Annotated in this window: 91 protein-coding genes, 1 tRNA gene and 2 pseudogenes (1 of these 94 only partly in view); 75 read left to right on the top strand and 19 right to left on the bottom strand. The window is 40.6% G+C overall.

The genetic code is table 11. From position 1 onward, the window contains the following. The 4 genes from glpK to P0G38_RS13665 form a co-directional block, all read left to right on the top strand. On the top strand, window positions 1-768 hold the 3' portion of the coding sequence (gene glpK / locus P0G38_RS13680; RefSeq protein WP_005225176.1) for a glycerol kinase GlpK. The gene continues 753 nt to the left of window position 1, outside the view; only the last 768 of its 1521 coding nucleotides appear in the window; the start codon falls outside the window, past its left edge; the stop codon is at window positions 766-768. A gap of 3 nt (window positions 769-771) precedes the next feature. Next, a complete protein-coding gene (gene glpO, locus P0G38_RS13675; RefSeq protein WP_015509063.1) occupies window positions 772-2601 on the top strand; it encodes a type 1 glycerol-3-phosphate oxidase in 1830 nt (609 codons plus the stop codon). Next, window positions 2594-3310, top strand: coding sequence for an MIP/aquaporin family protein (locus tag P0G38_RS13670; RefSeq protein ID WP_005225178.1), 717 nt, complete (start codon window positions 2594-2596; stop codon window positions 3308-3310). The genes glpO and P0G38_RS13670 overlap by 8 nt, the downstream gene beginning before the upstream one ends. Window positions 3311-3400: 90 nt before the next feature. Further along, entirely contained in the window at window positions 3401-4459 is a 1059-nt protein-coding gene (locus P0G38_RS13665; protein WP_050759597.1) for an alpha/beta hydrolase, read from the top strand. 59 nt (window positions 4460-4518) lie between these two features. On the opposite strand, the gene nrdF is transcribed toward P0G38_RS13665, so the two are convergent. The 3 genes from nrdF to nrdH form a co-directional block, all read right to left on the bottom strand. Then, on the bottom strand, window positions 4519-5484 hold the full coding sequence (gene nrdF, locus P0G38_RS13660; RefSeq protein WP_005225180.1) for a class 1b ribonucleoside-diphosphate reductase subunit beta: 966 nt from the start codon (window positions 5482-5484) through the stop codon (window positions 4519-4521). A gap of 97 nt (window positions 5485-5581) precedes the next feature. Beyond that, window positions 5582-7741, bottom strand: coding sequence for a class 1b ribonucleoside-diphosphate reductase subunit alpha (nrdE, locus tag P0G38_RS13655; RefSeq protein WP_005225181.1), 2160 nt, complete (start codon window positions 7739-7741; stop codon window positions 5582-5584). 97 nt (window positions 7742-7838) lie between these two features. Continuing rightward, entirely contained in the window at window positions 7839-8063 is a 225-nt protein-coding gene (nrdH, locus tag P0G38_RS13650) for a glutaredoxin-like protein NrdH (protein WP_005225182.1), read from the bottom strand. 357 nt (window positions 8064-8420) lie between these two features. Here nrdH and P0G38_RS13645 point away from each other — a divergent pair, with 357 nt between their 5' ends. From P0G38_RS13645 to P0G38_RS13605, 9 genes and pseudogenes are all read left to right on the top strand, one after another. Then, on the top strand, window positions 8421-8888 hold the full coding sequence (locus P0G38_RS13645) for a FeoA family protein (RefSeq protein WP_060793026.1): 468 nt from the start codon (window positions 8421-8423) through the stop codon (window positions 8886-8888). Beyond that, window positions 8888-11026 carry a ferrous iron transport protein B gene (gene feoB, locus P0G38_RS13640; protein ID WP_074536364.1) on the top strand — a complete coding sequence of 713 codons (2139 nt, stop codon included), beginning with the start codon at window positions 8888-8890 and terminating at the stop codon, window positions 11024-11026. The genes P0G38_RS13645 and feoB overlap by 1 nt, the downstream gene beginning before the upstream one ends. Continuing rightward, the gene (locus P0G38_RS13635; protein ID WP_010747544.1) at window positions 11023-11154 is read left to right on the top strand and encodes a hypothetical protein; all 132 of its coding nucleotides are present in this window, start codon (window positions 11023-11025) and stop codon (window positions 11152-11154) included. The genes feoB and P0G38_RS13635 overlap by 4 nt, the downstream gene beginning before the upstream one ends. Window positions 11155-11434: 280 nt before the next feature. After that, a complete protein-coding gene (locus P0G38_RS13630; RefSeq protein WP_074536365.1) occupies window positions 11435-12700 on the top strand; it encodes a CapA family protein in 1266 nt (421 codons plus the stop codon). Between the two features lie 232 nt (window positions 12701-12932). Beyond that, window positions 12933-13547, top strand: a complete 615-nt coding sequence (locus P0G38_RS13625; RefSeq protein WP_005225192.1) for a hypothetical protein — start codon at window positions 12933-12935, stop codon at window positions 13545-13547. Window positions 13548-13813: 266 nt separating this feature from the next. After that, window positions 13814-14470, top strand: a complete 657-nt coding sequence (locus P0G38_RS13620) for an HAD family hydrolase (protein WP_275852051.1) — start codon at window positions 13814-13816, stop codon at window positions 14468-14470. A 580-nt stretch (window positions 14471-15050) separates the two neighbouring features. Further along, complete coding sequence (locus P0G38_RS13615) at window positions 15051-15434, top strand: DUF7006 family protein (RefSeq protein WP_413131487.1); 384 nt, start codon at window positions 15051-15053, stop codon at window positions 15432-15434. Between the two features lie 239 nt (window positions 15435-15673). After that, window positions 15674-16516, top strand: a pseudogene (locus tag P0G38_RS13610) (Cof-type HAD-IIB family hydrolase). A 116-nt stretch (window positions 16517-16632) separates the two neighbouring features. Beyond that, window positions 16633-16797 (top strand): hypothetical protein, encoded by a 165-nt coding sequence (locus P0G38_RS13605; protein ID WP_164888623.1) that lies wholly within the window; start codon window positions 16633-16635, stop codon window positions 16795-16797. Between the two features lie 157 nt (window positions 16798-16954). Here the strand turns inward: P0G38_RS13605 and P0G38_RS13600 are convergent, their stop codons facing one another. Then, the gene (locus P0G38_RS13600; protein WP_074536369.1) at window positions 16955-17593 is read right to left on the bottom strand and encodes a CPBP family glutamic-type intramembrane protease; all 639 of its coding nucleotides are present in this window, start codon (window positions 17591-17593) and stop codon (window positions 16955-16957) included. 513 nt (window positions 17594-18106) lie between these two features. Here P0G38_RS13600 and hisG point away from each other — a divergent pair. From hisG to hisIE, 8 genes are all read left to right on the top strand, one after another. Continuing rightward, window positions 18107-19666 (top strand): ATP phosphoribosyltransferase, encoded by a 1560-nt coding sequence (gene hisG / locus P0G38_RS13595; protein WP_074536370.1) that lies wholly within the window; start codon window positions 18107-18109, stop codon window positions 19664-19666. Then, entirely contained in the window at window positions 19663-20943 is a 1281-nt protein-coding gene (gene hisD, locus P0G38_RS13590) for a histidinol dehydrogenase (protein ID WP_081343889.1), read from the top strand. Before hisG ends, hisD begins: the two co-directional genes overlap by 4 nt. Next, window positions 20940-21998: a histidinol-phosphate transaminase gene (gene hisC / locus P0G38_RS13585; protein ID WP_074536372.1), complete on the top strand. Its 1059-nt coding sequence runs from the start codon at window positions 20940-20942 to the stop codon at window positions 21996-21998. Before hisD ends, hisC begins: the two co-directional genes overlap by 4 nt. Beyond that, on the top strand, window positions 21995-22588 hold the full coding sequence (gene hisB, locus P0G38_RS13580; RefSeq protein WP_005225202.1) for an imidazoleglycerol-phosphate dehydratase HisB: 594 nt from the start codon (window positions 21995-21997) through the stop codon (window positions 22586-22588). The genes hisC and hisB overlap by 4 nt, the downstream gene beginning before the upstream one ends. A 65-nt stretch (window positions 22589-22653) precedes the next feature. Further along, window positions 22654-23277 carry an imidazole glycerol phosphate synthase subunit HisH gene (gene hisH / locus P0G38_RS13575; protein ID WP_074536373.1) on the top strand — a complete coding sequence of 208 codons (624 nt, stop codon included), beginning with the start codon at window positions 22654-22656 and terminating at the stop codon, window positions 23275-23277. Next, window positions 23274-23993: a 1-(5-phosphoribosyl)-5-[(5-phosphoribosylamino)methylideneamino]imidazole-4-carboxamide isomerase gene (gene hisA / locus P0G38_RS13570; RefSeq protein WP_015509107.1), complete on the top strand. Its 720-nt coding sequence runs from the start codon at window positions 23274-23276 to the stop codon at window positions 23991-23993. The genes hisH and hisA overlap by 4 nt, the downstream gene beginning before the upstream one ends. Continuing rightward, window positions 23990-24748, top strand: a complete 759-nt coding sequence (gene hisF, locus P0G38_RS13565; protein ID WP_074536374.1) for an imidazole glycerol phosphate synthase subunit HisF — start codon at window positions 23990-23992, stop codon at window positions 24746-24748. The genes hisA and hisF overlap by 4 nt, the downstream gene beginning before the upstream one ends. Window positions 24749-24786: 38 nt before the next feature. Beyond that, on the top strand, window positions 24787-25419 hold the full coding sequence (hisIE, locus tag P0G38_RS13560) for a bifunctional phosphoribosyl-AMP cyclohydrolase/phosphoribosyl-ATP diphosphatase HisIE (RefSeq protein WP_010747556.1): 633 nt from the start codon (window positions 24787-24789) through the stop codon (window positions 25417-25419). Window positions 25420-25550: 131 nt separating this feature from the next. Here hisIE and P0G38_RS13555 read toward each other — a convergent pair whose 3' ends face one another. After that, the gene (locus tag P0G38_RS13555) at window positions 25551-26000 is read right to left on the bottom strand and encodes a DUF305 domain-containing protein (protein ID WP_005225207.1); all 450 of its coding nucleotides are present in this window, start codon (window positions 25998-26000) and stop codon (window positions 25551-25553) included. 258 nt (window positions 26001-26258) lie between these two features. On the opposite strand from P0G38_RS13555, the gene P0G38_RS13550 reads away from it, so the two are divergent. Together P0G38_RS13550 and P0G38_RS13545 are read left to right on the top strand one after the other, a co-directional pair. After that, a complete protein-coding gene (locus P0G38_RS13550; protein WP_074536375.1) occupies window positions 26259-26732 on the top strand; it encodes a YehS family protein in 474 nt (157 codons plus the stop codon). 392 nt (window positions 26733-27124) lie between these two features. Next, window positions 27125-30001, top strand: a complete 2877-nt coding sequence (locus P0G38_RS13545; RefSeq protein WP_167823077.1) for a MucBP domain-containing protein — start codon at window positions 27125-27127, stop codon at window positions 29999-30001. A gap of 104 nt (window positions 30002-30105) precedes the next feature. Here the strand turns inward: P0G38_RS13545 and P0G38_RS13540 are convergent, their stop codons facing one another. Then, window positions 30106-30540 (bottom strand): Asp23/Gls24 family envelope stress response protein, encoded by a 435-nt coding sequence (locus tag P0G38_RS13540; protein WP_086294613.1) that lies wholly within the window; start codon window positions 30538-30540, stop codon window positions 30106-30108. Between the two features lie 531 nt (window positions 30541-31071). Here P0G38_RS13540 and P0G38_RS13535 point away from each other — a divergent pair. The 6 genes and pseudogenes from P0G38_RS13535 (at window position 31072) to P0G38_RS13510 (ending at window position 40535) form a co-directional block, all read left to right on the top strand. Further along, the gene (locus tag P0G38_RS13535; RefSeq protein WP_086294614.1) at window positions 31072-32565 is read left to right on the top strand and encodes a helix-turn-helix domain-containing protein; all 1494 of its coding nucleotides are present in this window, start codon (window positions 31072-31074) and stop codon (window positions 32563-32565) included. Between the two features lie 485 nt (window positions 32566-33050). Continuing rightward, the gene (locus P0G38_RS13530) at window positions 33051-33431 is read left to right on the top strand and encodes a DUF7006 family protein (protein WP_275852015.1); all 381 of its coding nucleotides are present in this window, start codon (window positions 33051-33053) and stop codon (window positions 33429-33431) included. Between the two features lie 197 nt (window positions 33432-33628). Beyond that, window positions 33629-34222: pseudogene (locus tag P0G38_RS13525) on the top strand (HD domain-containing protein). 53 nt (window positions 34223-34275) lie between these two features. Continuing rightward, window positions 34276-34677, top strand: coding sequence for a hypothetical protein (locus P0G38_RS13520; RefSeq protein WP_275852012.1), 402 nt, complete (start codon window positions 34276-34278; stop codon window positions 34675-34677). Between the two features lie 100 nt (window positions 34678-34777). Next, the gene (locus tag P0G38_RS13515; RefSeq protein ID WP_015509114.1) at window positions 34778-35134 is read left to right on the top strand and encodes a RidA family protein; all 357 of its coding nucleotides are present in this window, start codon (window positions 34778-34780) and stop codon (window positions 35132-35134) included. Window positions 35135-35663: 529 nt separating this feature from the next. Further along, window positions 35664-40535, top strand: coding sequence for a mucin-binding protein (locus tag P0G38_RS13510; RefSeq protein ID WP_275852007.1), 4872 nt, complete (start codon window positions 35664-35666; stop codon window positions 40533-40535). Window positions 40536-40752: 217 nt separating this feature from the next. Here the strand turns inward: P0G38_RS13510 and P0G38_RS13505 are convergent, their stop codons facing one another. The 3 genes from P0G38_RS13505 to P0G38_RS13495 all read right to left on the bottom strand — a co-directional run bounded on the left by P0G38_RS13505 (window position 40753) and on the right by P0G38_RS13495 (window position 41802). Next, entirely contained in the window at window positions 40753-41103 is a 351-nt protein-coding gene (locus tag P0G38_RS13505; RefSeq protein WP_275852004.1) for a DUF2178 domain-containing protein, read from the bottom strand. Then, on the bottom strand, window positions 41093-41332 hold the full coding sequence (locus P0G38_RS13500) for a helix-turn-helix transcriptional regulator (RefSeq protein ID WP_015509117.1): 240 nt from the start codon (window positions 41330-41332) through the stop codon (window positions 41093-41095). Before P0G38_RS13500 ends, P0G38_RS13505 begins: the two co-directional genes overlap by 11 nt. Before the next feature lie 149 nt (window positions 41333-41481). After that, window positions 41482-41802, bottom strand: a complete 321-nt coding sequence (locus tag P0G38_RS13495) for a DMT family transporter (RefSeq protein WP_086294617.1) — start codon at window positions 41800-41802, stop codon at window positions 41482-41484. Between the two features lie 393 nt (window positions 41803-42195). Between P0G38_RS13495 and P0G38_RS13490 the strand changes: the two genes are divergently transcribed. Next, window positions 42196-43491 carry an ISL3-like element ISEfa11 family transposase gene (locus tag P0G38_RS13490; protein ID WP_275851999.1) on the top strand — a complete coding sequence of 432 codons (1296 nt, stop codon included), beginning with the start codon at window positions 42196-42198 and terminating at the stop codon, window positions 43489-43491. An 83-nt stretch (window positions 43492-43574) separates the two neighbouring features. Here P0G38_RS13490 and P0G38_RS13485 read toward each other — a convergent pair whose 3' ends face one another. Next, window positions 43575-45509, bottom strand: coding sequence for a BglG family transcription antiterminator (locus P0G38_RS13485; RefSeq protein ID WP_275851996.1), 1935 nt, complete (start codon window positions 45507-45509; stop codon window positions 43575-43577). Window positions 45510-45756: 247 nt separating this feature from the next. On the opposite strand from P0G38_RS13485, the gene P0G38_RS13480 reads away from it, so the two are divergent. The 17 genes from P0G38_RS13480 (at window position 45757) to P0G38_RS13400 (ending at window position 75453) form a co-directional block, all read left to right on the top strand. Then, a complete protein-coding gene (locus P0G38_RS13480; protein ID WP_086294620.1) occupies window positions 45757-46218 on the top strand; it encodes a PTS sugar transporter subunit IIA in 462 nt (153 codons plus the stop codon). Next, window positions 46215-46538, top strand: coding sequence for a PTS fructose transporter subunit IIB (locus tag P0G38_RS13475; RefSeq protein WP_005237427.1), 324 nt, complete (start codon window positions 46215-46217; stop codon window positions 46536-46538). The genes P0G38_RS13480 and P0G38_RS13475 overlap by 4 nt, the downstream gene beginning before the upstream one ends. A gap of 18 nt (window positions 46539-46556) precedes the next feature. Next, the gene (locus P0G38_RS13470) at window positions 46557-47657 is read left to right on the top strand and encodes a PTS fructose transporter subunit IIC (RefSeq protein ID WP_015509121.1); all 1101 of its coding nucleotides are present in this window, start codon (window positions 46557-46559) and stop codon (window positions 47655-47657) included. Window positions 47658-47920: 263 nt separating this feature from the next. Beyond that, window positions 47921-50596 carry a mannosylglycerate hydrolase gene (mngB, locus tag P0G38_RS13465; RefSeq protein WP_275851983.1) on the top strand — a complete coding sequence of 892 codons (2676 nt, stop codon included), beginning with the start codon at window positions 47921-47923 and terminating at the stop codon, window positions 50594-50596. A gap of 383 nt (window positions 50597-50979) precedes the next feature. Beyond that, a complete protein-coding gene (locus tag P0G38_RS13460; protein WP_275851979.1) occupies window positions 50980-51408 on the top strand; it encodes a GNAT family N-acetyltransferase in 429 nt (142 codons plus the stop codon). Between the two features lie 1315 nt (window positions 51409-52723). After that, window positions 52724-53050, top strand: coding sequence for a hypothetical protein (locus P0G38_RS13455; RefSeq protein WP_275851976.1), 327 nt, complete (start codon window positions 52724-52726; stop codon window positions 53048-53050). A 19-nt stretch (window positions 53051-53069) separates the two neighbouring features. Continuing rightward, window positions 53070-53891, top strand: coding sequence for a WxL domain-containing protein (locus P0G38_RS13450; protein WP_275851973.1), 822 nt, complete (start codon window positions 53070-53072; stop codon window positions 53889-53891). 80 nt (window positions 53892-53971) lie between these two features. Continuing rightward, a complete protein-coding gene (locus tag P0G38_RS13445) occupies window positions 53972-55051 on the top strand; it encodes a WxLIP family cell surface protein (protein ID WP_275855266.1) in 1080 nt (359 codons plus the stop codon). Next, window positions 55044-58277 (top strand): lectin-like domain-containing protein, encoded by a 3234-nt coding sequence (locus tag P0G38_RS13440; RefSeq protein WP_275851969.1) that lies wholly within the window; start codon window positions 55044-55046, stop codon window positions 58275-58277. Before P0G38_RS13445 ends, P0G38_RS13440 begins: the two co-directional genes overlap by 8 nt. A 530-nt stretch (window positions 58278-58807) precedes the next feature. After that, a complete protein-coding gene (locus tag P0G38_RS13435; protein ID WP_153883485.1) occupies window positions 58808-60298 on the top strand; it encodes an AcpB/EbpR/MafR family transcriptional regulator in 1491 nt (496 codons plus the stop codon). 1151 nt (window positions 60299-61449) lie between these two features. Continuing rightward, on the top strand, window positions 61450-63174 hold the full coding sequence (locus P0G38_RS13430) for a poly alpha-glucosyltransferase (RefSeq protein WP_153883484.1): 1725 nt from the start codon (window positions 61450-61452) through the stop codon (window positions 63172-63174). Between the two features lie 89 nt (window positions 63175-63263). Beyond that, a complete protein-coding gene (locus P0G38_RS13425) occupies window positions 63264-68720 on the top strand; it encodes an LPXTG cell wall anchor domain-containing protein (protein WP_275851960.1) in 5457 nt (1818 codons plus the stop codon). Window positions 68721-68846: 126 nt separating this feature from the next. Next, window positions 68847-69572: a class A sortase gene (locus tag P0G38_RS13420; protein WP_223597848.1), complete on the top strand. Its 726-nt coding sequence runs from the start codon at window positions 68847-68849 to the stop codon at window positions 69570-69572. 66 nt (window positions 69573-69638) lie between these two features. Beyond that, window positions 69639-70457: a hypothetical protein gene (locus tag P0G38_RS13415; RefSeq protein WP_275851952.1), complete on the top strand. Its 819-nt coding sequence runs from the start codon at window positions 69639-69641 to the stop codon at window positions 70455-70457. Next, window positions 70450-71967, top strand: a complete 1518-nt coding sequence (locus P0G38_RS13410; protein ID WP_153883481.1) for a coiled-coil domain-containing protein — start codon at window positions 70450-70452, stop codon at window positions 71965-71967. Before P0G38_RS13415 ends, P0G38_RS13410 begins: the two co-directional genes overlap by 8 nt. A 170-nt stretch (window positions 71968-72137) precedes the next feature. Further along, window positions 72138-74375, top strand: coding sequence for a glucosaminidase domain-containing protein (locus P0G38_RS13405; RefSeq protein WP_420842464.1), 2238 nt, complete (start codon window positions 72138-72140; stop codon window positions 74373-74375). A gap of 733 nt (window positions 74376-75108) precedes the next feature. Continuing rightward, the gene (locus tag P0G38_RS13400; protein ID WP_008377205.1) at window positions 75109-75453 is read left to right on the top strand and encodes a DUF7006 family protein; all 345 of its coding nucleotides are present in this window, start codon (window positions 75109-75111) and stop codon (window positions 75451-75453) included. Between the two features lie 99 nt (window positions 75454-75552). On the opposite strand, the gene P0G38_RS13395 is transcribed toward P0G38_RS13400, so the two are convergent. After that, window positions 75553-76407, bottom strand: a complete 855-nt coding sequence (locus P0G38_RS13395; protein ID WP_275851943.1) for a LysR family transcriptional regulator — start codon at window positions 76405-76407, stop codon at window positions 75553-75555. Window positions 76408-76557: 150 nt separating this feature from the next. Here P0G38_RS13395 and P0G38_RS13390 point away from each other — a divergent pair, with 150 nt between their 5' ends. The 5 genes from P0G38_RS13390 to P0G38_RS13370 all read left to right on the top strand — a co-directional run bounded on the left by P0G38_RS13390 (window position 76558) and on the right by P0G38_RS13370 (window position 81356). After that, window positions 76558-77526, top strand: coding sequence for a TDT family transporter (locus tag P0G38_RS13390; protein WP_275851940.1), 969 nt, complete (start codon window positions 76558-76560; stop codon window positions 77524-77526). 93 nt (window positions 77527-77619) lie between these two features. Further along, complete coding sequence (locus P0G38_RS13385; protein WP_015509125.1) at window positions 77620-78579, top strand: L-lactate dehydrogenase; 960 nt, start codon at window positions 77620-77622, stop codon at window positions 78577-78579. Between the two features lie 319 nt (window positions 78580-78898). Continuing rightward, window positions 78899-79975, top strand: coding sequence for an ABC transporter permease (locus tag P0G38_RS13380; protein ID WP_144771951.1), 1077 nt, complete (start codon window positions 78899-78901; stop codon window positions 79973-79975). 5 nt (window positions 79976-79980) lie between these two features. Continuing rightward, window positions 79981-80682: an ABC transporter ATP-binding protein gene (locus P0G38_RS13375; protein ID WP_275851933.1), complete on the top strand. Its 702-nt coding sequence runs from the start codon at window positions 79981-79983 to the stop codon at window positions 80680-80682. A gap of 47 nt (window positions 80683-80729) precedes the next feature. Continuing rightward, a complete protein-coding gene (locus tag P0G38_RS13370) occupies window positions 80730-81356 on the top strand; it encodes a TetR family transcriptional regulator (RefSeq protein ID WP_081117236.1) in 627 nt (208 codons plus the stop codon). 115 nt (window positions 81357-81471) lie between these two features. Here the strand turns inward: P0G38_RS13370 and P0G38_RS13365 are convergent, their stop codons facing one another. Together P0G38_RS13365 and P0G38_RS13360 are read right to left on the bottom strand one after the other, a co-directional pair. Then, window positions 81472-82899 carry an APC family permease gene (locus tag P0G38_RS13365; RefSeq protein WP_005225272.1) on the bottom strand — a complete coding sequence of 476 codons (1428 nt, stop codon included), beginning with the start codon at window positions 82897-82899 and terminating at the stop codon, window positions 81472-81474. Window positions 82900-83457: 558 nt separating this feature from the next. Next, window positions 83458-83997: a hypothetical protein gene (locus tag P0G38_RS13360; protein WP_087627021.1), complete on the bottom strand. Its 540-nt coding sequence runs from the start codon at window positions 83995-83997 to the stop codon at window positions 83458-83460. A gap of 140 nt (window positions 83998-84137) precedes the next feature. Between P0G38_RS13360 and P0G38_RS13355 the strand changes: the two genes are divergently transcribed. The 3 genes from P0G38_RS13355 to P0G38_RS13345 all read left to right on the top strand — a co-directional run bounded on the left by P0G38_RS13355 (window position 84138) and on the right by P0G38_RS13345 (window position 88085). Then, window positions 84138-86615, top strand: coding sequence for a vitamin B12-dependent ribonucleotide reductase (locus P0G38_RS13355; protein WP_275851917.1), 2478 nt, complete (start codon window positions 84138-84140; stop codon window positions 86613-86615). A gap of 87 nt (window positions 86616-86702) precedes the next feature. Then, window positions 86703-87092, top strand: a complete 390-nt coding sequence (locus P0G38_RS13350) for a DUF4430 domain-containing protein (protein ID WP_275851913.1) — start codon at window positions 86703-86705, stop codon at window positions 87090-87092. Window positions 87093-87596: 504 nt separating this feature from the next. Continuing rightward, window positions 87597-88085, top strand: coding sequence for a P-loop nucleotide/nucleoside kinase family protein (locus tag P0G38_RS13345; RefSeq protein WP_034868317.1), 489 nt, complete (start codon window positions 87597-87599; stop codon window positions 88083-88085). Window positions 88086-88104: 19 nt separating this feature from the next. Here P0G38_RS13345 and P0G38_RS13340 read toward each other — a convergent pair whose 3' ends face one another. Continuing rightward, window positions 88105-88575 (bottom strand): hypothetical protein, encoded by a 471-nt coding sequence (locus P0G38_RS13340; protein ID WP_275851909.1) that lies wholly within the window; start codon window positions 88573-88575, stop codon window positions 88105-88107. 442 nt (window positions 88576-89017) lie between these two features. Between P0G38_RS13340 and P0G38_RS13335 the strand changes: the two genes are divergently transcribed. From P0G38_RS13335 to P0G38_RS13305, 7 genes are all read left to right on the top strand, one after another. Next, window positions 89018-91792 (top strand): sigma-54-dependent transcriptional regulator, encoded by a 2775-nt coding sequence (locus P0G38_RS13335; RefSeq protein WP_275851906.1) that lies wholly within the window; start codon window positions 89018-89020, stop codon window positions 91790-91792. Between the two features lie 83 nt (window positions 91793-91875). Further along, on the top strand, window positions 91876-92295 hold the full coding sequence (locus P0G38_RS13330) for a PTS sugar transporter subunit IIA (RefSeq protein ID WP_074934998.1): 420 nt from the start codon (window positions 91876-91878) through the stop codon (window positions 92293-92295). Window positions 92296-92305: 10 nt separating this feature from the next. Continuing rightward, window positions 92306-92776 carry a PTS sugar transporter subunit IIB gene (locus P0G38_RS13325; RefSeq protein ID WP_034858201.1) on the top strand — a complete coding sequence of 157 codons (471 nt, stop codon included), beginning with the start codon at window positions 92306-92308 and terminating at the stop codon, window positions 92774-92776. 17 nt (window positions 92777-92793) lie between these two features. Beyond that, window positions 92794-93579, top strand: coding sequence for a PTS mannose/fructose/sorbose/N-acetylgalactosamine transporter subunit IIC (locus tag P0G38_RS13320; RefSeq protein WP_074934984.1), 786 nt, complete (start codon window positions 92794-92796; stop codon window positions 93577-93579). Continuing rightward, window positions 93566-94384, top strand: coding sequence for a PTS system mannose/fructose/sorbose family transporter subunit IID (locus P0G38_RS13315; RefSeq protein ID WP_373193366.1), 819 nt, complete (start codon window positions 93566-93568; stop codon window positions 94382-94384). Before P0G38_RS13320 ends, P0G38_RS13315 begins: the two co-directional genes overlap by 14 nt. A gap of 21 nt (window positions 94385-94405) precedes the next feature. Further along, entirely contained in the window at window positions 94406-95446 is a 1041-nt protein-coding gene (locus tag P0G38_RS13310) for an SIS domain-containing protein (RefSeq protein WP_175496524.1), read from the top strand. 11 nt (window positions 95447-95457) lie between these two features. Further along, window positions 95458-96462, top strand: coding sequence for an SIS domain-containing protein (locus P0G38_RS13305; RefSeq protein WP_074934988.1), 1005 nt, complete (start codon window positions 95458-95460; stop codon window positions 96460-96462). 688 nt (window positions 96463-97150) lie between these two features. On the opposite strand, the gene P0G38_RS13300 is transcribed toward P0G38_RS13305, so the two are convergent. Beyond that, window positions 97151-97223: transfer RNA gene (locus P0G38_RS13300), tRNA-Lys, on the bottom strand. Between the two features lie 269 nt (window positions 97224-97492). Here P0G38_RS13300 and P0G38_RS13295 point away from each other — a divergent pair. From P0G38_RS13295 to P0G38_RS13250, 10 genes are all read left to right on the top strand, one after another. Then, a complete protein-coding gene (locus P0G38_RS13295) occupies window positions 97493-98059 on the top strand; it encodes a DUF1836 domain-containing protein (RefSeq protein ID WP_034858210.1) in 567 nt (188 codons plus the stop codon). Next, window positions 98052-98912, top strand: a complete 861-nt coding sequence (locus P0G38_RS13290; RefSeq protein WP_005225280.1) for a DegV family protein — start codon at window positions 98052-98054, stop codon at window positions 98910-98912. Before P0G38_RS13295 ends, P0G38_RS13290 begins: the two co-directional genes overlap by 8 nt. Window positions 98913-99044: 132 nt before the next feature. Then, entirely contained in the window at window positions 99045-99749 is a 705-nt protein-coding gene (gene yycF / locus P0G38_RS13285; protein WP_010747607.1) for a response regulator YycF, read from the top strand. Window positions 99750-99752: 3 nt separating this feature from the next. After that, window positions 99753-101594 (top strand): cell wall metabolism sensor histidine kinase WalK, encoded by a 1842-nt coding sequence (gene walK / locus P0G38_RS13280; protein ID WP_008377228.1) that lies wholly within the window; start codon window positions 99753-99755, stop codon window positions 101592-101594. Further along, window positions 101591-102901, top strand: coding sequence for a YycH family regulatory protein (locus P0G38_RS13275; RefSeq protein WP_005237392.1), 1311 nt, complete (start codon window positions 101591-101593; stop codon window positions 102899-102901). The genes walK and P0G38_RS13275 overlap by 4 nt, the downstream gene beginning before the upstream one ends. Beyond that, complete coding sequence (locus tag P0G38_RS13270; protein ID WP_005237391.1) at window positions 102902-103756, top strand: two-component system regulatory protein YycI; 855 nt, start codon at window positions 102902-102904, stop codon at window positions 103754-103756. 55 nt (window positions 103757-103811) lie between these two features. Next, window positions 103812-104618: an MBL fold metallo-hydrolase gene (locus tag P0G38_RS13265; protein WP_005237390.1), complete on the top strand. Its 807-nt coding sequence runs from the start codon at window positions 103812-103814 to the stop codon at window positions 104616-104618. Window positions 104619-104660: 42 nt separating this feature from the next. Beyond that, on the top strand, window positions 104661-105398 hold the full coding sequence (locus tag P0G38_RS13260) for a MurR/RpiR family transcriptional regulator (protein WP_008377233.1): 738 nt from the start codon (window positions 104661-104663) through the stop codon (window positions 105396-105398). Window positions 105399-105553: 155 nt separating this feature from the next. Then, window positions 105554-106846, top strand: coding sequence for a PTS sugar transporter subunit IIC (locus P0G38_RS13255; RefSeq protein ID WP_005237388.1), 1293 nt, complete (start codon window positions 105554-105556; stop codon window positions 106844-106846). Between the two features lie 25 nt (window positions 106847-106871). Continuing rightward, entirely contained in the window at window positions 106872-108302 is a 1431-nt protein-coding gene (locus tag P0G38_RS13250) for a 6-phospho-beta-glucosidase (protein ID WP_275851881.1), read from the top strand. A 107-nt stretch (window positions 108303-108409) separates the two neighbouring features. On the opposite strand, the gene P0G38_RS13245 is transcribed toward P0G38_RS13250, so the two are convergent. After that, on the bottom strand, window positions 108410-109705 hold the full coding sequence (locus tag P0G38_RS13245) for an ISL3-like element ISEfa11 family transposase (protein ID WP_275851878.1): 1296 nt from the start codon (window positions 109703-109705) through the stop codon (window positions 108410-108412). A gap of 161 nt (window positions 109706-109866) precedes the next feature. Further along, a complete protein-coding gene (locus tag P0G38_RS13240) occupies window positions 109867-110511 on the bottom strand; it encodes a CPBP family intramembrane glutamic endopeptidase (RefSeq protein ID WP_005225290.1) in 645 nt (214 codons plus the stop codon). 217 nt (window positions 110512-110728) lie between these two features. Here P0G38_RS13240 and groES point away from each other — a divergent pair, with 217 nt between their 5' ends. The 3 genes from groES to P0G38_RS13225 all read left to right on the top strand — a co-directional run bounded on the left by groES (window position 110729) and on the right by P0G38_RS13225 (window position 113421). Beyond that, window positions 110729-111013: a co-chaperone GroES gene (groES, locus tag P0G38_RS13235; protein ID WP_005225291.1), complete on the top strand. Its 285-nt coding sequence runs from the start codon at window positions 110729-110731 to the stop codon at window positions 111011-111013. 32 nt (window positions 111014-111045) lie between these two features. Beyond that, window positions 111046-112674, top strand: coding sequence for a chaperonin GroEL (groL, locus tag P0G38_RS13230; RefSeq protein ID WP_005237384.1), 1629 nt, complete (start codon window positions 111046-111048; stop codon window positions 112672-112674). A gap of 366 nt (window positions 112675-113040) precedes the next feature. Next, a complete protein-coding gene (locus P0G38_RS13225; protein WP_275851858.1) occupies window positions 113041-113421 on the top strand; it encodes a glycosyltransferase family 2 protein in 381 nt (126 codons plus the stop codon). Between the two features lie 995 nt (window positions 113422-114416). Here the strand turns inward: P0G38_RS13225 and P0G38_RS13220 are convergent. Both P0G38_RS13220 and P0G38_RS13215 read right to left on the bottom strand, forming a co-directional pair. Further along, window positions 114417-114773, bottom strand: coding sequence for an ImmA/IrrE family metallo-endopeptidase (locus P0G38_RS13220; protein WP_275851856.1), 357 nt, complete (start codon window positions 114771-114773; stop codon window positions 114417-114419). A 12-nt stretch (window positions 114774-114785) separates the two neighbouring features. Next, window positions 114786-115130, bottom strand: coding sequence for a helix-turn-helix domain-containing protein (locus P0G38_RS13215; protein ID WP_086294701.1), 345 nt, complete (start codon window positions 115128-115130; stop codon window positions 114786-114788). Window positions 115131-115343 lie beyond the last annotated feature (213 nt).

The following is a 115343-nucleotide window of genomic DNA, read 5'->3' as shown; positions in this document are numbered from 1 at the left end:
TTTGGGCAAATGGCCTTTGAAAAAGGCATGATCAAAAATACTTACGGCACTGGGGCATTTATCGTCATGAATACGGGTGAAGAACCACAATTGTCTGACAATGACCTACTGACGACCATCGGGTATGGCATCAACGGCAAAGTCTATTATGCCTTAGAAGGAAGTATCTTCGTTGCTGGATCAGCGATCCAATGGCTGCGGGACGGTCTACGAATGATCGAGTCTTCTCCGCAATCAGAAGAAATAGCTGCCAAAGCAAAAGGCGATAATGAAGTGTATGTGGTGCCTGCCTTTACTGGATTGGGTGCACCTTATTGGGATTCAGATGCAAGAGGAGCCGTCTTTGGCTTGACTCGTGGGACGACGAAGGAAGATTTTGTTCGGGCAACATTGCAAGCTGTTGCGTATCAATCAAAAGATGTCATCGACACGATGAAAAAAGATTCTGGCATCGATATCCCATTGCTGAAAGTCGATGGCGGTGCAGCCAAAAACGATCTATTGATGCAGTTCCAAGCGGACATTTTAGACATTGACGTGCAACGAGCTGCGAATCTGGAAACAACCGCATTAGGTGCAGCTTACTTGGCAGGGCTAGCGGTTGGCTTCTGGAAAGACTTGGATGAATTGAAATCAATGGCAGAAGAAGGGCAAATGTTTACACCAGAAATGCCAGCAGAAGAAAGAGACAATTTGTACGAAGGCTGGAAACAAGCGGTGGCAGCTACTCAGACCTTCAAATTCAAAGCGAAGAAAGAAGGCGAGTAAGCCATGACCTTTTCACATAAAGATCGGAAGCAAACCATTCAAGAAGCGGCAAAGACCACCTATGATGTATTGATCATCGGTGGTGGGATCACTGGCGCGGGGGTTGCTGTTCAAACCGCAGCCGCTGGGATGAAGACGGTGCTTTTGGAAATGCAGGATTTTGCCGAAGGAACGTCTTCGCGGTCCACCAAACTCGTTCATGGCGGTATTCGTTATTTGAAAACCTTTGACGTGGAAGTGGTCGCTGACACCGTGCGGGAACGGGCGATCGTGCAGCAAATTGCTCCGCATATCCCGAAACCAGATCCAATGCTTTTGCCAATCTATGATGAACCAGGGGCAACCTTCTCCTTGTTTTCTGTCAAAGTGGCGATGGATCTTTATGATCGCTTAGCGAATGTGACAGGCAGTAAATACGAAAATTATCTGCTGACGAAAGAAGAGGTCTTAGAACGCGAACCTCAGCTGCAGGCGGAAAACTTAGTCGGTGGCGGTGTCTATCTTGATTTTCGCAACAACGATGCCCGCTTGGTGATCGAAAACATCAAACGAGCACAAGCCGATGGGGCAGCAATGATCAGTAAAGCCAAAGTCGTCGGCATCTTACATGATGAGCAAGGCATCATCAATGGGGTAGAAGTGGAGGATCAACTGACAAACGAGCGCTTTGAGGTTCACGCCAAAGTCGTGATCAACACGACAGGCCCTTGGTCAGACATCGTTCGTCAATTAGACAAGAATGATGAGCTGCCGCCACAAATGCGTCCGACGAAAGGTGTCCATTTAGTGGTCGATCGGGAAAAACTAAAAGTGCCGCAACCAACCTACTTCGATACTGGGAAAAATGATGGTCGGATGGTTTTCGTGGTACCAAGAGAAAATAAGACCTATTTTGGCACAACCGATACGGATTATACAGGCGATTTCGCCCATCCAACGGTCACGCAAGAAGATGTTGATTATCTACTGACCATCGTGAATGAACGCTTCCCTCACGCTCAGATCACCCTTGATGATATCGAAGCGAGCTGGGCAGGATTGCGTCCGTTGATTGTGAATAATGGCGGGTCTGATTACAATGGCGGTGGTAAAGGCAAACTATCGGATGAAAGCTTTGAGCAGATCGTTGAAAGCGTCAAAGAGTATCTTGAAGATGAGCGGCAGCGACCAGTCGTAGAAAAAGCCGTAAAACAAGCACAAGAACGAGTAGAAGCCAGCAAAGTGGATCCATCGCAAGTTTCTCGCGGCAGCAGTTTGGAACGCTCAAAAGACGGACTATTGACGTTGGCAGGGGGAAAAATCACCGATTATCGCTTGATGGCGGAAGGAGCAGTCAAACGGATCAATGAATTGCTCCAAGAAAGCGGTGCATCCTTCGAGTTGGTGGATTCAACCACGTACCCAGTTTCTGGTGGTGAGCTTGATGCAGCCAATGTAGAGGAAGACTTAGCGAAGCTGGCTGACCAAGCGCAAGCCGCTGGATTCGATGAAGCCGCTGCAACGTATTTGGCTCATCTTTATGGGTCGAATCTTCCCCAAGTGTTGAACTACAAGACGAAGTTTGAGGGCTTAGATGAAAAAGAAAGTACGGCCTTGAACTATTCCTTGCATGAAGAAATGGTTCTGACGCCTGTCGATTATCTATTGCGTCGGACCAACCATATCCTATTTATGCGAGACACCTTAGATGAAGTCAAAGCCGGTGTCGTTGCAGCTATGACCGACTTCTTTGGCTGGAGCGAGGAAGAAAAAGCAGCCCATGTAGCAGAATTGAACCAAGTGATCGCAGAATCAGATTTAACAGCCTTAAAAGGAGGAAAAAAAGATGAATGAAACAACCCAGATCTTTAGTGAATTTCTAGGAACGGCTATTTTGGTTTTGTTAGGGGATGGTGTGTGTGCGGCTGTCAATCTGAAAAAGAGTAAAGCAGAAGCCTCTGGCTGGATCGTGATCGCAATGGGCTGGGCGACAGCGGTAACGATTGCCGTTTACGTTTCAGGGTACATGGGACCTGCTCACTTGAATCCAGCCGTTACATTAGGCATGGCGATGACGGGGAATTTTTCTTGGAGCTTGGCTGTACCGTTTATGCTGGCACAAATTGCTGGTGCGATCGTAGGGGCGATCCTCGTTTGGCTCAACTACTTGCCATTATGGGATGAAACAAAAGACCAAGGCGCGATTTTAGGTACCTTTGCAACAGGGCCTGCAGTTCGTAATTTAGTATCGAATACCATCACTGAAGTGATTGGTACCTTTGTCTTAGTCTTTGGCTTATTGGCTTTTGGTGCCAATACCTTTACGGATGGATTAAATCCCATCGTCGTTGGGATCTTGATCTTAGCGATCGGGCTGTCGCTTGGTGGACCAACAGGCTATGCCATCAATCCGGCACGGGACTTAGGACCACGGATCGCTCACCAAATCTTGCCAATCAAAAACAAAGGGACTTCCGATTGGGGCTATGCGTTAGTACCAATCATCGGTCCAATGATCGGGGCAGCGATCGCTGCTGGTTTGTTTATGATGTTGCCATTATAAACGATGTTATTTTAAGGATGATGCCTATTGGTATCATCCTTTTTTAATCTTTAGCGATTGTCATTGAATTTGCTAAAAAAACATGGTTAAATGAAAAAGCTGAAACAGAAAGAAGGAAGGAGCTTTTACTTGAAAAAAATTCTGCGCTTTTTCATGTGGGTGGCGATTGTCCTGATCGGACTCTTAGCTGCCGTTTTTCTGGCTTTTCAACTCTCCCCACGACCGGGGGCTTTTTTGATCGGTCATCTGTTTAACCAAGAAGTGACCATCAAGGATGAGGCAGCTTATCAAAAAAGTTTGCCGAATGTGACGGTCAAACAGGACTTGACGTATCAATCGGATTATCAACGTAGTACCTTTGATCTATATTATCCCAAAGAGGCACAAGAAGGCCCTGTTCCAGTCATTTTTTGGGTCCATGGGGGCGGCTATGTCGGCGGAGACAAAGAAGGGGTCAAAGAGTTTGCGACCTATGTCGTCGATGAAACCAAAGCCGCTGTGATTTCGATTAATTATGAATGGGCGCCAAGTTTGCATTATCCGGGACAGGTCAAACAATTAGCCCAAGCGGTAGACTCGATCAAAGCAGATGCCCAAGCATACCCCATGCTTGATTTCGATCAACTCTTCTTTGGTGGAGATTCTGCAGGTGCCCAAATTGCCGGGCAATATGTGGCGCTGCAAACCAATCCAGCGTATGCGAAGGAAATGTCCTTTGATCAAGACATTCCTGCATCGGCCCTGAAAGGGTTTATTTCCTATTGCGGACCGCTTGATTTGAAGCAGATCGCTGGGACTTCTTCAGATGATCGCTTTATGAAATTCTTTGTCAAAACGGTGGCTTGGTCGTTATTAGGAAAAAAAGAATGGCAAGATAGTCCCCAACTGCAGGAAATCTCACTGGTGGATAAATTGACGGCTGATTTTCCACCAACGTATATCACGGATGGCAATGCCTATTCCTTTGAAGACCAAGGCATTGCCTTTGCCAACCAGCTGCAAGCTCTTGATATTCCCGTGACGAGTCGCTTTTACAAAGGGGATTCGGAAACGGTGACCCACGAATACCAATTTGATTATAGCTTGCCCCAAGCACAGGCCTGTTTGACAGAAACGTTGACCTTTATCAAAGACCAGTTGGCTCACTAAAAAACACCTTGTTTCTCACCCTCAATTGGCGAGAAACAAGGTGTTTATTTGTCAGCAGATCAATCAAGTCCGATGAAGTAGTCATCGTCTTTCATCGCTTCCACGGAACCAAGCAGATACCCGTTCCCAACTTGTGAGAAGAAGTCGTGGTTGCTGGTACCAGTTGAAATACCGTTCATGACGATTGGATTGACATCGTTGGCGGTATCTGGGAAAAGCGGGTCTTGACCTAGATTCATCAAAGCCTTATTGGCATTGTAACGCAAGAAGGTTTTGACTTCTTCGGTCCAGCCGATCTCATCGTATAATTCTTCGGTATAACGCTCTTCATTTTCATACAACTCATACAACAAATCGTACATCCAGTCTTTCAGCTTTTGCTGTTCGTCTTCTGGTAATTCGTTGAAACCTAATTGGAATTTGTAGCCGATATACGTGCCGTGAACGGATTCGTCACGAATGATCAATTTGATGATCTCCGCTACGTTCGCTAGTTTGTTATTGCCTAAGTAGTAAAGGGGTGTATAGAAACCTGAATAGAATAAGAAGGTCTCTAGAAATACACTGGCGATTTTTTTCTCTAGCGGTGTGCCATTTTTGTAGATCTCATTGATTCGTTCGGCTTTCTTTTGCAAATATGGATTGGTGTTGGTCCATTCAAAAATATCAGCGATCTCCGCTTTTGTATTCAGGGTGCTGAAAATCGATGAATAGCTTTTTGCATGGACAGATTCCATAAATTGGATGTTGTTCAAGACCGCTTCTTCATGTGGGGTGCGGACATCTTTACGCAGTTGATCCATACCGCTTTCTGATTGAACGGTATCTAATAAAGTCAAGCCGCCAAAGACGTAGCCCACCGTTGTTTTTTCTAATGGAGATAGCGTCCGCCAGTCATCAAGGTCATTTGATAAAGGGATCCGCGTATCTAACCAGAATTGTTCTGTTAATTTTTCCCAAGTGGATTTATCGATGATATCTTCGATCTCATTCCAGTTGATTGCTTCATAGTAAGTCTTACCCATAGTCGGTTCCTCCAATAATCGTATCAAGACAACAGCCGACCCGCTGTCAAGAAAGAGCAGGGGCAGGCGGTTGGTTCGTTTTCAGGCAAAAGTTGGATTAGATGACGCAGCTTTCACATTGGTTGCTGCCGATCTCTTCTGCATCATCTGTAAAGGTCCGTACATAGTAGATCGATTTGATGCCTTTGTGGAAAGCGTAGTGACGCAAAATGTTCAAATCACGGGTGGTTTGTTTTGTCGTTTCTTTCCATTCGTAAAGACCTTCTGGAATATCTGAACGCATAAACAAGGTCATACTCATACCTTGATCGACGTGTTTTTGAGCAGTTGCGTAAACATCGATCACTTTGCGCATATCCATATCGTAGGCTGATTTGTAGTAGCCGATCGTCTCATTGCTCAAGTAAGGTGCTGGATAGTAGATCTTGCCGATTTTCTTTTCTTGGCGTTCTTCGATCATCCGTGTGATTGGGTGGATGCTGGCACTCGTATCATTGATATAAGAGATCGAACCATTTGGTGCAACGGCTAGGCGGTTTTGGTGATACAAGCCGGTTTCTTTGACGGTTTGTGCCAAGGCTGCCCAATCTTCACCAGTTGGTAAAAAGACGCCTTCGAACAATGCTTTGACTTTTTCCGATTTTGGTTGGTAGTCACCTTGGATATAATCGGTGAAGTAGCTGCCGTCTGCATACGCTGATTTTTCAAAGTTATGGAAAACTTCGCCTTTTTCTTTGGCGATGGCATTGCTTTCAACCAATGTCCAATAGTTCAACAACATGAAATAAAGATCAGTAAATTCAAGGGATTCTGGTGAACCATATTCCATTTGATTTTTTGCAAAATAGGTATGCAAGCCCATTGCGCCTAAACCGATCGTGTGGTTCAAGGCATTCCCATTTTGGATCGATGGTACTACGTCAATGTCAGACGCATCAGTAACAAAGGTCAAGGCACGAGTCATTGCTCGAACAGATTTCCCAAAGTCAGGGCTGTCCATCAAGTTCACGATATTGGTGGAACCTAAGTTACAGCTGATATCTGTTCCTAAAACTTCGTATTCTTGTTTGCCGTTGATCTCAGATGGTGCTTGGACTTGAAGGATCTCGGAACAAAGATTACTCATGATGATCTTGCCATCAATTGGGTTGCTGCGGTTTGCTGTATCGATATTGATGATATAAGGATAACCAGATTCTTGCTGCAATTTAGAAATTTCGTTTTCTAAATCACGGGCTCTGATTTTGGTTTTGCGAATCCGTGGGTTCATGACTAAGTTGTCGTATTCCTTGGTGATATCGACATAAGAGAAGGGTACGCCATATTCTTTTTCGACACTGTAGGGACTAAAGAGATACATCTCTTCATTTTTGCGCGTCAATTCGTAGAATTTGTCCGGTACGATCACGCCTAATGATAAGGTTTTGACACGGATTTTTTCATCCGCATTTTCTTTTTTCGCTGATAAAAAGCTGATGATGTCTGGGTGGAAGACGTTCAAGTAGACCACGCCAGCCCCTTGCCGTTGACCCAATTGGTTTGAGTAGCTGAAGCTATCTTCAAACAATTTCATTACAGGCATCACACCACTTGCTGCCCCTTCGTAGCCTTTGATAGGCGCGCCGGCTTCCCGCAAGTTTGATAACGTGATCCCGACACCGCCACCGATTCGTGAAAGTTGCAGCGCGGAGTTGATCCCACGACCGATCGCGTTCATGTCATCAGTGATTTGGATCAAGAAACAAGAAACCAACTCACCGCGACGTTTGCGTCCTGCATTCAAGAAAGAAGGGGTTGCTGGTTGGTAACGTTGGTAGATCATTTCATCTGCCAAGCTCATTGCTAACTCTTCATTGCCATCCGCAAAGTAAAGGGCGTTGAAAGCGACCCGATCTTCGTAACGTTCTAGATACGCGGTACCATCATTCGTTTTTAATGCGTATTGGGAATAAAACTTGTAAGCAGCCATAAATGATTTGAAAGTAAAGTGTTGCTCATCTAAGAATTGATACAATTGCTCAATAAAGGCAGGGCGATACTTTTTGATAAATTCCTCTTCTAAATAATCATTTTCAATCAAATAATTGATTTTGTCCATTGCAGTCGCAAAGGTTAAGGTATTTGGTTCAACGTTTTCTTTAAAGAATGCCGCTAAGGCTTCTTTGTCTTTATTTAATGGAATTTGACCATCTACTGGACGGTTGATCTCATTATTCAATTTGAAATAACTGACATCTTTGATTTCTTTCAAGCTCATAAATGGCTAACCTCTTTTCTTGTTTTGTTCGTATAAAAAAGGACTTGCGGTCTGGACGACTGACAAATCCCTCAAAAGCATCACATTGAGAAAAATCTTAGCTCGCTAATTGACGTAGTTGATCTGGACGGAAACCGATGATCGTTTGCGCATCAGAGGTAATGACTGGCACACTTTGGAATCCTTGTTCTTTCAAAAATTCTAATGCTTCAGGCTCATTATCAATATTGATTTCTTCAAAGGCAATCTGATTTTCACTTAAAAAGCGTTTCGCCATTTTACATTGCATGCAGTTATTTTTCGAAAATAGTTTGATATTCATAATTGTTTCCTCCGAGTTGTAATAGTTATAAACCTAGTATAAATAAGTCTCGGAGAAAGTCAACGAAAAAACACTATATCTTGTGCTTGTGAATTCGACATACACAATTTATAGTGTTTCCGTGTTTTTTATGCAAGGGAAAAAAGCGGAAAATACTTAGAATTACAAGGTTTTTGCGTAATTAATACAGGGGATATGCAATCAAAATGAGTAAAAAAAATCCTTATTGTGAAGGAAGATTCAAAGTGAGATCCAAAACAGATTGACTTCTTATGGAAATGGCTCTATTATAATGATAATCATTCTCAATTAAAGTAGGTTAATTATAACAACACTTCACAAAAGGAGTAAGAAGCAATGAAAATGGCGCAAACTCGGGCTTCTGGAACATACAAAATCGACTCGTTGGCAACCACCAAAGAAATCACGGCTCATTTAAATGATCTTGGTATTCGCACGGGCGTTGAAATCGTTGTGGTACAAAAAGATCGCAAAGGCGGCATCATTTTACACCAAGGGACGCGGATCGCTTTAGATGAACGGGTCATGGAACAAATCGATGTCACAGAAACCCAGCAGCAAACCATCATTACCTCTTTGGATCAGCTACAAGTCGGTGAAAGCGGGAAGGTCAATCAGATCGCCGCCAAAGGTGCGGTGCGCCGTCGATTGATGGATATGGGGCTTACGAAAAACGTCCATTTGGAAGTGGTGAAGCTGGCTCCTTTGGGTGATCCGATGGAGATTCGGCTCCGCGGCTATGAATTGTCTTTGAGAAAGCAAGAAGCAGCGTTGGTTTTTGTCGAAAAAGGAGTCGAAGCGTAATGATCTATCACTTTGCATTAGCAGGAAATCCCAATAGCGGGAAAACGAGTACCTTCAATCAATTGACCGGTGCCAAACAAACAGTGGGGAATTGGCCAGGCGTTACCGTGGAACGAAAAGCGGGGCGACTGCGAAAAGACCGACAAGTATTGATCCAAGATCTACCAGGGATCTATTCCTTGTCGCCGTACACACCAGAAGAACTGATTTCTCGCAATTATTTGATGGAAGCATCATTGGATGCGGTGATCAATATTATCGATGGAACCAACCTGGAGCGCAACCTGTATCTAACATTGCAATTATTAGAAATGAATGTCCCGACTGTGGCAGCCATCAACATGATCGACCTATTAAAGAAAAAAGGCTTGCAGATCAATTTCGAAAAGCTGGCTTACGGTCTAGGGGTTCCCGTAGTAGGGATCAGTGCTTTGAAGCAACGCGGCTTAACCAAAATGATCGAGGCAGCGAAGCATGTAGCCAATACACAACCGCTTCCTCCCCGCTACGATGCTCGTCTAGAAGCTGGCTTGACCGAGATCATGGCGATTTTGCCAGAGACGATCCCTCAGCAGCAAAAACGCTGGTTTGCCATAAAACTCTTTGAAAAAGATGAAGCGATTCAGACGATGTGTAAACTGACTGATTCCCAGCAGGCAGTCCTTCAGGAGACGATTTCGATTTTAGAGCTGATCTTTAAAGACAGCAGTGACGCCATTCTCGTCAATGAGCGCTATGGCTTCATTGAAGAATTGTTGGCGCTGGCAGTCATCAAGGAAACAGATCAGCACTTAGCCTTCAGCGACAAAATCGACCGTGTGTTGACCCATCGCGTATTGGCACTACCGATTTTTGCCTTCATTATGTGGGGAATCTACTATTTATCGATTCAGACGATTGGTACGATTGGTACTGATTGGGTCAATGATGTATTATTTGGCACCTGGATTCCCGAAACAGCAGCGCACTGGCTAGAACAGCTGCAAGTCGCCCAGTGGCTGCAAGAACTGATTTTAGACGGCATCGTGGCAGGTGTCGGTGCGGTCTTAGGCTTTTTGCCACAGATCTTCGTGCTGTTTTTTTGTTTGGCTATCTTGGAGGACTGCGGATACATGGCACGGGTGGCATTTGTCATGGACCGCCTGTTTCGCAAGTTTGGTCTATCTGGCAAGTCGTTTATCCCCATGTTGATCGCTACCGGTTGCGGGGTGCCCGGCGTGATGGCAAGCCGAACGATTGAAAATGAAAAGGATCGTCGGTTGACGGTGATGGTCACGACCTTCATGCCTTGTTCTGCCAAATTGCCGATCATCGCATTGATTTCAGGAGCCTTTTTCCCTCAGTATAGTTGGGTCGCCCCATCGGCCTATTTTGTCGGCATGGGTGCTGTGATTTTTTCAGGGATCGTCTTGAAAAAAACGCCTTTATTTGCAGGTGATCTGGCACCATTCATTATGGAACTGCCAGCGTATCACTTGCCGCAGCTCACAACGATTTTGAAAAGTGCCTGTGATCGAGCCATTGCTTTTGTGAAAAAAGCCGGGACGATAATTTTTGTGGCTTGTATCTTTGTCTGGTTTACCTCCAGCTACAGCTTTGCCTTGCAGCGGGTCACAGAAGACCAAAGCATTTTGGCCTTTTTCGGACGACTTTTGGCGCCGCTTTTCGCTCCCCTAGGCTGGGGAACCTGGCGAGGCGCCGTGGCGACGATCACTGGCCTGGTCGCCAAAGAAAATGTGATCGGCACCTTTGGGATCCTTTACGGACAAACCGGGGAGTTGTCAGAAAGCGGGACGGAGATTTGGCAAGTGTTGCGCGGCGATTACACTGCTGTGGCGGCATACTCTTTTCTCGTCTTTAATTTACTATGTGCCCCTTGTTTTGCTGCTATCGGTGCGATCCACCGTGAAATGGGGGACAGCAAGTGGACGTGGTTAGCCATTGGCTATCAATGCGGCTTGGCATACTGCGCCAGCTTGTTGGTCTACCAATTCGGGCACGTCGTCTTTGAAGGCGGACACCTCACGCTGGGTGTTTTCGCGGCAATCCTCATTGCTGGGCTATTGGTATTTGCTCTGTTGAAGAAACCATTCCGCGGGAGTGTACCCTTGATCCAAGTCGTAGGAGGCGAAAAATGATTGCTACAATAATTCTAAGCGGCCTGATTTTTGGCTATGGCACCCGTGTAGTGTACCGCATGGTGAAAAAGGATCATTGTTCTGATTGTCATAGCAGTTGTCCCGTGAAGCATGAGGAAGCAAAGTAGAAAATAGCTTCAGGAAGCAAAAATTTCTGAGGTCAGAGCTACTATAGAAAAGAATAAAAGAAGCGAATCAAACAACTCAGAAGCGAATAAAACAGTTCGATCACGATCGGGCTGTTTTTTTATTCTTTACAAAATGACCTATTAAAGGAATCTCAAATATAGTATAATTATTTAATGAAAAGATATTATTTAGTGGGGATCGCAGGAAAGGGAGCAGGGAACCTCGTTAGAACGTAAACGAAGATAGGTTTTTGATAAAGCAGAGTGAAAGGGTGAGGGCATGAGACAACAACGAAGACGGGAGCGTCAGAAACGCCAGCGGATCATTGTGGGGGTAAGTACAGCGTTGCTGGCAATCATACTTGGAGTGATTTATCTAGTGATTCAAGTGACAAGCATCCCCGAACAGCGTCATACAGCAGAAACGACAAAGGCAACAAAGCCAATGCAAGAAACGAGTAGTTCTACCGAAACAAAGCCAGCAGTAAAAACCATCACAGTGACAGCTAGTGGCGATATGCTTTATCATACACCTGTTTATTTAAGCGCTTACGATGGGAAGCGTTATGATTTTGACAATGATTTTGAGCAAGTCAAACCGCTGATTGCATCGGCGGACCTTGCTTTAGGTGATTTTGAAGGAACCATCAATCCTAATAAACCGCTTGGCGGTTTTCCCTTATTCAACGCCCCTATCGATGCCGTTGCCAGTATCAAAGACGCGGGCTTTGATGTGATTGATCTTGCCCATAACCATATTTTAGATACAGGGATCGAAGGAATCAAAACAACGGCGGCTGCTTTTCACGACCAAGGCTTGGCAACGATTGGTGCCACGGTCGACAATAGCGGAATCCTGGTCAAAGAAGTCAACGGGATCAAAGTTGCTCTCTTGGCCTATGCCTATGGCTTCAATGGCCTTGAAGAAAGCTTAACTCAAGCAGAGTATGACACCTATTTGAAAGACTTGTCGTTAGATAAAGTGGAAGCAGAGATCAAAGAAGCGGAAAGCTTGGCGGATATCACCATCGTGATGCCTCAGTCTGGTGTCGAGTATTCTTTAGAACCAACGGAAGAACAACAAACTGTTTATCGGAAGATGATCGATTTTGGTGCTGATATTATCTTCGGCGGCCATCCGCATGTAGCAGAACCAACCGAAATCATCGAAAAGGACGGTGAAAAGAAATTTATCATTTATTCAATGGGAAACTTATTGTCGAATCAACGTTATGAAACCGTCAATAACAACTATTGGACCGAACGAGGCGTTATCCCAGAAGTTGAAATCTCCAAAGAAGGGCAGCGGACCTATTTAAGCAAGATTGCCATGCATCCGACTTGGGTCTCCAAAGAACCGATCCCTGATCGTACCTATTATGATCCAGAATACGGCGTCTTGCAGGCCTTTGATTTTCAAGTCTACCTTGCCGAAAATTATCTGCCAGATGGGCAATATGCCAAAAATGTCCCTGAAGAAAAGCGCCAGCGGATCGAAACCGCCTACCATGAAATGCTGGAGCTGTTGGATTTGAAGTGGGAGTAGTGAGGGCAAGAAAGCAATCTGGCTAACAGGTTGCTTTTTTATTGGCTATCGAAGAGTATGAACCATGAAATGAAAGTCGATCTATTTTTTAAAACATGACACCAGATCACCATTTATGAACAAAAAATGACACCTCAAGCTGATAAAAATAAGTAATAATGTCAACATAAAGTATTCAGAAATCATTTCCAACTCATTTCTGAATAAATAAGAAAGGAAAGTAGGGTGTATCATGAGAATTATCATATTGACGAAAAATATATCATATGAGATTGATTTGCAGCGGGAGCTGCAGATTTTGAGCCATGAAGTGTTCGTGGGCAGAAGTACCGAAGAGGAGGAATGGTTGATAGAAAGTGCCAAGTTATTTGACTGTTTATTTGTCAGTGAAACAATTGCTGATCCAGAATTTTTATTGCTCAATCAGACATTGGCTCCTTATTATCAACAGCGGATCGTTCGAATCTTGCCAGGGAATGACGAACAAGAAATGATACTGGAAAAAGCGGAAAATGCGACCTATCTTAATCGGTCATTTGTCGAGTTGAGAGAATTTTTGGCGGCTTTGCCACCAAATACTCGCAAGTTAGAAAAGGCATCAGTAACGAAGGAATCGTTCCCTAAATTTCTTAGTCTGCAAGAACAGATCTTTTTCAATAATCTAGCAGAAGAGCAATTTATCAACCGAGAGGACCTTTGCTGGAAAATTTGGGGCAACGGCGGCACGAATTCCCGAAAATCGCAGCTATCGATTTTGGCGAAACGAATCAATGAGAAATTAGATGAATACGACTATACTGAAAAACGCGTCCGTACCGCTTGGGGCAAAGGATATATCTTGCAATAAAAAAGCTAAAAATGGGTTTAACTTTTTATGCCTGATAAATAGGCCTTCAGGTAAATTTGCCTATCTTGTAGAAACGACTCTGTGTTCAAAGCGAGTCGTTTTTTATATAAGTATATTAGCAATAAATGAAGAAGGTTATGGAAAAATATGATAATGCTTTTTTTTAGTGATAAAATAGAGATAATCAGTAATGGAAAGAAATACTGGGTAAATGAAAAAAGCATTTGTAGAAAATTGATGGAATACCTTTTGGAGGAGGAAATATCGTGAAGCAGGTTGAATGTGTGCTATTTGATTTAGATGGAACTTTATTGGATTCAAAAGAATGTAGTGTGAAGGCGACAAAAGCAGCTTTTAAAGAGATGGGACTCAAAGTACCCAGTGAAGTAGTCATTGAACATTATATGGGGATACCGATCGAAGAATCATTTTTTAAAATGTCTGAACAGCCATTAGATCAAGAAACCGCAACGGAATTGATTCGGATTTTCCGAGCCTATTACCAAACCTATGAAGAAAGTACCTTGAAAGTATTTCCAGAAATTCCCCATGTCTTAGAAATCTTAAACAAACGAAAGGTACCTTGTTTCGTCGTTTCAAGTAAGAAGACAGCGGTTGTCAAACGAAACCTAGCTGCTCAGGACCTTGTCGCGTTCTTTGAAGAAATCATCGGCTCTGATGCGGTGACCCACTACAAACCTCATCCCGAAGGAATCAATAAAGTCGTGGCACACTATCAATTTGACCCGACAAAGACGATCATGATAGGAGATGCTATTTTTGATATCCAAATGGGAAAAGCCGCGGGTGTCAAAACGATCGCCGTTACGTGGCGCAGCCACGATCCGAAAAAGCTTTCTGAAGAAAACCCAGATGCTTTGGTAGACGCGCCACGTGAGATTTTAGATTTTCTATATGCATGATCCTTTTTTGTGCTCACAGTGTAAGAGGACGTTTTAGCCTCGCTTATATCTTGGCATGATCCAAAAAGAAAGGACAGATCGTGCTTTTACAACATGCAATTTGAGAACTTTGACCAATGATCGAAACCAGCGATCATTGGTTTTTTGTGCTGTCGTGGGAATGAAGGCGCCACAGCATTGGTTAAAAGCATTCATTTCCATTCGTTCTTTTGGTTGATCGTGTAATCATCGGAAAATCACTGCAAATAGATTCCTTTTGATCTTTCTTCTTGTTGATACAGCAATGCTGGTACGCTGGATTTTTCTCTCTTATTCCTCTGCTAGAGCAAAAAGGAATTATAAGCTTGGAGAAACAAAAAACTATAATGAGAGTAACTGATTTTCTTAGATCATGCATTGGAGGTGAGCGCAGAAAGGGATGCCACCCAAGGATTTCATGTGATTTGAAATACTAGAAGATAAAGCCTTTGTTTTATGTGAAGGGATGTAAGGGCAACTAACGAGGATGGAAATCATTACGATCAAATGAGGGATCAATGCTATCATTGAAGAAAAGCCATGGATGGAAAGGAGTGATTCTGTGTTATCAGAAAAAATAAATGACCCGAAGGATTATCTGTCTTATTCAAAGGAAGTATTGTTAAGCGCTGGGGTACTGACAGCCTATCCGAAACTTTTTACTTATTATAAGGAACTTTGTGTTGACTTCGAAGACATTTACTATGATCGAACAAAGAACTTATTTGATACCTTTCGAGCGCTTCTGGCTGTGGACGCACAGATCCAAATTCTACTGGAACTTGTGACCAATACCAAAACTGACTTATGTCAAGAGCTGGGGATGAAGGAAGAGGAAATTATCAGTATGATCAAGCATGACAAACGGTACTATTATCGCGAGCTTACGGGTCATGCAACTAACCAACTACCTAAATGGGGGTTGATTTATTTAAGTGAAGAGTAAGCTACGCAAAGGATAAGTCACCTTAAAAGTGATCAAATGAAAGCCATTTGACGATCATCAAGGATAAAGGGCATCGAGAAAAAACGAGAGCGTGTTTATGTATGAGTCAGTAAAATAGTCTAGCGAGGTTATCTTGTGATTTGTTATACTAATAGCAAGCGGCTGATGGTGACATCTTGGATTCAGCAAATATGTTCATGTGAGCGTTTTATTGATTGGGTTAGGAAAGAAGGAATGAAATGACGAAGAAAATTGTCTTTTTAGATGTAGATGGAACATTGTGCGATGATGCGGGAAACGTACCAGAAAGTGCTCGCCAAGCGATCACAGCGGCACATAAGAAGGGGCATGAGTTTTTCTTGTGTACAGGTCGTTCAAAAGCCGAAATCACAGAAGATGTACTGGCACTGCCTTTAAGTGGAATGATTGGTGCCGGCGGCGGTTATTGCGAGGTGCACGATGAGGTGATTTTGCACAAAGTTTTTGAAAAGGAAGCCTTATTAAGACTGATCGATTTCTTAAAAGCAAACCAAATCGAGTATTACTTGGAATCGAATCAAGGATTATTTGCAAGTACCAATTTACGAAATCGGTTGATTGAGATCGTCTTAGCAGGTGAGCCTGTTGAAAGTGAAGCAGGAAAACAACGCGTTCAAACTATTCAGTGGTTCCTTGATTTACTGATTGAGGACGAAGCGAAAATCGATTACGATGACGTGAACAAAGTTTCCTTTATCAATCATTCCATTCCTTATGAACAGGTTCATGACCAATACCACGAACAATTCCAAATGATTCGCAGTACAGTTCCTGTTTTTGGCAAAGACAGTGGCGAGATCGGCATCAAGAATATCCACAAGAAAACAGCCATCGATTTTCTCTTGAACCATCTAGGGATCGATAACAAAGATACCTTGGCGTTTGGTGACGGCCATAATGATGTCGAAATGTTTGAAGCCGTTGCGACAGGAATTGCGATGGGCAATGCCTGTGAATAGCTATTGGCAGTAGCTGACGAGCTGACGGCTCGTCCAGAAGACGGCGGGATTGCGCAAGCACTCCAAAAGCACGGTCTGGTGTAACCACTAAGAAGCAGATGTCTGCACAATTCTTTTGTTTCCTAGAGGAATTGATCAGGAGTTGAGCGACGTTGTTAAAGTGACCTGTAAAACCAACGATTGACAAGGAGGCTGGGTAAATGAAGGAAACGACCTTTTTTTGTTATCTTGAACAAGCTTTGAAAAACCTGAAGGCGACAGAAGCCCTGCGTTTTAATATCGAAGGCGAAGTCAAGCGGCTGATGAAGGTGTACAGTGAAGCAGAAATTTGTGAGAAAGTAAAAGAGGATCCCTTTAAAAAGTAAGGACATTTTCTTATGAAACACAGCGAATAGAACAAACACCCAACCTCGTGAAAGGCACAAAAGCGATCAATGCTTCCTTTCAGGGAGGAATACTCAGGCAACTAGTTGTTGTATCAAAAAAGACTGATTTCAATTGAATCAGTCTTTTTCGTTTTTCTCAAGCAGTCAGATAAGCCACTAAAATAGCAAACAGGTCGAACAAGACATGTGTGCCCCAACTAGTCAGGATCGAGTTGCTCTTGATGGCAGCTTGGTTAAATAGCAAGCGCGCCACCCCTTGAATGAAAAGAATATGAACCAAGGTATGGAAAACATTGCCGTTGTCATAAGTGCTGTAATGAACCAAGCCAAAGATGATCGCGGAAAGGATGCTGGCAACTGGCAAGGTACATTTACTAGAAAAAATCGCTAAAAAGAAGATGGAAAAGAGTTCTTCTCCAAGTAACATGATTGGAATAACTAGCAGAGTCAACCACTGAAAGCCTTCGTTCACAGGGTTTCCGTGAAGATCCCACTTTAGTCCGTATTGCAAAACGAGAGAAACGAGAAAGCTGATCAGGATGTTTAAAAGAAAATACTTGCTGATCGTCTTCACTGGCGCGATGGGTTTTCCAAAGAGCTGCTTGACTGCTTCTTTACCGTAAACTAGCCGTAATGCCCAATAGCTGGCAATCGACAATGAGAAGATGCTGACGATGGCAGGGGCATACAAAAGACCGACCAAACCGATACCTGCGAGGACCGTTCCTAGTAAAGCGTTGTTCCATGAGATTTGTTTTCCTATAAGTTTGTTCATTTACTTTTCTCTCCTTATTAAGCTATAGAGCATGTACTATTTAGCTGTTTTCTCTGATTCTTCTGCTGTGTGTTTTTTGTGCCGTAATATAAGCGATAAGTACAACAATGAACGTTTTGGGTGATTTTCATATCATCGCTTCATTTGCGCCAATTCTTTGTACGGTACAAAAGATAGAGTAATCGATAACGAGTTTCTGAAACAAGATGGTCGTATATTTCGGACTTTTTTATGGTTGAGCAACTAAGTGATGGAGGATGCACAAGTACTAAGTTACTTCATTAAGAAAGGAAAACTGACTTCCAGATTCGATGGAATAATCGTCAACAAAGAAACGACATCGCTATGTTCTCTTGAAATCGACTAAAAATTCCAGAATATTTCGAAAAATACCATTGCTTATTTATGGCAAAACCATTAGTATTATTAGAAAAACTGATGGTGAATCGATGATAAAGCGTGACTTTAGCAGTGAGAAAGCCGAATCAGTGGCATGAAATAGGAGTGATAAGTGTGGAAGAGTTATGGAATGTATTAAAACCAGCCGAACAAGTCGAACTGAAATTAAGAAAATTGTATACGCAGCATCATTTTTCACCTTATCACTCGAACAATTTTGAAGAGTATCGCAACTATCAGCAAAGTGATCAGTTCTTGCGTGGTTCTTCCATCATCACGTTTACAGGCACGGATGGCAGGACGATGGCGCTAAAACCCGATGTCACCTTGTCGATTGCCAAAAATACACCTTCTGGAGAAGCGCGCAGAGTGTATTATGTGGAAGATGTCTATCGACAGGATCGTCAAGCAGGGGAATACCAAAAGATCGATCAAATCGGTTTGGAGCTCATTGACCAAATCACATGGGAAGATCAACTGGAGGTTGTAAAACTGGCTTGGGAAAGTTTGGCTCAGGTGGGAAAAGGGACCTTGGATCTGTCTCATATGGGGATTTTGGATGGCATCTGCCAACGCTTCCCCGAAGCGGATCGACAAAAGGTACTGCACTGCCTGCGGGACAAGAGTTCCCATGGCATGGATGCACTGACTGAAAAGGCTGGCTTGTCAGCAACAGAAGCTGAAAAATTGGCGAAACTGGTACGTTTGTCAGGTGATTTTGAAACCAAGTATCAAAAAGCCAAGGAGCTGATGGCTGATTATCCCCAAGCACAAGCTGGTTTAACAGAACTAAAACAACTGTATCAAGCATTGCAAAAAGAACAACTGTCAGCCTCCATTCGGATAAGGCTGGATTTTTCAATTTTAAATGATGCCGATTATTACAGTGGCTTGCTGTTTCAAGGATTCATCGAAGAAGCAAGAGAGACGATTTTATATGGCGGCCGTTATGATCGCTTGATGAGTCGCCAAGGCAAAGAGCAAGGGGCGATCGGTTTTGGTATGAAGCTCAATCATGTAGGGCAAAAGTTGCCGACTGACAACGAAAGTTCAGGCTATTTGAACATTGCGCTACCTAAAGGCCGCATGGGGGATGCCGTATACGATTTATTCACGAAAGCTGGAGTCGCTGCGCAAGGCGTCTTCAAAGACAATCGCCAACTAATTTTTTGTGATGAAGAAAACAAGCTGCGCTTTTTCTTAGTCAAGCCGAGCGATGTGGCGATCTATGTGGAGCACGGAGTGGCGGATATCGGTGTCGTAGGCAAAGATATTTTAATGGAAAGCAAGGCAGAAGTCATCGAATTTCTTGATTTGCATATGGGGGTCTGCCGTTTGGCAGTAGCTGCGCGTACGGATTTCGAGGAAGATTTCTCCCGACCGCTGCGGGTCTCCACAAAATATCCGCAGATCACCCGCCAGTTTTATCAAGGATTAGGTCGCTCGGTGGAATTGATCCAACTGCATGGATCCATTGAATTGGCTCCTTTGTTAGGTCTCTCCGATGTGATCGTTGACATCGTCGAAACGGGGACGACACTAAAAGAAAATGATCTAGAAGTGATCCAAGACATCGCGCCGTCTTCAGCGCGTTTAGTGATCAACCACGCCACGTGGCGTTTCAAGCAAGAACGCATTCAAACAGTGATTGAGAAGGTGAGGGAGCAATTATGAGAATTTTTTCGACCCAAAAAGATACGATCGAAACGATTGTGGCAAGGAAACAGTCGGAAACGAAGGATGTTTCAACCGTTGTCGCCCAAATCATTGCCCGTGTTCAGCAGCAAGGAGATCAGGCGTTGTTTCAATTAATTGAAGAAATCGATCAAGTGACCTTGTCTTCCTTAACCGTCAGTCTTGAGGAGGTTGAAACGGCTGTCCAAGCCGTCTCCCCTGAGCTGCTTGAGGTGATGGAACAGGCGAAGGAAAACATTTTGGCATTTCATCAAAAGCAAGTCCAGCAAGGCTTTGTCTTGACGAAGGAAAATGGCGTTGTGATGGGACAGCGGGTCTTGCCACTAGCAAAAGTCGGGGTCTACGTTCCTGGCGGCACAGCAGCTTATCCTAGTACGGTTTTGATGGATGTCCTGCCCGCAAAAATCGCCGGGGTCAAAAAAATCGTTATGATCACACCGACGGACAGCCAAGGAAAAGTTCCAGCTGCTATCTTAGCGGCAGCTTCCGTTGCTGGAGTGGATGAAATCTACAAAGTCGGTGGTGCCCATGGCGTAGCGGCATTGGCTTATGGGACAGAAACGATTCCCAAAGTCGACAAAATCGTGGGACCAGGAAATATTTATGTCGCCACAGCGAAAAAAATGGTGTACGGCGAAGTTGATATCGATATGATCGCAGGGCCCAGCGATGTGCTGATCATCACCGATGCCAGCGCAAATCCTCGCTGGCTGGCAGCGGATCTTTTGGCACAAGCCGAGCATGATATCTTAGCGCAAGCCATCTTAGTCACAACAGAAGCAGCCTTGATTGAACAAGTCCAAGTAGAGCTTGACTTGCAGCTGAAGGAACTGCCCCGAAAAGACATTGCTGCTGCAGCGCTTGAATCTAGCGGAAAGCTGATCCTAGTCAAAGATTTGACCGAAGCTCTTACCATTGCCAATCAAATCGCCCCAGAACACCTTGAATTAGCAGTGGCAGATCCTTTTGCTTTGTTGGGACAAGTAGAAAATGCGGGCAGTGTCTTTTTAGGACATCATACACCAGAAGTGCTGGGAGATTATTTTGCTGGGCCAAATCATACCCTACCGACGGAAGGGACCGCCCGTTTTTACTCACCGTTATCAGTGGATGATTTTATTAAGAAAAGCAGCTACTTGTATTACCCAGAAGCAGCCATGAAGGCGGCTGGTCCAGCCGTAGCATTGTTCGCAGAAACCGAAGACTTGATCGGCCATGCCCGTTCGATCAATGTACGAAGAGAGGGAGAAAAATGACCTTTTTACATCAAAAGTATCACAAGCTGACTCCTTATACACCAGGGGAACAAGTAGACGAGCAAGCCGTTATTAAACTGAACACCAATGAAAGTCCTTATCCGCCAGCGCCAAGTGTTCAAGCAGCGGTTGCCGATGCCGCCCACAAGCTGAATCGTTACTCGGATACTGCTGCTGAAGTGGTGACAACCCCTCTGGCTGCTTATCTTGGCGTTACACCAGCCCAGCTGTTTCTCGGTAATGGCAGTGACGAAGTTTTGTCCTATCTCTTTCAAGGCTTCACGGAAAACGGCATCGCCTTTCCCGATGTGACCTATGGGTTTTATCAAGTGTATAGTGCCTTGTACCAAGTCGCTGCCACCGTTGTTCCGCTGCAAGAAGATTTCTCGATTGCGTTAACGGACTACGATTCGCTCAAAGGGACCGTTATTTTTGCCAATCCCAATGCGCCGACTGGGGTTTATCAAGAACAAAGTGAAATTTGTGCCTTTCTAAAACGGCATCCCGATCGCTTAGTGATTGTCGATGAGGCCTATCTCGATTTTGGCGGCTCTTCAATGGTTTCTTTGATCGATCAATACCCAAATCTCTTGGTTGTGGGGACGTTTTCGAAATCTCGGCAGCTGGCAGGGGCACGCCTAGGCTTTGCGGTTGCTAATGAAGGACTGATCCAAGACTTGAATCGGTTGAAATTTAGCTTGAATCCTTACAATGTCAATAGTTTGACCCAAGCCGCTGGTGCAGCCGTTTTGCAAGAACAAGCGTATGTCGATGAGAAGATCCAAGCAACGATCCACGTGCGTGAGTGGAGCAAGCAAGCCCTAGCGAAACTCGGCTTTGAGCAGACCGACAGCCAAGGAAATTTTTTGTTTGCAAGGCACCCTGCGATTGCTGGTGAAGAGTTGTATCAGGCACTGAAAGAGCAGAAAATCTTCGTCCGCTGGTTTAATCAGCCCCGCATCAAAGAGTATTTACGGATCACGGTAGGAACGAGGGCCCAGATGGAACGATTGATGACGGTGTTAACAACGATCATAGAAGAGGTGAAGGAATGAGAAAAGCAGAAGTTACCCGCAATACGACTGAAACCAAGATCCACCTGCAGTTGACGATCGATGGTACTGGTCAGCAATCAATCAAGACTGGTGTGGGGTTTTTAGACCACATGCTGGAATTATTTGTCCGCCACGGTCGCTTTGATTTGACGTTGGTCTGTGATGGTGATACAGAAGTAGATGCCCATCACACAACAGAAGACGTAGCCATCGCCATTGGCCGAGCGTTTTCAGAAAGTCTTGGGGAGCGACGAGGCATCAAACGCTATGGCAGTATGCTGCTGCCGATGGACGAAGCCTTAGTCATGACAGCGATCGATATTAGCGGTCGTGGCATGGCAGTCGTAGAGTTGGCGATACCGAGCGAAAAAATCGGGCAGCAGTTTGATACGGAATTGGTTGAAGAATTTTTCATTGCTTTTGCCCGTGAATTAGGTGCTACGATCCATCTCCATCAAATCGCTGGCAAAAACAGCCACCACATTGTGGAAGCTTGTTTTAAAGGCTTTGGGCGGGCTTTAGGTGAAGCAGTAGCGATCAATCAAGCAGCCCCAGATGAGATCCCTTCAACCAAAGGGACGATCCAGTGATTCATGAGGGGAAAATGATTACGTATCTTCCACACAGAGGGATGAGATAAGGAAAGGGGCGTATTATGTTAGCAATCATCGACTATGGGGTCGGCAATTTGTTCAGCTTGTCTCGTTCGCTGGATTATTTGGGGGTTGACTGCCAAATCACGCGTTCACTAGCAGAATTAAAAGCTGCCGACCGCATTCTTTTACCCGGCGTAGGCGCTTTTGGCGATGCCCGCCAAAAGTTGGCAGAGTTGTCGCTGATCGAACCGATCCAAGAATTGGCAGCAGCTGGCAAACCCTTTTTAGGCATTTGTTTAGGGATGCAGCTGTTGTTTGATAGCAGTGAGGAGTTTGGCACACATGCGGGGCTGGGTTTGATTCCAGGACGGATCGTTTCCATGCAAAGCGCCTTTGAAGAAGCCAAACAGAATCTGAAAGTGCCGCAGATTGGTTGGAATCGGCTGACTGTCAGAAAGGAAAGTCCTCTCGTCAGCGGGCTAGGGGAACAAGACTTTGTCTACTATGTCCACAGTTATTTTGCTACTGATTGCCAAGAGTATGTCATAGCAGACAGTGACTATGGTCTAGCAATTCCCGGTATCGTGCAAAAAGACAATGTCTTCGGCACTCAGTTTCACCCAGAAAAAAGTGGGGCTGTCGGGTTGAAGATTTTAAAAGCATTTACGGAGGTGCCGCTATGAAAATTTTTCCAGCAATTGATCTGTTAGATCAAAAAGTGGTCCGTTTGTACCAAGGAGACTATGAGCAAAAAGAAGTGTTTGGGGATGATCCAGTGGCATTTGCTCGTTCATTTGAAGAAGAAGGTGCCAACTATCTGCACCTCGTCGACTTAGATGGTGCCAAAGCTGGCAAACTCCATTACTTTGATGTCGCAAAAAAAATCGTCCAGCAAACCAATCTGTTTGTCGAAGTTGGCGGCGGGATTCGTGAGGAAGAAACGATCCAGCATTGTTTGGCAGCAGGCGTTCACCGGGTGATCCTCGGCACGATTGCCCAGAAAGACCCAGCATTCACAAAAGCGATGCTCAAGAAATACGGCAATAAGATCGCGATTGGGGTCGATGCCAAGGAAGAAAAAGTGGCCGTGGAAGGCTGGCTCGAGAAAACGGCAACAGACGCGTTTACTTTTTGCCAACAATTGGTGGAATGGGGCGCGCAAACGATCATCTTTACCGAAATCTCGCGTGACGGTACAGGAGAAGGCATCAATCTGCCGCTATACGAAAAACTCAATCAATTGGATTGCGACATCGTGGCTTCTGGCGGCGTGGCTTCATTGGCAGATATTAAAGGATTAAAACAGTTGGGCATCTCTGGCGTGATCGTCGGGAAATCCTTATATAACGGCAGTCTCCAATTGGCGGATGTCTTAGCAGCAGGGGAGGCAGAAGCATGATCGCCAAACGAATCATTCCTTGCCTTGATGTGCGAGATGGGCGAGTCGTGAAAGGGGTCAATTTTGCTGGCTTAAAAGATGTCAATGATCCAGTGACTTTGGCGCGCTTTTACAATGAACAAGGCGCCGATGAGCTGGTTTTTTATGACATTACTGCTTCTGCAGAAGAACGCGGCTTATTCACGGACATTTTGCAGCGCGTGGCGTCAGAAGTGTTTATCCCCTTGACGGTGGGCGGTGGCATCAATCAAGTAGCAGATTTTGAACGAGTCTTAAACTGTGGCGCCGACAAAGTCAGCGTCAATTCGGGGGCGCTTCGCAGACCAGAGTTGATTGCAGAAGGCGCGAAACGCTATGGCAGCCAGTGCGTTGTTTTATCCGTTGATGTTCGCCGTGTCGGTGAGAACTGGCATGTGTTTGCCAAAGGCGGACGGGAAGATACAGGCTTAGAAGCATTGGCATGGATTCGCCAAGCTGAGCAGTTAGGTGCTGGTGAACTAGTCATCAACAGCATGGATACCGATGGCGTGAAACAGGGGTTTGATTTAGACTTGCTGAAAGCTGTCAGCGAAATCACCAAATTACCGATCGTCGCATCGGGTGGTGCTGGCAAAAGTGCCGATTTTATCGAGCTGTTTCAATTGCCAAATATTGAAGCAGGGTTGGCGGCCTCAATTTTTCACTATGGCGAGGTAAAAATCCCGGCGCTGAAAAAACAATTACAGGCCGTCGATATTCCCGTACGAATCGTATAGCGTTGGCGTTTTGATAGGCAATAGAAGGAGTGGATAACATGGTGCAAGTACGATTTGATGAACAAGGATTGGTTCCAGTGATCGTGCAGGATGTGGAAACGAATGAAGTCTTGACCTTGGCTTATATGAACCAAGAAAGTTTGACCTTGACCTTGAAAGACCGATTGATGACCTTTTATTCCCGCAGTCGCCAAGAATTGTGGCGCAAAGGAGAAACCAGCGGCAATTACCAGCATTTAGTATCATTGACCGCAGATTGTGATCAAGATGCTTTAGTCGCCAAAGTAAAAAAAGACGGACCTGCTTGCCATACAGGCACAGAAAGCTGCTTTACAGAGGTGCTTTATGGTACAGAATCCTCTCCGACCATCGATGCGTTGTATGAGCTGATAAAAGGTCGTAAAGATACGCCGCAAGAAGGCAGCTATACCAGCTACTTGTTTGAAAAAGGCAGTGAGAAAATCTTAAAAAAAATCGGCGAGGAAGCAACCGAGGTCGTAATTGGGGCGATGAAGGAAGACCGTCAAGAAACCGTTTATGAGATTGCTGATTTGGCGTATCATACATTGGTTTTAATGGCAGAAATGGGGATTGATTTAGCGGCTATTCGCCAAGAGCTTGCCAAGCGTCATGTTGTGGATAAGAAAGTCAAACAAGAACGGATGCAATAACGGTCAGGATTTTTCAGTAGAAAGAAAGTAGCTGACGATAAAAAAGAAGCCCTTCAGCCATTGCTTGAAGGGCTTCGTAACCGTGGCGATAAAGTTGATCTGCTGGTTCTTTGAATGAGCACACAAAATGGCTATTTGTTTTCCAACTCTTCGATCAATTCTTTCATTTCCTTGATTTCTTTTTCCTGTGCGTCAATGATTTTTTCTGCAAGTTCTTTTACTCTTGGATCAGACAAATCGGCATTTTTACTGGTTAAAATCGCAATCGAATGATGGGGAATCATGGCTTTCATCCAGGCCGTATCTCCCACGGCGGTTTGGCTTCTGACCATAAACAGTGAACCAAAAAAGAGTACAACACTGACAACTAAAATTCCGATATTCATTTTCTTGTTGTCATACATCTTCCACATAAATAACAGCATGATGATCGCCATCATCGCGCCCATCATAAGTGCCATAAACAGTCGGGTTTGGCTGAAAAAGATATGATCGAGGGCGTAGACATTGAAATACATCATACAAAACATAATCACCGTCGATACCCCAATCATCACCAAAAATTTCCCGTATTTCTTCATTTCTTTCCTCTCCTTTTTGTATACAAAATAAAAACAATAAAGCAATCCAAAACATCATCGTAACAGATGCTTTTTTTTGTTTATTGTTTTGTTAGAATAAATTTACTCCCTAAATCAAGTATAGCGGAGGAAGTAGAATGAGAGAAGCGATATACATTTGAACGAAAACAATGGGTTCTTAGAGTAAAAAAGCGAAAACGGGATTACTCGTCTAGGTTTATTTGTTATAATCAACCTAAGAAATGGATGGTGTATAGAATGAATCACAATGATCGCTTGACGCGTTTACGCTATGCTTTGGATATCAAGGATACCGACATGGTGAAAATTTTTGAACTTGGCGGCGCTTCTTTCACAAAAGAAGAAGTAAAACAATTGTTGAAGAAAAAAGACCCTGAGACCTATGAGATTGAATGTACCAATGAAGCCTTTGAGCGTTTCTTAAATGGTTTGATTCGCTCGCAACGAGGAACAAAGCCAGATGCTGCAGAACCTGTCTTGGAGTTGAACAATGGCAATGTAAATAATTTGATGCTGAAGAAAATAAAAATCGCCCTTTCCCTAACAACAGATGAAATGCTGGACATTTTCCAGCAAGCGGGAGTCAAAGTTTCAAAAGGTGAATTAGGCGCCATTTTACGAAAAGAAGGCCATCGCAATTACAAGCCATGTTTAGACAAATATGCCCGCAACTTTTTAAAAGGATTGACGATCGAGTATCGGGATAACTAGTAAAAAATCAATAATAGGCTGAACTTACAATGGGCCGCCCAAAGAGATGCATGTTATGTGTCTCTTTTTTTGTGTAAATTCAAAAAACAATGTAAATCAGTGATTATAACGCTAACTGAGGCCAAACTTGGAGCATGAAGGAGCAGGTGAAGTGAGCGATCTGTTTGCTTGAATAACCTGTTTGTTAAAACCTGACAAGTTTGGTCATTTCTGATACAAATGTTGACGTGTTCAGAATGATGAACCATGTAATACTATCAAAATGAACAGGAGTATCCTGTGTCTAAAAGTTGTAATTAACAAGTCGTCACCATCATCAGAAGGGGAAGTTTGTCGATAGGTGAAAGATAGGAAAGCGTATCGTATTTAAACGAATATAAAAGGAGAATGTTATGAAAAGGAAATTTTGGGGCTATTTGTCATTGGCGATCTTGTTAAGTCAGCCTGTGTTGGCACCTTTGGCACAAGTTATGGCTGATGAACAGGAAACCATTCCATCAAACAAAGAAATAACGACATTAGGAACATTAGAAAAAGTGGAGGAGACTACTGAAACAGTCGATTCTTCTCGTATAAAAGAAGAAATCAACGGTGACACCACAAGTAACTCAGAATCGCAAGAAGTGGTTAATGATGATGAGAAAAGTGGCTCGACGGAGAGTACAGAAAAAAACCTCCCTGATTCAAGTGAAGACACAGCTAGCTCGGCAACTGAATCATCAGCGGAAATGAAAGAGGTATCTAATCGCAGCGTTTCATTAGACGCTTGGATGCCAGATAAGAATTTGCAAAATGAGGTAGCGAAAGGGTTAAACAAAACAGTTGATACAATCACTCAAGAAGATATGGTGAATCTAAAACAGTTAGATTTTTCTTCTTTAGCCAAAGACACAGTAGTCGATTTTACTGGTTTAGAATACGCTAGCAACTTGCAGGCGTTATATACGACATCTATTATTGCTACGAATGTTCCCAAAATCACTATGGCGGAAAATGCAACATTGTTTACCCGTCCTAATGTACTAGCACAGATTTTTCCAAAAGGATCTTTTTCAAATATCCACATAGGAAATTATGATGCCTATTTGACAGCCCAAGAATTAATTGGGGTTGGTCAATATCTTAGTGGATGGGTAACAGATTATCTGACGGTCTATGCAAGTAGCATGACGGATTTTTCTAAGTTAGAGCTATCTCCAGAACACCATCAAAATTCCCAACTATCTATTATGACTCAGGAGAAAATACTATTAGAGCCAATGCTAGTAAAAGATGGCCAATCTGATGTTCTTTATAAAGACCGTATGATGGTTGATACCCAAGGAAATGCGTTGCTCTCTTCTTTGTCCAACAAAAAGTATTCTTATTCGATTCGGGGGATAGATAAAAATGGCTATAGCTTTCCCTTATATGAAAATGATGGGTTTGAACTGACTGAAGAAGGAATTCAATTTAAAAATATTCCCGCCAATGTTGACTATTTGTCAATCACTTCTCTTGTTCCTAATCGTTTATCCACCGAGAGAGCTGCTAGTACAGGTACCATTCAATATTTAGTGAATTATCAAGTACCTGTGAAGTATGTGAATACTGCAGAAGATGTTACGGTCAAGTATCTTGACGAAAACGGACAGACGCTTGCACCAAATGTCACTTTATCAGGGTATGTAGGCGACCCCTTTACTACGGAAGAAAAGGATATCTCAGGTTATACACTGAAAGAGATCCAAGGGGATAGGATAGGGATCTTCAGTGATGTCGCGCAAGAAGTCGTTTATGTCTATGAACGTAGTGATGCAGCGCCAGTGACGGTCAAGTATGAAGATACAGAAGGCAATGAATTGGCAACACCAACCGTATTGAATGGCAAAGTAGGTTTGCCATATGAAAGTGAAGCCAAAGCGATCCCAGGCTGGTACGTTTCTCAAACACCAACTAACGCTAACGGGACTTACAGCGAAACGGCACAAGAAGTCGTCTATGTCTATGAACGTAGCGATGCAGCGCCAGTTACCGTGAAGTATGAAGATACAGAAGGCAATGAATTGGCAACACCAACCGTATTGAATGGTAAAGTAGGGTTACCCTATACAAGTGAAGCCAAAACGATCCCAGGCTGGTTTGTAGCTCAAACGCCAAGCAATGCTAATGGGACTTATAGTGAAACAGCTCAAGAAGTCGTTTATGTCTATGAACGTAGTGATGCAGCGCCAGTTACCGTGAAGTATGAAGATACAGAAGGCAATCAACTATCTACATCGACAATATTGAACGGCAAAGTAGGTTTGCCCTATACAAGTGAAGCCAAAACAATCAATGGCTGGTACGTTTCTCAAACACCAACTAACGCCAACGGGACTTACAGCGAAACGGCACAAGAAGTAATTTATGTCTATGAACGTAGTAATGCGGCACCAGTTACGGTCAAGTATGAAGATACAGAAGGCAATGAATTAGCAGCACCAACCGTAATGAATGGCAAAATAGGTCTGCCATATGAAAGTGAAGCCAAAGCAATCCCAGGCTGGTACGTTTCTCAAACACCAACTAACGCTAATGGGACTTACAGCGAAAAGGCACAAGAAGTCGTCTATGTCTATGAGCGAAGTGATGCAGCGCCAGTTACGGTCAAGTATGAAGATAAAGAAGGGAATCAACTATCTGCACCGACAGTATTGAGTGGAAAAATAGGTTTACCATACACAAGTAAAGCTAAAGCCATCCCAGACTGGTATGTTTCCCAAATGCCAACTAACGCTAACGGGACTTATAGTGAAAATGCGCAAGAAGTTACCTATGTCTATGAACGTAGTGATGCAGCACTGGTTATCGTAAGATATGAAGACATGGAAGGAAATCAATTAGCTGAACCAACGATCCTTAGTGGAAAAGTTGGCTTGTCTTATGAAAGCAACGCCAAAGAAATATCTGGCTGGCGGGTTTCAAAGACGCCTAAAAATGCAAAAGGTACCTTCAGTGCTGCCGTCCAAGAAGTTATTTATGTTTACAGTGCTGATAAAGAGAATGAGCCGGGAGAAGATTCAGGAAAAGATACACCAGAATCAGAAAACAAGACGCCGGAAGAAGAGAACGGGAATAGCTCAGGAAATAACAGCAAGCAAACAAACAAACAAACCAAATCAAAAAATAAGTTGCCTGCAACAGGAGAACAACTTACAGGTCAACGAATCATGGGCTTTTTGGGAGTCATCACTGTTCTGTTTTCTTTCGTAGTAATTTTGAGACGAAAAAGAAAAACTGAAAATTAAAAGCTTTTCAATAGAGAGGAAAGAGTATCCAGAATTGATTATTTTCTGGATACTCTTTGTTTAACCCTATTTAATTATGAGCGAGAATATGAGATTTTTATCAGTTATCTTTCGAATGTTACGTTCTTGAATTCATCATTCAATCCATCCCGATAGGCAATAGTCAAGACTAATTTTCCTGTTGTTTTGTCATAGTCTATCACGTTTAGTTCTAGAGAGAAGTTCTTAACATTGGCATCAATATAAGAAACAATTTCTTTTTCTTCCTCACCGATTTTTATCGAAAGTGTACTTTCTCCTAATAAATTCGCCTCCTCCAGAGCTGTTTTGGCTGAGCGTATTTCAGGCTGATAGAAGACAGTGTTTGTTTGAGTTAAATAGGTTCTATTTATTCGCAACGGAACGGTGATCTTTCCAAAGTCATTTGAGACAACGATCCCAGCTTTATTACTAGGGGAGAAAAAGACAGCGAGACCTATTAAAATTAGAACGAGAATACTAGCAACACTTGACCATACTATTTTTTTTGATATTTTCATTGATTTCAGTTCATTCAGCGAAGCATGAACACCTGTCCCCCCATTCTTTTTAAATAATGTAAGAAGTTAGCTTGATTATGGCGAAGATACTTTAAAAATAACTGTACTAATTTTCAACTTTATATAAGCGTAATTGATAGAAAGTAAAAGCTTTTGGAATTGTTGAAATGCTCAAAGGCTACCTAACTATTCGATTGTAAATACTCCTAAAAACCGACTCTCTTATTATCGTAGCAAAATATACGTTTTTTTACTTTTATTATTATAAAATAATTTTTTGATAAATTGCGGTTTGGACTGTTTTGTCGTCTTAAACCAGCTGTTAGAAAGAGCAATGCTCTCCAGATGCAGTAACTCGTAGTTCTAAGTAGTTGTAGCCATGCTTTTGCTTATCCTAAATGATTCAGAAGGTGATAGTTTCAGAGACAACTTCTTATAAAATGAAATAAGTAATCAATGAGTTCACACTGAATGAAAATAGATCGTGAAAGGAGTATAATTACCTTAAAAATAAAGTTAAGAGGTATTATTATGTATAAATTTCTTTTAACTAAATTAGACCAAGATGTTTATGAATTGTTTGCGCATTTTTTTGAGCAGGCGGTGGAGCGTGAAAAACTAAATGACCTTGCTGAAAAGACTAACTTATCAAAACGAAGAATCGTCTTAGTTTTTGAGCGAGCACTCGATTTGCAAAAGGCGTATCCTTATTTTGAGATTGCGTTGCATGAAGGTAGAGAGATGACGCTTTATTTTGCGCCGAATTTTCTTTTGTCTAAGCTTTATTCGGTCATGCTAGCAGAAAGCATGCCATTTCAAATTTTAGACAGACTCTTCAGTGATAAATATGTGTCGCTGGAAGAAACCGCCCAACAACATTATGTCAGCAATCGCACGGTTCAAAGAAAACTAAAGGAAGTAGAAACGATTCTTGAAAATTATCACATTCGATTGAACCTAAAAAGAAAACCGCTTTTTGTGGGCGAAGAATACCGCATTCGGCATTTTTTCCACATCATGTATTGGCAGATCTATGATGCAACGAACGCGCGTTATAGTGGATTGACGAAACAAAGTGTCAGTACATTGAAGAAAAAGTTGACAAGTTATCCCAGTTTTTATCGCGGGATTGATCAGGAGAAATTTGTGCAATTGCTGGCATTGAGTATTTATCGTTTTAAAAGAGGCTTTCCTGTAAAAGAGATTCCTCAAGAGATGAGGGAGATGAGGCATCTGACGATTTCCTTTGAAGAATTTAAAGAAGAGCTGATCAAGCCATTGCTAAGAAACAATTTGATTCTAAATGGGCTTCCAGAAACAGAATTTCTCTTCTTGTATTATATGTTTTCTGTCATGACGACGTACTTACCTGAAGAGATTCCTAGTCAGCTAACAATTGGGGCTTATTTTTCTCCTCAAGCCATCGCTGCAGCAAGGCTATTTGCGGAAAACGCTCAGAAAGTTTTTCTCGTTTCTGAAAGCAATATTGATTATTTGTTGGTCAATGCCTTGAATATTCATTCGGTTTCGCTTCTTTTTGCATCGAAAAATAAGATCGATGCCTTTGGAAAAAGCACCACGGACAAAGATTATCGCCGTGTCTTTCCTAAGATTTTTCCGCTTGTTCAGGAGATGTACCAATCGTTAGCGCAACAATCACCAATTTTTGCAACCATGTATGAAGCGAACAATCGCTTGCTTTTTCAATATAGTATGCTTCTTTCTCTGGTAGCGAAAATTGATCGTTCTACGGTTCGTATTTTTCACGAATCAAAATTCGGAAAAATCCAAGAAATCAGACAAAAGGAACGATTGAAACGCTGGTTCGGTTACACACTTTCATTTGTTTCCGAAAATCCCGATTTTGTCGTGACAGATTACCCCGTCAATCGGCAAGCTTTTATTGACCAAAACCCCAACGTCCAATTTTTTAAATGGAATAGTTTTCCAACGGGGGATCGCTGGCTTGAACTGATTGAAGCAGTTGAAAAGTTCCAGAATGAGTTTAGTCAAAAACATACGTAAAACTGTGAATTTCACAGTATGAAAAAAAGGGGGATTCTCAAAACCAGAGAATCCTCCCTTTTTATAGTGGGAAGCGAAAAGTTTTGCACAGCGTTTCTCAGATTTCCTATGTAGTTTGTCAATCGCTCAATCGGCTCTTGGGCTTGTTTACTTTTATGAAACTAAAATTGATACGATCCAACCCGAAGGTATCTAACAGGACTTTATTTGCTTCTAACAAACAAATGATTGGCGTCTCCTTTCCTAAAAAACATGTAATAATGCAGGCATAAAGATCTCGGTCAACAGAAACGTTTTACGAAAAAGCGAAGGGAAAAAAAAGTGTTCGAATCCTCTATTTAACGTAATGCTAGTGATTTCAGCCTAAAGGTCGATTTCCTTTCAATATTTCCATAGAGTACGCATCGACGTATTCGTTACAACGATAAACATATAAACAGGATTTTACATAAGATTCACCAATCAATAGAACAGGAGGGCTAAAGATGGAGTCAGCATTTAAGATCCATTCAATGGAAGAATATTTAAACTTCTACATGGAAGAAACGGAGCGGCTTTTTTTCAAGGAAGAGTTTCCAGAACTCAAAGAAAAGATTCTTGCCAATTGCTTCGAAATCAAACGAGCGATCCAAGAAATCAATCACGAGAACTTTTTTGAACAGTATGCGAGAATCAATACATTAGAAGCAGAGATTTTGATTATTTTGGAATGCAGTGAATTGCGGGGGAGTGACAATGTGGTCCCTTTTGCTGAAGCAGAAATTTTGCAAGTGGCGAAACAAGATAGCAAAACCTATTTTAAAGAAAGATGTGGACGGACATTGATCGCGCCTACGCCCCATTCATTGCATTTTTCCGTGGAGTAGTTTAAGTATCAACAAAGATCATTCGTGAGAAAAAAGTGTTGTAGGAAGTTTGAAGGGAGACTCCATTAAGGTTTGTGCAGGAGTAATTGTTTTACCAAAAGAAAAGGCTGCAGTCTTTTTATGCAACTTTGGAGGCACTGTGGAAAAAAGCTGTACCTTTGATATAAATTCATTTAACAAATAAGTGGAGGTCACAAATGAATGCAATAGAAAAAAGGATCCAGTTTATTGTCGAAGCTGACAAGCTTAAATCCATCCTTAGACAATCGACACTAATCTATGATAGAAACCAACGAGAAAATGATGCAGAGCACACCTGGCATTTGACATTATGTGCACTATTGCTTGCAGAACATGTCGCAACCGAAGGGCAAGTGGATTTGTTGCGAGTACTCAAAATGTTAATTATTCATGACATGGTAGAAATCGAAGCAGGTGATACCTATTGTTATGATGAAGCTGGGTACCTGGATAAAGTACAGCGAGAACGGGAAGCAGCTACAAGTTTATTTTCTACATTACCGAGTGAACAATATGATGAATTTATGGCTTTGTGAGAAGAGTTTGAGGAAATGGCAACCGTAGAAGCAAAATATGCATCGGCTATCGATAGGTTACAGCCTGTCTTGCAGATATACTACTTTGACGGGAATACCTGGATAGAAAATAACATTGATGTTGAACGCGAATTAAAACGAAACGAGGTCATCAAAGAAATTATGCCAGAAGTTTGGGACTATGTTAGAAAACTTATAGATGATGCCGTAAATAAAGGCTGGCTGAAGCAATAAAGAAAAAATCAATAAGCTGTTAAATATGAGCCAAAGTAGAAGAGCATCATAAAATGAACACTAAATGTACTAGAAGAGAAGGAATGGGTATGAGTATCGGGGAAGCAGGGTATATTTTTACAAAGTATTTTATCGTAACAGTGTCTATTCTTACATCAATATATGGGGGCTATTGGGTATACTATGCCTTTGTCCAAACGAAAGATGAACAAGAAAAAGCGCTTGTTTGCTACACGGCAGCAAAAGCATTCGGTGTCACTGCCCTATTGTTTTTCCTCTATTATCTTTTACAGCTGATCGTAAAAGCCGCAAATGTAAAGCAGCTGACAAGGCTTTGGCAGATTCTTCATTTTGGAAGTCGTGATGAGTTTTCTGTAGGAATGGCTCTTTCCATCATGATGGTAGTCCTAGGAGTTTTTCTTTTGGTTGAAAAACGAAACATTCATTTGCGGTAATCATTGAATTTCCTGTGTTTTGGCAAAACATAGGCATAGAAGTTTTTTTTATAAAAGTAGTGAAAAAAATGGCTCAAACGCAAAAGGAGTAAAGAAGAAAATGATAAAACGTTACGATATTAATGAGGAATGGGCGCTTTCGGGCGTGATCGAAGCAGGAAATTTTGTTTTTGTTGGCTATTGCGTGGGAAATATTGGCGAGCCGATCGAAAAGCAGATTGTAGGAGCACTGAAGCAATTAGAAGAGCGATTAAAATTGGTGGATTTGGCACTAGCAGATGTGGTAAAGATGGATGTACTTTTCAAAAATATTTTTGATATTCCGATTATGGAAAAGATTTTAAAAGAAACCTTCCATGGGAAATTTCCTGTTAGAAAATCGATTCAGACAGAATTTGCTCATTCTGGCGAGGTGGGGATTCTTTTTCAAATTGATGCGATAGCTTTTAAGGGATAGTGCGATAAAGAGAGCATTTTAGAAAAACGGAACGTTTCTTTATGGTTACCTATCGGCAAAAGTAATGGTAAGCCAGTGTTTTCTTGAATAACGGTGTTGCTTACGCTTCATTGATTAAAAAGCAGACAAAGCAAAAGGGGGCTGAGGAATCAGTCCTCTTTTTTTAATCTAACACATCTTTTTTAGAATCACAGAACTCCCATCAGTGTGGTAAGTTATTGAGAAGAAAGAGTTAAAAATAGAGTGTAGTCTGACAATAACGTGTTATTTATTGTATTTTGTATACACTTTTAGCGATCGCCCCCTTCATATTCCTTTATTTTCTTTTTATAAAATAGGACTTTTTTTGTATTTTTCAAGCCGTTTATTGTCGTGTCCTGATCCGAGAACCATGTAATAATGCAGGCATAAGGAATGAGAACAACGAACGTATTACATAGAAGTAAGAAGTAGTTGTCAACGGGCAGCTTTTTTGCATTGGGGAGAGTATCGCTGCGCTTATTCACTTAAATTGAAAGAGGGAACAGTAATGAAAAAATCAGCGAAGCAAGAACTATTGTCGCGTCTTCTTGTTAGTTCGTCAGTGTTTATTTTGGGAAGCCCAATTGTCACACAAGCAGTTGTTAGCATCCCTGCTGCGGCCGAAACAATCAGCACTTCAGAGATAGAGGAAGCAACACTGAGTACGAGTGAGAATCTTTCTGAACAGCAAGTTTCCGAACCAGCAGTAACGGAGGAAACGACCACTTCTGAAACGGGTGGCAAAGAAAAAGCAGTTGAACAAGAAACAGTCGAGACAACTCAAGTAGAAGAAACGGAACCTGATCAGCGAACAGAACAGTCTGCAGAAAATGCCAGTACAGAAGAAGACACAGAAAATAGTATGGCGGTTGATGAGAGTCAGGAAGTAAAGTCTGCGCTAGCAGAGAATATATTGTGGACGGGCATGTGGGGGACTGCGCCAGCAACCTTAGATATTGAAGGGGTTTTGACTGTAGGAGCAGGTACATTGACAACTGCGGTGGATCAAGTGATTCCATTAACGGAAGAACTTAAAAATATGGTCATAAAAAAAGTTGTTCTCACAGCGCCAGTCATTTTGCCAGCCGATGTGGCAGGTTTGTTTGAGAGTTACTCCCACTACGGCACCGTGCCCTCTCAATTGAATGAGATTGTGGGACTGACTTATCTTGATACGAGTCAAGCAACCACGATGAATAGTATGTTTTATGGTTATAGCGGATCTACATTAGATTTATCGAATTTTGATAGCACCGGTGTCATAAATTCTTTAGGTGCCGGGATGAACCAGTTTTTAGCAAATGTACGCTATCTAAGAGAATTAAAATTAGGACCAAAATTCAGTTTTGTTGGGTGGAATAATTGGCCAGGCAATTCCTATCCGGTGAACTTGGTTGACCCGAGTGGGATGTACGGATTCCATTCAAGTTATTATACCGGTTACTGGCAAAATGTAGGGATAGGTACCGTAGATGCGCCATATGGTGAACACATATTGAAGTCAGAGGAACTAGTGTTGACCTATGATGGCGCGACGATGGCTGATACCTATGTATGGCAGCCTTGGTTTATTGAAGCCGCACCAGTTACGGTCAATTACTTAGATGAAGATGGTAATGAATTATTGCCGCCTAATGTACTGACTGGCGGAAATATTGGCGATACAGTTGAAGTTGTTCCTGAAGATATTCCTCACTATATATTGAAGGAAGTCCACGGTGATGAGAAGGTTGTCTTTAGTAATGTTCCGCAAACGGTCACGTATATCTATAGTCCTAAAATAGAAAGCAATGAGGAAAGAAAAATTGTCGCACGAATCATTCACTATTTGCATGAAGACGGTACGGAAGTTGCTCCAGATCACGTAGATACAGTTGAATTTACTCGAGAAGTGACAACGAATCTAGCCACTGGCGAAGAAACATTCGGTGAATGGCAAGCAAGAGATGATGATACAACCTTTGACTTAGTCAAGAGTCCAGAGATAGCCAACTACTTTACAGATAGGGAATTTATCGATGAAGTCATGGACGTAAAGGCCGATTCAGAAGATATTGAAGAATTTGTCATGTACTCGCCAAAGATGGTGGAATCTACGGAAACCAAAGAAGTCAAGAGAATGATTCATTATGTGTATGAAGACGGCAAAGAAGCAGCCCCAGACAATGTAGACACAGTCACCTTTACACGAACAGTGACAACGAATGAAGCAACAGGTGACAAAACTTTTGGTCAATGGCAAACTAAAGATGATGATACGACGTTTGATGAAGTGTTAAGTCCAGCAATTGACAAATACAATGCAGACCAAAAAACGGTTGAGAAAGTCATTGAGTTGACTGCAGAATCAGAAGATCTTGAACTAACTGTCACTTATTCGCCAAACATGATCGAATCTACGGAAACCAAAGAAGTGAACCAAACGATCCATTATGTTTATGAGGACGGTAAAGAAGCCGCACCAGACAAAGTCGACACGGTCACCTTTACACGCACAGTGACAACGAATGAAGCAACAGGTGACAAAACTTTTGGAGAATGGCAAGCCAAAGATGATGATACGACATTTGACGAAGTGAAAAGCCCTGAAATCAAGAACTATCACGCAGACAAAACAAGCATAGATGAAGTCAAAGGTTTGACAGCCGACACCAAAGACCGCGAATTGACCGTTACTTACTCGCCAAATATGACTGAGTCAACAGAAACTAAAGAGGTCAAGCAAACGATCCATTATGTGTATGAAGATGGCAAAGAAGCCGCCCCAGACAAAGTAGACACGGTCACGTTCACACGCACAGTGACAACGAATGAAGCAACAGGAAAAAATACCTATGGTCAATGGCAAGCCAAAGATGATGACACGACGTTTGATGAAGTGTCAAGTCCTGAAATCAAGAACTATCACGCAGACAAAACAAGCATTGATAAAGTCACAGGTTTGACAGCAGAGGACAAAAATCGTGAATTGACCGTCACTTACTTACCAAACATGATCGAATCTAGAGAAACTAAAGAGGTCAAGCAAACGATCCATTATGTTTATGAAGACGGCAAAGAAGCCGCCCCAGACAAACTAGACACGGTCACCTTTACACGGACAGTGACAACGAATGAAGCAACAGGGGAAAATACCTATGGAGAATGGCAAGCCAAAGATGATGATACGACGTTTGATGAAGTACAAAGTCCTGAAATTGACAAATACAATGCAGACCAAAAAACGGTTGATAAAGTCATTGAGTTGACTGCAGAATCAGAAGATCGCGAAGTGACTGTCACTTATTCGCCAAACATGATCGAATCTACGGAAATCAAAGAGGTCAAGCAAACGATCCATTATGTGTACGAAGACGGCAAAGAAGCCGCCCCAGACAAAGTAGACATGGTCACTTTTACACGCACAGTAACAACGAATGAAGCAACAGGTGACAAAACTTTTGGAGAATGGCAAGCCAAAGATGATGATACAACGTTTGACGAAGTGCAAAGTCCTGAAATCAAGAACTATCACGCAGACAAAACAAGCATTGATAAAGTCACAGCTTTAACGGCAGAGGACAAAAATCGTGAAGTGACTGTCACTTATTCGCCAAACATGATCGAATCTACGGAAACCAAAGAAGTCAAACAAACGATCCGTTATGTTTATGAGGACGGTAAACAAGCCGCACCAGACAAAGTCGACACGGTCACCTTTACACGCACAGTAACAACCAATGAAGCAACAGGGAAAAATACCTATGGAGAATGGCAAGCCAAAGATGATGATACAACGTTTGACGAAGTGCAAAGTCCTGAAATCAAGAACTATCACGCAGACAAAACAAGCATTGGGGAAGTCACAGGTTTGACAGCAGAGGATAAGAATCGTGAATCGACTGTTACCTACTCACCAAATATGACTAAGTCAACAGAAACCAAAGAAATCAAGCAAACGATTCATTATATGTATGAAGACGGCAAAAAAGCCGCACCAGACAAAGTCGACACGGTCACCTTCACACGCACAGTGACAACGAATGAAGCAACAGGTGACAAAACTTTTGGAGAATGGCAAGCCAAAGATGATGACACGACGTTTGATGAAGTGAAAAGTCCTGAGATCGAAAACTACGCACCAGATAAAGCAAGTGTGGAGGAGGTTTTAGGGGTAAATGAAGCTGATAAAGATTCTGAAATCACTGTCACCTATGCAGTCAAAACGGAAACAAAAATGGAAACAAAGACAGTCAAACAAGTCGTCCATTATAATTATGAAAATGGTGAATCAGCAGTAGAAGATCATACTGATGAAGTAATCTTCACGCGGACAATTACCACAAATCTTGCGACTAATCAAACAACTTACAGTGAGTGGCAAGCCAAAGATGATGATACAACGTTTGATGAAGTGCAAAGTCCTGAAATCAAGAACTATCATGCAGACAAAACAAGCATTGAGGAAGTCACAGGTTTGACAGCCGACGCCAAAGACCACGAAGTAACTGTCACTTATTCGCCAAATATGACTGAGTCTACAGAAACCAAAGAAGTGAAACAAACGATCCATTATGTTTATGAGGACGGCAAAGAAGCCGCACCACACAAAGTAGACACGATCACTTTTACACGCACAGTGACAACGAATGAAGCAACAGGTGATAAAACTTTTGGTCAATGGCAAGCCAAAGATGATGACAGGACGTTTGATGAAGTGAAGAGTCCAACAATTGACAAATATACTGCAGATCAAAAAACAGTTGAGAAAGTCACAGGTTTGACTGCAGAGGACAAAAATCGTGAAGTGACTGTTACTTATTCGCCAAATATGACTGAGTCTACAGAAACCAAAGAAGTGAACCAAACGATCCATTATGTTTACGAGGACGGCAAAGAAGCCGCGCCAGATAAAGTAGACACGGTCACTTTCACACGCACAGTCATTACCAATGAAGCAACAGGGAAAAATACCTATGGAGAATGGCAAGCGAAAAACAATGATACGACCTTTGATGCGGTGAAAAGCAAGAATATTGATGGCTACACGGCAGATGTTACGACGGTCAAAGAACAAACAGGATTGACTGTGGAAGATGAAGATAGGGAACTGACTGTGACGTATATAAAAAATCCAACCGATCCAACCAATCCGACAGATCCATCAAAAGAGCCAGGTAACACACCAAATAATCAGACAAAACCAGAAGCTACGACACCGTCTACTGATAAGAAACCAACGGCTAAAGTACCAGAAACAACAAAAACAGCAACTAGTGGAAAAATTCTTCCGAAAACAGGTGAACAAGCAACACCGTACGGTTTGTATGGAGGAGTGGCATTGGTTGTCGCATCACTATTAGGTCTCTTTATGAAACGCTCAAAAAGAAAGAGTGAGTAAATCATAATAAGAAGGATCAAAGAAACGGTTGAAGAAGCTTTGATCGAGTGTTGCTTATACTGAATTAGAGGTAGGAAACTGCAAACAATTTTCGAATGTGACGATTGTTTACAGTTTTTCTGCTTTACTTCTGTGAATAAAAAGTGAGTGATCTATGAACAGGTACTGATCACAGAAAAAAACTCGGTTCCCATCTTAAAGGGACCGAGTTTGTTTTTTATAAAAATTGTTTTCTATACTGATAAACCAAACTCAGCCCACTCACTATAAAAGCCAGAGCATACTTGTAAAGGAAAAACTGATTCCACATGTAATCTTTTGGAAAGAGAATGTCTAAAAAGACGATCGTTAGCAGCATCGCATTCACGGAGATGTAATAAATTTTTTGCGAATGTTCATCTTCTTTGCCAATTTTTTTAGTGTAAACATAAACCAAAGCAATGCCAAAAATCAGTAAAAGCATACCGATACCTAGCAATAGGTTCCAGTTGGCATTAGAATATTCTGCCCAATTTTTCAGACGGTAAAATAATGCGCTGGGAATATCTGAAAGTGATTTAATGACCATATTTCCTCTCTCCTTCTGTATAAGTAAATAAATCTGTGATGTCCACTTGAAAAACGTTCGCTAGACGATAGGCTAATAAAAGCGTTGGCGTATAGTTGCCTTTTTCCATGACAAAAATCGTTTGTTTTGAAACACCTACTTTGTCCGCAAGTTCTTGCTGAGTAAGCCTAGCTAACACCCGATATTCATATACTTTATTAGCAATAGAGTCGCCAAAATCTTCCTTCAAACGATCACCTCCCAAAACCATTGTAAACCATAGTTATATAAAAGTAAAGTTTAATTATACTAAAGCTAACTATATTTATACTGGAATTGAATGAATTGCCATAAAATAGCCGCCAGAAGTGAAGTGACGGCTGTTTTTTTTAGATATCATCAATGTCCGCTGGTAAACTTGATGCCCAAAATCCCGACTATTAATAAAGCAACGAACACCCAAGTCAGAAGGGATAGTTGGTCTTTGAAGAACACGACCCCCACAATAATCGATCCCACCGCGCCGATCCCTGTCCAAACGGGGTAAGCAATACTTAATGGTAAGTTTTTTACCGCTAAAGCCAGGAAGCCAAAGCTGAAAATCATTCCGAGTAGTGTAGAGACACTATACCAAAAGTGGGTAAATCCATTACTTAGCTTCATAGTCGAAGCCCATACCACTTCAAAAAAACCGCCTAAAAATAAATACATCCATGTCATATACTTTTTCCTCCTCAAAAAAAATAAGCATCCAGTAAACTCTTCAAGGACCTAATGAGTTTACCAAACACTTCTACACCCGGTGGTGGTTTGGATATTCAATTAATGTAACAATAATAAAATCTTAGCTGAAAAGGGAGGGATTGTCAAACTCTCCCTTTTCAGCTAAGATTTTCATTTACTAACCATTGCTTGCATGCATTTCACAATAGTTAGAATCAGCAAAAGGAGCTGGCTTTCCCAGCTCCTTTTATAATGGCTCTATAATTTATGGGACTGATGAATCAGAATTGATTCTTCAGCCCCATTTTCATTTTAGGTATTAAAAAACATATCGTTCTCTAGTATGATTAAATCACCACAAAATAAACAACTGAGAGGACGATATGCTATATGAATGATTCTATCAAAAAAATGCTGAGAATAATAGAGAAAGATTTGATGATTACAGAGGTCTCTTACGAGACCCTTCAGAAGAAAAAGACGTTGGTCGTCGATGCTGTTCTCTCGCCTACTCCTCGTGCTTGTAGAAGTTGTGGTTCTACTGTGGTAGATGGAAACGGGAAAGCAATTATAGTGAAAAATGGGAAGAAGGAAACGATTGTCCGTTTTGAACAATACAATCATATGCCTTTGATTATGCGCCTAAAAAAGCAGCGCTATACCTGTAAAAACTGTCGCACCCATTGGACTGCTCAAAGTTATTTTGTCCAACCCAGACATTCAATCGCAAATCATGTTAGATATAAAATTGCTTCTTTACTGACTGAAAAAGTATCTTTATCTTTTATTGCGAAAAGCTGTCAGGTATCTTTGACCACCGTTATTCGTACATTGAAAGAGTTTAAAAGCTATTTACCAAAGCAATCTAAGAAGATTCTCCCAAGAGTATTGATGGTTGATGAATTTCGTTCGCATGCTTCCATAGAAGATAAAATGAGCTTTATTTGCGCAGATGGCGAAACAGGAAAACTAATAGATGTTTTGCCTACGCGTAAATTACCCCGATTAACAAGTTATTTTTTAGGTTGTACCAATCCGGAAGAAGTAGAATTCTTGGTGACAGACATGAACGCCGCCTACTTCCAGCTCACCAAACGTGTTCTGCCAAATGCGAAAGTAGTGATTGATCGGTTTCATATTGTCAAACACATGAATCAAGCGTTCAATGAGTTGCGTATCCGTGAAATGAATGAACTTCGTAAAGCCGGACAGAAAAGCCAGGCAGAAAAACTGAAAAAGAACTGGCGCTTTTTGCTAAAAAATCGTGCAAACATCAACCATTATGAATACAAAACATGGAAAAGTTTCCGAGCACCAAAATACCCATTTCTTACTGAAGCAATGATGATTGATCGATTGCTTGAGTTTTCTCCGCCCCTAAAGGAGGCGTATCCCTTTTTTCATGAATTAGTTGAAGCCTTTCGAGACAAAGACCCTGACTTATTTTTCTCCTTATTGGCAGAACTTCCCGAAACGTTAGATGACAGCTTTCGGGAAAAGCTTCAAAACCTTCTTACTCATGAAGAAGGCATCACCAACGCAATGATCTATCCTTATTCCAATGGAAAAATAGAAGCGAAGAATACCCACATAAAGACAATGAAACGAGTATCCTACGGATTTAAATCATTCGAGAACATGAGAATTAGAATCTTTTTGATCAATCAATTAATCAATGTAAGATAACAAAAAATCTGAGCCAGAATGTGGTTCATTCTGACCCAGATTTGATTTTGCACAACTCATCAGTCCTTATTGACAAAGAGCCTTTATAATTGCTTTATACAGCTCAAAAAGTGGTGATAGTCACTTTTTTGCAGGATTGCTTGTTGAATATCTTCACGATCCATCAACTCTAATAAAAGACTATAGATTTCTTCGGTATCTTCATATTCGTCTTTTTGAATCGCAAAGAGAAAGACGAATTTAACCAAATCACCATTTCCCCAATCAACGCCATCAGGAATGATCGCCACTGAAACGGCTGAGCGTTTTGCCATCAATGTCATGGGGTGGGGGATAGCAAGCCACTCGTTAATATTGGTCTGATTGATTGCTTCTCGTTTTTTCACACTGTCATAAAAATCTTGGGGCACAAAATCTTTTTGGTACAATTGCTGCGCCATTTTTTTTAGTAAGGTTTCTTTATCTACATGATTTTCATGAAGAAAAAATGCTTTATGAAACAATGAATAGATGCCGTCTTTTGTTTCGCTGAGCGTTTCAATGAACGGTTCGATTTTGTCAATTTCTTTATCTAGCTTGGCCATGTTGATATAAATAGAAGGAACCGAGAACTGTTCTAATGGAACGGTTGTGATCACAAAATCAATCGAAGAAAGATCACATTGTTGTAGCTCGACGTAAGAAAAGCGATCAACGACTTCGATCGTTTCTTGATAGTGCTTGATAATTTTTGCTTCAATAATACGGCTCATGGCTCGACCAGTTCCGCAAACAAGGATGACGCGATGTTTATGATGATTTCTGATAGAACTCCTTTCCATAGCACCTGCGATGTGCAAAGCAATGTAGCCGATCTCATCAGGAGAAAAATAAAAACCGTGTTTCAGGCTTACCGTTTCTAAATGAGTCAAACATAAATCATAAGCCTGTGGAAAAGATTTTCTGATCGTTGCCAGCAATGGATTGCTACGGCGTGCATCCATTAGATTCATGTTGATAAAGCCCTCAATATGAGATGTCAAATCTTCTATTAGCATCTTGTCTGTCTCTAACGCATAGTTTGACGTCTGTTTGATCGCAGTTAATAATTCTTCCACAATGGCTTTCGCAGTTTTCGTGGAAGACTCGCTTGCATCGCCTGTTTCAACTAAACGTGGTGCATTCATCGCAAGATAGTAAATGAAGTATTGTTTTTCTCCAGCAGTCAATTGTATATCAAATGCATGATCGATTTCTTCTAAGAAGTGACCAACAACTTTCTGGGCGTCTTCTTTGAGCGCGGGCACGTGCAAGGGAAATTCGTTGATCTGATGGCCAGCTATAAAGCGACTGATTGCTAAAGCAAAATGAGAAAGAATGTTTTTATGATAGTAGTCAGAGTCTAACAAGTCTAAGGGCGCCAGATGATTTAATGACAATTCTTGCAAGCGGGTCAGATCAATCGTATCAAACAACTCAAGTTCCATTTCCGTAAAGCCCACCAAATACTCTTGGAGATCTTTTTCAATCAACAGATCACTGATTGCTAGTCGTTTGGCGAATTCGTTACCCAAGATTTCAAAGCCAATATTTGGACGATTTACTATTTTTAATTGATAGGTCGCTAAATTGTCTCGAGCCGTTTTTAAGTATGAGTAAAAGGTGTTTTTACTAATAAATAATCGATCAAGAAAATCATCTAAGGATAAAGGGTTTTCATTCTTAAATAAAAGGAAAAGTAGATAGGCTTGTCGTTCTTCACTCGTAGTTAGAAAGGACTCGGTAGTCGACATACTTTCAGTCCACCAGTCATGAAATCGTTCTTTTGAACCAATAGACAACAAATAGCCTTGCCCTCGAATCAACTTGATGGAGGCACCCACATTTGTTAACAAATCATTCAAATTTGCAATGTCGGTCCGAACCGTTCGCTCAGAAATCGAGAAGCTTTTCGTTAACTCCTTCATTGGTAGCGGCGCCGTTTGTCTAGTTAATACTTCCATTAGTTCATCTAATCGTTGATAAGCAAGTTTTGACACTTGTTTCACCTCCGTGCTCTTTCTCATCATACAATAGAAAGAATAAGAATGAAATGCTTCACCAGTACCGAAAATTTCCAGAAGAGTTGGCAATCATTTTGGAAAACGCTTTACTAATGATTGCCACTTGAATTGGAAATTTGTTGTGTTTACATCGTGAATTAGAAACCGTAAATTAAACGTGTACAGAAAATAAACCACACGAATTACGCTAATGGTTTCATAATAAAGGAAAGGAGCAGATGAGATGGATTTTCAGGAAAAAAATATTCTCTTGAATGTGGCTGTTACATCAAAAGAAGAACTGTTTCACGTAATTGCGCATCATGCCTATGAATCAGGGATCGTTACCAATGCAGCAGATACATGTGCGGCATTCATTGAACGGGAAGCACAATATTCAACCGGCTTACAAGAAGGCTTTGCTATTCCACATGCAAAAGCTGAACCGGTTTTGGAACCGACCGTTTTGTTTATTCGTTTAGAGCAAGCCATCGAATGGGAAACCTTCGATGATTCGGCAGTCAAAAATGTGTTTGCTTTGATGGTTCCTAAAAAAGATGAAGGAACGGTGCATCTGCAAATGTTGAGTCGCCTAGCAACCGCATTGCTTGAAGAGACATTCATCCAGCAGATTCAACAATCAGAAGACAAAGCTTATTTAGCAGAATTGATCAAAAAGGAAATGATGGGAGAGAAAATTGTATGAAAATAGTAGGAATTTCCGCCTGTCCAGCTGGATTGGCACATACACCGATGGCGGCAAAAGCTTTAGAAAAAGCTGGTGCGAAACTTGGCTATGAGGTCAAGATCGAACAGCAAGGCTCATTAGGGCAAGTCAATGAGATCACTGCAGCCGAAGCAAAAGAAGCAGATTTCTTGCTTTTAGCGACTGACCAAAAAGTTGTTGGGATGGAACGGTTTGAAGGAAAACCACAAATTCGAGTAAATATCAATACGTGTATCAAAGCACCGGAAGCGGTGCTGAAGAAATGTGTAGCTGCTGTTGAACAAAGAAACGCAAACTAAAGGAAAGAGGCAAGGATGATGAAAAGAGTTCTAGCAGATTTAAAAGGCCACTTGATGAGTGGAATTAGTTTTGTACTGCCATTGATTATTGGTGCTTCACTGGTTGTTGCCATTCCGAAAATGATTGCTCTTGGTATGGGGATCACAAGCTTAGATCCTTATGCTGACACGGAAGGCTTTAAACATGCGCTTTATTTGATTGAACAAGTAGGGTGGACAGGAATCGGCTTGATCAATACTGTCTTGGCTGGTTTTATCGCGTATTCTGTTGGAGATAAGGCTGCGCTAGGTGCCGGCTTTATCGGTGGTGCAGTCGCTTCTAGCACCAATGCTGGGTTTTTAGGGGCAGTTATTGCTGGGTTCTTAGCAGGATACTTAGTGAAGTGGGCGAAAGAACATATCAAATTACCGGAGTCGTTTGCTGGGGTGATGCCGCTGGTAATTTTACCCTTGATTGCTACATTGTCTGTAGCAATCGTCATGGGCGCCTTACTCTCTGAGCCATTGGCGTGGATCAATACTAGTTTGGTTGAATGGATCCGAACCATGATTGAAAATGACGTTAACAAAATTTTACTGGCAGTCATCATGGGGGCAATGATTGGCTCTGACTTAGGGGGACCTGTAAACAAAGCTGCTTGGATGGCAGGAAATGTGTTACTAGCGGAAGGAGTCTATTTACCAGCCATCATCGTGAACGTTGCGATTTGTGCGGTACCATTTGGATATGCCTTAGCAACTTTGTTCCACAAAAATCGATTCAACAAAGAGCTACTGGATGCTGGGCGTAATAACTTTATTATGGGGTTCATCGGAATCACAGAAGGAGCAATTCCTTTTACATTAGTCAATCCATTACGGCTTGTGCCGATCAACATGTTGGGAGGTGCAATTGCTTCTGGTTTGGGGATCGCATTAGGAATGTATGACAAAATGCCACCAGTTGGGGGAATCTACGGCTTCTTCACTGTTGGAAACGGTTGGGCGTATTTGATTGGACTATTTGCAGGAGCAGCCTTCATCGGTTTTGTTGCGCCTTTATTCGTGAATTTCAATAAGCAAGAAGAACAAACAGAAGATATTGCCCTCGATGATATTGAAGTGAGCTTTGAAAATTAAGCAACAAGGCTGATTAGCTAAATAGTAGCAAAAGAAAAGGCACGAGCAGGTGATTTTTCAAGAACGCTTTAAGGTATTTGACAAGGACAAGACTTGGGGAAGAAAACAAGAGTATTTGAAGAGAAACGATTTTCAAAATTCGAAGCATTTATGTAAGGATCAAATGATGCGTACCAGATGGTAAAAAAATTGAGAAAAATTAATAGGCACGAACGACACCCATCGTTACGTGCCTTTTTTAATCACGGGAGAGGAATGATTGAATGAAAAAAACAGTACATGTCGTACCCCACAGTCATTGGGATCGCGAATGGTATTTTACGACGAGTCGCTCGAAAATCTATTTGATGCACGATCTAAAAAACGTCATTGAACAACTAGAAAAGGATGATCCTTATGAAAGTTTCATTTTAGATGGACAGGCTTCTCTGTTAGATGATTACTTGAAATGGCGCCCACAGGACAAAGAAAGGATTCAACAACTTGTCCAACAAGGAAAATTGATCATTGGCCCATGGTACACACAAACCGATCAATTAGTGATCTCGGGAGAAAGCATTGTTCGAAATATGTTATATGGCATGAAAATTTGTGAAGCATTCGGAACCTACATGAATGTCGGCTATGTGCCAGATTCTTTCGGACAAGCAGCTAGTATGCCACAAATCTATCGTGAGTTTGGTATCACTGACACGATGTTTTGGCGCGGTGTCAGTGATGACGATGTTAAACACACAGAGTACAAATGGCGTGGAGAAGATGGTTCTGTGGTCAATGTTTACCAGATCCCAAGTGGGTACTACATTGGCGGTGCCATTCCTGAACGAGAAGCAGAATTAGCAGAGTTCTTACATCAAGAACCGTTTAAAACGACTTGGGGACGCAGTGCAACGGATCAAGTGTATTTTCCAAATGGTTTCGACCAAGCACCAGTTAGAGAAAATCTTCCAGAATTGGTTGATCGAATGAATCAACTGTATCAGGATGAGTATGAGTTACAATTTTCAACGATCGAAAAATACATTGCTGCGGTCAAAGCACGCCATCCTGAGTTGGAAGAAATCGCTGGTGAACTGATCAACGGCAAATTGATGCGAATTCACAAAACGATTTTTTCTTCACGTCCTGATTTGAAGGCGATGAACACTCAGATCCAACATTACTTAGTCAATGTCATGGAGCCTATCTTAACTATGGCTATGCAATTAGGATTTGAGTACCCCGTAGAAACAGTCATAGAGATTTGGAAGTTAATGTTTGAAAATGCGGCGCATGATTCGATTGGTTCTTGTGTTTCTGATACGACAAACGAAGATATCTATATGCGCTATAAGCAAGCGCGAGATATTTCTATGAATATTGTCGAATTGATGTTACGACAGATTTCTATTGCAATCAACAACCCACAAGCAAAAGAAATTACTTTTACGCTTTTCAATACCTATGACACAAAACGTAATGGGGTGATCGAAGCAGAGGTTTATTTGCCGCAAAAAGAATTTGCGATCCTTGACCAGTCAGGTCAGGCGTTACCTTATACGATTTTAGAGCTTACCGACCAAACGGAGTATGTGTTGAATCAGGGGAACATATTAGATCCAGTCAAGGAGATCTATTTGCCGGAGAAAGTCTATAAAGCAAAGATTGCCATAGAAACGACTGACGTGCCGAGTATGGGGTATACCCAGCTGACAATTGATTTAAAAGGTGATACAAGCGCACCATTGCAGGAGATTACAACCAATACGATCGAAAATGAGTACTATCAGATCACTGTCAATAGCAATGGCTCGTTGGATATTCTAGATAAAACCAATCAGGTGCTTTATCAAAATCAAGGGATCATTGAAGAAAATGGCGACGATGGTGATTCATTCAATTATTCACCACCTGTGAAAGATTTTGTGATTTCATCAATTGATGCGCAACCAACGATCTCGATTCAGCAATCAGCAATCTACCAAAAGATTGATGTGGCATTCACGCTGAGGGTTCCGAAGGATTTAGCTGAACGTGCAGAAAAGAAGGTCTCGGCTTCACTGCCGATCCAATTGACGATCGTGTTGAAAAAACAATCGCAACAAATTGATTTCAACTTAACGGTTGAAAACCAACAAGTGGATAGTCATCGGGTATGTGTGCTATTTGATACCGGAATTGCCTCGAAATTTTCGCTGGCTGACCAACAGTTTGGTACGTTGCAGCGCCCCGTTGTGTTTGAAAAAGAAATGGCTCTTTGGGAAGCTAATAAAGAGCAATGGAATGAGCAGCCGATCGCCATAGAAACTTGTCAATCGTTTGTCGGTTTATTCGATGCATCCCATGGCGTATCAGTCATGCCCAAGGGTGTACGTGAATATGAGATCGTGGGGAAAGCGTTTGACACGATTCGCTTAACGATTTTCCGAACCTATGGCTTCATGGGGAAAGAGAATCTACTGTATCGACCAGGGCGTGCTTCAGGAGAATCAGTGATTGCAACACCAGCTGCGCAGTGCCACAAAAAGATGCATTTTGATTTCTCTGTTGCTTACTTTGCTAAAGGATTTGATCAAGCAAATGTTGCACAGCGTGCCAAACAAGCAGTAACACCGATCACTCTTTATCAATCCGCAGAATTCCTGAATTCCCGCTTGATATTTACTTTAGGACCGGTTGAACCAACCTTACCGGCAAACTTTAGTCTTTTTGAGATCAATGGCAATTTGACCCTGAGTGTATTGAAAAAAGCCGAAGATCGTCCAGGTTATATTTTTCGCCTATACAATGGGCTTTTAGATGGGGGAGGACACGCGACGATCACATTCAACCATCCAGTGAACGTAGTAGAAACAGTCGATTTAAAAGAAGCTACAAAAGAAGCACTTGTTGTGGAAAAGAATGTAGTCACTCTTGAAAAAATAGACCATGCAAAATTTGTGACATTGTATGTGGAGTAATCACTACTGAGAAAAAGTCACGCGAAGCGGCGAGTCCGCTTGTGCCATAGAAAAGTGAAAAAGGTTCGTAAGTCTTATCAAAGTATTTACGAGCCTTTTTTAATACTAATGCGAAACAGACGAAAATTTTTATAGGTTGAATGCCAGTAGCGAATGTATGCCTAAGCCATCCCTTCCAAGGTGTGCCAAAATCTCTCCTCTGTATGAGCTTTACGAATGGAGGAAAGTCAGAAGGCGAGTTGTCGATTTTCTTTTAATTCTTATTTCAATCTCAGTTTATGTAGTTTTTGGTATTTCACATCAGCGACGTAGAACGGGCTTTCTTGACAAATAAGCATTCAAAAAATATAGTTAAGTCAAAAGCTGCAAGACAGGAGAATATCATGAAAATTAGAGCCGCAGCATTGTCTGATCATAAAGAACTAGCTCATTTGTCGAAAGTACTAGGCTATCCGATTGAAGAAGAAGTATTGATCGAAGGTCTAAAGAGAATCTTAGCTGAGGAGGATCATCTCTTGCTTGTTGCCGAAATAAAGGGTAAAGCAGTTGGAATGATTGAAGCACAGCCGTATTCAACAGTTTATTCTGCTGGGCAATTTTTTAATGTCCTAGGTTTGGTAGTGGATGATCAAGTGCAAAAGCAAGGCGTTGGCGGGAAACTACTGTCGGCAATTGAAGAAGAAGCCCGACAGCGAGAAATGCAAGGCATTCGATTAAATTCGAATGTTAAACGCCATGCTGCTCACAGGTTTTATGAAAACCATGGCTATCATAGCAGTCATGAACAGAAACGGTTTATCAAGGAATTATAAAAATACAAAGACGCTGGAGGAGTGACAAACGACACTCCAGCGTCTTTTTTTGTATTCACTTTTCAGTTGTTCAATTTAAGGTAGAAAATCTAGATTTTAAGAGATCAATGCCTGCTGCAGCCTTCAGATACAAATGGATAGGTCCTGTAGCAACATGTCTTTAATCTTTTAGTGAAGAGAATAATTTTATTATCTGGTCCACGAATAAATAGAAAACTTTCTATTTCTATGACTTGATTAGTAGCAAGAAAATCATTCAATTATTGAGGAAAATGGAAGTACACTAGATAAACCCAATTAATTGTTAGCATTTTGATCCGTCTTATTATGTGGAATATATTTATCTTTGCTAAAGATCAATCAGATACTCAAACTTTTTTAGTTTTTGATAAGCTGATTTTCTTTTTCTTGATAGTTTCACTTTGCTGAATTTAAATCGTCTTCGATTGGCTGATAGCAAGGATCGATGTAATCGAGTATTGATGATAGATTCAATTTCATGCTCTTCTTCTGTGGTTAATTTGATAGGGGAATTCCCGCTTTTAATCAAAGAATATGAATATTCCAGACAGCTCATTTTATAAATAAAAGCAGTCAATTTTACTTTTTCGACCCTCATTTAATCACCCCTTCTTCTAAAAATATAGTAGTAAAGAAGATACAAAATTGCCATTCGATATTTACTTCGTGTTATGCAAATATTGAAAAAAAGATGAGTTTATGAAGGAAATCCCCTCCATCTAAGGACCAGTTATTATAGCAAAAAAGTTCTTTTTTTATTTGCTGATTTTTAATAACTAGAGGAGATCCCCGTATTGTTATGAATAGCATAGCTATATCAGGGGAATGACATAGAAAAGCAATAATTTATAAAAAGCAAGACCTAAAATTTTTTTAAGATGCTTTTTTTGTTTTTTTTTGCGCGGGATTTTTTCGAATTTGGTGCCTTTAAAAAAAATGATCTTGTCTATCTTTATATTAAAAAACAATTGTTTTTTCTCGGCAGATACTTAGTATGAAAGAAATAATAAATGAATATACGGTTTATAAATAATTGTTATTTTTCTCAAAAATGCATGGCGCTATGAAAATTTCGATTTTGCTTTTTTCGTACCCACTTGTAATCTATTAGATGCAAGAAGCAAACAGAACGCACCGTTTTTTTTTTTCGAAAAGTTGAATCACTAGTTTTAAAAGGTAGGATGAAAGATTTATTTTTCACAAATATCTGTTAGAAGTGATCCAGCTTTTATAAAAGAAAAATACAATGAATCTTCTAAATTGATGACTAATTTTCACTAAAGGAGGGTGGTGAATGAAAACAAAATTAGGTGGGGGAATGTTGGTCTTTTGCATAGTAGTTTTCATCCATTTTCCAACTATTGTTTATGGCACACAAACGCAAGAAGTGAAAACTGAAGGCATGATTAGTTTCATCGGTACATATGAACCCATTGGCGCGCCAGAGCCTAAGCCGCCAGTTCACGTTGTCAAGCCACCTTCAGATGGCAGTTCGGGTTTTGGAAGAACTTTTCCACAAACAAATATGATCACAAATACCTGGTGGAAATCAATTGGATTAAGTTTACTTATGGTTGTCGTTTGTTGGTGGGGGAAAGCTCTGAAAACATATATGAATTAAAAGAAAGTAGGAATGAAATATGAAATTTATTCGTTTAGCGTCAATTGCCGTATTATCTACCACTATTTTAGCCGGTAGTGCGACCAAAGCTTTTTCACAAGAAGTTCGAGATGTAACCTCGAATGGACAAGTTGAGTTTCGTCCGGCGGGTGAAGAGGATGGAGAGCTAGAGGTGGTGAATCCAGAGCCTAATCCAGATGTGGAGATTGAACCCGAAATTCCTGGAACCACTGGAGAATTGTCTATCATGAAAGTAGCAACGATGAATTTCGGTACACAAGTAATATCTAATCAAGATAGAGAATATAACATGGTTGCAGAAATGCAGCAAAAATCTGGAACAACAGGTGACGACAATAAAGTACCTTATGTCAGTTTTGCTCAGGTTCACGATCTACGAGGAACAAATGCCGGTTGGGATCTAGAAGTTAGTTTAAGTAATTTTGAGTCACAAACACAAAACAATATTTTGACGGGAGCTTGGATAGAGTTTGTTGGTTCTCAGATCAGGTACGAAGGAAGCAATAGTTTAAATTCACCTAGCGCTCATGAAGATAATTTAGAACTACTCACAAATGGAGCTGCTCATTCAGTGATGAGAGCGTTAAAAGGTCAAGGTGCTGGGGTTTCTTCAGTTGTCTGGGGAAATCAAGAAGAACTGACGGATCAATTTGCCTCAGAAGATTTTGATCCTAAAAATGATGTAGTAGAAAATGGTGCCATTAAATTGCATGTTCCAGGTTCTACTGCTAAAGATGCGACCACATATAAGGCAACACTGTTATGGGACTTGACAACAACTCCTGACGGCGATGTTGGTGATGGAGAAAATAATATGTAGTAAGAGCAGGCACCAGAAAACTTTATGAAAAATTCTCTACAGCGTTGCATGAATGTGTAGCGTTGTTTTTTTTAGAAAGGATGATTCATTTGAACCATACTCATATATCTACTTATTTACAGCATTTGTCCCTTAAATATAAGGTTTTTTTTCTTCTTTCGATTTTCTTGTTTCCAGCATTGGTCCAAGCTGAGGAAAGTAGCCTGAATTTTCATGTTGTACCGGAATTACCTGCTAGCCAAGTGGACAGCACAAATAGTTACTTTGATCTGAATCTAGCACCAGGTTCAAAAGAGAAATTATCCTTAAAGCTTCATAACGGGAGTGAAGAAACCATTCAAGTACGAATCACCCCTCATACTGCTTACACCAATGTGCATGGTTCCGTGGAGTATGGAAAAAAGGCAGAAGACCCGGATCCAACATTACTATATTCTCTTGATGAATTGATTGAATCACCAGATGTAGTCGAGCTCAGTGGAAATGAAACAAAAACAGTGAACTTATCGCTTCAAATGCCAGACTCTTTCTTTGATGGATTTCTAGCAGGTGGGCTGCGTATTAGTGAAGTGAAGGAAGAGACAGAAGAAACGGTTAGTAAGCAAGAGGGGGTTGCAGTAAAAAATGAATTTGCGTATGTCATAGGAGTTGTGGTCAGCACTACTCGAGATTCTGTAAAACCAGATTTAGAGCTCTTAGATGTTTTCCCAGATCAATTGAACTTTCGCAATGTAATCAGCGCGACGATTCAAAATGTGACGCCAACTTTTGTGAATCGATTAGCCATTAAAGCGAGTGTTCAGCGCGAAGGTGAATCAGAAATTCTTTATGAGGCAAGTGACGAGCAAATGCAGATGGCACCTAATTCCCACTTTCATTTTCCAATTCCTTTGGGAGGCGATCGTTTTGAAGCAGGTAATTATCTTTTGAAACTGACAGCAACTTCTAAAGGGGAGACGTGGTCATGGGAACAAAAATTTACGATTGATTCTGAAAAAGCGCGAAGTTATAACCGCACAGATGTCACGATTGACGCAAGCACAAACTGGTGGATGATAGGATCACTTGTTTTATTTTTTGCGTTATTGGGGATGATCATATACGAATTCTATAAGAAACAGCTCAAAAGAAAGTCAGGAGGCGTGAGGTCAGATGAATAAATTATCTAGGAAAGTGGTAATTTATATTATCGCTTTCAAAATGATTGCACAATCATTCTCTGTACCATTGAACATGGCTTATGCAGAAACGCTTACTGATTTCGATGATGTGTCTGAAACTAATGAATTTCCTTCTATCTTGCAGCCAACAGAAGAGGATGAATTAAAAGATGAAACCTTTCATTTTTCTGATACTTATCTTAAAGGAAAAGTATCAGAACCGATAATCGTAAAAATCTTTTCAAACAGTGAGTATCTATCTGTTCCTATTACTTTGCCAGAAGAGGCACAGGTTGTTGAAGAAAAATTACCAGAGGGAATTTCTATAAAACAAGAAGCACAACTAGGTCGGTGGCTAATTGAATCCGTTCGTCCTCAAGGTACATTTGACATCCCTTTACTTTTCGAAGTTCCAGGGGATTATCAAGTGTCTGTATTAGAAAAAATACTTGTTCTTGAAATAGAAGAAGAGCAACCTACAAATGATGTGAGGGACACAGAATCAGAGGAAAACAAGGGTATTTTTCCTGATGAAGATGGAATCGCTGGACAAGAAAGTGTAGAAACGGGTATTGATTATGAGGCATACAGTGAACATCTTGATCTATTCAATGAAGTTTTTGAGGGCACACCATTAAACGAGAATAGAAAAGTTATCGTAGATGTGAACAATCTGCAAGACTATTTTCATTTTATTGGCAACGCAAAGAATGAGGGTTTTGGCCAAGTGACACTCACGGAAGAAGTAACCAATCAAGCTGGTGCGATAACTCTAAAAGAAAAAATGCTCTCTGGTTATCCCATGCGAATCACTGGCTCGATTAACACTGGCCGTTTAAGTAATACTGGTTTAGGTTCGAGTAGAGGTGGCGATGGGGTCGGCTTTGGTTTTCATGCGGATGACTTGGATGCTGTAGGTGAAACAGGTCAGGGCATGGGACTTGCAGGATTAGCTTCTTCCTTTGGCTTTAAAATTGATACGTATAGAAACAGTAGCGCAACAGCGCTAACTGAAGCGGATCCCTCGTCAATAGATGGAACTTCAAACTCTGCATTTGGTGCATTTGTTTATACAGACTCAAGCTCAGGCATTCTGCGAAACTATCAAGGGAATGAAGCGCCTCCTCGCGTCACAACAAATCCCAGTAATAATTCTTTTCGAAATTTCTCGTTAGTTTACAATCCCGGTGTCGATAATAAAATACTTAGCGTTAGCTATGAAGGAAGAGTATGGCGAGTCGATGTCTCTCAGTGGATAGACACAGAAAACTTATCTTTTATCATTTCTGCTGCGACAGGTGGGTCAGTCAACCTCCAGCAAATTCGACTTGATCGCTTTGAGTATGTGGCAGCAGCTACGGAATATGAATTTATTGAAGGGGATCGGACCAATTTTTTGGATCATTTTCATTTGAGCGGTTCGGCAAATTACAATGACCAATCTGGAATCGTCACACTAACCGAGGATAGGAGTAATCAAAACGGTAGTGTTTTACTTAAAGAAAAATTGAGTAATATGCATCCTTTTGAGTTTAAAGGTCGTGTCAATATTGGGAATGGAAATGGAGGGCAAGGAGCATCGGGGAGCTCTTTGAGCGGAAGTGATGGCGGTGATGGAATAGGTTTTGGCTTCCATCAATCTGAACTTGATACGTTAGGTCAGTCTGGACAAGGGATGGGCATAGCAGGACTGCAAAACGCTTGGGGATTTAAATTAGATACTTATCACAATCGTGTAAATTCTGAATCTGCCACTGCAGATTTAGACGAGTTTCGATCCACTGGTGTTTGGCCTTTGGTTACCCACAATCCACATGGGTCATTCATTTATACCAGAGACGATGGAATGTTGACTAGTCATGTAAGTAACAATAACGATAGTTCAGCAGCGAAAGCGATTTTAAGAAATAATAATAATTTATTTAGAGAGTTTAAAATGACCTACAATCCTGGGGAGTATGATGCGATTTTGTCGATTGAGTACAATGGACAGGTTTGGCACCATGACGTTAGTGAATGGCTATCTAGCGGAAACGTTACTGCTTTGTCCTTTATTATTTCAGCAGCAACAGGCGCCCAGAGCAATCTACAACAGATAGAGGTCGAGTACTTTAAATATATTGTTGGAGAGGGATCGGTCAACGTTGAATACAAAGATATTGATACACAGGAGAATATTTTGCCTGGGGAATCCTTTACGGGCAAGTTGGGTGATTCCACTTTCATCGATCCTAAAAGTAAAGAGAGTGATGAACCATTTCTTAATGGCTATGATTTTGTAGGAATTAGTGAAGACTCCTCTTCGCTGATTGACGAAAACGGATATTACACATTTTCAGATGAAGAAAAGACAATTGTTTATTACTTTACTAGAGCAAAAAATGAAGTCAAAGTGATGCACGTCTCCGAACCAGGAACGAGCGTTTTTAAAGAAGAAACCGTTGAAATTCCCGTAGATCAATACAAAGAATTTTCTGCAGAATCTTTCGAAGGCTATGAACTCTTATATATTCAAAATGATGAGGAAATCTTAGAAGATGTACAATCTCTTACTTTAAAAATTCAAAGAGACTCTCCCAAATGTATCAGATTCGTCTATATAAAAGAAAATGATCGTGTTTCTCCGTTAGATCCACTTGCTCCAGATAAAGAAGTAAATCCTGAAAATCCACCAGCTCTTCCTGAAAACCAAGGATTGTTGAGTATTGATTTTGCATCCAATTTTTATTTTGGCTCTTTTGCAATTTCCGCGCAAGAGAAAAGATATTACGCTAAGCCGCAAAGATTATTATCAGTTGATGGAATGTTCATTGAAGAGGAGATTCGACCAAATTACGTTCAAGTCAGCGATCGCCGTCCAGCAAATATTCGTGGGGGGTGGGCGCTATCTGTGAGTCAAAACGAGCAATTCTATAGCGCTGAAACAGGATCGGAGTTAACAGGGGCAAGCTTTATATTCCAGAATCAACAATTAATTTCAGTACAAGATGGCATCGAACCTGGGTTGCAGCAAACGACACCTATCACACTAATTCCTGGTGGAGCTAAACGCACGATTTTAAAAGCTCAAGAAGCTGAAGGGATGGGAACATGGATTTACCGATTTGGTGATTTTGAAAGTGCTGGTCGAAGTGTGGTTTTAGAGGTTCCTAAGGGTGCAAATCCTGATGCTGCAAGTTATAAAACGACATTAACCTGGGAGTTAAGTTCGGTACCATCTAATTGATTGCTCTCGTGAAAATGATTGTTTCTTTGGGTTATATAGGAAAAAATCAAGTGAAAAGGTCCGCGATGGAGTTGATAACTACTATCCATGCTTCCGTTCGTTTAAGTTTGGGCAAGTAATAAATAGAGAATCAAAATAGCATTTTCGTGCATTTTGATAAATCATCTACACGTCATTCAATAACGATAAATCAATGATTCCTCCCTTTTTTATTGGAGCACATAAATTATTCTGACAGATATTAGTATAGGTGTCTTTCTTTGTTTCGTTGAAGGCCTATGATATTTTTCTGATCGCCTAACAGATCTCTTTGTGGTGAAGTCTACAATCAAGGTATGTTTCTAAAATGATCAGTGTTGGATAGGAATTCATCGTTCAAGTGATAGAAAGTTCATAAAACTTACCAGAGTCCCTAGGTTCTTAAACCTAAATGAATGCTAGTAAAACGAATGATACTTATGAACAAAGCGTTACTGAAGCAAGTATTAGGAATCTATTTAAGTACTAGTTAGTAGATGGAAAGATAGAAAATGATTACAAATAAAGCGAGGAATATGATGCGTGAACTTCAAATTGCCTTTATTACAAGTCCTATGATTAGAAGATGGATGCGAATTTTAACTATTATAGAACAAGAAGAGACTTTTACAACTATTACGCTAGCAGATAGATTGGCAATCTCTCAACGTACACTAGTCAAAGATATTCATTTAATAAAAGAACACTTTGGTGATAGTGTTGCTATTTATTCAAATAATACTGGATTTCGTTTTGTTGAAATCGATCGTCTGATGTACCAAGAGAAAAAAGAAGAACTGTTAGATCAAGATGCACTTTATGAAATATTGGAAAGAATTTTTTATGGTGATTTTGCTGACCTCGATGAACTCGCACATCAGTACAATTATGCAGAAACTACCCTAAGACGTTTTTTGAAAAAGACACAGCCAACATTGGAAGAATACGGTCTTAGTCTAAGCTTTAAACCTGTAAAATTTATTGGAGAGGAGTCTAACATTAGAAAATTTTTCTTTGACTTTTATTATGGCGGCGAACAAGCACTTCAGACTGTTCGTCCTCCAGATGACCTACACGCAATCATTTTAAAAGAACTTTCAGTAGAGCTGAAAACTTATAAAATAGGAACAGGAATTTCAATTGCTGCCTTCTATTCATTACTTTACTTGACAATGGTAAGAGTAAAACAAGAACAGTTGATTAAGGTTCCCGAATGGGCTAAGAGACTCGTTTATCAGGATGAAGATTTCCAGTTATTCGAGTCACTGATCCCGATCATTGATAGAGAATACGGAATTCTCCTGCCGAAAGAAGAGTTAGTCTGGCTCTATTTAATGATTGTGTCAAAACGCACTACAAGTTGCTTGGAATACGAGCAGTGTTTTTTGCTGCGATTTGATCAATGGCCTCAAACTACTGAAATAGTCACTGATTACTTTTCAAATGAATCCTTTAGTCAATGGGATCGTCCTTTGTTAATAACCTTTACGAGGTCTTATTTTGTTGCATGGCAATTAAGCAACGTCCTTTGGCCAATATGGAATAAACAGCAAATAGAAGTGAAACATATTGCCATGCAACAATCATCCTATGAAAAGAACGTGGCGTTCTTGAAAAAACATCAGGAGACATTAAAATTATCTGCTACAGCACTTGAAGAATTAGCTGTTGGATTTACTTTGTTTAGTGAACTTTTAATTCATTCTCATCAACCTCGTCAAAATATTTTATTTTTATTGGAGGGTGATTCAATGGTGGTTCAAAGTATTCGTCTTCAAGCACAACGTTTGTTAGGCGAAAGCTATCAGCTAAATTTTTTATCCTTACCAGAGTTGACAGAGGAGCGCTTAAAATCTAATAAAACAGATTTAATAGTCACGAATTACCGACCATATATTTTTGATTATGAATTGGAGAAAGATTATCTCCTTATCAATACAATTCCAAATCAGAAAGATTGGGATCAACTAATGCAGAAACTAAATACTTTAGTGACAAGTTAACGTGACTAAAAAATGTGTTTTGAAAATAGATATAAATAGTCTTATTAAACTATTTACTAGCGTTGATGATTTTACTTATTCAAAGCTTATGTACAAAAAGCAAAATTGTACACAAATCGAAAAGTTGGAATTCAACATACTTTTTGTGTGCCCTATGATTATTTTACAACTCGTCATATTAAGGTGTTGTGATATTTTTAAGGAGATTCAGGAGGGAACGTAAGGAAGAGCCATGCTCACTAAATCTCATAATAATTACCGATTAATCGATAAGAAGATCAAAATGGCATTCGTTACAGGTAAAGTGAGAACATAAAAAGTATTAGCTAGCGATAAGCAATTCTGATTGCGTAGAAAAGGACGTGAGTTCTCTTCTACGTATTTTTTTGTTTCCCTCATTGATTGAGTTGGTTTTTTAAAAATATTAATTGTTATATATAGAAGGATTATTTCTCTTGTTACATGAATCGTATTAGGAAGTTTTAAATAAAAGCAGGCAAATTACATAGTAATAAGTTTATTTAATGAAGATTTAGATGGCTAAGACATATTAAGATTAAGCACCGATACAAAGCGAAATATTCTTTCTTTTTATTGAAATCAACAGAAGTTCATATAGATGGAAACGTTCTCGAATCATAATGGCTTTATTCTTGTTCTAATTTTTCAGCGAAGTTTCTAAAAATGGGAAATTGTTAATATTTGTTATTTTAAAACTGAAAAAAATATCTTTTTATCTGCGTTTCTGAAAAGTGCAATATGCTATGAAAATTTAGATTTTAATTTCTTCACTACCCTGTGTAACCTTATATGTGTAATGAGGATGCGTAATTTCAGTACTTTAAATAGCGATCAAATCCATTGTTTTCGTTCGTGGAAATGTTCACTATTCATGTTAAACATCCTTTTATATTTTATAAAAGCGAAGCAGGTAAGTAATAAAATTTTAGGATCTATAGAAAAGAACGTCGCATGTCGTCTTAGCTTTCGAAGGAACTACTTAATTTTCAATGATGCTTCTTAAGAAAAATGGTTCAAGGAAAAGAGAAAGGGGGATGAGTACATCAAATAGTTAGCTATCTCACTACATGTATAAACAGTCCTGTTCATTCATTGAAATCATAGCAATGGGTAAGAGTTCAACGCAATGAATGAAAGATTTATCTCAAAAACCGGTCAAACTGATTAAATTGGAGAGTTGTTCAATGTTAAAGCACTCAAAGTTAGTTCAAATTAAAGCAAAACTTAGTAGCTATTATGAAAAAAGCAATATGCAAGGTCAAACGGTCATCTACATTTCGTGGTCAACTGGTCAAAGTAGGGCAGAAGTAAAATCTTTCTGCTCGAAGGATTTTGATAGAACATGGATTAAGGTTCAAAGATTTTTTGAAAGAAATAATTTGAGTATGGTCAAGTATCTCAAATTTGATGTTGTCATCTACTCAAAGAAAATTGCTTATCAAAAATTTGACGAAATGCTAAAAGAAACACCAAGAAACAATTATTTTCGATATGGGATAGCTTTTGATGAGGAATTACGTATTTCTTTGCTGGAAGAAGAAATTAATGGGAACATGATTTTCCAACCGGATAGAGAGCATAAAATTGGGAAAAATAAACCAAATTTATCTTTCAACCATGTAAATCTGAGCAAATATCTTTTTCGAAAATATAAGAAACCTATTATTTTACCCGATCCCCTCAAGGCTATCACCATTTTTAGAACGAGAGGAATAATGGTGAGTGAAGGCTCGGAACTCTATGAGCTTCAGTATCGTGGACCAGGGATCAATGTGAGACAGCATTTGAAAAAAAATATTGTTTCTGATTTAGAAAGAGTGATTAAAGATGGACGCAAATATTTAAGCGATCAAATACTAGATTCAGGAAAATTCATATATGGCTATTTTCCTCAGTTTAATAAAACGCTTATCAACTACAATACGGTAAGACATTTTTCCACTTTGTATGCGTGGTTAGAAGCAGTCGAAGACTTAGAAACCTATGAAGAAGATCTTCCGAAAATTAAGAGTGGGCTTGACTGGGGGATCCAAAACCTAACGACTAATATTGAAGGGCATCTGCTTTTCAAAGATATTATCGATCGAAGAATCGACGTCTTTGAATACAAACTTGGAAGCAATGCGATGGTGCTGTTAGCATTTTCAAAGTATCAAGAAATAACTGGTGATTTACAGTATGAAGAAATTCTTATCAATACGGTGAAAATGATCAAAGAATATTTTATCCAAGATGGAGATACAATTCACGTTCTTAACGAAAAGTTAGAAGTAAAAGAGGCTTTCCGAACAGTTTATTACGATGGCGAAGTACTATTCGGTCTCGCTAGAGCGTATAAGCAAATTCCAGATGATACCACTTTAGCATTAGCGGAATCAATTTTGAAAAAATTAGTAGAAAAAAAATATTATAAATACCATGACCATTGGATAAGCTATGCCGTTAATGAGCTATCAGCTTTATTACCTAAAGAGGAATATTATGAGTTTGGTATTCGAAATGCTACAGAAAATTTGAATTTTATCAACAAACGAGACACTGCTTATCCTACCATGCTAGAACTTTTAGTTGCGGCTGCTAAATTTGTTGATCACTTAGATACAAGTGAACAATATTCACATTTGTTAGAGAAGTTTCCTAAAGTGAAGGATATAAAACCAACTATGGATAAGCGAGCGTTGCATGAAATGAACGTAGGGGTATTTTATCCGGAGGTTGCTATGTATATGGCAAAGCCAAATATCATTGCTGGTGGTTTTTTTGCAAGACACGATAATTTTAGAATGAGAATAGATGATGCAGAGCACTTTTTAAGTGGACTAATCAATTATAAGAATTATATCAAAAGCAATTGAGGTTCACTTAATTGCTAAGTTTATATTTATTTTGAATGTGAACTTAGCAATTAATAGAAATCTTATTAATTACTAAAAGGGAGGAAAAAATGAAAAATCAATTTGATCACGTTCAGTCTTTGAATAGGAAAAATATTAAGAAAAAAAATGCTAAAAATAAGCTAATTTACAATGCTATGATTGCTGGTGTAATTACAAGCGGCTTGTTTGTAGCTGAAACAAAAGTAAATGCCGAGTCTGTAAACGTTACAGATAGCACAGGAGGCTATGAAGAGGTTACGCCTCACATCGGGATTAACTTTGGCTTCACAGATAAGTTTGATAAATTATCTGCGGATGAGGAAGGGATTCACATAGCAACAGCAGGTGAATCTAATACATGGCTAAACATTGGTTTGGTTTCTCAATTTAAGCAAACGATCTATTTGGATCCTGATTTAGCAGACCAATTCTTCTTAACCCCTAATTACACAGACTATATCTCAGGAACAGTTTCTCGTCCGTCAACTTTCTTAGGTTGGGGAGATGTGACTTCAGATATTAAAGATGTATGGGATGCGAGAACCGGCATTATCTCAGGTTATGAAACGATGGGGTATGATCCTGATACCCATTCCATCACCTATTATACCCCTAACTATTTAATTCAGTTGAGTAGTGTGGATATTGCTATTGATCTAAAGATTGATTTGGCAAGATGGAAAGAAGATAATCCTCGAGACAATATGGTGGTTAGGAAGGATAATTACTCTGTTAGAAGTGTAACAACTAGTGCAGACTGGATCGTTATTGGAGGTAGTGGAACAATATCCGGGGAACTTTCTTCTGAGGGAATTTATAACACTTGGATAGAGAACCCGGTAGAGACGACTACATTACTAACTTCTGACGATCAAAATTTTTATGGGAATGGGAAGCAAGATCTCGTTAATGAACATGATACCGATTATTTTGTTGAACTATTAGTCAGTGGTGTACCAAGAGATACCATTGGTATGGATGAAGAGGGCAATTGGGAATACGATTTTGGTAGTTTTCTGCGAGATGGTGATATCGTTACCGCAAGAGTAAAAGGAGTTCACCAATACGTATTGCGCAATGGAAAAAGGTATACAAAGTATTCTGGTATTACTTACCACAGCACGGGAACAGATATTGTAGACTATGAAGATTGGGAAGTAAGTAATCCAATTGTTCATCAAGCGTACACTGGTGAGTATTTAGTTACTGGGTTAAACTTACCACAAAATCGTCAAGCGGGAAGAACGTATGATTTAGTATTGACTATTGAAGGTCAGGAAGTCCTAAGAAGAGAAAATATCTCGAATGACTTCGAATTCTCTTCAATGTGGATTGTGGATGGGGTACCGGTTCCGTTGACTGAAGGTGCAGTTGTTGAAGCATATGTCATTGGAAAACAAGATGGGCATGAAGATAAAGTAAGCTCAACAACTACGATGATTGTTGAAAATATCGATGACTATGATCAATGGGAAGTTCAAGCTGCAAGAATTGATCCATTAAAAGAAGACGATCAATTGATTAGTGGAAGTGTTCCACTTCAGAGTAGAGCGTACGAGAGAAGCTATAACTTAGAGCTTCTGGTGAATGGCCGTCTCGTTAATACTGAAGAAGATATTCCAGTAACAAGTAGAAGTTATGTATTCGCATATGATGTAAATGAATTAAATCTAGATCTTTCTTATGGCGATGAAGTAACAGTTAGAGTTGTCGGACAACAACCGGATGTTTCTAATCCGAGTCAGATAAGAACTAAATCAGTTGAGACAACAGTAAATGTCGATGATACGACTGGCTACAATAACTGGGTAGTCAATCAGCCGAAACTAAATGATATCTATGTTGGTGACAATGTAATAACAGGAAGTCATGACCAAGATGATACATTTGGTAGAACGTATTCACTTGACGTTTATATTAATGGTGAACTTGTAGAGAAGAATGTACCAATCAATGCTAGCGGTGAATTTGAAATTCCACTAGATGCTGAGCTCAATCTTGGTGATGAAGTAAGTATTGTTGTAAACGGACATCAGGAAAATCGTGATGATAAACAGTCTGATATGGTTGCTGTAATTATACAAGAACCTATTGATACTGACTCAGATGCGGATTCCGATTCAGATGCGGACGCAGATTCCGATTCAGATGCGGACGCAGATTCCGATTCAGACGCTGATGCGGATTCAGATGCTGATGCCGACGCAGATGCCGATGCGGATTCTGATTCCGATTCAGATGCGGACGCGGATTCAGATTCAGATTCAGATTCCGATTCAGATGCTGACGCGGATTCCGATGCCGATGCGGATGCCGATGCCGACGCAGATTCAGATTCCGACGCAGATTCCGATGCGGATGCAGATTCCGATTCAGATTCCGATGCTGATTCCGATGCTGATTCCGATTCCGATTCAGATGCTGACGCTGATGCGGATGCAGATTCTGATTCCGACGCTGATTCCGATGCTGATGCTGATTCCGATTCCGATGCCGATGCGGATGCTGATGCCGATGCAGACTCCGATTCCGACGCAGATTCCGATTCAGATTCAGATTCAGATGCCGACGCAGATTCAGATGCCGATGCAGATTCTGATTCCGACGCAGATTCAGATGCTGATGCTGATTCCGATTCCGATGCCGATGCGGATGCTGATGCCGATGCAGACTCCGATTCCGACGCAGATTCCGATTCAGATTCAGATTCAGATGCCGACGCAGATTCAGATGCCGATGCAGATTCTGATTCCGACGCAGATTCAGATGCTGATGCTGATTCCGATTCCGATTCCGATTCCGATGCGGATGCTGATTCCGATTCAGATTCCGATTCCGATTCCGATGCTGATGCCGACGCAGATTCAGATTCAGATTCAGATGCCGATGCAGATTCAGATGCCGATTCCGATTCCGATTCCGATTCAGACGCGGATGCCGATGCCGATGCTGATGCGGATGCAGATGCTGATGCGGATGCCGATGCCGACGCAGATGCGGATGCCGATGCCGATTCAGATGCTGATGCGGATGCAGATGCTGATGCGGATGCAGATTCAGATGCTGATGCGGATGCCGATTCAGATTCTGATTCCGATTCAGATTCTGATTCCGATGCGGATGCTGATTCCGATTCCGATTCCGACGCTGATGCCGATGCAGACTCCGATTCCGATTCCGACGCGGATTCCGATTCCGATGCGGATGCTGATTCCGATGCTGATTCCGATTCCGATTCCGATGCCGATGCAGATGCGGATGCCGACGCCGATTCAGATTCCGATTCCGATTCCGATTCCGATTCAGACGCGGATTCAGATTCCGATGCTGATTCCGATTCAGATGCGGATGCTGATGCCGATGCAGACTCCGATTCAGACGCGGATGCGGATGCCGACGCCGATTCCGATTCAGATTCCGATGCAGATGCGGATGCCGATGCCGACGCCGATTCAGATGCCGACGCCGATTCCGATTCCGATTCCGATGCGGATGCTGATTCCGATTCCGATTCCGATTCCGATTCCGATGCTGATGCTGATGCCGACGCCGATTCCGATTCAGATTCAGATGCCGATGCAGATTCAGATGCCGATGCAGATTCCGATTCCGATTCAGACGCGGATGCCGATGCTGATGCGGATGCAGATGCTGATGCGGATGCCGATGCCGACGCAGATGCGGATGCCGATGCCGATTCAGATGCTGATGCGGATGCAGATGCTGATGCGGATGCAGATTCAGATGCTGATGCGGATGCCGATTCAGATTCTGATTCCGATTCAGATTCTGATTCCGATGCGGATGCTGATTCCGATTCCGATTCCGACGCTGATTCAGATGCTGATGCCGATGCAGACTCCGATTCCGATTCCGACGCGGATTCCGATTCCGATGCGGATGCTGATTCCGATGCTGATTCCGATTCCGATGCCGATGCAGATGCGGATGCCGACGCAGATTCAGATTCCGATTCCGATTCCGATTCAGACGCGGATTCAGATTCCGATGCTGATTCCGATTCAGATGCTGATGCTGATGCCGATGCAGACTCCGATTCAGACGCGGATGCGGATGCCGACGCCGATTCCGATTCAGATTCCGATGCAGATGCGGATGCCGATGCCGACGCCGATTCAGATGCCGACGCCGATTCCGATTCAGATTCCGATTCAGATGCGGATGCCGATTCCGATTCCGATGCGGATGCTGATGCCGACGCCGATTCAGATGCCGATGCTGATGCGGATGCCGATTCAGATTCCGATGCAGATGCGGATGCTGATGCCGACGCAGATTCAGATGCGGATGCCGATTCCGATTCCGATTCAGATGCCGATGCTGATGCTGATGCCGACGCCGATTCAGATTCCGATTCAGATGCTGATGCCGACGCCGATTCAGATTCCGATTCAGATGCCGACGCAGATGCTGATGCGGATTCCGATTCAGATGCGGACGCCGATGCTGATGCGGATGCTGATGCGGACGCAGATGCTGATGCGGATGCCGATTCCGATTCCGATGCCGACGCTGATTCTGATTCCGATTCAGATTCCGACGCCGATGCGGATGCTGATGCGGATGCCGATTCAGATTCCGATTCAGATGCTGATGCGGATGCCGACGCAGATTCCGATTCAGATGCGGATGCCGATTCAGATTCCGATTCAGATTCAGATGCTGATGCTGATGCCGACGCCGATTCAGATTCAGATTCCGATGCTGATGCCGATTCAGATGCGGATGCCGACGCAGATTCCGATTCAGATTCCGATGCCGACGCAGATGCTGATGCGGATTCCGATTCAGATGCGGACGCCGATGCTGATGCTGATGCTGATGCGGACGCCGATGCTGATGCGGATGCCGATTCAGATTCCGATGCCGACGCTGATTCCGATTCAGATTCAGATGCTGATGCTGATGCCGATTCAGATGCGGATGCGGATGCCGATTCCGATTCCGATGCTGATGCTGATTCAGATTCCGATGCGGATGCTGATTCCGATTCCGATTCAGACGCTGATGCCGATTCCGATTCCGATGCTGATGCGGATTCCGATTCTGATTCCGATTCCGATGCGGATGCTGATGCTGATTCCGATTCCGATTCCGATGCGGATTCCGATGCGGATTCCGATTCCGATGCTGATGCCGATGCAGACTCCGATTCAGACGCGGATGCCGATGCCGACGCAGGTTCAGATTCAGATTCCGATTCCGATGCGGATGCAGATGCGGATGCTGATGCGGATTCCGACGCAGATTCCGACGCCGATGCGGATTCCGATTCCGATGCTGATGCCGATGCTGATGCCGATGCTGATGCCGATTCCGACGCAGATGCGGATTCCGATTCAGATTCCGATGCGGATGCCGATTCAGGCTCTGGCAATAAGAAACCGGGTAGCAAATTACCACAAACAGGTTCTTCCTCGATTGCAGCCTCAGTTGTTGGTGGTTTAGCATCTGTAGGTGCTGGACTTGGATTGTGGAATAGAAAGAAAAAGAAAAAGAAATAAAAATAGAAAGAAATAAAAATAGAAAGAAATAAAAATAGAAAGAAATAAAAATTGGATTGTTGATAGAACACACACTTCGTGTTCTATCAACAATTTTAAGGATTAATAGTTTAGAGGTCAATGTGTATGGCTAAAGACACGCTGAAGAAGTATATATCCAATATACTCATAGTATTTTTAATAATTTTTGGGGCAATAGCTATTTTTAGTATTCCTCTAAAGAATCAAATCATTAATATGAATGTAAAACAGTTTTCCATCGAAAATATGACAAAGGAACAAGTGAAGGAAAATCATGAAAAATTAACAGAATTAGAAAATGAGCCCAGTGAGGAAAACAGTTTTGATTTTGAGTCAATCTCATTGACAAGTTTGTCTTCGATTGTCAGATTACAGCTAGATGAAAATAACGAAACAGTAGCTAAGGATAGGACGATGGGCGCAATTTTGATTCCAAGCGTAGGTATTGACTTACCTATTTTTTTTGGAGTAACAGATTTTACGTTAAGTTTTGGAGCAGGAACTATGAAACAAGACCAAGTTATGGGAGAGGGAAACTATAGTCTTGCAAGTCATAGAAGTGAAAGTAAAAGCTTATTATTTAGGCCTTTAGAGCATGTGGAAATCAATGATTTGATTTACATAACAGACTTGGAAAAAGTCTATATCTACAGTGTTTCTTTTAAAGAAATCGTAAACCCAGAAAGTACGTATTTAATTGAAGATATCCCCAATCGGAAGATGATTACTCTAGTGACATGTGATGATGCTAGAGGAACAAGAAGACTAGTAATTCAAGGAGACTTGATAGAGACAGTGGAATATCATAATGATTTTTTTGAATCTACTTAAAAATTAAATTAATGCCTACTTTTCCAATGGAACAAATTGTGTACCAAAAAACTCAATTAAGGTAGGGTGAAAAAATTGTATATCTATTTATCTGTGCTTCTCGTGAGCATAGCCTTATTAATACTCATCTCGTGGAGGATTTTTAAAGAGCGACAATTAAAGAAAACAGAATTAGCGATTGGAAATGATTTGCTACTAAAAAAAAAATTAATAGTCTTTAAGCAAATACAGCAAAGTATAAATATCTGGATCATTTTAGGTATGATTGCCACAATACTCCTTAGTCTAATTGTATTAGGAACATTACAAATGAAAGATAAGAAGTACGTAGAAAATGTTTCGGGAGAATTAACGAAACTAGAAAAACAAGTAGATGAATTATCAAAAGCACAGGAAAAATTTTTGGAACTATCAATCTATAGCTATCCGGAAGAAGGTATTGGTCTTTCTGAGATTGATTGGAAAGCTCTTCTTGCACAGATAACGCCAGAAGAGCGTTTTGTCTATGAAGAAAAAATAGGTAGGGATCTTACCCCCTATTTTGGTCGTACTGTGTCAATCATCACTAATAATGTACCTTTACAATACTTAATTTTGTCAATATATATTGAAGTAAATAATCAGCAAGAACTACCAAAGATACAGGAAAATATCGAAGTTTATTTAAGCGAAGTTCAAGACATAAGTTTATTAAATCAGGCAAACATTCAAATTTTTGATAGCGATACAGAAACTATGATTTCTGATGAAGTATTTTTAAGGACAGATTCTGGTGAACTAGAATTGCTTGAGAAGGGCGATGATAGTGTGGAGCAAGAAAATGAAAATAAGACTGAAGTCAAAGAAAAAGTAGAGCAAAAAGGAGAAGTAATAACGAATGGCTAAGAAAGAAAAAAGTTTTTACAAAAAATTATTAGATGAAATTCAAGAAGTAAATGTTGAGTCTATTGATCTATATGACACTGAGTCTGAGTTAGAAAGCGATAAATTAGTCAAAGAGCACTCTCAGGAGAATAACAATAAGAAACAAGAGCGAACTGAACAACTTGAAAAAAAGGTCAATACATTAGTAGCTGAGAAGAACAATTTGCTTCAAGAACTAGAGATGAGTAAGAAAAACCATCAAAGAATAAATAATGATCTTAGTGCAATAAAAGAAATCCAGAAGCAGCAGGAGAATAATTTAAAAAAGATTACCGAAGATCGAAATAATTTAAAGGAACAATTACGACTAGCTCTTGAAGTAAACGAAACGACTGAAAAGGAATTACAAAAATCAATAAAAGAGAGAAATGAACTTTCAACTAAAGTAAAAGAGATTACAAGTCAAAAAGAAAAAATTGAAAATGACTTGGAATCAAAGAGCAAAGAGACTAAAGATGGAAGTAATTTGAAGGAACAGTTACGATTGGCAATTGAAGTCAAGGAAACGACTGAAAAGGAACTTCAAAAAGCAATAAAAGAAAGAAATGAACTTTCAACTAAGTTAGAAGAAATGCTTAGTCAAAAAAATAAAGTTGAAAGTGAATTGAATACACAAAACCAAGAGTTAAGAACAAAATTAGAAGAGATTGAAAATCAAAATAAAAATTCAGAAATAAAAGAAGCGTATCAAGAGTTAAAAAACAAATTGGAAACTAGTAAGAAGGATAACCAATATCTTACGAACGAACTAAACAAAGCAACACAAAAAGTAATTGAATTAACACAATCATTAGAGCAATACGGCCCTAATCATTTAAATAGTGAAGAATTAGAAAAAGAAAATACAGAAGATTATCGAATTGAACAACTAAAAAGTCAACTAACCAACGTTATTGCTGATACACAAAAAAGATATGATGAATGGCAGGTCGAGAAAGAGCAGTTAAAGGCAACTATCAAAAAAGTCGAAGAAAGCTATGAAGAAAAATTAGAAGAAAAACAACACGAGATTGATACTTTGAAAGATAAGCTTTCTGAGAAAGAAATAGCAGAATTAGTTATTACAAAAAAAGACATTCCAAAAGCGATCCAGGACCTTCAGGAACTAGAGACAGAGCTTGAAGAAATTCAAGAAGTTCAAGAATTAAAAAAAGAGTTGAGTAAACTAACGAAAGAAAAAGAGAAGTTGCAAAAAGAGAAAGAAGAGTTCGAAGAGGAAATTGGTGAAGTATTAGCATTCGCAAAACGAAAAGCTAAAAGAACTGTCGAAGAAGCACAGTTAGAAGCTAATAAAATGATTCGATTAGCAGAAGTACGTGTTAGTGCTATTCATGAGAGAGCAAAAGAGATTCTATTCGACGTAGATGAAACAAAAGAGGAAGTAACAGATCTTTTTGAAGATTTGCAATTTAAAGTAAAACAGCTAGCACATAATAAATTACAATTTAATGACTTTGAAGAATACAAATAATTTTTGTGAAAGAGCATTCTTGCAACAGTCAACAGAAACAAGATGATCATTTCATTTTTATCGGATGTCGGTCATTTATGGAGAACAGTTGCAAAATACTAAGAACAAAGGATATTTAATATAGATAAATTTTTGTGTAATAATCTAACATTTTTGAAAGTAACGTTTATTTGAATAGAAATATGAAAGCAAGCAACAATGAAAGAGAGAATGAAGCGCGAGGAGGTATTAATATGAAAAATAAGAAGATAGGTATCACACTAATCAGCCTAGGTGTACTAGCAGCACAAAATTTTACCACACCAACTTTGTTGGCAAGCAACTTAACTGATCATCTTTCTGATAAATCAGAAGACGCAAGCCAATCCACCTTCTCAAAGGGAAGAAAGCAATCGAATTTTGATTTGCATGAACCCAATATAGAGTTAGTTTCGAGTAAGAGACAAGCGTCTAATGTAACATCGAATATATCAATGAGTACCAGCTCCAAAACCGAATTGTCTAGTGGATATATTCCAATAATAGAAGAGTCAAGTGAATCTTCCGATGAAAGTACCGACTTTCCAGAAGAGTCCCATGGGAAAGATGAAGAGGTGGGGGAAGAAACCACTGAAGAACAAGAGACAGACAAACCTGAAGAATCGCAGCAACCAGAGATCCCAATAGAAGAAGAAACGATTCCGTCTGAAGTACCAGAAGCTGAACAAACAGTACCACCTTCTTCTGAGGCACCAGTGCAGCCAGATCCACCATCTTCCTCAACAAATCAAGAGGAACAAAGTTCTGATCCAGGAGCCAATCCATTTCCACCGAGTGCTCCGGTGACACGACCACCTGCTACAGATCAAGAGATTGACACTATTTTTGAAGGGTTACTCAATGGTGCAGAGAATCAACTTCCAGATGCATTTAGAAGTAGTGAAGTGGCTGAATCAACGTTAGGGAGTTTCACATTGCCGTTATTAGCTAGCTTTGACCACTCCTGGCAAGCTGCTTTGGTATATCAAACAATTCGACAGGTTGACGCAGATGACTTAGAGAGTAATGAAGTCGATACTTGGCTGAAAGAACTTTATAACGAAGTACTGGCGACAAATCTAGAAAATATTGATATGAAAGAATCAACCTATAATTCATTACAGCCTGGTGATATTCTTTATAAGGAAACTACGGAAGGCAATCAATTATTGGGAATTTGGCTAGGAAACGATTATTATGCGACAATTGGTATACAAGAAATGTCAGAAACGTTGGAACAAGAATCTCAAGAAGATGAAGTGAATGAAGACGTTGATTTAAATCAATCAGCGACTCCAGTGGTTTATCTTGAGAAGCTGTCCTATCAACAGTTCGATCAAGAAGAATGGGATGCAGAAAAAATATCATTATTGATTAAACGTGCGCAATCACCAGAGTTGACTGAAGTAGGTAAAGAGTTGGTGAAAAATTATCCAGCACAACTTGATTTCCAATTTAATAATGCTACACATGAATTTATCAACCAAATTAGTGAAAAAGCTCGGAAACTAGGGCAAGAGTATGACGTCTTTGCTTCAGTCTTGATTGCGCAAGCTATTTTAGAAAGTGGCAACGGTAGTAGTCTTTTATCAAAGGCACCCTATTATAACCTTTTCGGTATTAAAGGAAGTTATCGAGAAGGTGCTGTTGTGATGACTACCCAAGAGGATTTAGGAAATGGTGAAATGATTGAAATTCAAGATGCTTTTCGTGTTTATCCAAGTTACGATGAATCGCTAACAGATTATATTGCATTGATTCGCGGAGGCGTTTCCCACGATTCATCATTTTATAAATCAGTCTGGCGCTCAGAAGCAAAAAACTATTTGCGTGCAACTGATGCTTTAACCGGAACCTATGCAACAGACACTAGCTATAATCAGAAATTGAACTCTTTGATTGCCGTTTACGAGTTGACACAATACGATGAGGATCAATCACAACAAAGTGGTGTCTTCATTAAAGGATTAGAAGAAGTTCCGAATGAATATCGGGAGTTAATGACTTTTCCAGCTTATAATGGGAAAGATTATAATACTTCTGGTTCCTATCCTGTAGGTCAGTGTACTTGGTATGCCTTTAATCGAGTGGCACAATTAGGTGGTCGTGTAGATGATTACATGGGAAATGGGGGAGATTGGGGAACTACTGGTCTTAGATTAGGTTATCAAGTTAGTCGAACGCCCAAAGCCGGGACCTTGATTTCTTTTAGCCACGGGACTGCAGGATCGGATCCCAGGTATGGTCATGTCGCATTTGTAGAGGCGGTTGGACCTAATGGTATTTTAATTTCCGAAGCAAACGTTTATGGTGGTACAACGATTTCTTACCGAGTGATTGGCAATGATCTAGCTCGTTCCTCGTTGGTTCAATATATCACACCTAAATAAGTAATAATAAAAGAGGCAAGTCGAAGATGAATGAATCTTAGTATGGAAAGTTGTACGTAAAAAGAGTCAATAAGAAAATGCAGGTAGTAAAGCAGGAAGAGAAAATGCTCGATAGAACCTTAATATCACAAGTCTCACAAGTATTAAAAGATGAACGACAGCTGCTCAAAATGAATGCTTAGTGGTGGCGGCAGTGATGTAAAATTAAAAATAGAAGTAAACTGTTTAATAGTGGACTGGCGGTTATCAGTATTCTTTGGGGGATCTTCTGTTTCCAACTCATTCGGATTCAAGGGGGATTCAATGACTCCGACTTTAACAAATAAACAATTAATGATTTTTAATGAGGTTTCAAATACAAAATCGCTAGGATATGGTTGCTTTTACCTAAAGAGTGGAACTTTTTTTGAAACGAGTGATTTGAATGCATGAAATCAGTTGATTTAAAGGGGACATAGGCTGATGACCGACAGAGGAGAAAGTTTATTTGAAACGAAACATGCAGTAATTTTTCGCCAGAAGTTCCTGAAAATTTAGCAAATGATTTCGCTATCTCGAAAAATCACTTTTTTGTTGTGGGCGATAATACTCAAGCTTCTATTCATGTATTATCTCACCTATTAAACTATTATATCGAGAGGCATGCATTTTATTAGCTTCCAAAAAAATTTTTCACTATTTTTTTTGGAACGCATTAGAAAGAAATAATCACATAGAGAGGACCTTATGAATCATGCTATTCACAATGAAAGAAGAATATAGCAGCTATTATCAAAAAGAATTTGGGAATGCATCAAGAAAAGAAAAAGATTTGAAAGACTATCTAATTGATTTGTTACGGCGTTTAAACCAGCTAACTGATGAAATCTCAAAAGAAAATTTTTGGAGTGTACTGCCAAGAATTTTGGGAATTGATGCAAAATTAAACTTACTAGTTGAATTGATTAAATTTGAAGAACTACCAAGCGAAGAAATCATCCGTATCATTGAAAATGACTATCAAAGCTATTTTAAAGAACTATGTGGGTATGATTTGAGTATGGAAACGAGATATTCTTTAGTATTTAACGTCGCATAAATGTATTTTGTATTTTGCAAAAAAATGAAGTTGTCTGATGGAAATCCTTTATACTGATTCTGAGAAATTTTCTTAAGAATCAATATAAAGGGTTTTTTGTTATCTTCTCGATTCACCAGTACCAGCAGTTCTATTCCTTTCCAACAACAGCCGTTTAATCTCCTCATAAACCTCTCCGGTTTCCGGCGTCACACGTTGACGATTCTGAATGATAAAAAGATCACGATAGCGGTACTCTGGATCAAGTTCCTGCCAAGGCAACTCTTCTGGTAATGAGAGTTTCGAAATGATCGATTTGCCGATGTTTTGTTTTAATAGGGACAAAATCACTTCACTGTTATTGGCTTTGATGATTTGCGGATGCAGGTGCTGTGCGTACAGATAGGTTTCGTTAATGTAATACATCCCCGAGTCGTTTTCTCGCAAGACCCAAAAATCAGAAGCGAGGTTGCCTGCTAACACCAATTCATCGCGATAAACGAATTCTTTTTGGATCAATGGCGAAACGATTGATTTTTCGATCAGGCCGATATGGGCTTTGTTTGATTCGACGGCATCGATCACTTCTTGCGAATTCATGATTTTGATTTCAAAGGCAAACGTTGGAAATTCTGCAATCAGCTGTGCCATGATGCTGGGCAGTAAGTAAACGGCGGTGGTATTCGAACAAGCGAGCACACACGCTGTTTTAAAATTTTTGGTGTCTTTGGCTTGCAAAAAAATAGTGGACAAAGAGCGGAGGGACTCGACCACACGAGGATACAAAAACTCCGCTTGGCTAGTGGGTAAAATCAATTGTTTTCCTTTACGTTCAAAAAGTTTGAAGCCAAGTTCCGCCTCTAATCGTTGGATTTGCAAGGAGATCGTTGGCTGAGTTTTATAGAGCTGTTTGGCGGCAAGACTAAAGTTTCTCGTTTCATAAACAACAATGAAGGTTTTGAGCAATTCAATCATTTTGCGGACTCCTTTATTATTAATAATATTTATAATTAGTATTTAAAAGTACAATTTTACAAATAGTTATCAGGTGATTATAGTATAAGTGTAGAGAAAAAAGAAAGCAAATTTAATTGAAATTTTCATACGTTTAGAAAGGATGAGTTGATGAAAACATCGATCCAGCATTTTTTACATTCATTGCCAATCCCGATTTGCGGCTTGATTTTAGGCACTGTGTCTTTGGGGAATTTATTGTATTCAGAAGGAATGGAGACGGTTGGAAATGGGTTTTGCACCCTTGGTATTTTCATCATGGGGCTCTTCCTTCTGAAAGTATGTTTTACATTTAAGCACACGATGTCAGAGCTGCAAAACCCAATCGTTGCTTCGGTGGCGCCGACCTTTACGATGGCGCTGATGGTGATTTCCACTGTTTTTGAACGGGTCATTCCCAATGCAGTGGTGAATGATCTGCTCTGGTGGGGGGCTATCGGCTTACATTTTGCTTTAATGATCTATTTTGTTGTCGTGCATATTTTGCCTGTTGACCTTTCGCTGGAATACATTTATCCAAGCTGGTTTATTACCTTCGTCGGGATTGGCGTAATTCCTAATACTTCTGCTGTCTTTTTTAAAGAGCTAGGAGAAGTGATCGTCTGGATCGCATTGGTATTGTATTTTGCGCTTTTGCCGATTATTTTAAAGCGAATCGTCCATCAAAAGCTGACGGAACGGGCGGCAGTTCCATTGATCACGATTTTAACAGCACCAGGTTCTCTTTGCTTAGCAGGTTACCTTTCCGTATTTGAACAAGGCTCTGCTTGGTTTGTCGCCTTTATGCTGTTATTGTCACAAACGATTTATTTCTGTGTCGTCGCTTATATGAAAAACATGCTGGCAGTCGGGTTTTACCCAAGCTATGCGGCATTTACGTTTCCTCTTGTGATTTCGGCGACTGCAATGTTCAAATCAGCACTGTTTTTTGCAAATCACCCACTGATATTTGGGTTTCTACAAGCCTTAACGATTATTGAAACCAGCTTTGCCGTGATTGTCGTCAGCTATGTGTTAGGAAAATATGCTGTTCATTTGTATCAGCAAACCAAAGCCCTGATTGCCGATCATAGTTACTAAGAAAGTACAAAAAATCATCCATTTTTTAAGAAAATGCGTAATCTACGCAAAACAATAGCACAAGTATTTGAAAAGAAAGGGAAGGGATCGCACATGAAAAGTACAAGCAGAAAAGTTGTCGTTGTCGGAACAGGTTTCGTTGGAACGAGCATTGCGTATTCCATGATCAATCAAGGACTGATCAATGAATTGGTCTTGATCGATGTCAATCGGGACAAAGCAGAAGGAGAAGCCCTCGATTTGTTAGACGGTATGTCATGGGGGCAAGAAAACATCAAAGTTTGGGCGGGAGAGTACTCGGAATGTAAAGATGCTGATATCGTCGTTATTACTGCAGGGGTCAACCAAAAGCCAGGACAAACACGGCTTGAATTGATCGATGTCAACGCCGAAATTATGGCAAGCGTCACAAAACAAGTGATGGCTTCAGGCTTTGATGGCGTGCTTGTCATCGCTTCAAACCCAGTCGATGTCTTAACTTATCAAGCATGGCGTGTGTCAGGGTTGCCAGCCAATCGTGTCGTTGGTACGGGAACGACCCTCGATACCACAAGACTTCGAAAAGAAGTGGCGGCAAAATTAGCCATCGATCCACGGAATATTCATGGGTATATCATTGGGGAACACGGTGATTCGGAAGTCGCTGTCTGGTCCCATACAACGATCGGTGGGCAACCGATCGTAGAATTGATCAAGCAAAAGGATCGTTTGACCGTTGCCGATCTAGCAGTTCTTTCTGAACGAGTAAAAAATGCCGCCTATGAAATCATTGATCGAAAACAAGCAACTTTTTACGGAATAGGGATGAGTGTCGCAAGAATCGTTCGAGCGATCTTAAATGATGAGCAAGCGATTCTGCCGGTGTCTTCCTACCTTGATGGGGAATATGGCATCAACGATTTATTCACAGGTGTGCCTGCAGTCGTGGACCAAAACGGCGTCCGCGAAATTATTGAATTGACGCTTACCCCTGAGGAAAAACGGCAGTTTGATACTTCGTGTCATCAGTTACGAGCAGTAATTTCCACAATTGGACAAAGCAAGGTCAGCTGATCTTTAGAATACGATTAATGAAATCCTCGTGTTCGTTTTTGCCTAAGCATGGTTCGACTATTTACGGTCGGCCATGCTTTTTTTACATCTAGCCAAGAATGTTAAAAGGAAATGGCGTATTTTACGCGAAACGCCCACTATTCAACTCTCTTTTTTCTCACTCCTTTAAAAAAAAACATCCTCAGTGAATGACAGAAAAAGAATGATCGATCAACCTTACAAACTTTCCGAGTTGTAAAAAGTGACAAAGTGTCACCTTGTGTGGTATTCTTCAAAAAGTGACACTTTGTCAACATTTGGAAAACAGGAGGAAAGAGCAATGTTTCTGGCTATAAAAGAAATGCGTTATTCAAAATTAAGATATGGGCTGATCGTAGGAATCATGTTTTTGATCGCCTATGTTGTTTTTATATTGTCTGGGTTAGCAACGGGACTTAACTGGGATTTTAAAAAGGCCATCGTCGATTGGGATTCATCCGCGATCGTTTTATCAGAAGATGCGAATGACACATTTGCGGCTTCGCAATTGACGAGAGGGGATCTAGACCGTGTAGAAGGGACTCAAAAAGCCCCGATTGGTTTATACAGCAGTGTCATCACGGTCAACGATGAACAAGTCAATGTGACTGTTTTTGGTACACAAGACGATGCGTTCTTGTTACCAGAAGTTTTAGAAGGCAAGTCATTTTCAAAAGAAAATGAGATCACGATTTCAGAAAACTTAGCAGAAGAAGGTATCAAGGTCGGAGACCAAGTGAAAATCGGACGCTCAGATGAAACCTTCAAAGTCGTTGGTATCACCCCAGAAACGTCTTATACGGTGTCACCAGTGATTTATACTTCCCTCGATACTTGGACGAAAATGAAGTTTGCTAATCAACCATTTGCATCTGACAAGGAGCAGCCCATCAATATCATTGTGACCAAATCAAGTGATCCGAAAGTCGATAACCAAGAAGGAACCCAGCTCAAAGTGTTGGCAACGGAAGACTTTATTGAAAAGCTTCCTGGATTTTCTGCCCAAAACTTGACCTTAAATGCCATGATCTACTTCTTATTTGTCGTTGCAACGGCAATCGTGGGGATTTTCATGTATGTGATCACCCTACAAAAAACGGCGATTTTTGGTGTGATGAAAGCCCAAGGGATTCGGACCAGCTTTATTGCTAAATCAATTATTGCACAAGCATTTATGGTCGGTGTGATCGGGGTAGCCCTAGCCTTTGCGGCGGCATACGGCACCAGTTTGTTTTTACCAGATGCCATGCCATTTTTCTTTGAATTCAAGCAATGGCTGCTTTATAGCGGCATCTTGATTCTCGTGGCAGTTCTAGGCGGCTTATTCTCCATTCGGACGGTCACAAAAGTCGATCCAATTACGGCAATAGGAGGGTAACAAAGATGAAAGACATTTTAGTAATGAAGGATATTGTAAAAAAATTTGGCAAGCAGCATACCGAAGTAACGGCATTAAAAGGACTCAATTTTCATGTTCAAGAAGGGGAGTTTGTCAGTATCATCGGCCCTTCCGGTTCAGGAAAAAGTACCTTTTTGACCATCGCTGGTGGCTTACAAAGTCCAACAACCGGAGATATCATCATTAACCAGGTCAACTTTTCCCAATTAAATGAAAAGCAACGAGGGAAGTTGCGTTTTAAAGAGATTGGGTTTATCTTGCAAAGCTCGAATTTGATCCCTTTTCTAACGGTAAAGGAACAATTTTATTTGGTCGACAAAGTTTCAGGAAAAGCCAAGGAAAAGGAACGAATTGATGAATTGCTTGCTTCATTAGATATTCTCGATCTTCAAGACAAGTTTCCCCGCGATTTATCTGGTGGGGAACGACAACGAGTGGCGATCGGCAGGGCGTTGTTTAATGACCCAAGCTTGATTTTGGCGGATGAACCAACTGCCAGCTTAGACACGGATCATGCGTATGAAGTCGTGAAGTTATTGGTGAAAGAAGCGCATGAGAAAAAGAAAGCGACAGTCATGGTCACCCACGACGAGCGAATGATCCAATGGAGTGATCGCATTTTCCGAATGGAAGATGGCAATCTGATCGAACAAAACGCCCCATCAAGAGAAACTGCACAAGTCTGAGTGGAAAAGTAGAGGGATTTGTTTATAATAGAGGGAGTAGATTGCGAATGATGGAGGAGAATCCCTTGCCAAGTACAACATTTTTTCATTTAAAACAAGAGAAAAAAGAAAAAATCGATGCCGTGCTTTTAGAAGAATTCTTCAGCAAGCACATCAGTCAAGTCAAGGTCTCTGCCATCGTCGAAAAGTCGCACATTTCTAGAGGGGCGTTTTACAAGTACTTTCAAAACTTAGAAGATGCCTATGACTATGCGATCGCCGACTATTCAAACCAAATCCATTCCGCGATTTTTACGTTTATCAATCGCAACAAAAATGATTTTTTCAAAGGGATCGAAGAATACTTGGCTTGGTGCAGTCAATGGTCACCTGAAGATGATCATTGGAAAATGATCCACTTATGTACCCAAAGCAATGCCTGGACGAAGCGCGATGCGATCCCTGACGATTCGCCCATGATTCGTCAGTGGTTGGAGCTGTTGGAAGAAAATCGCTTCACGATCCATGATACGCAAGAAGCCGTCAGTTTCCTTTACTTTATTATGGCGGTTGTGATGGATAGTCTAACAGATTTTATTTCGAATGAATGGACCGCAAAAGAGCTGATCAAAGATTTTCGCTATAAGGTGCAATGGATCAAGTATGGAATCAAAGAGGAAAATGACGAAGAATAGACGCTTCGGCAAGAGGATGGAGCAAATGCCTCGCACGGCGGAGAAGTTCATTTACAAAAAAAGAGGTGCCCGACAACTGAAATAGTTATCGGACACCTCTTTTTTGAGGGAATGATTATTTTTTATTTACACGTTTCGCAATGATCGGCAAGATCAAGCCAATCAAAAGAAAGGCGATTGGCGTAATGATATTTAAGGCCAATTGGAAGAACCAAGCTTGCGGATCTGCCGCATAATCAAGTTTAGGAACCATCCCTAAAATGCAGGCAAAGGCCGTGAACAAGAAGCACCATAAGCCGATCCCAAAGCCAACCTTGGTGTTTTTCACGAATTTATAATCGGAAGTAAAGCGATTGGCGTGTTTGTTGACTAACATAAAGGCTAAGAAGACCCATAAGTAACGCAATGGCATGACAACTGAATTCAAGTTCAGCAACCAACGATACAGTTCGGTCATATTGCCGATTCCTAGTGCTGGAATAATGATCAAAATGCTGACTAGGATACCAGTCATAATATACCCATTCACTGGTGTTCCTTTTTTGTTTAGTTTTGCTAAGCCATTTGGTACAAATTCTGAATCAGCATCAGACAATAATATTTTCAATGGGGCATCAATTGAAAATGCCAACGCAGAAATTTGCGCTAACGCATTGGCGATGGAATAAAGAATGACAAAGAAATTGCCGATTCCGTAGAAGTTTCCTAGTCGTTGAAAGGCTTCATAAGCGCCGTTGACCATCAAATCTTCTGGAATATGATTGGCATCAAAAAGCATCCCCATAGCAATCGAGCCGAGCAAGGCACATAACGCCACCATACCGGCTAAAAAGATCATGCCTTTTGGAAATTCTTTGGCAGGATTTTTTGTGTTATTTACGTAAGGCGAGATTTTTTCACAGCCACCTACCGCAAATACCAGCATCGAGATCGTGGTTAAATAGGTAAAGTCAAATTTAGGGATATAGGTTGAAACAGATGACATGTTTGGTGTAGCAATTTCAGCACCAGTCATTGCTGGAGCAGTGACTGCTAAAAGAATAAAAAGAATCGACATCACGAACATGGCTGTTCCCGCGATGTTCCCAATCATTTTTAAGGTCGTCAATCCTTTAGAGGCAATCCATAAAAAGAATAGAAAAATAGCTAAACAAATCAACGAGACTTCCATGGAGCCCATCGTTGATACAAATGTACCATTTCCTTTAAATAACCAACTTAATGATACTAAGATTCCTTGGGGTTTTTGTGCTAAATAAGGCACGTGAACGACCCAATAAGTCCAAGCAGCAAAAAAAGCCAACCGCTTTGTTGAGGTTTCTTTGATCCATGAGGAAACCCCACCACTTGACTCTTTGAAGGTTGATCCTAATTGACCAACACTTAATGCATAGGGTACAAAATAAAGAGCCATAATTAATAGCCACGAAACAACAACAGTCAATCCTTGTTGAGCGTAGTTGTTTACAACATTTCCCAGTCCCCAAACAGAGACGAACGCCATCAGCGCAATATTATACCAGCGTAATTGTTTCTCATTCATCGCTTTCTCCTTCTTAAAATGATTTTTCTGACTGGTTAAAATAGAGCGTTTTTTGAATTTTAGTGAGAAAAAAATTTCTTTCCATAAGCGCTTGATCACTATCAAGTTTCTTATGCATTTTTTCACAAATGTCAAAGGTCAAATTGAATAAAAAAATTTCATTTGCTTCTTTTATCCAGTCGTTGATTTTCCATAGTTAGGATAAACCTCTGAATTCTTTTGGTCAAGAAAAATTAAATTGTTATTTAAAAAAAATAATAAATTTCTGATGATTGAAAAAGCAAACATCATCATTCATTAATAATCTGAAAGAAATCCAACTACATTTAGTCAAGGGCATGGATGAAAGAGGGAGTGTTTCATTTAAATGAATGGACGTACAAAGATGGAAGAAACCCTTTCGAAAGGCTTTTCGCTGGTACTTTTTGGATTGATATTTAAGCAAAGAAAGTAGGAGAGTAGTCGTAGTTTTTTTGGTTTTCTAAGAAAAATTTTACGCGAACATTCTTTCAAAGAAACACGAAAACAAAGTTAGCCGAATGCTTCGTTCCATCGAAATCACTCGTTTTTTTTCGCCAACTTATAGGAGGTGGGTGTTATTCGCTCAAATACTGGCCATAAAAGCAGATAAAAGACGAAGTTTCCGCTGGCATGGAAGAAATCGAACAGTAGTCCTTGAAGGTAATAGGCAAGAAACGAAGGAAACTGATAAAGCCAAACTTCCATCAACGAAACGATCAAGCCATAAAGAAGTCCGCAAAGAAAGGCAAAGAAAGCTTGCAAGAAGCGGTTTTTCTTGATGATCGGTATTTTTCCAATCTGATGAAAAAGAACGATGGTGACAGTAAGTGCAGCCAATTGACTGATCGTCCAGGGACCCATGCCTAGATAGATATTTGTTCCGAGCAAACTTAATAAGGCAATCATCAACGCATCAGATAAACGGTAAGAAAAAGCCACTAAAAATAAAAGGGCACTCATAGGCTGAATGTTAGGGATAAAGACAAAAACTAACCGTCCAACGATACAAGCCGCAGTGATCAGTGCTAAATGAGAAATTCTTTGGATGGAAAATATCTTGGTTTGGGGAGGAAGCATGAGAATCGCCGTCTTTCTAATTGATAATCATTCTCATTGTACATGGAAAATAATAAAATTCAAGATTGAAATACACATTATATAGTACGATAATAAAAAACGAGCACAATATGTTGTGTTTTAGAAGGCGAGGGAAAGAAATGGAATACAAAAAACAAACGATTGAGAAATTGAACGAGGATATCAAGTTGTTCCAAGAAGTTTCGGCGATCACACCAGAAATGACCCAAACATTTGAGGGAATCGCTCGTTTGATTATGCTGGATCGTTATTCATACAAAGATCAAACCCATCTAACATTGCGTAAGGATGATTTGGTGATTTTGACAACGAAAGCTGATCCTAAATATCCTGCGCGAGGAATCGGTGTTGTGAAAGCAATCGATGGGGAACTAGTCTCTATCGAAGTGGAAGAGGCCTATCGCTCAGCGTTAGAAGATATTGATGAACAAGCCAATGGACTTGTTAAAAGAAGAAAAAGTGACATTGAAAAACCGTTAGAACTCTTTTTTGAGCAAGTGGCGCATCGTGTAGCCAAAGGGATTTCTGCCAACGAGTCCCATGACCAGGAGCGCTTCTTTGAGGCGTTTTACCAACAAATCGTGGCGCAAAACCTAATTCCCGCAGGCAGAGTACTTTATGGAGCAGGAACAAATTCTCAAGTTACCTACTTCAATTGCTTTGTGATGCCTTTCATCCATGATTCCCGAAAAGGGATTGCTGTTCATCGACAAGAAGTTATGGAGATCATGAGTCGAGGTGGCGGGGTTGGAACCAATGGGTCGACCTTGCGACCAAAATCAAGTGTGGTCCACGGTGTCAGTGGTCGGTCTTCTGGGGCAGTTTCTTGGTTGAATGATTTGGCAAACTTGACGAACCTTGTCGAACAAGGAGGTAGCCGCCGTGGAGCGCAGATGATTATGATGGCAGATTGGCATCCAGATATTTTTGCATTTATTCTTTCTAAAATTCAAAATCCTGCTGTATTGCTTCACCTAAAAAAAACAATCACAAATGCGACGATCAAACAACTGATCAATGAAAAACTGCAATTTGACCCTCTGACAAAAATGGAAGATAGAATGTTCGCTTATCTAGCACAACTGCCTGAATCGTCAGATAAGGAACATAATGAAATGATCCAAAAGGCAAAAGAAAAATTGCGCATAGGTGGCAGCTATACGGTGAAAGAAAGTGATTTCTTAACTGGCGCGAATATCTCAGTCTGCTTGACAGAAGAATTCATGGAAGCAGTGAAGACAGATGGGTGGTATGAGCTACGCTTTCCAGATATCGACAATTATTCAGAAGCAGAGATGGCGCAATATGATGCAAAATGGGCGGAAGTCGGGGATGTGCGAGAATGGGCAGCTGCTGGCCATAAAGTCAAAACCTATCAAAGGATCAAAGCTCGTGAGTTATGGGAGTTGATTACTTTTTGTGCAACATATTCTGCTGAGCCTGGTATTTTCTTTATCGATAATGCCAACAAGATGACGAATGCTACAGCATACGGACAAAAAGTCGTGGCAACCAATCCGTGCGGTGAACAGCCCCTAACCCCTTATGCGGTCTGTAACTTGGCAGCCATCAATCTCGCAAACATGGCGGATCGCCAAAAGGGCACCGTTGATTTTGCCAAACTAAAAGAAACCGTGAAAGCAGCGGTTCGTTTCCAAGACAATGTTATTGACGTAACGCCTTACTTTTTTTACAAAAATGAGCAGCAGGCGAAAAGGGAAAGACGTGTTGGATTAGGGATCATGGGCTTGGCAGATTTATTGATCTACTGCGGGAAAAAATACGGATCGGCAGAAGGAAATCAATTCGTTGATCAAATTTTCGAGGCAATGGCAGTCACTGCCTATGAGGCATCCATTGAATTGGCGAAAGAAAAAGGCAGCTTTCCCTTCCTGATTGGAAAAAATGACCAAGAGACACAAGCGTTGCGGAAGAAATTTATCGATACAGGATACATGAAAAAAATGCCAGCGCACATCCGCGAAGGCGTGCTGCGATTCGGTATTCGCAACTCTCATCTTTTGACTGTTGCGCCAACAGGATCGACAGGCACGATGACGGGAGTTTCAACTGGTTTAGAACCTTACTACTCCTTTTCTTATTTTAGAAGCGGTCGACTAGGTAAGTTTATTGAAATCAATGCGGAAATCGTTGACGAATACCTGATGGATCATCCTGAACGAACCAAAGCGGAGTTGCCGGCATGGTTCATTTCCGCTATGGAGTTGACGCCCGAAGAGCATGTCGGTGTGCAATGCACCATACAACGCTGGGTGGATAGCTCCATTTCAAAAACGGTCAATGCACCAAAAGGATATACAGTAAGCCAAGTAGCCAAGGTTTATCGAGATCTTTATGAAGGAGGAGCCAAAGGAGGGACCGTCTATGTAGACGGCAGCCGAGATTCACAAGTACTTACCTTAGAAGCGGTTGAAAATGAGCTGACCGCACAAGTTGAACCGCTGTCTGTCGTTCAAGTAGATGAACCCGTCGCCTCTGGTGAAATCTGTCCCATCTGCCATGAGGGAACCATTGAGGAAATCGGCGGCTGCAGTACCTGCACAAACTGTAAAATCCAATTAAAATGCGGGCTCTAAGAAAAAACGAGATTGATAAAATAATTCTTATCCGCATACTGGATAGAAAAACGATTAGTATTTTGACTATTGGAGAGGAAGAAATAGATGAAAAAAGTATTTGTCGTATTCATGCTAGTGAGCACACTACTCGTCGCTACAGGATGCCAACAGGCAAGCGTAACGCCAGAAAGCACGCAGCAAAGTTCCTTGAAGCAAGAACAAGGAACAGCTACGATCGTCATCCAAAATCAAGAAGCTGTGACCTCAAAAGAAGTAACATTCCGAGAAAATGAGTCGCTGCTGGAAGTAATGAAAGAAAACTTTGCGATCAAAGAAAAAGATGGCTTTATCACCTCGATTGACGGCATCAGTCAAGATCAAAAAGCCAATCTATTTTGGGTCTATACCGTCAATGACGAAATGACCGATAAAAGGGCACAAGCGTTGTTTTTAAAGAACAATGACACTATCACATTTGATTTGAAAGCATTCTGATTTGTTTGATTCTAAGGATCTTTATTTATACAGATAGACTCTTGCGTTGATTTTTGAGGTAGTTTTGCATTCAAGTTCTATTCAAGAGTCTATTCCTGTTTTTCTATCATAGTTTGGAGTGGTGGCTTATTTTATTTTAAAATTTGAATAATAGAAATAAAGATACCATTACATACATAAGTTTTAGCCATGATGTTTCTTTCGTATTTTGGCTTTCGTTCCTATTTTTTGTAGAAAATAATTTTTTTATAGTAGAGTGGAAATGGACAAAAATTTGATTTATCCGTTAGCTTAAGTGGCTAACGCTTCTATTCTCTAATATATGGTTTTACTTACTATTTTTCTTGCGAGTGTTTCCCAATCTGCTTGTTGTTCATAAAAACAATGTTATCATTGTATCATCAGATGTGGGTGGCGAACAGTGGTCTAAAACATGAGCGTTGATTACAAATAAGGTTTTTTCGTTCTCTTTGTTTATTGATCAGAAAAGGTAGGAGGAGAATAATGGTTGAGGTACTTTTGATGTGTGGCGTTAGTGGTGCAGGCAAAACCACTTACTCAAAACAAAAAGAGCAAGAAGGCTATGTAAGATTAGCAATAGATGAATTGATTTGGGAAGACTATGGCGTTTATGGTGTTGATTACCCTTCGGAGAAATATGCAAAAGTTTCTTCATTATCTTCAGTTAAATTGAAAGAGCTTACAGTGAAGGCTGTTCAAGAAGGAAAAAACGTAGTTGTCGATTCTAGTTTTTGGGCTAAAAGTCACCGAGACGCTTATAGAGAACTACTGGCAGCATATGATGTGACGATTAAAGTAATCTATCTAAAAGCTGATTATGATACTTTACGAAAACGATTAGCGATCAGAAATAAAGTCCAAACTGCAAATTCCGCTTTTCCTATTACAGAAGAAATCCTTCAACGGTTTTTTTCAGGATTCGAAGAACCGGTAAATGAAGATGAGGTAGTGATCGAGCAAAAGAATATATGAAGTAGCATCAAAACGTTTTTTACTCTTTTTCAATACAGTTAGTCTTATTACTGTGCAGGACACGAAGGACAGTCATGCTAGAAGCAAAATAGTGATTGGCAATTTCTTTTCTTGTTGCATTCTTCGCCAGTTCCAAGGCAATTTGCACCTTTAATTCCTTTGAAAGATAGCAGTTTTCATCCACCAAATTTGTCTGAGCAAAGAATGTCGACTGACATTCTTTGCAGTAAAAGCGTGTACGTACCAAGCGTAATTCTGTTTTTGTTGCTCGATAAGGCAAAAGTTGGGCTTTTGTTTTGTGTGAGCCATTCTTGCTGATTTGTCCTTCATTTTTGATGCCACATTTACGGCAATAGCGTGGTATATAGCTAAGTTTGACATGGATAAGATTGGTGCGAAACCCCTCTTCTTCTATTGTCTCTAACCATTCTTCTTCGAAAAATAAATTTTCATCTGTTAAACCTAACAATTTTCTAGTACAATGATCCATGGAGATATCCTTTCTTGGTGTGGTTTTGTTTTAGACGACTAAATTCTACCAGTTAGGCTATCTCTTTTTCTATTTTTTTACAAAAAAAGTGTCAGTAGAAAATCTGTAGATTTTCCACCAACACTAAATATTGTAGAACCAAAAAACTGAAACAATATGAGTACAATACTGTTTCAACTTTTTTTGCAGCTTTTTATTCATTGACTGATCAAAAGGATCTTGTTTACGTGTTCTCAAATGATTGAATGGACATTTGATTATATAAGATACTACGGTACTTTCTTCTAGACAATATCATCTTACCCAAATAATAGTTAATGAATTAGTAGAAAAGCATAATGTTTTAGAGTTTTTAGGAAATAATTACTTTAAGGCGCGTTCTATAGCATCTCCATGCTTTTTAAGTTATGATAATCAGAGAAAGCGGACAAGGAGAACGACAATGAAAGAACAATTACTCGCGTACTTGCAAAATCAAACAGCTTTTTTCTCTATCGAAAATGTAAGCGATGTCTTTACTGCGAAAGATATTGCCGAGAAGTTTTCCGTCAAGAGAAATACCATCAGTCACTACTTGAATCAGTTAACGGAAGAAGGTCGCCTTGTGAAAATTGCGACCCGACCCGTTTATTTTTTTCATAAGCAGGCATTTGAAATCCAAAATTATCCTTTAACAAAAAACGTGTATGATAGTCTGGCTACTGTGGCGGAAGAAAAGCCTTTTTTTGATCAAAAAGAAGATTTCTTTTCCAGTGTGATCGGCAGCAAAGGTAGTCTGGCAGAAGTCATTGAACAGATCAAGATGGCAGCCTTCTATCCAAATGGCGGGCTTCCTTTCTTGCTGACGGGAGAAAGTGGAACTGGGAAGAGTTTTCTCGTAAAAATGTTCCATCATTATTGTGTGGCAAATGAATTACTAGAAAGTGATGCTCCGCTGATTACGATCAATTGCGCACAGTATGCCAATAACCATGAGCTATTGACGAGCAATTTATTTGGACATGTAAAAGGAGCCTTCACTGGCGCAGAAGAAGATCGCGGAGGTGCATTTGAAGCAGCAGACGGCGGAGTCCTCTTTCTTGACGAAGTTCATCGACTGAATGCTGAAGGACAGGAAAAATTATTCACCTTTCTGGATCAGGGAGTTATCTATCGAATGGGGGATACGGGCCGGCCAATCTCAGTTGATTGTCGGTTGGTGTTTGCAACAACCGAAGATCTGAAACAAACATTTCTAACAACCTTTATTCGGCGAATTCCGATCCAAGCGACACTGCCCGCTTTGGAAGAACGGACGGTTTCCGAAAGGAAGCAGTTGATTTTGCAAGCATTTATTGAAGAACAAAAACGTATCGGTTTGCCGTTAGAGCTCTCACCTCAAGTAATCGAAATTTTAACGACCAGTCATTTTTCTGGGAATGTCGGTGAATTGAAAAGTACAATCAAAATTATTACAGCCAAAAGCTATACAGCCAGTTTAAAACGAGAAGTAAAAAAAATAGCAGTCACTGTGTATCATTTGCCAGAACACTTACTGCAACTGACAGAAGAACCTAATGAAATGGGGACAATGCAACCGGTTCTTATTGATAGCCAAACTCAAATCCAGCAGCTAACTGCGGAAAGTGAACCCGAACAACAAAAGATCATTCAAACGTATGAACAGATATTACTTAATTATGTCCAAGCAGGGCGGGACTTTGCGGCGGCAGCCGAGCCTATTTCAAAAGTGATCGAAAGGCTTTTCGAAAATTTATTGTTTGATCATAAACAGGAACAAAAGCAGCGGACAATGATTTTTGTGACAGAGCATGTTCAGCGAATGATGGAGCAGATCGAGCATTCTTTTCAAATCAGTTTTAATGGCAGCATGGTCTATACAATCAGTTATTATTTATGGTTGCGGAGAAATGTGGAGTGGCTGCCGGATGATCAAGACAAACTTTTATTGACAGAAAACCTATTGAAAAGTGTGAAAAAGCATTATTCTACAAGTGATCGTTACACAGAGAATTTGTTAGGCCTAGTTCAAAAAACATTGGATATCGAGTTAACAAGTATGGACCGAATCATTTTTACACTTTATATCAATGATATGGGGTATTCCAAAGATTCATCGCTTCCCCGCAGCATCATAGTAGCCCATGGTTACGCAACCGCCAGTAGTATCGCGAATGTTGCGAACCGCTTATTGAATGAATCGGTTTTTCAGTCTTTCGATATGCCATTAGAGGTCACACCCAAACAAATTGCGGAAAGGGTTACCACCTATATTCAGAAAAACGATGTATCTAATGGACTCGTTGTCTTGTTCGACATGGGGTCTTTGAAAGAAGTCTATCAATTTATTCCAGAATTGGCGGTTCCAATTGTTATGATGAACAATGTAACGACAAGTGTAGCCATCGCTGTGGGGGAGTGTATCCAACAGAATATTTCGTTGACAGAGATTCCAGAGCGAGTAAATGCCTTTCACCAAAACGAATGGGAAATCATTCTTCCAAAAGTGAAAAAAGAGAAAGTTGTCATTACAACTTGTTCAACCGGAATTGGAACTGCTGTTCAAATCTCTACCTTATTAGAAAAGAGTATTCCTGATCATTTACAGATTCGGATCCTTCCTTATGAATTCAACCAGCTGGAAAACAGTGAACATATAAGACAGACATTGGCAGCGTATGACATTGTTGGTGTTGTGGGAACCACTAAACCTCGCCAAGAGCTGGCTCCTTTTATTTCTTTAGATGAACTAATTTCGGGTGCTGGGACAGAGGTGCTATTAAGTTGGCTAAAAAAAGAATTGGATGAAGAGATGATTGCCTATGTGAACAATCAATTAGTAAGAAATTTTTCATTGGATCGAGTGATTCAATCGGTAACGATTCTAGATACAGAAAAAGTGATTTCTCAAATGGAATTTTTCGTGGGAAATCTGGAGCGCATGTGGCAGCAACGGATCGCCAATGATCGCAAACTCGCGTTGTTTGTCCATACGAGTTGCTTAATTGAGCGTCTTATTAGAAATGAAGCCATTGATACTTATCATGCCAGCGACACATTACTCCAGTGTCATGAAAAACAGCTGAATGAGATCAAAAAAGCGTTTAGTGTCATTGAGAAGGTTTACAGTGTCGCGATACCGGAATCTGAAGTTTGCTACATTTATGATGTTTTGTTTGGAAACACTGATTCTTCAATGGTTGAAGCGGATTTTTAATCGATAAGAAAAGCGTGCCACTTTTTTTGGCACGCTTTTTGCGTTTAGTAAGATGTAACTTGGAGTAAAGTGAGGTGAAAGCAGTGGAACGACTCGTTATTTTAGCATCCCACGGACGATTTGCATCAGGAATCTTGCATTCGTTAGAACTTATCTGCGGTAAAAAACAATCAGTCCTTGCGATTGACTGTTATGTGGACGAAGCATTTGATCTAACGACAACGGTAGATACCCTGATGGAAACATATAAAGAACATGAAGTGATCGTTATCACAGATATTTTTGGCGGCAGCGTGAACAATGAATTTTTGCGTTACATCAAACAACCCAATTTTTATTTAATCGCAGGTTTGAATTTGCCATTGTTGATTGAATTGACGACACAACTTCAAGGGGGAGGTGCAATTTCAGAAACGATCCATCAAGCGCTGGCAAATTCGAAAGATATGATCCAGTTTTGCAATGATAGTGTAGCAAAAGAAATTGAAGAAGAAGAATTTTAGGAGGGACGATATGATTATTTTGACACGAGTCGATCATCGACTATTACATGGGCAGGTCGCATTTTCTTGGACACAAAATTTAGGCGCGGACTGCATTTTGATTGCCAATGATGATGTGCCAACAAATGACATACGTAAAACAACAATCAAATTAGCAAAACCGCAAGGCGTAAAACTGGTGATCAAATCAATTGAGGATTCAATTCATGCCCTGCAAAGTGGTGTGACGGATAAATACAAATTATTCATCGTAGTTGATTCCATCAAAGATGCGTATAAGTTAGCAGAAAACTATCCAGAGATCGACGAAATCAATCTAGGTGGGATCAAAGCCAAAGAAGGCTCTAAAAATATTGGCAAAGCAGTCAATGTATTACCAGAAGAAGAAGAACTTCTCAAGAAAATGGTCGCTAAAGGAATCGCTGTCGATATCCGTCAAGTACCTTCGGATAAAAAAGTCGCTGTCGAAGATGTTTTATAGAGAAAGGAGCAAAAGAGATGCTGCAAGCAATATTACTTGGAATTGTTGCATTTATTGCGCAGTCTGAATACGCATTAGGGACGTCATTACTATCGCGTCCGATTGTCACAGGGTTGTTTACAGGAATCGTATTAGGGGACATAAGCACAGGAATTATTATGGGGGCTACACTGGAATTAGCTTTTATTGGTTCGTTTTCTGTAGGTGCTTCTATTCCGCCAGATGTTGTAACAGGAGGAATTCTTGGCACAGCATTCGCAATTACAGCAGGAGCGGGAACGGAGACGGCTTTACTATTAGGTCTTCCAATCGCAACATTAACGCTGATTCTGAAAAATGTATACTTAGGACTGCTTATCCCTATGATGAATCAAAAAGCTGATTTATACGCGACAGAGGGGAACTACAAAGGTGTGGAACGAATGCACTTATTAGCCGGTTTTGGCTTGTCTTTGATGTTAGCCCTTGTAGTGACGATTTCCTTCATGGTGGGCAGCAATACGATGAGTAAGTTGTTAGAGATGATTCCGTCCTTTGTACAGAATGGATTATCAGTCGCAACTGGCTTGATTCCAGCTCTAGGGTTTGCCATGTTGGCTAGATTACTGATCAACAAACAAGTTGCTCCTTATTTCTTTTTAGGGTTTGCATTAGCAGCTTATTTAGAGATTCCTGTTACAGGGATTGCAATTTTTGGTGCGATAACAGCTGTTGTAGTTGTTAACTTGAGAAACTTTCGCGGACAAGGGCAATCTGTTCAAATGACTTCAGGGGAGGTATTAGATGATGATGAAGACTTCTAATGAGAAACCAGAAATTACTAAAAAAGAGTTGAATCGTGTCTTCTGGCGTTCGTTTCAAATGGAGTTCTCATGGAACTATGAGCGGCAGATGAACCTAGCTTATGTCTATGCAATGATTCCGATTTTAAAGAAACTCTACAAAACAAAAGAATCGATGGCCGATGCGTTGAAACGGCACCTGGAATTTTTCAACACGACCCCGCATATCGTCACGCTTATTTTAGGAATCAATGCGGCGATGGAAGAAGAAAATGTCAGTGATCCCAATTTTGATTCTTCAGCAATCGAAAACATCAAGACCTCTTTGATGGGACCTTTAGCGGGAATCGGTGATTCCTTCTTTTGGGGAACGTTGCGGCTAATTGCTACTGGGGTAGGAACTTCATTGGCATTACAAGGAAATATCCTAGGTCCTATTCTGTTTCTGCTGATTTTTAATGTGCCTCATCTACTATTTCGTTATTTTGCGACTGGTTGGGGTTATAAACTTGGGACAGGATTTTTAAAGAAAATTCAGGAAAACGGTTTGATGGAAAGCTTAACCTATGGGGCAGCCATCATTGGGTTGATGGTCGTAGGTGGAATGACCGCTACGATGATCGATATCAACATTCCGTTGCAGATTGGTTCAGGGGAGAATGCAGTTACAGTTCAAAGCATCTTTGATGATATCGTTCCGAAAATTTTGTCATTGGGTGCATTTGGTGCTGTCTTTTATCTTTTGAAAAAAGAAGTCAAACCGCTGATTATTCTGCTGGGACTAGCAGTCGTAGGTATTTTAGGATCCTTGATTGGACTTTTTTAAGGAGGAATTGTTGTGGCAACGATGATGGATTATATACAAGAAGAGCAAGCAACGTTAGTTGAGATCTTGCAGGGGTTTGTTCCTAAAAAAGAAGAAAAAAGAGCTGCAATCGAGAATTTATTGATTTTGGCAACGGGCTCTTCTGCCAATGCCTGTTTAGCAGCAAAGTATGCAATGGAGAAATTAGCGCAGATCACTGTCACGATTGAAGAGCCATACCACTTTAATCATTACGGCCATCTTTCTAAAGAAATCGAGACAGTTTTGGCGGTTTCGCAAAGCGGAAAAAGTGCTTCTACGATAGATGCAGTGGCGCAGTTGTCCAAGCAAGATATTTATACGATCGGTTTAAGCAGCGATCCCGAAAGTCCCCTTGCTCAAAAAGTTAACGAAAGCATTGATCTAGGAACTGGGATCGAGACCGTTGGATTCGTGACAAAAGGATATGTAGCAACGGTATTGCAACTCTATTTAATAGGGGTATCTATTGGTTACAGCAAAGGTATATTATCCGACGACCAAGTGTCGACTATCAAAAGTCAGTTAGGGGAGATGATCGAGGCCATTCCTCAAGTTATCGATAAAACAATTGATTTTTTTGAGAAAAACGCAAGTATTTTTAAACTAGCGAACCGTTTTGTAGCAGTCGGTTATGGACCAAACTGGGGAACCGCTAAAGAATTTGAAACGAAGTTTACCGAAACCCTACGAGTCCCTTCTCAAGGATTTGAATTGGAAGCATATATGCACGGGCCATATCTTGAAGCAAACCATGAACATGTGCTTTTCTTTATTGAAGCTCCTAGTCTAAATCAATCAAGGTCCCAACTATTGCATGATTATATCGCTTCTTATGTGGGAAAAGCTTATACGATTACCACAGCAACGGCAAAAAATTCCGATACACTTGGGCTGGATGTTGCATGTGAAGAAACGTTTTCTTCTTTGCTCTTAGTTATTCCGTTCCAAATTCTCTCCTATCTCGGGGCTGCTGCTAAAGGGATCGATTTGAGTAAACGTATTTTTGATGACTTTGATCAAGTACTAAAAAGTAAAATTTAGAGGTGGAAAAGATGCTGAAATTTAATGAACAACAACAAATTGACGATATTCAAGGAATGTTAGATCTACGTCCAGAAATTGAAAAATTAGTCGATGCCCTTGACGAAAAAGGCTTTGATGCGATCTATTATCTAGGAATTGGCGGTACCTATGCTTCGGCTATGCAAGCAGTTACTTACATCAATGGAAAAAGCGATTTACCAGTTTATGTCCAACATGCGGCAGAATACTATACAACCGGCAACCGTCGTTTGACGAAAGACTCATTAGTCATCTTGTCCTCTGTTACCGGAACCACACAAGAAGTGGTAAAAGCTGTCGCAGAAATCAAAAAAGTAGGAGCGACATTACTAGGATTTATTGATACAAAAGGCAGTATTTTGGCGGAACAATGTGACCTTGTCATCACGTATCCTGCACCGGGAACAGAACAAATCAAATTCTTTATGGTTGCCGATCGATTAATGAAAAACCATGGAGATTTTCCTGATTACGACACCTACTATCGAGAATTGGATCAATATTTAGCAAAAGGATTAGTAGAAGCTGAAAAGCAGGCGGACGAATTTGGGCGAGCATTTGCGGAGAAACATCGTCACGATGCGATGCATTATTTTATCGGTGCGGGAAATCAATGGGGTGCTGTCTATTCTTATGCTATGTGCTATTGGGAGGAGCAAAGCTGGCTGCGTTCAAAATCGATCCATGCTGCTGAGTTTCTTCACGGAACGTTGGAAATCGTTGACGAAACCACACCTGTCACAGTATTTTTAGGAGAAGATGAGCAACGTCCATTATCAGAAAGAGTAGCTAAATTATTGCCAAGAATTTGTGGAAACTATACATTGATCGATACCAAGGACTATCCTATTTCAGGAATCAGTGAGAAATATCGTGGCCGAGTGCTGTCCCACTTATTGATGCATTGTGTGACGCAGCGCATTGATGCCTATGTCGAACAAATGAATTGTCATCCAATGGAAATTCGGCGCTACTATCGCCAATTTGAGTACTGATAGGAAACAGAGCGGAATAGGATCGATAGAAAGATAACCCAAAAGAACACTGAAATATAATGTTTCTATAGAGTGGATAGGGAAGCTACCTTAATAAGAAAAAGTGATCTATTCTTAAATATCATAAATGAAGAACACCTGAATTCATAATTTAACAATGTATAGAGCGTTTCGTTAACCAAATGTTGATGGAACGCTTTTTTGGTATTTATTGGAGGAGCAAAAAGAAAAGAAAAGAAAAAGGGAAAGAATTTGAAAGGACTTAAACAGTTACTAAAATCTAATACCTTCTGGATGATAATAAACTAACGAAGTGCAATTAAGTTAGTTTAAAGTTAACGGGAAAAAGAGGGAGGCTGAATCAAAAGGTTTCTAATATTTGTAAAAAATGGCAGCAATCTATCGTTGAAAGACGTCTGAAAAGTGGGCGTTCTTCCTAAGAAGTTAGACCGAATTATTTTGATTCTTGAAAAGAACATAGCTGAACTACTTAGAAGCGAAGTGTTTTTGGGGGATAGAGATGAGTGTTAAAGATAGTCATGTAATCTTTCGAACAATCAACAGTGAAGAAGAAAACCCTTGTGCATCTTTTCAAGATAATAAAAATAAACAAAAAAATGGAACAGCATAAATGTTTTCGAAATGCTTTCGCACCAACATTTACCTGTTCCGTGGGTTTGGCACCCAATGGGCCGTGAGGGGCTCGAACCCGCGACCCGCTGATTAAGAGTCAGCTGCTCTACCAACTGAGCTAACGGCCCGTACCAAAAGTACTTCATTATCTTAGCACTCCATTGTTGAAAAATCAATCATTCTTTTGAAAAAAATATGCGCTTTTTTCAGTTGGGAAACTGGCGTTATCTTAATAAAACACCATTTGTTTCCCAAATTCAAATGATAGGAAATTCTTAAAAGATTGATCAGATTGCTTTAAAAACTCAGAAAACCGTGATAAAATGTATCTAGTTATCAAAACTAGATGATTAGTTTGTGATAATCTAACCTTCTGTTCGTCAAAATGGAGGATGACATGGAAAAATTACAAGCAGACATGAAAAATTGGGGCAATTCATTGCTGAAATTCCATCTGCCGAGATGGGAAGAATTGCCAACACTGGAACTGTATATGGATCAGGTGATCACATTGATCGATCAATATTTATCGCCGGTGATCCAAACGGAAAAGCATCCGCTATTGACCTCTTCCATGGTCAATAATTATGTCAAAAAAGGGATGATTCCAGCACCAGAGAAGAAACGTTACAATCAAAAGCATCTCGCATTTTTGATTGCGATCACGATGCTCAAGCAAGTGCTGACGATTCCTGAAATAAAGACGGGGATCCTTTTTCAAGGGAAAGTTGTCGGCATCAGAAATGCCTATAATGTATTTTGTGAAGAACAAGAAAAAGCGATCCACCTTGTCGGCAAAGAAGCGATGGGAGAACCCGAACAAATGACGTCGGAACCGATCCCGATTGAATTAGTAGCCATGAAAGGTGCGACGCGTTCCTTTGCCAACAAACTATTGGCAGAAAAAACGATTGAATTAGAAGTCATTTATTTAGACACACATAAAGGAGAAGCCCATGAATAAAGAGAAAATTGCCCTATTAGTTGATTCAGGTACCGATGTTCCCGCACAGATCATGGAGCAATACGGCATGTATATGCTGCCATTGCAAATTATCTACAAGGATCGGACCTATACCGATAAAGTTGATATTACTGCGGAAGAAATCTACGAGCGCTTGCCGCAAGAGATCCCTAGTACCTCGTTACCTGACGGTGCTGCGATCGGGGAAATCTTTGATCGGATCAAAGCCGATGGGTATGAGAAAGTCTTTGCCGTAACCATCTCCAGCGGATTGAGCGGAACGTTTAATGTCGTTCGACTGTTAGGTGAACAACGGACGGATCTTGAGGTTTTTGTACTTGATACGAAAAATATTGGGATCGGTGCAGGGCTGCAAGCGATTCGTGCGGCAGAACTGTTAGAAAAAGGCGTGACTTGGGAAGAATTGCGGGCACAATTAACGAATGAAGTACCGAAAAACAAAGTCTTTTTCAACGTAGCTACCTTAGAGTATTTACAAAAAGGCGGCCGGATCGGTCTTGTCGCATCCATCTTAGGTAATGCTTTGAAATTGAATCCAATTATCTCTTGTAATGAAGAAGGGATCTACTATACGGTCGCAAAATCTCGTGGACGGAAGAAAAGCTTGGACAAAACCGTTGACTTGATCAAGCAATTCATCGGTGATCATCGCCATGTGCGTTTAGCCGTGGCGCAAGGTGATGCACTGCAAGAAGCCAAAGAGATGAAAGCACGATTAGAAGCCGAATTTCCTAAGGTCAAAGAAATCTTATTTGGACAAATCTCTCCCGCGTTAGTCGTCCACACGGGTCCTGGGTTGTTAGGGATCGGTATCCAGCTTTTAGAAGAGTAAAAAAGAAAGGCCCCGTGCCTTTCTTTTTTTGTGCTTTCCTTAAGAATGAGGCGGCGATTTTTGGGAAAGATGAAAAGCCAGTTTAAATAATGTATAATAAGTAAGAAACCAAAAAAAATTGAGGTGACATTTTTGAAAAAGATCCTAGTCGTGGACGATGAGAAACCAATTTCTGATATCGTCAAATTTAATTTAACCAAAGAAGGATATGAAGTATATACCGCCTATGATGGAGAAGAGGCATTAGAAAAAGTAGCCGAGGTCGATCCTGATCTGATTTTGCTTGATCTGATGTTACCAAAAATGGATGGGTTGGAAGTTGCACGGGAAGTGCGCAAAACCCATGACATGCCGATCATCATGGTCACAGCCAAAGATTCTGAAATCGATAAAGTACTAGGCCTTGAGCTTGGTGCGGACGATTATGTAACCAAACCATTTTCAAACCGGGAATTGGTGGCCCGCGTCAAAGCCAATCTGCGTCGCGGCTCGGCAGCTGCGAAGGAAGCAGACGACAATGCCAACAGCGAATTAACGATTGGTGATTTAACCATTCATCCGGATGCCTACATGGTCACTAAAAATGGTGCAGCCATCGAATTGACGCACCGGGAGTTTGAATTGATGCACTACTTGGCAAAACATCTTGGTCAAGTGATGACCCGAGAACATTTATTGCAGACTGTCTGGGGCTATGACTACTTTGGTGATGTCCGAACCGTTGACGTGACGGTGCGCCGTTTGCGTGAAAAAATCGAAGACAGCCCGAGCCATCCAAACTATTTGGTTACTCGTCGCGGAGTGGGCTATTACTTGCGGAACCCAGAACAGGAATAAGCTATGAAAAATAAGGTTCGCTTTTTTCAATCGGTGAACTTCAAAATCGCCCTGACTTTTATCTTGATCTTATTGATTGCGATCCAGATTATCGGGGCGTATTTTATTCGCGAATTGGAAAGAACAACGGTTGATGCCTTCAAACGCGACATGGAGGCACGTGCCAGCACGTTAGTGGTAACGTTAGGCTCTGAATTGAGTCGAATGGATAATGATGACGGTTTAGATTGGGATTCCATGAATGCTTCCTTGAATCGAATCTTAACGAGTACCAACTCATCGGAAATTTTGGAGATGCGGGTGGTGGATGAGCAAGGGATCATTCGTGCAACCACCAATATCAATGATCGTGGCTCGGTGGGAGAAAAAAATGATTACCGTGATTACGATACGAACCGCAGTGAAGTCCTTTATGATGAATCCAGCGGTCAGCGGGTGTTCAATATCGTCCAGTCGATCCAATCACCGACAGGGGATACCGTTTTAGGAACCCTTTATTTACGGAGCAATCTAGAGTCAAAGTACAATGAAGTCAGTACGACGGCGGTCATTTTTGTTACCGCCTCGCTGATTGCGGCAGTGATTTCGATCATTGTGGCACTATTGGTCTCTCGTTCGATTACCCAACCAATTGGAGAGATGCGGGAACAAGCGATTCGCATCGCTAAAGGAGATTATAGCCGCAAGGTCGCGATTCATGGGAAAGATGAATTGGGACAATTGGCGGAAACCTTCAATCAACTAGGGGAACGAATCGAAGAGACTCAAGAGGCGATGGAGTCCGAGCGAAATCGTTTGGATAGTGTCTTATCCCACATGACAGACGGCGTTGTTGCCACCGACCGACGAGGCAAAGTCATAACCATCAATGAGATGGCGATGTCCTTGTTGAATGTCACTAACGAAGAAGCGATCGGGCAGTCGATTTTGACGTTATTGGAAATCGATGAAGAATACACGTTGCGAAAACTTTTGGAAAATCCTGAAGACATGCTTTTGGAACGTCCTAGCAATGATTTGACGGGAACAAATCTGATCTTGCGCATCGATTTCTCCATGATCCGTCGAGAGTCCGGGTTCATTTCCGGTCTAGTTGCGGTAATGCACGATGTCACGGAACAAGAAAAAAATGAGCAGGAACGGCGAGAATTTGTCTCCAACGTTTCCCATGAGTTGCGAACACCTCTAACGAGTATGCGTAGTTACATCGAAGCGCTGAGTGAGGGTGCTTGGAAAGATCCAGAAATTGCACCGAACTTTCTAAAAGTGACCTTGGATGAAACGGATCGGATGATTCGCATGATCAATGACCTATTGAGTTTGTCGCGGATGGATAGCGGCAATTCGCAACTGCAATTGGAATATATCAATTTCAATGAGATGGTTAATTTCGTGTTGGACCGTTTTGACATGATGGTGACGAATGAAAGCAAAAAATATCTGATTCGTCGGGAGTTCACCAAACGAGAATTGTGGGTGGAAGTCGATACGGACAAAATGATCCAAGTGATCGACAACATCATGAATAATGCCATCAAATATTCGCCAGATGGTGGGATTATTACGGTGAAATTGATGGAGACTCATAACAACATCGTCCTTAGCATCAATGACCAAGGACTAGGAATTCCGAAAAAAGATCTCACGAAGATCTTTGATCGTTTTTACCGAGTCGATAAAGCTCGAGCCCGCCAACAAGGAGGTACCGGCTTAGGGTTGGCGATCTCACGTGAAGTCATCAAAGCTCATGGCGGTGCGATTTGGGCGGAAAGTCGAGAAAATCGCGGGTCAACATTTTACATTATGTTGCCGTATGAACCGTATGAGGAGGATTGGTGGGTATGAGAATCTCAGAAAAAATCATTCGAGCAGGTTTAATCGTGATGATCGCATTGAGTTTTTATTTCTCCTATATGATTTGGCTAAATCCGACCGGGTTCAACAATGCCAGCACCGAAACAGATACTGGCGTCAATCCTTCGGTTCAAACGTACAAACAAAAAAGCGATTTGTTTTTGCCCCTATATCTAACATGGAATGATGAAGAGGATATCAAAGAAACCAACTCTGAAGCGGTGATTCGAGAGATCCAAGAGGTGATCAACGAGGCAACGATCAGTGATTTGACCCTGCGAACCTATGGTGAAGAACAGGCTTTTTCGAAAGCCCAAGAGGTCGATCAAGGAATATCCTTAAACTACTATACGACATTTTACTTGAAAGATTACGAGAAAACCTTTGATAAAGAACTGTCCTTAGAGGACGAAAGTGAAACAGAGGATTTTCCGTTTTCTCGCATCCAGTTTGATCTCGAAGAAAATACGATCCAATTTGTTGACTTTACCCATCAACGAGTAGTTCGAGGCAAGATCGACTGGGATAAAAGCCAAGTAAAACACTTGCTAGCAGACAATCCTCGGGAATGGACGGCAATGAGGACTGATCAAGAACGATCTAGCAATCAATACTATACGCAGGATTCGATCAAGCTAAAAAAATACAGCTACTATTCTTCGACACAGTCTCAGAGTTTGTTCCGAGAAGCCTTTTTCAGCAATCCTAAAAATGTCAAGATCAACGACGAAAGTGTCGATACCTACTATTATGAAGGTGGGCAAAACATGACGGTCTTGCAAGATCAGCAGCAAGTCAAGTTTGAAACCACCACAGACGGTTCCGATGAAATGGATCTGGCAATGTTGAGTGCGGATTACATTATTCGTCTAGGCAATAACTTTGGGACGATCCGCTATTTTGATCAACAAGACAAACACTTGGATTATCGGGTTTTCGTCGAAGGCTATCCAGTCTTTAGTACTGGCGGCCAAGGGGTGATCAGTGTCGCTTTTTCAGAAAGTGGTCAGACCGGCAGTCGTGAAATGACGATTTCTGCCAGCTTGAATGCGATCCAAGTGCCGATTCCTTCTGAAACGGAGATTGAATTGCCTTCTAGTTTGTCAGTCAAAAATGATTTGATTGCGGCAGGGGCTGACCCAGCGTTGTTGCAACAGATCATCGTCGGCTATCAGTGGGGGGAGATCAAAGATGCACCACTGGTTGATTTGACGCCTGCTTGGTATGTCAATTATGACTCGTCTTGGATTAGCTATGATGCATTAATGACAAAATTAGCAGAAACGGAGGAGAATTAATTGGATTTTAAACGAATCGAATGGATTTTTTTCCTCGCTTTTCTTGGTCTGAATGTCTTTTTATTCAATGTTTATAGTGAGGCTCGCAGCGAGCATCAGATGGTTTCACAATCAAACCAAACGATTCCTATCGAACAACGACTCGATTCTGAGGACATTCGGTATTCTGGTGAATTATCAGACGAGGTCTTGAGTGGCTATTATTTGAGCGGTGAACAGACGGATTTTGAGGCAGAACTACGAAATCCGCAACTCAATACTCAGTTCAAAAGAGGGTCGACGGTCAAAGGGCAGCAGTTGATCCATGTCTCAACCAATGGCTTTTATATCAGTGATGATTCTCAAACGGAAGAAACCGTCAATGGTTTCTTGCAACGTAAAGACCAAGTCCTGTTTGGGGATGAATATGACTATTTGGAAAACCTCTCTGTCTTGAACGCCAATCATCCGACGGTGGTGGCGGTCCAGTCGTATGAAGGCATTCCTTTCAATGACAGCTCAAGTCGGATCGATATCACCTTAGAACAAACGGATGATCTACTGCAGATTGCCCGTTATACGCAAACACATATCTCCAATATTACGCCTCTAAGGGAAAAGATGACGGTCTATTCAGAAAAAGAAGCAGTAAATACGCTTTATCTGAACAACAAGCTGCCAAGTCACTCGAAAATTCTCTGGACGGAATTAGCCTATACGATGATTTTGAAGGTTAGGGAAAAAAACGTGTATATTCCTGCATGGTTTATTGCTTTCCAATTAGATGGCGATGACACCATCCAAATCGAAACGGTCAATGCCTTCAGCAATCGGATCATCACGAATAATGCCGTTCAAAAGGTAGAAAATCCATAAAAAAGCGGGTATAATGGAACTCGTTGAAACAACCAGAGAGGAAGTCACGTAAACCATGATGAAGGAAAATGCCTTTCAAGTAAGTATTCTAGCCAGCGGAAGCTCAGGGAATTCGCTCTATATCGAAAGCAATAAAAAGCGGATCTTAGTGGATGCCGGTTTGAGCGGCAAGAAGATCACTTCATTATTGGATGAAGTAGGGCGCAAACCAGAAGACTTGGACGCCATTCTTGTGACCCACGAACATCGGGACCACATCCACGGTGTTGGAGTACTGGCACGAAAATACAAACTTGATGTCTATGCGAATACAAAAACATGGCAAGCGATGGATCCAATGATCGGTAACGTCGCTGTCGAGCAAAAACATATCTTTGAAATGGGAAAAGTGCTGACCTTGGGTGACTTGGACATTGAAAGCTTTGGCGTCTCTCACGATGCTGCAGCGCCGCAATTTTATCGTTTCCATAAAGACGGCAAATCATTCGTGATGTTGACGGATACCGGTTATTGCAGCGATCATGTGCGAGGCATCATCAAAGGCGCCGATGCATACCTTGTAGAAAGCAACCATGACCTAGAAATGTTGCGAATGGGTCCTTATCCATGGAGTCTCAAGCAGCGGATTCTTGGAGATCGCGGTCACTTATCGAATGAAGATGGCGCACTTGTCATGACGGATATCTTGACCGACAACACCAAACGGGTCTATCTTGGTCATTTAAGTAAAGAAAACAACCTGAAAGAGTTGGCGCACTTAACGATGGTCAACACCATGAAAGAACATGATCTAGGTGTTGGAGAAACGTTTGAAGTCTTTGATACCGATCCTGACAAAGCGACGGAATTATTTGCGATCTAATCGATCATCAGAGCGATGAATTTGTTGGGTGGAGGCAGTGGGATGTTTGATGAAGAAAAAATCAAGACTTTGAACGAGCTTGAAATGGCAGTTTATAAATACATTGTCCAGCATTTTGAAGAGATCGATCAGCTGACGATTCGCGAATTGTCAGCTGCATGCCACGTCTCAACGTCGACGATTTTACGATGTATCACGAAATTGGGCTATCGTGGATATTCAGAGTTAAAGTATGCAATCTGTCAAAAAAAGGAACAAGACGCACGAGCGTTTGATCTTTTCTATGATGCAACGATTCAAGTCAATACATTCTTAAAAAAAGTCAATAATGAAGATTACCGTAAGTTTATCCAACCGGCAGTAGAATTGATTCTTTCCGCACGCCATGTGGCGTTTTCCGGTATCGGCACAAGCGGCATTCTGGGCACCTATGGCAGTCGCTATTTTGCCAACTTAGGCATTAATGCTTATAGCATCGTTGATCCCTTTTTGCCAGTACCGTCTCGTGGAATGGAAAATACGTTAGCGATCATTTTATCGGTGTCGGGTGAAACCATTCAAATGATCAAGCAAACGGAAGACTTCAAACGCTATGGAGCAAAAGTACTCAGCATCACCAATGATGAAAAATCGACGATCGCCCAAATGGCGGACTACAATATATCGTATTATATGCCCGTCGTAAGTGGCGGAAAAGAAGTCGATTTGAACCTGACAACGCAAGTCCCGGTGATTACACTGATCGAACTTTTAGCCCATCAAGTCTACAAGCAAATCTAAGCGATCGTAAAAAAACAGCTTCGGCTGTTTTTTTTGTTGGAACATGTTTCATAACTTAGAAAAGCTATAGGCAAGGGGAATATTATCCATTAAGATTTATTTGTAAGCGAATTCACTGGCCGGTGGATGGAATTTTATTTTAGGAGTGATGTGAGATGAACGAATGGATCAATGAGAAATTATTACCCCCAATATTAAAATTTGTTAATACGAAAGCAATCACTGCATTAAGAAACGGTATGCTTTATACGATGCCCTTTTCAATCGTAGGATCGATTTTCTTACTGTTAGCAAACTTTCCCGTCCAGTCGATTGCGGATTGGGTAACGAATAGCGGCTTAGGTGAATACTTCAACCAAGCCTATGGCGCCTCTTTTGCAATTATGGCCTTTTTCGCCGTAATGGGCATCGCCTATTCGTATGTAAAAGCAGAAGGTTACGAAGGACTCCCTGCAGGAATGATTGGTTTAGTTATTTTCTTATTAACTATGGAGTCAAGTGTAACGGATGCTGAAGCAAATGTGACCATCGCAAATGTCATTGATAAAACATGGACTGGTGGACAAGGCATGATCAGTGCCATCTTAGTAGGGCTTTTTGTGGGTTGGGGCTATACTTGGTTCTTAAAACGCGACATCCGGATCAAACTGCCAGAACAAGTACCCACCAATGTTGCAAACTCATTTACAGCGTTGATTCCGGCAGCTGTTTTGACGACCATCGCATTAGGCATTTATGTTTTCTTTGATAAAGTCTTTCAGACAACCGTGGTCGAATGGATCTACACCGTGATTCAAAGTCCAATGCAAGGTGTGACGGATTCTCTTGGCGGTGCAATGATGCTAGGCTTCTTAGTACCATTCTTGTGGTTCTTCGGGGTTCATGGTTCGACGATCGTGGGCGGCATCATGGGGCCGATTTTACAAGCCAATTCATTAGCAAATACGGCTATTCTTGAATCTGGTAAAGCATTGACATTGGAAAATGGCGGACACATCGTGACCCAACAGTTTTTAGATCAATTTATGACGGTAACTGGTGCAGGAATGACAATTGGCATCGTGCTATACATGGTGGCTTTTGCCCGTTCAGCGCAGTTCAAACAATTAGGACGTCTCTCCTTGATTCCGGCATTCTTTAATATCAATGAACCAATTATTTTTGCGACACCGATCGTCATGAACCCAATCATGGTATTACCATTTATTTTGACACCGATGGTTTCAGGCGTGATCACGTATTTTGCACTTTATACCGGTATCGTACCGCTATTTACTGCTGTGCAAGTTCCCTGGACGACTCCGCCGATCATTTCAGGTTTTCTAGTAGGTGGCATTCGGACCGCTATCTTACAATTTGTTGTTTTAGCAATCGGCTTCTTTATTTACTATCCTTTCATTCGTAAGGTCGATAGTTTGAACTATAAACAAGAAACAGAGATCGTTTAATACCAAGGAAGCAGGTTGAATAGAAATGAATAAACTAAGAAGCGATTTTTTATGGGGTGGCGCAGTCGCTGCTCACCAATTGGAAGGCGGCTATCGTGCGGGTGGAAAAGGCGTGAGTGTCGCTGATGTCATGACTGTCGGAGGCAACGGAATTCCTCGCCGAATCACGGAAGGGATCCAACCGGGCGAAAGCTATCCCAATCATGAAGCGATCGATTTTTATCATCGGTATCCTGAAGACATCAAGCTTTTTGCCGAATTAGGGTTGAAGTGCTTCCGAACATCGATTGCCTGGACCCGTATTTTTCCAAAGGGGGATGAGCGCGAGCCGAATGAGGAAGGCCTGGCCTTTTATGATCAATTATTCGATGAGTGTTTACGCTATGGCATTGAGCCAGTCATTACCCTGTCTCACTTTGAAATGCCTTATCATTTAGTGACCGAATACGGAGGTTGGCGTAACCGTAAGTTGATCGATTTGTTTGTCCGCTTTGCAGAAGTTTGTTTTACGCGCTATCAAAAGAAAGTGAAGTATTGGATGACCTTCAATGAAATCAATAATCAAGCAAACTATAAAGAAGATTTTGCGCCATTTACCAATTCTGGTCTGTTCTTTACGGAAGGAGAAGACCGAGAAAAAGTCATGTACCAAGCAGCTCATTACGAGCTCGTTGCCAGTGCAAAAGCGGTGGCGCTAGGACATGCGATCAATCCTACGTTTCAAATCGGATCGATGATCGCGATGTGCCCAATCTATCCGTATTCTTGCGATCCCAAAGACATGATGACAGCCGCGGTGGCCATGCAACGGCGCTATTGGTTTTCAGATGTTCATGCCCGTGGGCACTATCCGAGCTATATGCGCAGCTATTTTGAAAGAAAACAATTTGATTTAGATATCACCCCTGAAGATGAAGCAGCTTTGGCAAAAGGTTGTGTTGACTACATTGGTTTTAGCTACTATATGTCTTTTGCGATCAAAGGCAAGGAGAATGATCCAACCTATGACTATGATGAGAGCCAAGATCTGGTGGACAATCCCTATGTCGATGCTTCTGAATGGGGCTGGCAGATTGATCCCGTAGGCTTGCGCTATGCCATGAACTGGTTTAACGAACGCTACGAATTGCCGCTTTTCATTGTAGAAAATGGCTTTGGTGCGGTGGATACGGTGGAAGAGGATGGACAGATCCACGATGACTACCGTATTGACTACCTAAAAGCCCATATCGAAATGATGAAAGAAGCAGTAGCTTATGATGGCGTCGACTTATTAGGTTATACACCGTGGGGCATCATTGACTTGGTTTCTGCGGGGACAGGGGAAATGAAGAAACGCTATGGTGTGATCTATGTGGACAAAGACAATGAAGGAAATGGAACCCTTGCTCGTCGGAAGAAAGATTCATTTGCATGGTATCAGCAAGTGATTGCGTCCAATGGCACGAAGGTATAAAGAAAAAAACGTTACGCAAAATTTCGGCTCTTTGTCAATAAGGACTGATGAGTTGTGCAAAATCAAATCTGGGTCAGAATGAACCACATTCTGGCTCAGATTTTTTGTTATCTTACATTGATTAATTGATTGATCAAAAAGATTCTAATTCTCATGTTCTCGAATGATTTAAATCCGTAGGATACTCGTTTCATTGTCTTTATGTGGGTATTCTTCGCTTCTATTTTTCCATTGGAATAAGGATAGATCATTGCGTTGGTGATGCCTTCTTCATGGGTAAGAAGGTTTTGAAGCTTTTCCCGAAAGCTGTCATCTAACGTTTCGGGAAGTTCTGCCAATAAGGAGAAAAATAAGTCAGGGTCTTTGTCTCGAAAGGCTTCAACTAATTCATGAAAAAAGGGATACGCCTCCTTTAGGGGCGGAGAAAACTCAAGCAATCGATCAATCATCATTGCTTCAGTAAGAAATGGGTATTTTGGTGCTCGGAAACTTTTCCATGTTTTGTATTCATAATGGTTGATGTTTGCACGATTTTTTAGCAAAAAGCGCCAGTTCTTTTTCAGTTTTTCTGCATGGCTTTTCTGTCCGGCTTTACGAAGTTCATTCATTTCACGGATACGCAACTCATTGAACGCTTGATTCATGTGTTTGACAATATGAAACCGATCAATCACTACTTTCGCATTTGGCAGAACACGTTTGGTGAGCTGGAAGTAGGCGGCGTTCATGTCTGTCACCAAGAATTCTACTTCTTCCGGATTGGTACAACCTAAGAAATAACTTGTTAATCGGGGTAATTTACGCGTAGGCAAAACATCTATTAGTTTTCCTGTTTCGCCATCTGCGCAAATAAAGCTCATTTTATCTTCTATGGAAGCATGCGAACGAAATTCATCAACCATCAATACTCTTGGGAGAATCTTCTTAGATTGCTTTGGTAAATAGCTTTTAAACTCTTTCAATGTACGAATAACGGTGGTCAAAGATACCTGACAGCTTTTCGCAATAAAAGATAAAGATACTTTTTCAGTCAGTAAAGAAGCAATTTTATATCTAACATGATTTGCGATTGAATGTCTGGGTTGGACAAAATAACTTTGAGCAGTCCAATGGGTGCGACAGTTTTTACAGGTATAGCGCTGCTTTTTTAGGCGCATAATCAAAGGCATATGATTGTATTGTTCAAAACGGACAATCGTTTCCTTCTTCCCATTTTTCACTATAATTGCTTTCCCGTTTCCATCTACCACAGTAGAACCACAACTTCTACAAGCACGAGGAGTAGGCGAGAGAACAGCATCGACGACCAACGTCTTTTTCTTCTGAAGGGTCTCGTAAGAGACCTCTGTAATCATCAAATCTTTCTCTATTATTCTCAGCATTTTTTTGATAGAATCATTCATATAGCATATCGTCCTCTCAGTTGTTTATTTTGTGGTGATTTAATCATACTAGAGAACGATATGTTTTTTAATACCTAAAATGAAAATGGGGCTGAAGAATTAATTCTGATTCATCAGTCCCATAAATTATAGAGCCAAAATTTCTGCGTAGCGTTTTTTCTTTAGGGCATTTGGATATAGCCGTAATGAAGCAATAACTGAATAATAATAACTAAAGTGTTCATTCCCACATGGGTGATCATGGAAGTCCAAATACTGCCGGTCAAAGCATAAAGCCCAGAAAAGAACAGTCCTAAGAAAATATAGACTAAGAGATGATTGTCATTGTGGGCAAAGGCAAAGGCTACGGCGCTGACCACTACACCGACCCATACATTGCTGTATTTCCCAATGATGCCAACTAAGGCTCTGCGGAAGACAAATTCTTCCATAATTGGCCCACCGACCATTGCTGCGAGAGCAAAGAGTGGGTTTTGCACCACGATGGCAATGATGTTTTCGGTATTTTGCGAAGCGCTGACTTCTCCGAAAAAGGATTCGATAAAGATGGCTAGATTTTGCAACAAAATCGCTGCGACAATGCCTGTTAGCCCGTAAATAAGAATCGCTGAGACTTTGGTTTTTTTGTGCTCAAACGATAGCGGTTCTGTTTGTTTGAAATACAAGAAAAACATGATCGCTGCACCAGCTAAGTAACCGATCGTTGTTGCTGCTACTTGATGTCCGCTAGGGACGAAGGCGATCGGTAGAAAAAAGACGATGCCGTAAGTAAGAATCGTGGACAAAGAATATTTTGATAAAGACATAGTTGTTTCCTCACACTCCTTTGCTTCATTATAGACTAGGTTGCTTCTAGAAACAAAAAATCCTACTATATTTATCAATCAATTAGAAATGCAAAAAAAATTTAGCAAAAGGCTTGCAAAAATTTGGGAAAATGAGTAATATTGAAACTGTAAGTTAGCACTCGATACAAGAGAGTGCTAATGCTAAATTCTATAACATTCATTGGAGGGATTTATCGTGTTAAGACCATTAGGTGATCGTGTGATTATCGAAGTCGCAAAAGAAGAAGAAAAAACTGTAGGCGGAATCGTGCTTGCATCAGCAGCAAAAGAAAAACCACAAACGGGTACCGTTATTGCAGTCGGCGAAGGACGCACGCTCGAAAACGGTGAAAAAGCTCCTGTTGCTGTCAACGTTGGCGAACAAGTAATGTTCGAAAAATACGCTGGCACAGAAGTGAAATATGAAGGAACAGAATATTTGATCGTTGCTGCAAAAGATATCATTGCAGTAGTAGAATAAGAAAAATAAAAAATACTTGAGGTGATGAAATCATGGCAAAAGAAATCAAATTTGCGGAAGACGCACGCGCAGCAATGCTTCGTGGGGTAGATAAATTAGCAGATACAGTAAAAGTAACCTTAGGCCCTAAAGGTCGTAACGTGGTTTTAGAAAAATCTTACGGTTCACCATTGATCACAAATGACGGTGTAACGATCGCTAAAGAAATCGAATTAGAAGATCATTTTGAAAACATGGGCGCAAAACTTGTTTCTGAAGTCGCTTCAAAAACAAACGATATCGCTGGTGACGGAACAACGACTGCTACGTTATTGACACAAGCAATCGTTCGTGAAGGATTGAAAAATGTCACCGCTGGTGCGAACCCATTAGGTATTCGTCGTGGGATCGAAATGGCAACAAAAGTGGCTGTAGAAGAGCTACACAACATTTCATCAATCGTTGATTCAAAAGAAGCAATCGCACAAGTTGGTGCTGTTTCTTCTGGTAGTGAAAAAGTTGGTCAATACATCGCTGATGCAATGGAAAAAGTCGGCAATGACGGTGTTATCACTATTGAAGAATCAAAAGGGATCGAAACAGAATTAGATGTTGTGGAAGGAATGCAATTTGATCGTGGTTACTTATCACAATACATGGTAACTGACAACGATAAAATGGAAGCAGCGTTAGAAAATCCATACATCTTGATCACTGACAAAAAAATCTCTAACATCCAAGATATCTTGCCATTGTTAGAACAAATCTTACAACAATCAAAACCATTATTGATCATCGCTGATGACGTTGATGGCGAAGCATTACCAACACTTGTATTGAACAAAATCCGTGGAACATTCAACGTTGTCGCAGTGAAAGCACCAGGATTTGGTGACCGTCGTAAAGCAATGCTAGAAGACATTGCGATCTTAACTGGTGGTACAGTGATCACTGAAGACTTAGGTCTTGAGTTGAAAGATGCAACCATCGATAACTTAGGTCAAGCCAGCAAAGTGGTTGTGGATAAAGACAACACAACAATCGTTGAAGGTGCTGGTGAAAAAGAAGCAATTGACGCACGCGTTCAATTGATCAAAAACCAAATCGCTGATACAACTTCTGACTTTGACCGTGAAAAACTACAAGAACGCTTAGCAAAACTTGCTGGTGGGGTTGCTGTGATCAAAGTTGGGGCACCAACTGAAACTGAATTGAAAGAATTGAAATTACGTATTGAAGATGCATTGAATGCAACACGTGCCGCTGTTGAAGAAGGCATGGTCTCAGGTGGGGGAACTGCCTTAGTCAATGTCATCAACAAAGTTGCAGAAATCGAAACAGATGGCGATGCAGCAACAGGTGTCAAAATCGTTTTACGTGCCTTAGAAGAACCAGTTCGTCAAATTGCTGAAAACGCAGGCTACGAAGGTTCAGTCATCATCGATAAATTGAAAAACGCTGACTTAGGCGTTGGTTTCAATGCAGCAACTGGCGAATGGGTAAACATGCTAGAAGCTGGGATCGTTGACCCAACGAAAGTGACGCGTTCTGCATTACAAAACGCAGCTTCTGTTGCCGCATTATTATTAACAACTGAAGCAGTCGTTGCCGACAAACCAGAACCAGCAGCGCCAGCAGCTCCTGCAATGGACCCATCAATGGGTATGGGCGGCATGATGTAAGCAAGCCCTGAGAACTCCTCTTTTGAGGGGTTCTTTTTTTGCATATCTTTTAAAACAAAATTGGAATCAAGAAAAATTTGCCTTTGCCCGATTGGGCCTTTATTCGTAAGCTTTATAAAAATCAGTAATGGATAAGCCGTATGATGAATATTTTCAGAATTAATAGTGGAAAAAGGCTTGCTTAGAAAAATTGCCTTTAACAAAGAATAATAAAATCCTGTGAGAAAAGATAGGCGAGGATAAGCGGATAAATAGAAAAGAAAAAGGGCAAAAGTTTTATGTATCAAAACTATTTGTTGTTTTCCATGTTATTTAGTGGTGTTTTTTTAACATATAATTCAAAAATTACATGTTAGGTGGAAACACATGTCTGTTGATGTTATGCTTACAATTATTGTTCCTGTCTATAATACGGAGAAGCATTTGGACCGGTGTATCGACACAATTTTAAAAAATTTATTCACAAATTTTGAATTGCTGCTTATCGATGACGGCTCCACTGACAGCAGTTTAGAGATTGTAAGTCAAAGAGCAAAACAAGATCCAAGAATTAGAATAATATTCAAAGCAAACGAAGGCGTCTCAAAGACAAGAAATCTAGGAATTCAAACAGCTTTAGGTAAATTCGCCATGTTTATTGATAATGATGATTATATAGAAGAAAATTATATCAGTACGTTTTTAAACAAATACTTAAAAGGAAATTCTCATTTGGTCATTGGTGGGTATAGGAGAGTTAATGACTAAAAAGTGTTGTTCTCAGATTATCCTCGTGACAGCAATTGGGGAAAATATGTCGTTTTATCGCCGTGGGCTAAAATATATGACAGAAAATTTCTAATTAAACATAATATTTACTTTTTAGATTATTCTATAGGCGAAGCTGTCTATTTTAATTTGCAAGTATTTAGCATAACAAATAAAATAGTCGCTTTAAATTATGTTGGTTATAATTGGTATTAAAATGGTGCTAGTATTTCTAACACTTGTCAAAAGGTATTTAGTCAAGATATTGAAATTTTATATCTATTGAGTAAAATTTGTGACATATCAGAATTCAAATCAGATGATTACCTTAAATATTTTATTAAAAGGTATTATATTTAGTTCTTATTGTTCTCAGGCCGACATGTAAAACAGAAAGAATTCTTAAGTCAATATAATAAAATAAAAAATGGATTTCGGAGAAAGAACTGGACAGCAACATGAACCCGCTATCTCAAAAGTTGTCAGGAGAAGCCTTGAAAAATAGAATAGTTGTCTTTAGAGGAATTGAAAAATTTCATTTAATTCCTCTATTTTCGAAAGTATATTGTTTAGGTGAAAAAACTTTAATAAAAAAATGAATCTGAATGAGAGAAATCCTTCATGGAATTTTATCATTCAGGTTTTTTGTAAATAAATGCAGTTAAAATTACTTTATATCATCAAAAATCTATTTTTAATTTAAGTCTAAGAATAACAATCAATGATTGAACAAAATCAACAAATTATTAAAGAACATAAGCTAAAGTATTTACATAAAGCATATATAAGTAAAAGCAGGCTTTGTGTGGGATGAAATAAGCCGGGGACCCGTTGCCATGAAAAAGGAGAAAAAAAGTGTATAAAAAACTGCTCTTAAAAACAAGAATTCGTCAAAACCAAGAGAGACTCTGATTGATACTTCTCTTTATCTAAAGACCAACTATCAAAGAATACATTTTTTCTCATAGCTATCTAATCAAAAATATATATGGGTATTACTTTGCATAACGAACATCGTACCCCATACCGATACTAAATTCTTCAATTAATTGACTATAATTATAAATGCCTTCATGTTCAGCAATAAAATAGTTCATCATAAATCTGTTTGCGGCATATTCCATTTTGGATTTTAAAACAAAAGAAACTTTGTATAATTCGTAGTTATCTCTGTCTTCACATGCATGTCCCAATTCGTGTAACAACGCTTTTTTCTTTTCAAAATCACTCAAATTATTTTTTATTACAATAATGTTTAAAATTGGAACATATTTTCCGTGATCTTCTAGACAATCATCATAGACAATCGTAACATTTAACTTTTCAATTATTTCTAAAATATGAGCATCCAAATAAACACCCTCTTATAATTTTCCGTCTAAGTATGCTTTCGCGATCCTTTCCAATACTTCACGGTCGTTTTCTGAAACTTTTTTCCCGTTGTAGCTCATAACTGAGTTTAGAGCTTCCTTAATTGTTAATTCTCTTTGTTTCTCAGACATACCCATGTGAGGATTGTCGGTCCTGCCTAAGATATAGTCCGTTGATACATGAAAGTATTCAGCTATTTTTGTTAGTTTATCAACTGAAGGTGCGCTTTTTCCCCATTTGGTAATTGAACCGCTTGATAATCCAGTTCGCCTTTCAAGCTCAGCAATGCTAATATTTTTTTGTTTAGCCAATTCCTTTACTTTATTCAAAACATTCATTTTTCACACCTCGGAAAATATTCTTTCTTATTCGTTGACTTAGAAAAAAATCAGTGGTATATTAATTTTAAATCGATTGACGTAATATATAGTGGTTTGAGAGTGCATCAGTAGAACATTAAAAATTACTCTTCTATTTTTTTGTTTTTATTATGGAATATTTTCAGCGTTTTGTCAAGGTTTCAGAGGAAAATATTCTAAAATATCAGGTAA

The sequence above is a fragment of the Enterococcus casseliflavus genome (assembly GCF_029215545.1).
Classification (GTDB): domain Bacteria; phylum Bacillota; class Bacilli; order Lactobacillales; family Enterococcaceae; genus Enterococcus_D; species Enterococcus_D casseliflavus.
Note: the sequence above shows the minus strand (reverse complement) of the source record. Positions and strands in the feature narration are given on the sequence as shown.

Coding starts and splice junctions, on each gene's coding strand:
- glpO (WP_015509063.1), top strand. CDS start 772: ATGACCTTTTCACATAAAGATCGGAAGCAAACCATTCAAGAAGCGGCA.
- P0G38_RS13670 (WP_005225178.1), top strand. CDS start 2,594: ATGAATGAAACAACCCAGATCTTTAGTGAATTTCTAGGAACGGCTATT.
- P0G38_RS13665 (WP_050759597.1), top strand. CDS start 3,401: ATGAAAAAGCTGAAACAGAAAGAAGGAAGGAGCTTTTACTTGAAAAAA.
- nrdF (WP_005225180.1), bottom strand. CDS start 5,484: ATGGGTAAGACTTACTATGAAGCAATCAACTGGAATGAGATCGAAGAT.
- nrdE (WP_005225181.1), bottom strand. CDS start 7,741: ATGAGCTTGAAAGAAATCAAAGATGTCAGTTATTTCAAATTGAATAAT.
- nrdH (WP_005225182.1), bottom strand. CDS start 8,063: ATGAATATCAAACTATTTTCGAAAAATAACTGCATGCAATGTAAAATG.
- P0G38_RS13645 (WP_060793026.1), top strand. CDS start 8,421: ATGAAAATGGCGCAAACTCGGGCTTCTGGAACATACAAAATCGACTCG.
- feoB (WP_074536364.1), top strand. CDS start 8,888: ATGATCTATCACTTTGCATTAGCAGGAAATCCCAATAGCGGGAAAACG.
- P0G38_RS13635 (WP_010747544.1), top strand. CDS start 11,023: ATGATTGCTACAATAATTCTAAGCGGCCTGATTTTTGGCTATGGCACC.
- P0G38_RS13630 (WP_074536365.1), top strand. CDS start 11,435: ATGAGACAACAACGAAGACGGGAGCGTCAGAAACGCCAGCGGATCATT.
- P0G38_RS13625 (WP_005225192.1), top strand. CDS start 12,933: ATGAGAATTATCATATTGACGAAAAATATATCATATGAGATTGATTTG.
- P0G38_RS13605 (WP_164888623.1), top strand. CDS start 16,633: ATGAAGGAAACGACCTTTTTTTGTTATCTTGAACAAGCTTTGAAAAAC.
- P0G38_RS13600 (WP_074536369.1), bottom strand. CDS start 17,593: ATGAACAAACTTATAGGAAAACAAATCTCATGGAACAACGCTTTACTA.
- hisD (WP_081343889.1), top strand. CDS start 19,663: ATGAGAATTTTTTCGACCCAAAAAGATACGATCGAAACGATTGTGGCA.
- hisC (WP_074536372.1), top strand. CDS start 20,940: ATGACCTTTTTACATCAAAAGTATCACAAGCTGACTCCTTATACACCA.
- hisB (WP_005225202.1), top strand. CDS start 21,995: ATGAGAAAAGCAGAAGTTACCCGCAATACGACTGAAACCAAGATCCAC.
- hisH (WP_074536373.1), top strand. CDS start 22,654: ATGTTAGCAATCATCGACTATGGGGTCGGCAATTTGTTCAGCTTGTCT.
- hisA (WP_015509107.1), top strand. CDS start 23,274: ATGAAAATTTTTCCAGCAATTGATCTGTTAGATCAAAAAGTGGTCCGT.
- hisF (WP_074536374.1), top strand. CDS start 23,990: ATGATCGCCAAACGAATCATTCCTTGCCTTGATGTGCGAGATGGGCGA.
- hisIE (WP_010747556.1), top strand. CDS start 24,787: ATGGTGCAAGTACGATTTGATGAACAAGGATTGGTTCCAGTGATCGTG.
- P0G38_RS13555 (WP_005225207.1), bottom strand. CDS start 26,000: ATGAAGAAATACGGGAAATTTTTGGTGATGATTGGGGTATCGACGGTG.
- P0G38_RS13550 (WP_074536375.1), top strand. CDS start 26,259: ATGAATCACAATGATCGCTTGACGCGTTTACGCTATGCTTTGGATATC.
- P0G38_RS13545 (WP_167823077.1), top strand. CDS start 27,125: ATGAAAAGGAAATTTTGGGGCTATTTGTCATTGGCGATCTTGTTAAGT.
- P0G38_RS13540 (WP_086294613.1), bottom strand. CDS start 30,540: ATGAAAATATCAAAAAAAATAGTATGGTCAAGTGTTGCTAGTATTCTC.
- P0G38_RS13535 (WP_086294614.1), top strand. CDS start 31,072: ATGTATAAATTTCTTTTAACTAAATTAGACCAAGATGTTTATGAATTG.
- P0G38_RS13530 (WP_275852015.1), top strand. CDS start 33,051: ATGGAGTCAGCATTTAAGATCCATTCAATGGAAGAATATTTAAACTTC.
- P0G38_RS13520 (WP_275852012.1), top strand. CDS start 34,276: ATGAACACTAAATGTACTAGAAGAGAAGGAATGGGTATGAGTATCGGG.
- P0G38_RS13515 (WP_015509114.1), top strand. CDS start 34,778: ATGATAAAACGTTACGATATTAATGAGGAATGGGCGCTTTCGGGCGTG.
- P0G38_RS13510 (WP_275852007.1), top strand. CDS start 35,664: ATGAAAAAATCAGCGAAGCAAGAACTATTGTCGCGTCTTCTTGTTAGT.
- P0G38_RS13505 (WP_275852004.1), bottom strand. CDS start 41,103: ATGGTCATTAAATCACTTTCAGATATTCCCAGCGCATTATTTTACCGT.
- P0G38_RS13495 (WP_086294617.1), bottom strand. CDS start 41,802: ATGACATGGATGTATTTATTTTTAGGCGGTTTTTTTGAAGTGGTATGG.
- P0G38_RS13490 (WP_275851999.1), top strand. CDS start 42,196: ATGAATGATTCTATCAAAAAAATGCTGAGAATAATAGAGAAAGATTTG.
- P0G38_RS13480 (WP_086294620.1), top strand. CDS start 45,757: ATGGATTTTCAGGAAAAAAATATTCTCTTGAATGTGGCTGTTACATCA.
- P0G38_RS13475 (WP_005237427.1), top strand. CDS start 46,215: ATGAAAATAGTAGGAATTTCCGCCTGTCCAGCTGGATTGGCACATACA.
- P0G38_RS13470 (WP_015509121.1), top strand. CDS start 46,557: ATGAAAAGAGTTCTAGCAGATTTAAAAGGCCACTTGATGAGTGGAATT.
- mngB (WP_275851983.1), top strand. CDS start 47,921: ATGAAAAAAACAGTACATGTCGTACCCCACAGTCATTGGGATCGCGAA.
- P0G38_RS13460 (WP_275851979.1), top strand. CDS start 50,980: ATGAAAATTAGAGCCGCAGCATTGTCTGATCATAAAGAACTAGCTCAT.
- P0G38_RS13455 (WP_275851976.1), top strand. CDS start 52,724: ATGAAAACAAAATTAGGTGGGGGAATGTTGGTCTTTTGCATAGTAGTT.
- P0G38_RS13450 (WP_275851973.1), top strand. CDS start 53,070: ATGAAATTTATTCGTTTAGCGTCAATTGCCGTATTATCTACCACTATT.
- P0G38_RS13445 (WP_275855266.1), top strand. CDS start 53,972: ATGATTCATTTGAACCATACTCATATATCTACTTATTTACAGCATTTG.
- P0G38_RS13440 (WP_275851969.1), top strand. CDS start 55,044: ATGAATAAATTATCTAGGAAAGTGGTAATTTATATTATCGCTTTCAAA.
- P0G38_RS13435 (WP_153883485.1), top strand. CDS start 58,808: ATGATTACAAATAAAGCGAGGAATATGATGCGTGAACTTCAAATTGCC.
- P0G38_RS13430 (WP_153883484.1), top strand. CDS start 61,450: ATGAAAGATTTATCTCAAAAACCGGTCAAACTGATTAAATTGGAGAGT.
- P0G38_RS13425 (WP_275851960.1), top strand. CDS start 63,264: ATGAAAAATCAATTTGATCACGTTCAGTCTTTGAATAGGAAAAATATT.
- P0G38_RS13420 (WP_223597848.1), top strand. CDS start 68,847: ATGGCTAAAGACACGCTGAAGAAGTATATATCCAATATACTCATAGTA.
- P0G38_RS13410 (WP_153883481.1), top strand. CDS start 70,450: ATGGCTAAGAAAGAAAAAAGTTTTTACAAAAAATTATTAGATGAAATT.
- P0G38_RS13400 (WP_008377205.1), top strand. CDS start 75,109: ATGCTATTCACAATGAAAGAAGAATATAGCAGCTATTATCAAAAAGAA.
- P0G38_RS13395 (WP_275851943.1), bottom strand. CDS start 76,407: ATGATTGAATTGCTCAAAACCTTCATTGTTGTTTATGAAACGAGAAAC.
- P0G38_RS13390 (WP_275851940.1), top strand. CDS start 76,558: ATGAAAACATCGATCCAGCATTTTTTACATTCATTGCCAATCCCGATT.
- P0G38_RS13385 (WP_015509125.1), top strand. CDS start 77,620: ATGAAAAGTACAAGCAGAAAAGTTGTCGTTGTCGGAACAGGTTTCGTT.
- P0G38_RS13380 (WP_144771951.1), top strand. CDS start 78,899: ATGTTTCTGGCTATAAAAGAAATGCGTTATTCAAAATTAAGATATGGG.
- P0G38_RS13375 (WP_275851933.1), top strand. CDS start 79,981: ATGAAAGACATTTTAGTAATGAAGGATATTGTAAAAAAATTTGGCAAG.
- P0G38_RS13370 (WP_081117236.1), top strand. CDS start 80,730: ATGATGGAGGAGAATCCCTTGCCAAGTACAACATTTTTTCATTTAAAA.
- P0G38_RS13365 (WP_005225272.1), bottom strand. CDS start 82,899: ATGAATGAGAAACAATTACGCTGGTATAATATTGCGCTGATGGCGTTC.
- P0G38_RS13360 (WP_087627021.1), bottom strand. CDS start 83,997: ATGCTTCCTCCCCAAACCAAGATATTTTCCATCCAAAGAATTTCTCAT.
- P0G38_RS13355 (WP_275851917.1), top strand. CDS start 84,138: ATGGAATACAAAAAACAAACGATTGAGAAATTGAACGAGGATATCAAG.
- P0G38_RS13350 (WP_275851913.1), top strand. CDS start 86,703: ATGAAAAAAGTATTTGTCGTATTCATGCTAGTGAGCACACTACTCGTC.
- P0G38_RS13345 (WP_034868317.1), top strand. CDS start 87,597: ATGGTTGAGGTACTTTTGATGTGTGGCGTTAGTGGTGCAGGCAAAACC.
- P0G38_RS13340 (WP_275851909.1), bottom strand. CDS start 88,575: ATGGATCATTGTACTAGAAAATTGTTAGGTTTAACAGATGAAAATTTA.
- P0G38_RS13335 (WP_275851906.1), top strand. CDS start 89,018: ATGAAAGAACAATTACTCGCGTACTTGCAAAATCAAACAGCTTTTTTC.
- P0G38_RS13325 (WP_034858201.1), top strand. CDS start 92,306: ATGATTATTTTGACACGAGTCGATCATCGACTATTACATGGGCAGGTC.
- P0G38_RS13320 (WP_074934984.1), top strand. CDS start 92,794: ATGCTGCAAGCAATATTACTTGGAATTGTTGCATTTATTGCGCAGTCT.
- P0G38_RS13315 (WP_373193366.1), top strand. CDS start 93,566: ATGAAGACTTCTAATGAGAAACCAGAAATTACTAAAAAAGAGTTGAAT.
- P0G38_RS13310 (WP_175496524.1), top strand. CDS start 94,406: ATGATGGATTATATACAAGAAGAGCAAGCAACGTTAGTTGAGATCTTG.
- P0G38_RS13305 (WP_074934988.1), top strand. CDS start 95,458: ATGCTGAAATTTAATGAACAACAACAAATTGACGATATTCAAGGAATG.
- P0G38_RS13295 (WP_034858210.1), top strand. CDS start 97,493: ATGGAAAAATTACAAGCAGACATGAAAAATTGGGGCAATTCATTGCTG.
- P0G38_RS13290 (WP_005225280.1), top strand. CDS start 98,052: ATGAATAAAGAGAAAATTGCCCTATTAGTTGATTCAGGTACCGATGTT.
- walK (WP_008377228.1), top strand. CDS start 99,753: ATGAAAAATAAGGTTCGCTTTTTTCAATCGGTGAACTTCAAAATCGCC.
- P0G38_RS13275 (WP_005237392.1), top strand. CDS start 101,591: ATGAGAATCTCAGAAAAAATCATTCGAGCAGGTTTAATCGTGATGATC.
- P0G38_RS13265 (WP_005237390.1), top strand. CDS start 103,812: ATGATGAAGGAAAATGCCTTTCAAGTAAGTATTCTAGCCAGCGGAAGC.
- P0G38_RS13260 (WP_008377233.1), top strand. CDS start 104,661: ATGTTTGATGAAGAAAAAATCAAGACTTTGAACGAGCTTGAAATGGCA.
- P0G38_RS13255 (WP_005237388.1), top strand. CDS start 105,554: ATGAACGAATGGATCAATGAGAAATTATTACCCCCAATATTAAAATTT.
- P0G38_RS13250 (WP_275851881.1), top strand. CDS start 106,872: ATGAATAAACTAAGAAGCGATTTTTTATGGGGTGGCGCAGTCGCTGCT.
- P0G38_RS13245 (WP_275851878.1), bottom strand. CDS start 109,705: ATGAATGATTCTATCAAAAAAATGCTGAGAATAATAGAGAAAGATTTG.
- P0G38_RS13240 (WP_005225290.1), bottom strand. CDS start 110,511: ATGTCTTTATCAAAATATTCTTTGTCCACGATTCTTACTTACGGCATC.
- groL (WP_005237384.1), top strand. CDS start 111,046: ATGGCAAAAGAAATCAAATTTGCGGAAGACGCACGCGCAGCAATGCTT.
- P0G38_RS13225 (WP_275851858.1), top strand. CDS start 113,041: ATGTCTGTTGATGTTATGCTTACAATTATTGTTCCTGTCTATAATACG.
- P0G38_RS13215 (WP_086294701.1), bottom strand. CDS start 115,130: ATGAATGTTTTGAATAAAGTAAAGGAATTGGCTAAACAAAAAAATATT.